112 protein-coding genes, 5 tRNA genes and 1 pseudogene (1 of these 118 cut by a window edge) are annotated in these 113,674 nt (G+C 69.6%); 45 read left to right on the forward strand and 73 right to left on the reverse strand.

Translation table 11 applies throughout. The features are described 5' to 3' along the window. Positions 1-243: 243 nt before the first annotated feature. Complete coding sequence (murA, locus tag H483_RS21260; RefSeq protein ID WP_031264392.1) at positions 244-1,527, reverse strand: UDP-N-acetylglucosamine 1-carboxyvinyltransferase; 1,284 nt, start codon at positions 1,525-1,527, stop codon at positions 244-246. A gap of 133 nt (positions 1,528-1,660) precedes the next feature. Between murA and H483_RS21265 the strand changes: the two genes are divergently transcribed. Then, positions 1,661-2,236, forward strand: a complete 576-nt coding sequence (locus H483_RS21265; RefSeq protein ID WP_017835258.1) for a cob(I)yrinic acid a,c-diamide adenosyltransferase — start codon at positions 1,661-1,663, stop codon at positions 2,234-2,236. 102 nt (positions 2,237-2,338) lie between these two features. Here H483_RS21265 and H483_RS21270 read toward each other — a convergent pair whose 3' ends face one another. The 7 genes from H483_RS21270 to H483_RS21300 form a co-directional block, all read right to left on the reverse strand. Beyond that, the gene (locus H483_RS21270) at positions 2,339-3,229 is read right to left on the reverse strand and encodes a LuxR C-terminal-related transcriptional regulator (protein WP_017835259.1); all 891 of its coding nucleotides are present in this window, start codon (positions 3,227-3,229) and stop codon (positions 2,339-2,341) included. 184 nt (positions 3,230-3,413) lie between these two features. Next, positions 3,414-4,664: a GTP-binding protein gene (locus H483_RS21275; RefSeq protein WP_017835260.1), complete on the reverse strand. Its 1,251-nt coding sequence runs from the start codon at positions 4,662-4,664 to the stop codon at positions 3,414-3,416. Next, positions 4,652-5,437, reverse strand: a complete 786-nt coding sequence (locus tag H483_RS21280; RefSeq protein WP_017835261.1) for an enoyl-CoA hydratase — start codon at positions 5,435-5,437, stop codon at positions 4,652-4,654. Before H483_RS21280 ends, H483_RS21275 begins: the two co-directional genes overlap by 13 nt. A 70-nt stretch (positions 5,438-5,507) precedes the next feature. Then, positions 5,508-8,798 (reverse strand): arabinosyltransferase domain-containing protein, encoded by a 3,291-nt coding sequence (locus H483_RS21285; protein ID WP_017835262.1) that lies wholly within the window; start codon positions 8,796-8,798, stop codon positions 5,508-5,510. Positions 8,799-8,883: 85 nt separating this feature from the next. Beyond that, a tRNA-Phe gene (locus tag H483_RS21290) sits at positions 8,884-8,957 on the reverse strand. A 51-nt stretch (positions 8,958-9,008) separates the two neighbouring features. After that, positions 9,009-9,082: transfer RNA gene (locus tag H483_RS21295), tRNA-Asp, on the reverse strand. Between the two features lie 158 nt (positions 9,083-9,240). Then, positions 9,241-9,313: transfer RNA gene (locus tag H483_RS21300), tRNA-Glu, on the reverse strand. Between the two features lie 162 nt (positions 9,314-9,475). Between H483_RS21300 and H483_RS21305 the strand changes: the two genes are divergently transcribed. The 3 genes from H483_RS21305 (at position 9,476) to phoU (ending at position 11,684) form a co-directional block, all read left to right on the forward strand. Then, positions 9,476-9,551 (forward strand) — tRNA-Lys (locus tag H483_RS21305). An 85-nt stretch (positions 9,552-9,636) separates the two neighbouring features. After that, positions 9,637-10,815 carry a tRNA dihydrouridine synthase DusB gene (gene dusB, locus H483_RS21310; protein WP_017835263.1) on the forward strand — a complete coding sequence of 393 codons (1,179 nt, stop codon included), beginning with the start codon at positions 9,637-9,639 and terminating at the stop codon, positions 10,813-10,815. A 104-nt stretch (positions 10,816-10,919) separates the two neighbouring features. Continuing rightward, positions 10,920-11,684 carry a phosphate signaling complex protein PhoU gene (phoU, locus tag H483_RS21315; protein WP_042328749.1) on the forward strand — a complete coding sequence of 255 codons (765 nt, stop codon included), beginning with the start codon at positions 10,920-10,922 and terminating at the stop codon, positions 11,682-11,684. A gap of 105 nt (positions 11,685-11,789) precedes the next feature. Here phoU and pstB read toward each other — a convergent pair whose 3' ends face one another. The 6 genes from pstB to H483_RS21345 form a co-directional block, all read right to left on the reverse strand. Further along, entirely contained in the window at positions 11,790-12,566 is a 777-nt protein-coding gene (pstB, locus tag H483_RS21320) for a phosphate ABC transporter ATP-binding protein PstB (RefSeq protein ID WP_017835265.1), read from the reverse strand. Positions 12,567-12,575: 9 nt separating this feature from the next. Continuing rightward, the gene (gene pstA, locus H483_RS21325) at positions 12,576-13,490 is read right to left on the reverse strand and encodes a phosphate ABC transporter permease PstA (protein ID WP_017835266.1); all 915 of its coding nucleotides are present in this window, start codon (positions 13,488-13,490) and stop codon (positions 12,576-12,578) included. Continuing rightward, a complete protein-coding gene (gene pstC / locus H483_RS21330; protein ID WP_017835267.1) occupies positions 13,490-14,542 on the reverse strand; it encodes a phosphate ABC transporter permease subunit PstC in 1,053 nt (350 codons plus the stop codon). The genes pstA and pstC overlap by 1 nt, the downstream gene beginning before the upstream one ends. A gap of 76 nt (positions 14,543-14,618) precedes the next feature. Next, positions 14,619-15,728, reverse strand: a complete 1,110-nt coding sequence (gene pstS, locus H483_RS21335; RefSeq protein ID WP_017835268.1) for a phosphate ABC transporter substrate-binding protein PstS — start codon at positions 15,726-15,728, stop codon at positions 14,619-14,621. A 248-nt stretch (positions 15,729-15,976) separates the two neighbouring features. Next, positions 15,977-16,915, reverse strand: a complete 939-nt coding sequence (gene mshD, locus H483_RS21340) for a mycothiol synthase (protein WP_017835269.1) — start codon at positions 16,913-16,915, stop codon at positions 15,977-15,979. Further along, positions 16,912-17,601 (reverse strand): response regulator transcription factor, encoded by a 690-nt coding sequence (locus H483_RS21345; RefSeq protein WP_017835270.1) that lies wholly within the window; start codon positions 17,599-17,601, stop codon positions 16,912-16,914. The genes mshD and H483_RS21345 overlap by 4 nt, the downstream gene beginning before the upstream one ends. Positions 17,602-17,685: 84 nt before the next feature. Between H483_RS21345 and H483_RS21350 the strand changes: the two genes are divergently transcribed. From H483_RS21350 to H483_RS21370, 4 genes are all read left to right on the forward strand, one after another. Next, positions 17,686-18,426 (forward strand): LmeA family phospholipid-binding protein, encoded by a 741-nt coding sequence (locus H483_RS21350; protein ID WP_031264395.1) that lies wholly within the window; start codon positions 17,686-17,688, stop codon positions 18,424-18,426. 10 nt (positions 18,427-18,436) lie between these two features. Then, on the forward strand, positions 18,437-19,267 hold the full coding sequence (locus tag H483_RS21355; RefSeq protein WP_017835272.1) for a sulfurtransferase: 831 nt from the start codon (positions 18,437-18,439) through the stop codon (positions 19,265-19,267). A 48-nt stretch (positions 19,268-19,315) separates the two neighbouring features. After that, entirely contained in the window at positions 19,316-19,816 is a 501-nt protein-coding gene (locus H483_RS21360) for a hypothetical protein (RefSeq protein WP_017835273.1), read from the forward strand. A 119-nt stretch (positions 19,817-19,935) separates the two neighbouring features. Then, on the forward strand, positions 19,936-20,625 hold the full coding sequence (locus tag H483_RS21370; protein WP_017835275.1) for an FABP family protein: 690 nt from the start codon (positions 19,936-19,938) through the stop codon (positions 20,623-20,625). A gap of 45 nt (positions 20,626-20,670) precedes the next feature. Here the strand turns inward: H483_RS21370 and H483_RS21375 are convergent, their stop codons facing one another. Then, positions 20,671-21,591 carry an aminodeoxychorismate lyase gene (locus H483_RS21375; RefSeq protein WP_042328732.1) on the reverse strand — a complete coding sequence of 307 codons (921 nt, stop codon included), beginning with the start codon at positions 21,589-21,591 and terminating at the stop codon, positions 20,671-20,673. Positions 21,592-21,629: 38 nt separating this feature from the next. Between H483_RS21375 and H483_RS21380 the strand changes: the two genes are divergently transcribed. Both H483_RS21380 and H483_RS21385 read left to right on the forward strand, forming a co-directional pair. After that, a complete protein-coding gene (locus H483_RS21380; protein ID WP_017835277.1) occupies positions 21,630-22,793 on the forward strand; it encodes a folate-binding protein YgfZ in 1,164 nt (387 codons plus the stop codon). A gap of 131 nt (positions 22,794-22,924) precedes the next feature. Then, positions 22,925-23,128 carry a DUF3073 domain-containing protein gene (locus H483_RS21385; RefSeq protein ID WP_017835278.1) on the forward strand — a complete coding sequence of 68 codons (204 nt, stop codon included), beginning with the start codon at positions 22,925-22,927 and terminating at the stop codon, positions 23,126-23,128. Between the two features lie 121 nt (positions 23,129-23,249). On the opposite strand, the gene purM is transcribed toward H483_RS21385, so the two are convergent. The 4 genes from purM to H483_RS21405 are packed head-to-tail and all read right to left on the reverse strand — an operon-like array spanning position 23,250 to position 28,066. Further along, entirely contained in the window at positions 23,250-24,335 is a 1,086-nt protein-coding gene (purM, locus tag H483_RS21390; protein WP_017835279.1) for a phosphoribosylformylglycinamidine cyclo-ligase, read from the reverse strand. 40 nt (positions 24,336-24,375) lie between these two features. Beyond that, a complete protein-coding gene (gene purF, locus H483_RS21395; RefSeq protein WP_017835280.1) occupies positions 24,376-26,025 on the reverse strand; it encodes an amidophosphoribosyltransferase in 1,650 nt (549 codons plus the stop codon). Next, positions 26,022-26,489, reverse strand: a complete 468-nt coding sequence (locus H483_RS21400; RefSeq protein WP_017835281.1) for a sterol carrier family protein — start codon at positions 26,487-26,489, stop codon at positions 26,022-26,024. The genes purF and H483_RS21400 overlap by 4 nt, the downstream gene beginning before the upstream one ends. Further along, complete coding sequence (locus H483_RS21405; RefSeq protein ID WP_152427824.1) at positions 26,486-28,066, reverse strand: LssY C-terminal domain-containing protein; 1,581 nt, start codon at positions 28,064-28,066, stop codon at positions 26,486-26,488. The genes H483_RS21400 and H483_RS21405 overlap by 4 nt, the downstream gene beginning before the upstream one ends. A gap of 61 nt (positions 28,067-28,127) precedes the next feature. Here H483_RS21405 and H483_RS21410 point away from each other — a divergent pair, with 61 nt between their 5' ends. After that, positions 28,128-29,264: a hypothetical protein gene (locus tag H483_RS21410; RefSeq protein WP_017835283.1), complete on the forward strand. Its 1,137-nt coding sequence runs from the start codon at positions 28,128-28,130 to the stop codon at positions 29,262-29,264. A 29-nt stretch (positions 29,265-29,293) separates the two neighbouring features. Here the strand turns inward: H483_RS21410 and H483_RS21415 are convergent, their stop codons facing one another. The 3 genes from H483_RS21415 to H483_RS21425 form a co-directional block, all read right to left on the reverse strand. Further along, positions 29,294-29,962: a YoaK family protein gene (locus H483_RS21415; protein WP_017835284.1), complete on the reverse strand. Its 669-nt coding sequence runs from the start codon at positions 29,960-29,962 to the stop codon at positions 29,294-29,296. 24 nt (positions 29,963-29,986) lie between these two features. Then, positions 29,987-32,287, reverse strand: a complete 2,301-nt coding sequence (gene purL / locus H483_RS21420) for a phosphoribosylformylglycinamidine synthase subunit PurL (protein ID WP_031264397.1) — start codon at positions 32,285-32,287, stop codon at positions 29,987-29,989. A 70-nt stretch (positions 32,288-32,357) separates the two neighbouring features. Beyond that, a complete protein-coding gene (locus tag H483_RS21425; protein WP_017835286.1) occupies positions 32,358-33,569 on the reverse strand; it encodes a trans-acting enoyl reductase family protein in 1,212 nt (403 codons plus the stop codon). 236 nt (positions 33,570-33,805) lie between these two features. Here H483_RS21425 and H483_RS21430 point away from each other — a divergent pair, with 236 nt between their 5' ends. Beyond that, the gene (locus H483_RS21430) at positions 33,806-34,006 is read left to right on the forward strand and encodes a hypothetical protein (protein WP_017835287.1); all 201 of its coding nucleotides are present in this window, start codon (positions 33,806-33,808) and stop codon (positions 34,004-34,006) included. A 71-nt stretch (positions 34,007-34,077) separates the two neighbouring features. Here H483_RS21430 and purQ read toward each other — a convergent pair whose 3' ends face one another. The 4 genes from purQ to H483_RS21450 all read right to left on the reverse strand — a co-directional run bounded on the left by purQ (position 34,078) and on the right by H483_RS21450 (position 36,492). After that, entirely contained in the window at positions 34,078-34,755 is a 678-nt protein-coding gene (gene purQ / locus H483_RS21435; protein ID WP_017835288.1) for a phosphoribosylformylglycinamidine synthase subunit PurQ, read from the reverse strand. Beyond that, a complete protein-coding gene (gene purS / locus H483_RS21440; RefSeq protein ID WP_017835289.1) occupies positions 34,752-35,006 on the reverse strand; it encodes a phosphoribosylformylglycinamidine synthase subunit PurS in 255 nt (84 codons plus the stop codon). Before purS ends, purQ begins: the two co-directional genes overlap by 4 nt. 149 nt (positions 35,007-35,155) lie before the next feature. Then, positions 35,156-35,875, reverse strand: coding sequence for a DUF2334 domain-containing protein (locus H483_RS21445; protein WP_017835290.1), 720 nt, complete (start codon positions 35,873-35,875; stop codon positions 35,156-35,158). Positions 35,876-36,000: 125 nt separating this feature from the next. Then, a complete protein-coding gene (locus H483_RS21450; RefSeq protein ID WP_017835291.1) occupies positions 36,001-36,492 on the reverse strand; it encodes a glutathione peroxidase in 492 nt (163 codons plus the stop codon). 63 nt (positions 36,493-36,555) lie between these two features. On the opposite strand from H483_RS21450, the gene H483_RS21455 reads away from it, so the two are divergent. Continuing rightward, on the forward strand, positions 36,556-36,834 hold the full coding sequence (locus H483_RS21455) for a helix-turn-helix transcriptional regulator (protein ID WP_031264401.1): 279 nt from the start codon (positions 36,556-36,558) through the stop codon (positions 36,832-36,834). Continuing rightward, a complete protein-coding gene (locus H483_RS21460; protein WP_017835293.1) occupies positions 36,831-37,367 on the forward strand; it encodes a hypothetical protein in 537 nt (178 codons plus the stop codon). Before H483_RS21455 ends, H483_RS21460 begins: the two co-directional genes overlap by 4 nt. 63 nt (positions 37,368-37,430) lie before the next feature. Here H483_RS21460 and H483_RS21465 read toward each other — a convergent pair whose 3' ends face one another. The 10 genes and pseudogenes from H483_RS21465 to H483_RS21500 form a co-directional block, all read right to left on the reverse strand. Next, positions 37,431-39,668 carry a S9 family peptidase gene (locus H483_RS21465; protein WP_017835294.1) on the reverse strand — a complete coding sequence of 746 codons (2,238 nt, stop codon included), beginning with the start codon at positions 39,666-39,668 and terminating at the stop codon, positions 37,431-37,433. Then, entirely contained in the window at positions 39,665-40,558 is an 894-nt protein-coding gene (locus tag H483_RS21470; RefSeq protein ID WP_017835295.1) for a phosphoribosylaminoimidazolesuccinocarboxamide synthase, read from the reverse strand. Before H483_RS21470 ends, H483_RS21465 begins: the two co-directional genes overlap by 4 nt. Positions 40,559-40,630: 72 nt before the next feature. Next, complete coding sequence (locus tag H483_RS21475; RefSeq protein ID WP_017835296.1) at positions 40,631-41,494, reverse strand: alpha/beta hydrolase; 864 nt, start codon at positions 41,492-41,494, stop codon at positions 40,631-40,633. A gap of 59 nt (positions 41,495-41,553) precedes the next feature. Further along, the gene (gene purB / locus H483_RS21480; protein WP_017835297.1) at positions 41,554-43,011 is read right to left on the reverse strand and encodes an adenylosuccinate lyase; all 1,458 of its coding nucleotides are present in this window, start codon (positions 43,009-43,011) and stop codon (positions 41,554-41,556) included. Between the two features lie 22 nt (positions 43,012-43,033). After that, positions 43,034-43,177, reverse strand: coding sequence for a hypothetical protein (locus H483_RS39490; RefSeq protein ID WP_017835298.1), 144 nt, complete (start codon positions 43,175-43,177; stop codon positions 43,034-43,036). Between the two features lie 9 nt (positions 43,178-43,186). Beyond that, positions 43,187-44,380, reverse strand: coding sequence for an aminotransferase class I/II-fold pyridoxal phosphate-dependent enzyme (locus H483_RS21485; RefSeq protein ID WP_017835299.1), 1,194 nt, complete (start codon positions 44,378-44,380; stop codon positions 43,187-43,189). Positions 44,381-44,402: 22 nt separating this feature from the next. After that, on the reverse strand, positions 44,403-45,023 hold the full coding sequence (locus tag H483_RS40495; protein ID WP_371204007.1) for an SLC13 family permease: 621 nt from the start codon (positions 45,021-45,023) through the stop codon (positions 44,403-44,405). Between the two features lie 70 nt (positions 45,024-45,093). After that, a pseudogene (locus H483_RS40500) lies at positions 45,094-46,071 on the reverse strand (SLC13 family permease); the annotation flags it as partial. Between the two features lie 91 nt (positions 46,072-46,162). Beyond that, complete coding sequence (locus H483_RS21495) at positions 46,163-47,617, reverse strand: family 43 glycosylhydrolase (RefSeq protein ID WP_017835300.1); 1,455 nt, start codon at positions 47,615-47,617, stop codon at positions 46,163-46,165. 72 nt (positions 47,618-47,689) lie between these two features. Beyond that, the gene (locus H483_RS21500) at positions 47,690-49,339 is read right to left on the reverse strand and encodes an AMP-binding protein (RefSeq protein WP_017835301.1); all 1,650 of its coding nucleotides are present in this window, start codon (positions 49,337-49,339) and stop codon (positions 47,690-47,692) included. A gap of 157 nt (positions 49,340-49,496) precedes the next feature. Here H483_RS21500 and H483_RS21505 point away from each other — a divergent pair, with 157 nt between their 5' ends. Both H483_RS21505 and idi read left to right on the forward strand, forming a co-directional pair. After that, entirely contained in the window at positions 49,497-50,636 is a 1,140-nt protein-coding gene (locus H483_RS21505) for an acyl-CoA dehydrogenase family protein (RefSeq protein ID WP_017835302.1), read from the forward strand. Positions 50,637-50,680: 44 nt separating this feature from the next. Then, entirely contained in the window at positions 50,681-51,235 is a 555-nt protein-coding gene (gene idi / locus H483_RS21510) for an isopentenyl-diphosphate Delta-isomerase (RefSeq protein WP_017835303.1), read from the forward strand. Positions 51,236-51,289: 54 nt separating this feature from the next. Here the strand turns inward: idi and purD are convergent, their stop codons facing one another. Together purD and H483_RS21520 are read right to left on the reverse strand one after the other, a co-directional pair. Further along, positions 51,290-52,546, reverse strand: a complete 1,257-nt coding sequence (purD, locus tag H483_RS21515) for a phosphoribosylamine--glycine ligase (protein ID WP_017835304.1) — start codon at positions 52,544-52,546, stop codon at positions 51,290-51,292. A 50-nt stretch (positions 52,547-52,596) separates the two neighbouring features. Continuing rightward, the gene (locus tag H483_RS21520; RefSeq protein ID WP_017835305.1) at positions 52,597-53,301 is read right to left on the reverse strand and encodes a TetR/AcrR family transcriptional regulator; all 705 of its coding nucleotides are present in this window, start codon (positions 53,299-53,301) and stop codon (positions 52,597-52,599) included. Positions 53,302-53,429: 128 nt separating this feature from the next. On the opposite strand from H483_RS21520, the gene H483_RS21525 reads away from it, so the two are divergent. Further along, on the forward strand, positions 53,430-53,858 hold the full coding sequence (locus H483_RS21525; RefSeq protein ID WP_017835306.1) for an HIT family protein: 429 nt from the start codon (positions 53,430-53,432) through the stop codon (positions 53,856-53,858). Positions 53,859-53,903: 45 nt separating this feature from the next. Here H483_RS21525 and H483_RS21530 read toward each other — a convergent pair whose 3' ends face one another. The 8 genes from H483_RS21530 to H483_RS21565 form a co-directional block, all read right to left on the reverse strand. After that, complete coding sequence (locus H483_RS21530; RefSeq protein WP_017835307.1) at positions 53,904-54,293, reverse strand: nuclear transport factor 2 family protein; 390 nt, start codon at positions 54,291-54,293, stop codon at positions 53,904-53,906. A 21-nt stretch (positions 54,294-54,314) separates the two neighbouring features. Next, entirely contained in the window at positions 54,315-54,722 is a 408-nt protein-coding gene (locus tag H483_RS21535; RefSeq protein WP_017835308.1) for a nuclear transport factor 2 family protein, read from the reverse strand. Positions 54,723-55,099: 377 nt separating this feature from the next. Then, positions 55,100-56,572 (reverse strand): terminase large subunit domain-containing protein, encoded by a 1,473-nt coding sequence (locus H483_RS21540; protein ID WP_017835309.1) that lies wholly within the window; start codon positions 56,570-56,572, stop codon positions 55,100-55,102. Next, positions 56,559-57,032 (reverse strand): hypothetical protein, encoded by a 474-nt coding sequence (locus tag H483_RS21545; RefSeq protein ID WP_017835310.1) that lies wholly within the window; start codon positions 57,030-57,032, stop codon positions 56,559-56,561. The genes H483_RS21540 and H483_RS21545 overlap by 14 nt, the downstream gene beginning before the upstream one ends. Continuing rightward, on the reverse strand, positions 57,029-57,901 hold the full coding sequence (locus H483_RS21550; RefSeq protein ID WP_031264405.1) for a phage major capsid protein: 873 nt from the start codon (positions 57,899-57,901) through the stop codon (positions 57,029-57,031). Before H483_RS21550 ends, H483_RS21545 begins: the two co-directional genes overlap by 4 nt. 153 nt (positions 57,902-58,054) lie before the next feature. Then, positions 58,055-58,540 carry a hypothetical protein gene (locus tag H483_RS21555; protein ID WP_017835312.1) on the reverse strand — a complete coding sequence of 162 codons (486 nt, stop codon included), beginning with the start codon at positions 58,538-58,540 and terminating at the stop codon, positions 58,055-58,057. Continuing rightward, complete coding sequence (locus H483_RS21560; RefSeq protein WP_017835313.1) at positions 58,537-58,830, reverse strand: hypothetical protein; 294 nt, start codon at positions 58,828-58,830, stop codon at positions 58,537-58,539. The genes H483_RS21555 and H483_RS21560 overlap by 4 nt, the downstream gene beginning before the upstream one ends. Further along, positions 58,827-60,035: an AAA family ATPase gene (locus H483_RS21565; RefSeq protein WP_017835314.1), complete on the reverse strand. Its 1,209-nt coding sequence runs from the start codon at positions 60,033-60,035 to the stop codon at positions 58,827-58,829. Before H483_RS21565 ends, H483_RS21560 begins: the two co-directional genes overlap by 4 nt. Positions 60,036-60,091: 56 nt before the next feature. Between H483_RS21565 and H483_RS21570 the strand changes: the two genes are divergently transcribed. After that, entirely contained in the window at positions 60,092-60,427 is a 336-nt protein-coding gene (locus H483_RS21570) for a hypothetical protein (protein ID WP_017835315.1), read from the forward strand. A 245-nt stretch (positions 60,428-60,672) separates the two neighbouring features. Here the strand turns inward: H483_RS21570 and H483_RS21575 are convergent, their stop codons facing one another. Genes H483_RS21575 through H483_RS21590 form a run of 4 tightly spaced genes read right to left on the reverse strand, consistent with a single transcriptional unit; the run spans position 60,673 to position 61,495 of the window. Beyond that, positions 60,673-60,861, reverse strand: a complete 189-nt coding sequence (locus H483_RS21575) for a hypothetical protein (RefSeq protein WP_031264406.1) — start codon at positions 60,859-60,861, stop codon at positions 60,673-60,675. A 45-nt stretch (positions 60,862-60,906) separates the two neighbouring features. Continuing rightward, positions 60,907-61,107, reverse strand: a complete 201-nt coding sequence (locus tag H483_RS21580) for a hypothetical protein (protein WP_152427825.1) — start codon at positions 61,105-61,107, stop codon at positions 60,907-60,909. Continuing rightward, positions 61,104-61,298: a hypothetical protein gene (locus H483_RS21585; RefSeq protein ID WP_017835318.1), complete on the reverse strand. Its 195-nt coding sequence runs from the start codon at positions 61,296-61,298 to the stop codon at positions 61,104-61,106. The genes H483_RS21580 and H483_RS21585 overlap by 4 nt, the downstream gene beginning before the upstream one ends. Continuing rightward, complete coding sequence (locus H483_RS21590; RefSeq protein WP_017835319.1) at positions 61,295-61,495, reverse strand: AlpA family transcriptional regulator; 201 nt, start codon at positions 61,493-61,495, stop codon at positions 61,295-61,297. The genes H483_RS21585 and H483_RS21590 overlap by 4 nt, the downstream gene beginning before the upstream one ends. A gap of 109 nt (positions 61,496-61,604) precedes the next feature. On the opposite strand from H483_RS21590, the gene H483_RS39060 reads away from it, so the two are divergent. Beyond that, positions 61,605-62,216 (forward strand): helix-turn-helix domain-containing protein, encoded by a 612-nt coding sequence (locus tag H483_RS39060; RefSeq protein WP_017835320.1) that lies wholly within the window; start codon positions 61,605-61,607, stop codon positions 62,214-62,216. Continuing rightward, on the forward strand, positions 62,135-63,409 hold the full coding sequence (locus tag H483_RS21595; protein ID WP_081615065.1) for a site-specific integrase: 1,275 nt from the start codon (positions 62,135-62,137) through the stop codon (positions 63,407-63,409). Before H483_RS39060 ends, H483_RS21595 begins: the two co-directional genes overlap by 82 nt. Positions 63,410-63,428: 19 nt before the next feature. Here the strand turns inward: H483_RS21595 and H483_RS21600 are convergent. Further along, positions 63,429-63,501: transfer RNA gene (locus H483_RS21600), tRNA-Thr, on the reverse strand. 124 nt (positions 63,502-63,625) lie between these two features. Between H483_RS21600 and H483_RS21605 the strand changes: the two genes are divergently transcribed. The 3 genes from H483_RS21605 (at position 63,626) to H483_RS21615 (ending at position 66,748) form a co-directional block, all read left to right on the forward strand. Then, the gene (locus tag H483_RS21605; protein WP_017835322.1) at positions 63,626-65,008 is read left to right on the forward strand and encodes a threonine/serine exporter ThrE family protein; all 1,383 of its coding nucleotides are present in this window, start codon (positions 63,626-63,628) and stop codon (positions 65,006-65,008) included. Between the two features lie 70 nt (positions 65,009-65,078). Next, the gene (locus H483_RS21610) at positions 65,079-65,267 is read left to right on the forward strand and encodes a hypothetical protein (RefSeq protein ID WP_017835323.1); all 189 of its coding nucleotides are present in this window, start codon (positions 65,079-65,081) and stop codon (positions 65,265-65,267) included. A gap of 32 nt (positions 65,268-65,299) precedes the next feature. Then, entirely contained in the window at positions 65,300-66,748 is a 1,449-nt protein-coding gene (locus H483_RS21615) for a trehalose-6-phosphate synthase (protein WP_017835324.1), read from the forward strand. A 35-nt stretch (positions 66,749-66,783) separates the two neighbouring features. Here the strand turns inward: H483_RS21615 and H483_RS21620 are convergent, their stop codons facing one another. From H483_RS21620 to H483_RS21665, 10 genes are read right to left on the reverse strand one after another with little or no spacing between them, the layout of a single operon-like run. Beyond that, positions 66,784-67,560 (reverse strand): hypothetical protein, encoded by a 777-nt coding sequence (locus H483_RS21620; RefSeq protein ID WP_017835325.1) that lies wholly within the window; start codon positions 67,558-67,560, stop codon positions 66,784-66,786. Beyond that, positions 67,557-68,099, reverse strand: coding sequence for a hypothetical protein (locus H483_RS21625; RefSeq protein WP_017835326.1), 543 nt, complete (start codon positions 68,097-68,099; stop codon positions 67,557-67,559). Before H483_RS21625 ends, H483_RS21620 begins: the two co-directional genes overlap by 4 nt. After that, positions 68,099-69,517, reverse strand: a complete 1,419-nt coding sequence (locus H483_RS21630) for an MCE family protein (RefSeq protein WP_017835327.1) — start codon at positions 69,515-69,517, stop codon at positions 68,099-68,101. Before H483_RS21630 ends, H483_RS21625 begins: the two co-directional genes overlap by 1 nt. Next, positions 69,514-70,722: an MCE family protein gene (locus H483_RS21635; RefSeq protein WP_017835328.1), complete on the reverse strand. Its 1,209-nt coding sequence runs from the start codon at positions 70,720-70,722 to the stop codon at positions 69,514-69,516. The genes H483_RS21630 and H483_RS21635 overlap by 4 nt, the downstream gene beginning before the upstream one ends. Next, on the reverse strand, positions 70,723-71,988 hold the full coding sequence (locus H483_RS21640) for an MCE family protein (protein ID WP_017835329.1): 1,266 nt from the start codon (positions 71,986-71,988) through the stop codon (positions 70,723-70,725). It lies immediately after the preceding gene. Further along, positions 71,985-73,133 (reverse strand): MCE family protein, encoded by a 1,149-nt coding sequence (locus H483_RS21645; protein WP_031264410.1) that lies wholly within the window; start codon positions 73,131-73,133, stop codon positions 71,985-71,987. Before H483_RS21645 ends, H483_RS21640 begins: the two co-directional genes overlap by 4 nt. Further along, on the reverse strand, positions 73,126-74,181 hold the full coding sequence (locus H483_RS21650) for an MCE family protein (RefSeq protein ID WP_017835331.1): 1,056 nt from the start codon (positions 74,179-74,181) through the stop codon (positions 73,126-73,128). The genes H483_RS21645 and H483_RS21650 overlap by 8 nt, the downstream gene beginning before the upstream one ends. Then, positions 74,178-75,386, reverse strand: coding sequence for an MCE family protein (locus tag H483_RS21655; protein WP_238556199.1), 1,209 nt, complete (start codon positions 75,384-75,386; stop codon positions 74,178-74,180). The genes H483_RS21650 and H483_RS21655 overlap by 4 nt, the downstream gene beginning before the upstream one ends. 39 nt (positions 75,387-75,425) lie before the next feature. Further along, positions 75,426-76,277 (reverse strand): ABC transporter permease, encoded by an 852-nt coding sequence (locus H483_RS21660; protein ID WP_017835333.1) that lies wholly within the window; start codon positions 76,275-76,277, stop codon positions 75,426-75,428. 1 nt (position 76,278) lies between these two features. Continuing rightward, on the reverse strand, positions 76,279-77,043 hold the full coding sequence (locus H483_RS21665; RefSeq protein WP_017835334.1) for an ABC transporter permease: 765 nt from the start codon (positions 77,041-77,043) through the stop codon (positions 76,279-76,281). Positions 77,044-77,326: 283 nt separating this feature from the next. Here H483_RS21665 and H483_RS21670 point away from each other — a divergent pair, with 283 nt between their 5' ends. Beyond that, complete coding sequence (locus H483_RS21670) at positions 77,327-78,712, forward strand: IS1380 family transposase (protein ID WP_031264412.1); 1,386 nt, start codon at positions 77,327-77,329, stop codon at positions 78,710-78,712. 235 nt (positions 78,713-78,947) lie between these two features. Here the strand turns inward: H483_RS21670 and H483_RS21675 are convergent, their stop codons facing one another. Then, positions 78,948-79,877 (reverse strand): 3-oxoacyl-ACP reductase, encoded by a 930-nt coding sequence (locus H483_RS21675; protein WP_017835336.1) that lies wholly within the window; start codon positions 79,875-79,877, stop codon positions 78,948-78,950. Continuing rightward, positions 79,874-80,068, reverse strand: a complete 195-nt coding sequence (locus H483_RS21680; RefSeq protein WP_031264415.1) for a ferredoxin — start codon at positions 80,066-80,068, stop codon at positions 79,874-79,876. The genes H483_RS21675 and H483_RS21680 overlap by 4 nt, the downstream gene beginning before the upstream one ends. A 108-nt stretch (positions 80,069-80,176) precedes the next feature. Between H483_RS21680 and H483_RS21685 the strand changes: the two genes are divergently transcribed. From H483_RS21685 to H483_RS21700, 4 genes are read left to right on the forward strand one after another with little or no spacing between them, the layout of a single operon-like run. Further along, positions 80,177-81,427 carry an acyl-CoA dehydrogenase family protein gene (locus tag H483_RS21685; RefSeq protein ID WP_017835338.1) on the forward strand — a complete coding sequence of 417 codons (1,251 nt, stop codon included), beginning with the start codon at positions 80,177-80,179 and terminating at the stop codon, positions 81,425-81,427. A gap of 1 nt (position 81,428) precedes the next feature. After that, positions 81,429-82,508: an acyl-CoA dehydrogenase family protein gene (locus H483_RS21690; protein ID WP_017835339.1), complete on the forward strand. Its 1,080-nt coding sequence runs from the start codon at positions 81,429-81,431 to the stop codon at positions 82,506-82,508. Then, positions 82,505-84,175, forward strand: coding sequence for an AMP-binding protein (locus H483_RS21695; RefSeq protein ID WP_017835340.1), 1,671 nt, complete (start codon positions 82,505-82,507; stop codon positions 84,173-84,175). Before H483_RS21690 ends, H483_RS21695 begins: the two co-directional genes overlap by 4 nt. 20 nt (positions 84,176-84,195) lie before the next feature. Next, the gene (locus tag H483_RS21700) at positions 84,196-84,912 is read left to right on the forward strand and encodes a hemolysin III family protein (RefSeq protein WP_017835341.1); all 717 of its coding nucleotides are present in this window, start codon (positions 84,196-84,198) and stop codon (positions 84,910-84,912) included. Positions 84,913-85,021: 109 nt separating this feature from the next. Here the strand turns inward: H483_RS21700 and H483_RS21705 are convergent, their stop codons facing one another. Next, entirely contained in the window at positions 85,022-86,128 is a 1,107-nt protein-coding gene (locus H483_RS21705) for a nitronate monooxygenase family protein (protein WP_031264416.1), read from the reverse strand. A 2-nt stretch (positions 86,129-86,130) separates the two neighbouring features. After that, positions 86,131-87,768, reverse strand: a complete 1,638-nt coding sequence (locus tag H483_RS21710) for an acyl-CoA synthetase (protein WP_017835343.1) — start codon at positions 87,766-87,768, stop codon at positions 86,131-86,133. 76 nt (positions 87,769-87,844) lie between these two features. On the opposite strand from H483_RS21710, the gene H483_RS21715 reads away from it, so the two are divergent. Continuing rightward, complete coding sequence (locus H483_RS21715; protein WP_017835344.1) at positions 87,845-88,651, forward strand: crotonase/enoyl-CoA hydratase family protein; 807 nt, start codon at positions 87,845-87,847, stop codon at positions 88,649-88,651. Positions 88,652-88,697: 46 nt separating this feature from the next. Here H483_RS21715 and H483_RS21720 read toward each other — a convergent pair whose 3' ends face one another. Both H483_RS21720 and H483_RS21725 read right to left on the reverse strand, forming a co-directional pair. After that, positions 88,698-90,158, reverse strand: a complete 1,461-nt coding sequence (locus H483_RS21720; RefSeq protein ID WP_017835345.1) for an aldehyde dehydrogenase family protein — start codon at positions 90,156-90,158, stop codon at positions 88,698-88,700. A 70-nt stretch (positions 90,159-90,228) separates the two neighbouring features. Further along, positions 90,229-91,833 (reverse strand): acyl-CoA synthetase, encoded by a 1,605-nt coding sequence (locus tag H483_RS21725; RefSeq protein ID WP_017835346.1) that lies wholly within the window; start codon positions 91,831-91,833, stop codon positions 90,229-90,231. A 67-nt stretch (positions 91,834-91,900) separates the two neighbouring features. Here H483_RS21725 and H483_RS21730 point away from each other — a divergent pair, with 67 nt between their 5' ends. Continuing rightward, positions 91,901-92,788, forward strand: coding sequence for a DUF1707 domain-containing protein (locus tag H483_RS21730; RefSeq protein ID WP_017835347.1), 888 nt, complete (start codon positions 91,901-91,903; stop codon positions 92,786-92,788). Positions 92,789-92,814: 26 nt separating this feature from the next. On the opposite strand, the gene H483_RS21735 is transcribed toward H483_RS21730, so the two are convergent. Beyond that, positions 92,815-93,849 (reverse strand): LLM class F420-dependent oxidoreductase, encoded by a 1,035-nt coding sequence (locus H483_RS21735; protein WP_017835348.1) that lies wholly within the window; start codon positions 93,847-93,849, stop codon positions 92,815-92,817. An 87-nt stretch (positions 93,850-93,936) separates the two neighbouring features. Here H483_RS21735 and H483_RS21740 point away from each other — a divergent pair, with 87 nt between their 5' ends. The 6 genes from H483_RS21740 to H483_RS21765 all read left to right on the forward strand — a co-directional run bounded on the left by H483_RS21740 (position 93,937) and on the right by H483_RS21765 (position 99,940). After that, the gene (locus tag H483_RS21740; RefSeq protein WP_238556200.1) at positions 93,937-94,959 is read left to right on the forward strand and encodes a Zn-ribbon domain-containing OB-fold protein; all 1,023 of its coding nucleotides are present in this window, start codon (positions 93,937-93,939) and stop codon (positions 94,957-94,959) included. 9 nt (positions 94,960-94,968) lie between these two features. Further along, the gene (locus H483_RS21745; protein WP_017835350.1) at positions 94,969-96,030 is read left to right on the forward strand and encodes a thiolase domain-containing protein; all 1,062 of its coding nucleotides are present in this window, start codon (positions 94,969-94,971) and stop codon (positions 96,028-96,030) included. After that, a complete protein-coding gene (locus H483_RS21750; protein ID WP_017835351.1) occupies positions 96,027-97,211 on the forward strand; it encodes a thiolase domain-containing protein in 1,185 nt (394 codons plus the stop codon). Before H483_RS21745 ends, H483_RS21750 begins: the two co-directional genes overlap by 4 nt. Beyond that, a complete protein-coding gene (locus H483_RS21755) occupies positions 97,208-97,726 on the forward strand; it encodes a nuclear transport factor 2 family protein (protein WP_017835352.1) in 519 nt (172 codons plus the stop codon). Before H483_RS21750 ends, H483_RS21755 begins: the two co-directional genes overlap by 4 nt. A 1-nt stretch (position 97,727) precedes the next feature. Continuing rightward, positions 97,728-98,633, forward strand: a complete 906-nt coding sequence (locus H483_RS21760) for a TIGR03619 family F420-dependent LLM class oxidoreductase (protein ID WP_031264419.1) — start codon at positions 97,728-97,730, stop codon at positions 98,631-98,633. A 467-nt stretch (positions 98,634-99,100) separates the two neighbouring features. Next, positions 99,101-99,940, forward strand: coding sequence for a type IV toxin-antitoxin system AbiEi family antitoxin (locus H483_RS21765; protein ID WP_152427826.1), 840 nt, complete (start codon positions 99,101-99,103; stop codon positions 99,938-99,940). A gap of 224 nt (positions 99,941-100,164) precedes the next feature. Here H483_RS21765 and H483_RS21770 read toward each other — a convergent pair whose 3' ends face one another. Beyond that, positions 100,165-101,175, reverse strand: coding sequence for an alpha/beta fold hydrolase (locus H483_RS21770; RefSeq protein ID WP_017835355.1), 1,011 nt, complete (start codon positions 101,173-101,175; stop codon positions 100,165-100,167). Positions 101,176-101,209: 34 nt separating this feature from the next. Further along, on the reverse strand, positions 101,210-102,454 hold the full coding sequence (locus tag H483_RS21775; RefSeq protein WP_017835356.1) for a cytochrome P450: 1,245 nt from the start codon (positions 102,452-102,454) through the stop codon (positions 101,210-101,212). Between the two features lie 171 nt (positions 102,455-102,625). Between H483_RS21775 and H483_RS21780 the strand changes: the two genes are divergently transcribed. The 4 genes from H483_RS21780 to H483_RS21795 all read left to right on the forward strand — a co-directional run bounded on the left by H483_RS21780 (position 102,626) and on the right by H483_RS21795 (position 107,071). Further along, on the forward strand, positions 102,626-103,792 hold the full coding sequence (locus H483_RS21780; RefSeq protein WP_017835357.1) for a steroid 3-ketoacyl-CoA thiolase: 1,167 nt from the start codon (positions 102,626-102,628) through the stop codon (positions 103,790-103,792). A 1-nt stretch (position 103,793) separates the two neighbouring features. Continuing rightward, positions 103,794-104,381, forward strand: coding sequence for a GNAT family N-acetyltransferase (locus H483_RS21785; protein ID WP_017835358.1), 588 nt, complete (start codon positions 103,794-103,796; stop codon positions 104,379-104,381). An 80-nt stretch (positions 104,382-104,461) separates the two neighbouring features. Next, positions 104,462-104,881, forward strand: a complete 420-nt coding sequence (locus H483_RS21790) for a nitroreductase family deazaflavin-dependent oxidoreductase (protein ID WP_081615066.1) — start codon at positions 104,462-104,464, stop codon at positions 104,879-104,881. 267 nt (positions 104,882-105,148) lie between these two features. Beyond that, positions 105,149-107,071: a hypothetical protein gene (locus tag H483_RS21795; protein WP_017835360.1), complete on the forward strand. Its 1,923-nt coding sequence runs from the start codon at positions 105,149-105,151 to the stop codon at positions 107,069-107,071. 105 nt (positions 107,072-107,176) lie between these two features. Here H483_RS21795 and H483_RS21800 read toward each other — a convergent pair whose 3' ends face one another. Both H483_RS21800 and H483_RS21805 read right to left on the reverse strand, forming a co-directional pair. Next, on the reverse strand, positions 107,177-108,094 hold the full coding sequence (locus tag H483_RS21800) for an SDR family oxidoreductase (protein ID WP_017835361.1): 918 nt from the start codon (positions 108,092-108,094) through the stop codon (positions 107,177-107,179). A 29-nt stretch (positions 108,095-108,123) separates the two neighbouring features. Next, a complete protein-coding gene (locus H483_RS21805; RefSeq protein ID WP_017835362.1) occupies positions 108,124-108,897 on the reverse strand; it encodes an SDR family oxidoreductase in 774 nt (257 codons plus the stop codon). Positions 108,898-108,977: 80 nt separating this feature from the next. Here H483_RS21805 and H483_RS21810 point away from each other — a divergent pair, with 80 nt between their 5' ends. The 5 genes from H483_RS21810 (at position 108,978) to H483_RS21830 (ending at position 113,371) form a co-directional block, all read left to right on the forward strand. Continuing rightward, entirely contained in the window at positions 108,978-109,772 is a 795-nt protein-coding gene (locus H483_RS21810) for an enoyl-CoA hydratase family protein (protein ID WP_017835363.1), read from the forward strand. Then, a complete protein-coding gene (locus H483_RS21815; protein WP_017835364.1) occupies positions 109,769-110,707 on the forward strand; it encodes a CoA transferase subunit A in 939 nt (312 codons plus the stop codon). The genes H483_RS21810 and H483_RS21815 overlap by 4 nt, the downstream gene beginning before the upstream one ends. After that, positions 110,707-111,492 (forward strand): CoA-transferase subunit beta, encoded by a 786-nt coding sequence (locus tag H483_RS21820; protein ID WP_017835365.1) that lies wholly within the window; start codon positions 110,707-110,709, stop codon positions 111,490-111,492. Before H483_RS21815 ends, H483_RS21820 begins: the two co-directional genes overlap by 1 nt. Beyond that, a complete protein-coding gene (locus H483_RS21825; RefSeq protein WP_017835366.1) occupies positions 111,489-112,574 on the forward strand; it encodes a nitronate monooxygenase family protein in 1,086 nt (361 codons plus the stop codon). The genes H483_RS21820 and H483_RS21825 overlap by 4 nt, the downstream gene beginning before the upstream one ends. Positions 112,575-112,747: 173 nt before the next feature. Beyond that, positions 112,748-113,371 carry a hypothetical protein gene (locus H483_RS21830; RefSeq protein WP_017835367.1) on the forward strand — a complete coding sequence of 208 codons (624 nt, stop codon included), beginning with the start codon at positions 112,748-112,750 and terminating at the stop codon, positions 113,369-113,371. 86 nt (positions 113,372-113,457) lie between these two features. On the opposite strand, the gene H483_RS21835 is transcribed toward H483_RS21830, so the two are convergent. Beyond that, positions 113,458-113,674, reverse strand: partial view of an acetyl-CoA C-acetyltransferase gene (locus H483_RS21835; RefSeq protein ID WP_017835368.1) — the end only. The gene runs 953 nt beyond the window's last position; the window shows 217 of its 1,170 coding nt (coding positions 954-1,170); the start codon falls outside the window, past its right edge — the gene reads right to left on this strand; its stop codon occupies positions 113,458-113,460.

A 113,674-nucleotide genomic window follows, 5' to 3' on the forward strand; every position in this document is an offset into this window, starting at 1 on the left:
ACCACCCAGATCACGAGGGCATTTCATCCTCCGCCGCCCGTTTCGGGGCAACTTCTCCAGCCTAGCGCATGTGGCCCACCCGGTCAAACCAGGCACGCTCACCACCATCCGGAGCACACCGCCTCCACCAGCCCGAACCTCGCGGCCCGCACTCGCTCTCGGCGACCTCCAATAAGTTACGCAGACGTGAACCCAAACGCAAATCGCCAGGTCACACGGCAGATCGCTGCGGTATCGGGTCCGTCAGCGGTGGGTGTCGACTCGTTCGATCCGGCCGCCCAGGGACCGCACCTTCTCGAGAAAGTCGGGGTAGCCGCGGTCGATGTGGAACACCTCGCAGACCTCCGTCACGGCGTCTCCACACATCCCTGCGAGGACCAGGCCCGCGCCGGCGCGGATGTCACTGGCCCACACGGTGGCCGAGTCGAGTCGTTCACGCCCTCGGATCTTGGCGTGGTGACCATCGGTCTCGGCATCCACCCCCATCCGCACCATTTCCTCGACAAAGCGGAAGCGTGCCTCGAAGAGGTTCTCGGTGATCACGGACGCGCCGTCCGCCACTGAGGCCAGCGCGATCGCCATCGGCTGGAGATCGGTGGGGAAACCGGGGAACGGCAGGGTCCGGACATCCCGCGCCCGGGGGCGACCCTCCTGCGTGACCCGCACCCAGTCCGATCCGGTCGAGACCTGTGCCCCCGCACCGCGGAGGTTCTCCAGTACCACGTGGATGAACATGGGATCGATGCCGGTGACGGTCACGTCTCCCCGTGTCATCACGGCCCCCATCGCCCAGGTGGCGGCGACGATCCGGTCCCCGATCACCCGGTGGCTGACCGGGCTCAACGACTCCACGCCCTCGATGGTGATGGTGCTCGTCCCGGCCCCGCTGATCCGGGCACCCATCTTCGACAGCAGGTCACAGATGTCGACGATCTCCGGCTCACGGGCGGCGTTGACCAGGGTCGAGGTCCCCCTCGCCAGGACCGCACCGAACAGGAACGTCTCGGTGGCACCGACGGACGGGAACGCCAGGGTGTACCTGGCCCCCGTGAGTTCGGTGGCCTCGGCGAACAGTCGGCCGTGATCCATCCTCGTGGTGGCGCCCAGCTTCTCGAGCGCCTCGCGGTGCCAGTTGAGCGGCCGATCGCCGATCGCATCACCCCCCGGCATCGCCAGTTCGGCCCGGTGGTAGCGACCGACCAGTGGACCCAGGATGCAGACGGACGCCCTGAGCCTCTGGGCGGCCCGGTCATCGGATACGTGCCCCAGATCCGCAGGTGTGTCGATCGTGACCGTGCCGCCCGAGATCTCGACGGTGCACCCGAGATGGCGCAACACGTCCGCCATCGCGGGCACGTCGGAGATGTCCGGGCAATTGGTCAGCGTGGTGCGCCCCTCAGCCATCAGCGCTACCGCCATCAGCTTGAGCACGCTGTTCTTCGCTCCGGAGACAGAGACCTCACCGGCCAGTCTGGTTCCGCCGGTGACGAGGAAGCTCTCCTCGCGGGACGTGGGGTTGCCGCTCACGGTGTCCACCTTAGGCGAGATCCGGGAGCGATCAGCGCAGCCCGGGTCTGCCCGGGGACGACGCGACCACTCCGGCCGGACCTGGCGACCGTTCAGCCGGGACCGGGAGTCGGCGCGCGAGTAGGTTGGCGTCATGGCTGTGCATCTGACCAAGATCTATACCCGGACCGGCGACGACGGCACCACGGGGCTGTCCGATTTCTCCCGGGTGAGCAAGAACGACGCCCGACTCCACGCCTATGCCGAGTGCGACGAGGCCAATGCCGCCCTCGGGGTAGCCCTGACCTGCGGCGATCTCGACGTCCGGGTCACACACGTACTCCGGGTCGTGCAGAACGACCTCTTCGACGCCGGGGCCGATCTCGCCACCCCGGTGGTGGAGGCCCCCGAGTACCCCCCGCTGCGGATCGAGCAGTCCTACATCGACCGACTCGAGGGCTGGATCGACGAGTTCAACGCCGACCTTCCCGACCTGACCTCGTTCATCCTGCCCGGTGGCACCCCCGGCGCCGCGTACCTGCACGTCGCCCGGACGGTGGCAAGGCGCGCCGAGCGAGCGGCCTGGGCCGCTGCGGACGCCCATCCCGAGACTACGTCCGTACTGCCTGCCAGATACCTCAACCGACTGTCGGACCTGCTGTTCGTGCTGGGAAGGGTGGCCAATCCAGAGGGTGACGTCCTTTGGGTCCCCGGAGGCGAGCGCGGCTGACGGAGCCGAGTTCAGGAGGACGCCGAGTGCAGGAAGTCGCCGAGTTCGAGAACACGCCGGGTCAGACGAGCCGGAGCCCCGGACGGGCACACCGGCCGGCGATCAGGGCAGGACGCCCATCCTCCGCGCCGCGTTGACCGCCTCGAACCGGGTGTGCGCGTCGAGCTTGCGCATCACCGAGCGCAGGTAGCTCTTCACTGTCTCCGCGCCGATTCCCATGTCGGCGGCCGTCTCGATGTTGGTCTTCCCCTGCGCGACGCAGGCGAGGACGTCGAGTTCGCGGCGGGACAGACGAGCCGTCGGCATCTCCGGCGGCGGGGAGACCATCTCGGCGCAGATCCGTTCGAGCTCGGCCCGTACGTCCGGATCCTCGGTCCGCGAGGCCAGCATCCTCAGTCGCGCGTGGGTGTCGCGCATCCGCTCGTTGGACAGGACGTCATCCCAGCGCCCCTCCCCCGCACCCGGCCCCATGGGGGAGGCGCCACGGGCGGCGAGCGCGTCGTTGACCGCGATCTCCTGCTCGAGCGCACGCGCTGTGACCGCCATCTGGTTGAGGACCTTCTCGCCGAACCGGACCGAGGAGTGAACGCCGGCGTAGAGGACCGCTCGCACGTCCTTGCCCACCACGACCGGGATGGCCGCCATCGAGCGCAGCCCCTCGGACAGAACCGGGAGGTCGTACTCGTGGGTGATCACCCCGGCCCGCGGGTAGTCGGCCACCCCGACCGGCTTGCCGGTGGCCATGACCCGACCGCCGACGCCGGCGCCGTAGTGGACGGTGAGGTCCTTCATCGCCGAGGTGCGCATTCCGAGGGACTCGGACAGCACGAGGGTGTGACCTTCGCCGACGACCCCGCCGATCGTCACCGGGATCCCGGTGGCCTCCCGCAGGGCCGAGATCGCGCTGCGCACGGATGCCAGATCGCGCCGTCGACGCTGCGCATCGCCCGCAGCACTCCCGGCTGCACCACGGCCGGCGTTCTCCTCGTCCATGAGGTCTCCTCCCACGTCCGTGGCATACCCCCACCGCGAGTAGGGGACGACACCCCGCAAGTGCCACACATCACCATCGTCAGCGTAACTATACGCACGTGGCCGGGCTGATGCCGACCCCAGGCGGACGCCACCGACCGACAACCCCGGGGGTGCCGTGACCGGCTTCCCAACCGGAGTGCACTCAGGGAGTGAAAGCTGGATCGAATGCCTCGGGATCCTCGGGATCCGCCAGCATCGCGGCCGCTCCTGTGAGTGGTGCGGCACGCTGTTCGTCGTAGATCCACTCCTCGACGTCACTGGAGTCCGGGTCTCCCACCAGGTACGGGTGCAGGCCCAGATCGGCGTCCGCGTCGACCGCCTCCCCCGGGGCGAGCACCGCGTCGCCGAGGAACGCGCCCACCTCGTCGTCGTCGAGATCGACGCCGATCATCACCACGCCCTCGGCGCCCTGTCCGCCCGCCCGGAGCTCGAGTCTGCGCCCCACCAGGGCCACCTCATACCGTCGCTGACCCTCGGCGGTGGACAGTGTCACCGTTCCCTTGGCGCGGTAGACGCCGGCCGGCGGCGAGGCGAGCGCGGCGAGGAACCGTCGGGGATGCAGGGGCCCGGCCGGGGTCACGGTGAGGGCCCGGTAGCCGTCGTGGAGGTGCGAGTGGTCGTGGAGATGCGAGTGGGCGTGGGTCCGGGCCCCGCCGTCCACAGGTCCCGTGCCGTCCGCCGACCCCGGGTTCCCCGCCGCCCCGGTGGCGACGGGCCGATCCGGTTCCATCCCCAAAAGCAGACCCGTCGGCACGGCCGCCCGGACCGCGGGCAGCACGGCGACCCGGGGGGCGTGCCGGCGGATCGTCTCGCGGACCCGGTCGAAGTGCCCGCGGTCCACGAGGTCGCACTTGTTGACCACCACGAGATCAGCCTCCGCCAGATGCGCCGCCAACCTCGGGTGCCGTGCCATGGCGTCGTCGAGTCCCTCGGCGTCGACCACCTGGACCATCCCCGCGTGCCGCACGACCTCGCGCGGCACCTCGTGGACCATCCGTGACAGGACCGCCGGCTCGGCCAGACCGCTGGCCTCGATCACCGCCAGGTCGAGCCCGTGGTCGGGTCCGGCCAGCCGGGCCAGAGCGTCGCCCAGTTCGCTCGCGTCGACCTCGCAGCAGACGCACCCGTTGGCCAACGAGATCATGGAGTCCACACGCCCGGCGACCGAGGTGGCGTCGACGTCGATCTCGCCGAAGTCGTTGACGATCGCGGCGATCCGCAGCTCCGGCGCGCCGGACAGCAGGTGGTTGAGCAGCGTGGTCTTGCCGGCACCGAGGTAACCGGTGAGGACCACCACGGGCAGGGGCTCACCGGGGCCGCGGCGCGCGTCCGCGCTCCCGCCACCGACCCCGGCGAGGTGCCCGTGCGTGGGCTGCTCGCTCAGCGACGCCACTCGGGCTTCCGCTTCTCGGCGAACGCCGACATGCCCTCGGTCTGGTCGTCGGTGGCGAAGAGCGCGTAGAAGGCGTTCTGTTCGGCGAGCAGACCCTCCTCGAGCGTGGTCTCGAAAGACCGGTTGACGGCCTGCTTCGCCGCGATGGCGGTGGTCTTGCTCATCGAGGCGATCTTCGCGGCGACCTTCATTGTCTCGTCGAGCAGCTCCGCGGCCGGGACGACGCGGGTGACCAGGCCGGAGCGCTCGGCCTCGTCGGCGTCCATCTGCCGGCCGGTGAGGCACAGGTCCATGGCCTTGGCCTTGCCCACCGCGCGGGTGAGCCGCTGCGAGCCGCCCATTCCGGGGATCACGCCCAGGGTGATCTCCGGCTGACCGAACTTCGCGTTGTCACCCGCGATGATCATGTCGCACATCATGGCCAGCTCGCAGCCTCCACCGAGGGCGAACCCGGACACGGCCGCGATGATCGGCGTGCGAGCGGCGGTGAGTCGCTTCCAGTCGCCGAAGAACCGTTCGAGGTAGATCCCGGGGTAGCTCTTGTCCTTCATCTCCTTGATGTCGGCGCCGGCCGCGAAGGCCTTCTCCGACCCGGTGATGACGATGCAACCGACGCCGGGGTCGGAGTCGAGACGCTCGACGGCCTCGACGACCTCCTTCTCCATGCCACTGCTCAGGGCGTTAAGCGCCTTGGGTCGGTTGAGCGTGATGACCGCCACGCGGTCGTCGCGCTCCACCAGGATGTTCTCGAACTGCTTCTCCGTCACGGTCATCGCGTGCTCCAGTCTGCGTCAGGGGATACTTGGACTTCCTTGTAAAAGCTCCGGGGCCGATGCTAGCCGGTCATCTGGCGAGCGGTCCCCCGTTCCACAGCCCCGACCGTACGGCCTCGCCGTGCTCGACCGTCGCGGTCCTCGCCTCCGGCACCAGCGGCTCGTACCGCACCAGCGAACCCCAGTCCCGCGACCAGTCGTGCTCCAGATAGGTGGGGACGGTCTCGCCGGCCAGGAGCAGCTCGATGAACCCGAGTGGCCCGCCGCCGTCCCAGGCCTGCCAGGTGTTGGTCGAACTCACCGCGAGGTCGCGATCCGGCAACACCCGGTACTCGGGCAGCTCGTGGACGCCGGCGAACTCCTCGAACGGGCGCAGGCAGGGGACGTGGAACGCCACCGCCCAGTCGGGCAGCACCGGTCGCGAGTCCCCGACCAGCTGCTGCATGGTCACCAGTTCCGGCATCCGCGGAGGGGTGACCGCGATCCATCGCGACGGATCCGGGTCGAGGTCGCGCACCACGAGCCGGATGGCCGTGGCGTCGGAGGGCAGCATGTCGACCGGGACCCGGAGGTTGCGCCAGGACGGCGCCGGGCCGATGTCGATGGGCAGGACGGACCCGGCCGCCACGAACTGCTCGGCGGCGGCGGGGTCGCCGGTGCCGGTGGCGGGGGCGGGTGCGGTGGCGAACTCCACGCGGATCGCGTCCGGCGCGAACGAGCCCGCCACGGCGATCGTGATGAGCGGGTTCTCCTCGTCCCTTTCGGGGTCCCTCGCGGGGAGCCGGTACCAGTCCGTGGTGGTCTCGGCGTTGAACTGCGGGCCGGTCTGGTAGCTGCCGAGCACGGGCACGCGGGCGGGGTCGAGGCCGAAGGGCAGGGCGGCGTGACTGCCGTTGATGCCCTCGCCCGCGCGCACTCCGCCCTCGGTTCCGGCGGTGGTGGCGGTGGCGTCGGAGTCCTCACCGGTGCCCGGGGTGTCGGTGTCGACGGCCTGGGTGGCGGTGAGGTCGGTGGGAATGCCGTCGGGGACGAACTCCACCGGCAGCGCGCCCGCCTCGAGCTGGTCGCGGGGGTCACCGACCGGGACGAGCAGTCCCGCATTGGCGTCGGGCTCGGCCAGCACCATGTCCGCGATGCCGCACGGCTTCCCGGACAGCACCCGGAGGTTCTGGAGGCCGACCGAGTAGGCGGGGTACTGGTTGCGGACCGCCGCGGCCATGGAGGCCACGATGACGACGACGACGAGGGTCGCCGCGAGCCCCAGTGGCGCGTGCGAGACCTCGCGCAGCAGCCGGACCACGGGGCCGCCGACGGCATCGGCCGACCCGGGCCCATCGTGCCGCGCGAACGGCTCCCGGTAGTGCAGGACCAGCGCGATCACGAGCGAGATGAGCATCAAACCGAGGAACACCGAGGAGAACGTGATGCCCGCGATCGACGGCTGGACGCCGCCCCACGGGATCCCGTAGATCGAGATGTACCACCAGCCGTTGGTCGAGGTGAAACTCAACGCCAGGACGAAGAACACCGCGGCCAGGAAGAGCATCCGGTTGCGCAGCGACCGTGTGGCCGCCGGGAGGACGGCCATGGTCACCAGGGCCGCCAGCGCGGCGCCGATCGTGGCGAACGCTCCGAAGTGGTGGGTCCACTTGGTGGGGTTGAGAGCCATGAACGCGATGGACATGGCGGCCAGGCCGACGATCCGTCGGGCCGGCCCCACCGCGACGCCGGGGATCCGGCCCTTGCGGAACAGGATCGCGGCGCAGGTGATCAGCGACAGGAACATCGCCAGGACCGCGAACCGTCGGGCCAGTGACCCGTCCGGGGTCGGGTTCATGAGCCACTCGTACCGCCACACCTCCTCGAACCAGCGCCCGGTGGGGCCGACATTCCCGAGCAACGCCGAGGACTGCAGCGTGGTGACCAGGGGCTGGTCGAGGAAGATCAGGTGGAGCACGCCGAGTCCGGCGGCCAACAGCGGCGCCACAGTCGGGATCCAGCCGTCGCGCCTCGCCCGCCGGATCACCAGTAGCAACAGCGGGCGGGAGGCCGCGATGATCGCCGCGATGCAGAACGTGCCCGTGGGTGCGGCCGAGAGCGTGAGTCCACCGATGATGAAGCCGGTCGCCGCGGGCAGCAGCCTGCCGGTGGCCAGAGCCCGCTCCAGCGAAACCCAGGTGGCCAGGACTCCGAAGGCGACGATCGGCTCCGGGCGCAGACCGTTGTTGTAGGTGAGCCAGAACGCGAGGAACACCGCGGCGGTACTCCACCGGACGGCCGCCGCGCGGCGGGCGGCGATGCCCAGTCGCGGGATCACCTCGCGGGTGAGCAGGACCCAGGACGCGATGCCCAGCAGCAGTGCCGGAAGGCGCAGCCACATGCTGCCCACCGTCAGGGAACTGATCGCCGTGTAAAGGTAGTACGGCATCCCGAACGGGGCGTACGGGGCGCCGTAGTAGCGGAACACCTCCGGCATGTAGCCACTCGAGACCGCGGCACGCGCCTCGGTGAGGATGTACCCGTCATCCGCCGTGTTGGCCCCGATGACGTGCCAGACGAGCAACGTGGCCACGACCACCAGGTCCAGGGGCCGCGGCTTCCACCAGCCGCGCGGGAGCACGCGTCGACCGACACGCCCGTCCCGCAGGTCGAGTCGGTGCAGGGCGACCAGCGCCACGATGATGGCGAGGATCCCGACCACGATCGCGATCTGCTTGATGACGGTCGCCTGGGTGGTGTAGCGGGAGTCGACGGTGATGTCGACGGACATGCCCTCGGGGGCCGGCCCCTGGAGGTCCGTGAACACCCCGACCACCTGGGGCCGGAGATCCTGGTCGATCCGCCCTCCGGCCTCACGGCCGTCCGACTCGAGACCGACGAACTCCGCGGCGATCGACCCGGAGTCGGCCACGACGCGGATCACCGAGCACGCCCCGGCCGAGGCGACGGCCTCGGTGGGGGCTGACGCGACCAGCACGTTCCGGCTGCGCACCTCGACGGTGGGGCCGGCCACGGTGACCATGAGTGCGCGGGCACCGGCGTTCTCACCCGCCTCCCGCGGCGCGGTGGACACGAGCACCCCGTCCTCACGACCCTGGTCCCGCAACTCCCCGACCGCCGAGCACGGGACCTCGGCCACCAGGTCGAGCGGGTAGTACGCCACGAGCGGCGCCGTCACCGGGTCCAGTGTCCCGGCCTCCGGCCAGCTGATCGTCGAGGTTGTCTGGGTGACCGGGAGCAACGGGACGATGAGAGCGAGGAGGATCCCGAGCAGACCGCTGACCGCGGCGACGATCCCCCACCGGGGTCCTGTGCGGGACCTGTCCGGGGCGTCACGGACCTCGGCGGCAGTCGATGGCATGGCGTCCACGCTATAACGAGGAACGGACGTTCCCCGAAACGACGAACGCGCCGGAGAGAAACCCTCCGACGCGCTGTACTCGCTGTGGCCAGAGTCGGGATCGAACCGACGACCTTCCGCTTTTCAGGCGGACGCTCGTACCAACTGAGCTACCTGGCCATAAGACCACCGGCGCATCCGGTGAACACCGAATGCGCCGGTTGTCTCCTGCGACCCTGACGGGACTCGAACCCGCGACCTCCGCCGTGACAGGGCGGCGCGCTAACCAACTGCGCCACAGGGCCGTGCGTTTCGCACGAGACAGAACAGTAATCGACGCTGCCCCCCGGACGCAAATCAGTGGCTCGGCGACGGTCCCGGTGCAGGTCGGCGGGGGGAACTGACCCACGAACGACAGAAGTCCCGGCCACCGACGAACGGTGACCGGGACTTCTCTGCCGAGTACCCCCTACGGGATTCGAACCCGCGCTGCCGGCGTGAAAGGCCGGTGTCCTAGGCCGCTAAACGAAGGGGGCCTGAGCCACGTCCGGGATCGCCGGGCCGCAGCGCAATCGAGTTTAGGGCACGGCCCATCGGACGTCGAAACCAGCCGGGAAAGAGCTGTGCCAGAGCCGCTCCCCGAGGCGCTGCCCAAGGCGCTGCCTGCCGACGCGGACGAGGACGGTATCGTGACCGTCGCCCCTATAGCTCAGTTGGTAGAGCTACGGACTTTTAATCCGCAGGTCGTCGGTTCGAGCCCGACTGGGGGCACCACGAGCCGCCGGCGCGCGATGCAGGACTGACCGCGCCCCCGGCGCTGCATTGGACCTGCCCGCGCCGCACTGGGACACTCGTACCCATGTCCGCACCCACCGCCACCGGCGCGCCCGCCCTGCGCATCGGCCCCCTCGAGCTCGCCTCTCCGGTCGTCCTGGCGCCGATGGCGGGCGTCACCAACGTCGCCTTCCGCACCCTGTGCCGCGAGCTCGAACGTGAGCAGCAGGGCTCGGTGTCCGGGCTCTACGTCTGTGAGATGGTCACGGCCCGGGCGCTCGTCGAACGCCAGCCCGGGACCCTGCACATGGCCACGTTCGCGCCGGACGAGTCCCCCCGCAGCCTGCAGCTCTACACGGTGGACGCCGCGTACACCTACGCCGCCGCCAAGATGATCGTCGACGAGGACCTGGCGGACCACATCGACATCAACTTCGGCTGCCCGGTCCCCAAGGTCACCCGGCGAGGGGGCGGATCGGCGATCCCGTACAAGCGACGGCTGTTCCGCTCCATCGTCGCCGCGGCGGTCCGTGCGACCGAGGGGACCGACATCCCGGTCACGGTGAAGATGCGGGTGGGGATCGACGACGAGCATCACACCCATCTCGACGCCGGCCGCATCGCCGTCGACGAGGGCGCCAGGGCCGTCGCCCTGCACGCGCGCACCGCCGCCCAGCGGTATTCGGGCACGGCGGACTGGTCCCAGATCTCCCGCCTGGTCGAGCACATCGGCGCGGTCTCCGATGTGCCCGTGCTGGGCAACGGCGACATCTTCTCCGCCGATGATGCCGTTCGGATGAGAGAACAGACCGGGTGCGCGGGCGTCGTGATCGGCAGGGGGTGCCTGGGCCGACCGTGGCTGTTCTCGGAACTCGCCGCCACCCTGGACGGAAGGCAGGCCCCGACCCCGCCCACGCTGGGCGAGGTCGCCCGGATCATGTATCGGCACGGCCAACTGCTCGCCGAGCACCACGGCGAGGACAAGGGGATGCGCGACATCCGCAAGCACGTGGCCTGGTACCTGCGGGGGTTCCCGGCCGGCTCCGGCAAGCGGGTCGCCCTGTCGGCCGTCCGCACCCTGGACGATCTCGCGGAGATGCTCGCGGACCTGCCCGCGGACGAGCCGTTCCCCGCCGACGGATACGGCCCACGGGGTCGACAGGGATCACCCTCCCGTGTCCTGCTACCCGAGGGCTGGCTGGACGATCCGGAGGACGACGCGGTGGCGCTCGCCGGCGCGGACGCCGAGAACTCGGGCGGCTGAACCACACCCCGTCAGACCGGGGCGACGGCGGCGTGCCCGCCTGTTCATATGCCGTTCATCGCCGTGATCGATTGTGCGGTTGACATGCCCGTATGCTGGTTCTCATGCGTCTCGTCTACTCCGAAGAACTCGCGGATCTGGCCACCTCGATGGCCCGGATGTGCTCCCTCGCCACCGACGACATGGAGCTGGCGACCCACGCCCTCCTCCAGGCCGACCTCACGGCCGCCGAGAGGGTTCTCCAGTCCTCGACGGAGATGGCCCGGTTGGCGACCGAGAACGAGGAGCGCGGGTTCGCGCTCCTCGCACTCCAGGCCCCTGTAGCTCGCGATCTCCGGCAGGTGGTCACCTCCATCCAGCTGGTCCAGGACCTCACCCGCATGGGCACGCTGGCGGGTCACGTCGCCAAGATCGTGCGCCGCAGGCACCCGGAGAGCGTCCTCCCCGAGCCCGTCAACGGGTACTTCGCCGAGATGGGCCGGGTCGCGGTCTCCCTCGGCCGGTCGGCCACCGAGGTGCTGCTCAACCGGGACGCGGAGCAGGCGGCGACGCTGGCCCAACAGGATGACGCCGTCGACGACCTCCGCCGCCATCTGTTCACTCTGCTCACCGTCCGGGAGTGGAAGTGGGGGGTGGCGTCGGCGGTCGACGTGACCCTCCTCGGCCGCTACTACGAACGGTTCGCCGACCACGCCGTCGAGGTGGCCCAGCGCGTGATCTTCCTCGCCACCGGTGAGTACGCCACCACGGCGGAAGACGACCCGGAACACTCCCCCGCCTCCAACGAGGAGTTGGTGCGCCGTTTCAACGAAGCCGACCGGTCGTTGACACAGCGCGTCTCAGGGGAGGACGACCGCGACCCCAGCTGACGGCGGTTCCGGCGGCCCCGGCCACCGAGAACCGAGCGCCAACGAGAAGCGCCCCGGCCCCCGCCTCATGGGCGGGCGCCGGGGCGCTCTGCGGTGTGCGGTGACTCAGCCGAAGCGGCCGGACACGTAGTCCTCGGTCTGCTTGTTGTCCGGGTTCGAGAAGATCTTCTCGGTGGAGTTGACCTCGACGAGCTGGCCCGGCATCCCGGTGGCCTCGAGCGAGAAGAACGCGGTCTGATCGGACACACGCGCCGCCTGCTGCATGTTGTGCGTCACGATCACGATGGTGAACTCGCTCTTGAGCTCGGCGATGAGGTCCTCCACCGCGAGCGTGGAGATCGGGTCGAGAGCGGAACAGGGCTCGTCCATCAGTAGGACCTGGGGCTCGATGGCGATCGCGCGCGCGATGCACAGGCGCTGCTGCTGACCGCCCGAGAGCCCGCCGCCCGGCTTGTCCAGACGATCCTTGACCTCGTTCCACAGATTCGCGCCACGCAGCGACTTCTCGGCCACCTCGTCCAGCGTCTTCTTGTTTTTGACGCCCTGGAGCCTGAGGCCGGCGGTGACGTTCTCCTTGATCGACATCGTGGGGAACGGGTTGGGCCGCTGGAACACCATCCCGATGGTCCGGCGGACGGCGACGGGATCCACCTTCTTGTCGTAGATGTCCACGCCGTCGAGCTTGATGGATCCCGTGGCGTACGCGCCCGCGATCTCCTCGTGCATGCGGTTGAGCGAGCGGAGCACGGTGGATTTGCCGCAGCCTGACGGGCCGATGAAGGCGGTCACCGAGCGCGGGGGGACGTGGAGGTCGACGTCCTTCACGGCGTGGAAGTCGCCGTAGAAGATGTCGACGTTCTCGAGGTCGAGTCGCTTGGCCATGACAGGTCCTTACTTGGTCTTCGGCGCGAGCGCCTTGGAAGCGAACGTGGCGAGGACGTTCGCCAGGGCGATGATGATGATCAGGGTGAGGGCTGCGCCCCAGATGCGGTACTGGCCGGCCTCGGTCGGGTTCGACAGCTGGTTGAAGATCAACAGCGGCAGCGAGGCCATGTTCCCCTGGAACAGGTCGTAGTTGAAGCTCGCCGTGTAGCCCACGAGGATCAGCACCGGGGCCGTCTCGCCCATGACGCGGGCGATCGAGAGGAAGACTCCGGAGATCATGCCCGACAGCGCGGTGGGGACCACAATGCTCACGATGGTCTTCCACTTGGGGACGCCGAGTGCGTACGACGCCTCGCGGAGCTCGTCCGGGACGAGCTTGAGCATCTCCTCGGTCGACCGCACGATCAGGGGCAGCATGAGCAGCACCAGCGCGAGGCTCACCGCGAACGCACTGAGCTGGAACCGCAGAACGGAGACCCAGACCCCGAAGATGAAGATGGCCGCGACGACCGAGGGCACGCCGGCGAGCACGTCGACCATGAAGGTGGTCGGCCGTGCGAGCCTCGACTCGGGGTACTCGACCAACATGATGCCCGCGGCCACGCCGAGCGGGATGGAGATGACGGCGGCGATGACCGCCTGGACGAGGCTGCCGTAGATGGCGTGACCCACACCGCCCGCCATCGAGGACGGCGACACGAGGAAGAACGAATTGGTCCACCAGGTGGGGTTGATGACCGCGGGGATTCCCGACTCGATCACCTTGTACAGCAGCGCCACCAGCGGGATGACCGCCAGCACGAAGCACAGGGAGAAGACCACCGTCGCCGCCTTGTCCTTCGCCCTGCGGCTGCCGGCGATGGGCAGGAATGTCTCCGAGGGCTTGGCGGGCTTGGCGAGGTCGGACGTTGCCTGGGTCATCAGCCGTTGACCTTTCCACCGGACACGGAGCGTGCGATGAGGTTGACGAAGAAGGTGAGGATGAACAGCACCAGTCCGGCCGCGATGTAGGCGCCGGTGGGCAGCGGGTGGTTGAACTCGGCCGCGCCCGACGCGATCTTCGAGGCGAACGTGAAGCCGCCGTCGAAGAGCGACAGGGTGCCGGGGGCGCTCGCCGCACGGAGGATGATCAGGACCGCGACGGTCTCACCGAGCGCACGCCCGAGCGCGAGCATGGACCCCGCGATCATGCCGGACTTCGCGTAGGGGAAGCACGTCATCCGGATCTTCTCCCACTTGGTCGCACCCAATGCCAGCGCGGCCTCCTGGTGGAGCGAGGGGGTCTGCCGGATGGTCTCGCGCGACATGGAGGTGATGATCGGCAGGATCATGATCGCCAGGACCACTCCGGCGGTGAAGATGGTGCCACCACCGGCGATCGAGACGTTGCCGTCGCCGAAGAGGAAGATCCACCCGAGGTTCTGGTTGAGCCACTCGGACAGGGGGACCAGCCACGGTCCGAGGACGATCAGGCCCCACATGCCGTAGATGATCGACGGGACGGCGGCCAGGAGGTCGATGAGCGCCGACAGCGACCTGGAGAGCCGGGGCGGCGCGTACTGGACGAGGAAGGTCGCGATGCCGATGGACACCGGCACCGCGAGGACCAGCGCGAAGATCGAACTCAGGACGGTCACCCTGAACATGTCGAGGATGCCGAACCTCAGGTCGTCCGGATTGGTCGTGTTCCACTCGGACGAGGTGAAGAAGTTGACGTTGTTCGCCATGAGTGAGGGCGCCGCCTGCATGACCAGGACGATCGCGATCAGGGCGATCAGGGCGACGATGACGCCGCCGGCCGCCACCGTGGCGCTGCGGAAGACCGCGTCGGCGCCCCGGGAGGACCTGCCGGCGAGGAGATCGCTCTTCGCGTCCTTCTCCGGCGAGCTCTCCGACCCCGTGCTGCCGGAGAGCCCGCCGGACTGCCCGGTGCTCCGGTCGGCGTGGCGGTCGACGGATTCGTGAACTGTCATTGGACCTTCAGTCGCTCGGGGGGAGATGGTCGGTCACCGGCCTGCCGCGCTCGGCGGCGGGCCGGTGACCGGTGGATCAGGAGATCTCGGAGATCGCGGTGAGGAGCTGCTCGCGGAAGGCGTCCGGCACGGGGATGTAACCCTCGTCCTCGAGCTGCGCCTGGACGTCCTCCGCCACCGCGATGTTGAGGAACGACCGGACGGCCGCGGCGGTCTCGGGATCCTCGTACGACGAGCAGACGATCTCGTACGTGGGGAGGATGATGGGGTACGCGCCCGCGGACTCGGGGACGTAGAACGACGAGGTGTCGATGACGAGGTCGTTGGTGCCCTCGTTCTCCAGCCGCGCGGAGTCGATGGTCACGCCGGACGTCTCGGCGTTGAGTTCCACACCCTCCGGGTCCGCGGGGGTGATGACCTTGACCATCGACAGGTTCTGGTTCTTGGCGTACGACCACTCGGTGTAGGTGATGGTGCCCGGGGTCTGGCCGATGGCACCGGAGACGCCCTCGTTGCCGCGGGCACCCTCGCCGACCCCACCGGTGAAGGTCTTGCCGGCGCCCTGCGTCCACGCGCCCTCGGAGGCCGCCTCGAGGTACTTCTGGAAGTTGTCGGTCGTGCCGGACTCGTCAGACCGGAAGATCACGGTGATGGGCTCGTCCGGGAGGTCCACGCCGTCGTTCTCCTCGGCGATCGCCGGATCGTTCCACGTGGTGATCTCGCCGTTGAAGATCTTGGCGAGGGTGGGGCCGGAGAGCTTCAGCTCGACGCCGTCGAGGTTGTACGCCACGGCGATGGGGCCGAACACGGCGGGGATGTTCCACGCCTCGGAGCCGCACCGCTCCTCGGCCGCCGCGTAGTCGGCCTCCTTCAGCGGGGAATCGGACCCACCGAAATCCGTGATCCCGCCGGTGAACTCGCTCACGCCGGCGCCCGAGCCGTTGGAGTTGTAGTTCAGCGTCTGGCCCTCGCAGCTCAGGGCGTAGGAGTTCGCGAAGATCGTCATGGCGTTGTTCTGGGCGGAGGAGCCCGACGCGGTCAGAGTCGGCTTGCCCTCACACTCCGCGCCGGAGACACTCTGCGCCGCGGTGTCGCCGCCTCCGGTGTTGTCATCCGAGCAGGCGGCCAACCCGACCGCGGTGAGGGCGGTGAGGCCGAGAAGAGCACCGGTGCGCTTGAGGTCCACTGAATCTCCTTGTTTCGTCCGGCGGGGAGCCCTCCGGGACACGTCTGTGGTGACTGCAACACAAAGCCGGGCCGATACCGCGACCCGACGAGGACAGAACCTAAGGGCCCGATATGAACGGCCCCGCCGGAGAAGGTGAACTAGAGATGAAATCAGCGGATGCGTCACGAATAGTACGCTTATTCACGTCTCACGCAATGCGACGACCAGGGCATATAGGTGGGCGGCGGGTCGCCTGACCCGACACCTCACCCCGAGGTGTACGTCACATCGCGGTGCTCGACGGTGAACCCGAGCCTCTCATAGGTCTTGAGGGCGGCCGTGTTGTCGCCCTCCACGTAGAGCACGACCGACTCCGCACCCCGTGGTCCCTCGAGGTGCGCCACCCCGAGCGAGGTGAGCATCCCCCCGAGTCCCCGACCCTGGTCGGCCGGGTCGACCCCGACCACGTAGACCTCGCCCTCCACGGGGGAACCGGGCTCGGTGACCGTCTTGGTCCAGTGGAACCCCGCGAGCCGTGGCGCGGGCCCCGCGGTGTCGACGGCCAGGAAGATCCCCGCGGGGTCCACCCACTCCACCGCGAGACGCTGGTCGAGCAGCTCGCGGCTCCACCCACCCTGCTCCGGGTGCCACGAGAAGGCGGCGTTGTTCACGCGGAGGAACTCCTTCCGCGCGTCCATTCCGGGCCACCGCGCTCCGCCTTCGGAGACCGCCTCCGCCAGGGTTCCCGTCTCGATCCCCTCGGCGGGGCTCGTCGCGGGGAGTGCGGGGCCGTCGGTCGCGCGCCGACGCATCTTGAGTAGTTCGCGGGTGCGCACCAGACCGGCCGATGCGGCGAGCGCTCGCGCGGCCGGCAGGTCGCCGTGCGCCCACACCGCGGCGGCGGGCTCCAGCTCGAGCACGGCGCGCACCAGTTCCGAACCGACCCCTCGCCGACGCTCCCGGGGGGCGACGACCATCTCGGCGGTCGCGTCCCCGCCCTCGCCGGCGAGCTGGGCGTAACCGACGACCCCTCCCCCGTCGCCGCGGATCAGGAGATGGCGGACACCCTGCCCGTCGTCCGACCGGAGGGACCGCATCGGCTGCTCGCCGAGCGGGGGCACCCCGTCCTCGTCGCCGGCCTCACGGGCGACCGCCTCGACCATCGCGGCCGTGGCGTCGTCCACCGAACGCTCGATGGCGGTCATGCGTCTCCCCCGTCCTCCCTGCGGTCGGTCGGCCGGACCGCCTTGTACCCGACGTTACGCACGGTTCCGATGAGGGACTCGTGGTCCGGTCCGAGCTTGGCGCGCAGCCGCCGGACGTGGACGTCGACGGTCCGGGTGCCGCCGAAGAAGTCGTAGCCCCAGACCTCCTGGAGGAGCTGGGCGCGCGAGAACACCCGCCCGGGGTGTTGGCACAGGTGCTTGAGGAGCTCGAACTCCTTGTAGGTCAGATCAAGCGGTCGGCCCTTGACCCGGGCCACGTAGGTCTCCTCGTCGATCACGAGTTCGCCCACCGTGAGCAGCCCTCCGTCGGACTCGCCCTGCGAGGAGTGACGCGCGGCGGACAGTCTGAACCGGGCGTCCACCTCGGCGGGACCGGTGGTCGGCAGGATGATGTCGTCGAGCCCCCAGTCCCCGCTGACCGCGATCAGCCCGCCCTCGGAGACGACCGCGATGACGGAGATCTCCGCGCTCCCCGACAGGAGGCGGCAGAGCGCGCGCGAGGCCGCGAGATCACTCCTCGCATCGACCACGGCGAGCGCGGCACCGGCCAACTCGCCCACGGAGGAGGCGAGGGGCGGGAGCAGCCTGACCGAGTGCGGCAGGAGCGACAGGGCGGGGACCACCGTCTCAGGGTCTGATTCAGCCGTGAGGAGCACTACGTCCATGTGTCGCTTCCTCCTCGTCCGGGCGCCCAGACGATACTAGCGACACGTCCCCCAGTTCCGGCCATCGGAGTAGACCTGAACCCCATGAGAGCTCGTCGCACCGTCGCGGTGGCGGCCGCCACCCTGGCCGTCGCGCTGGCCGGCGCCGTCACCGTCGACTCCGTCAACGCCTCCAGGGTGGAGGCTGACGTGTCCACCCGGATCCGTCCCGCCACGCCGGGAGTCCCGGCCCCGTCGGTGATGCTCGGCGGGGGTCCGACCGCACGGTGGACCGGGCCCGGCACGCTGGAGTCGGCGTCGATCCGCGTCGAGGGTGTCACCCGCCCGGGCCTCGGTCCGGTGGCCGTGGAGGCCCTCGTCACCGATCTGCATCTCCCGGCGGACCGGTCCGCCGACATGACCGCGGTCGTGGAGCGCGTGGCCGTCCAGATCACCGGCGATGCGCTCGGCCCCGCCCTGGGGATGCGCGACGTCCTGGTCGGTGGCGCCGACGACCCGAGTCTGGCCGGAGGTGTCGAGCACCGCGCCCGGGTCACCGGGACGCTCGAGGGGACCGACACCCGGGTCTCGGCCGAGGTCGACCTCGTCGTCGACGACCGCGGCGCGCACCTCGTCCCCATCACCGCCGCGACGGGGCCCTCCGGCCTCCCCGACCAGGACCCCGACCTCGCGCTGCGACGGACCGCGCTCACGCTCTCCCCGGAGCTCCTGCCCCTCGGCGTCGCGGTGGAGACCCTCACCGTCAGGGGCGGGACGATCACCGCCGGCGGCACCGGCGCCCCGGGCACAACGCCACTCGGGGGCCTGGCCCGGCCGGACCACTAGACTCGCCGGCATGAGTCGCGACGACGTACTGGTCAGCACACGCTGGGCCGAATCGCGCCTCGACGACGACTCGGTGGTCTTCCTCGAGGTCGACGAGGACGTGGCGGCGTACCACACGGACGGTCACATCCCCGGTGCCGTCGCACTGAACTGGCGGACGGAGCTGCAGGAGGAGTACGCGCGGGACCTCGTCGGCCGCGAGCGGTTCGCCGAGCTCCTGTCCGCGCGGGGGATCACCCGCGACCACACCGTGGTGGTCTACGGCGGCAACCACAACTGGTTCGCGGCCTACGCGTACTGGTACCTGCGGTTGTACGGTCACGCCGACGTGCGACTGCTCGACGGGGGCCGTATGCGGTGGGAGCGCGACGGGTTGCCGCTCACGACCGACCTGCCCCGACGGCCCGTGACCGACTACGTCGCCGACCCGCAGGACCTGTCGATCCGCGCGTTCCGCGACGACGTCCTGGCGGGCCTGGGCACCGACGCGCTCGTGGACGTGCGCTCCGTCGACGAGTACACAGGCCGGCTCGCGGCGCCGGCCGGGTTGCCGCAGGAGGGCGGCCGTCAGCGCGGCCACATCCCGGGGGCCGTGAGCATCCCCTGGAACCGCGCGGTGACCCGCGACGGCACCTTCCGGACGGACGCCGACCTGCGGGAGATCTACGCGGACCTGCTCGACCAGCCGGGCCGTCGCGTGGTGACCTACTGCCGGATCGGGGAGCGCTCCAGCCACACGTGGTTCGTCCTCCACGAGCTCCTCGACCAGCCCGCCGTGGTCAACTACGACGGCAGTTGGGTGGAGTACGGCTCGCTCATCGGCGTCCCCGTCGAGAGGTGAGGATTCTCCCCTCCCCGCGCGGACGATCGAGTCGCTAATCTCTGGGTCATGTCACTTCTCTCCAGAGCGCTCGGCATGGCCGCCCGTGCCTCCGTCGTCGCGGTCGGCGCCTCCGTCGCCTCCGCCGTCCTCGTCGGCATCGACCAGCGTCGCGGTGCGGTCCCGCAGGTCCCCGACCACCCCGGCCCGTACTCGCCCGCCGAGCGCGAGGCGGCGGTGCGGATGTACCTCACGGCGCTCACGCTCCCCGCGGCGGCGTTCCGGGTGCCCTTCGCCCCCGACTGCGTCCGTCGCGAGAACGGGCTCAAAACCGGGTTCGGCGCCGACCATCTCAAATGGGACCTGCATCTGCACCTGCAGTACTCGACGATCCGGGAGGTGCGCGACATCGTCATCACCGTCGATCCCCCGGGGCGAGAGGGCGTCGTCCACGCGGACTTCACCCTCGTGACCGTCCTGGGGCTACGCGCGCGGGTCAGCGAGGACTTCGTGGTGCCCTCGGACGACTGCCTCATCCACTCGATCGACGCCCGCATCTCACTCGGCTGACGGCCTCGGGGTTAGGATTGGGCCATGGTGCTCTTCTTCGAGATCCTCCTCGTCCTCTGCACGCTGGCCATCACTTGGGTGACCTGCTACATCGTGTACCGCACGGTCACCGACGAGTCGTGACGGACAGCGACCCCACCGGCGCGGTCGACCCCACGCCGTCCACCCCCGAAGGGGGAGACGGCGGTTCGGTCGTGCGCGGATCCGCCAATGCGGCGGTCGATGCCGCGGCGCAGCGTTCCGAGCAGACCGCCGGCCGGAACATCCCGGCCTTCTCCGAGCTCCCGATCCCGCAGGACACGGCCAACCTCCGGTTCGGACCGGACCTGCACCCGGGTCTCCTGGCGCTGCTGCCCCTGGTGGGGGTCTGGGAGGGCGAGGGCGAGGCGGACACCGCCGACCGTGGTGAGCACCGCTTCGGCCAGCAGATCGTCGTGGCGCACGACGGGGAGAACTACCTGAGCTGGAGTTCCCGGGCCTGGACGTTCGACTCGGGCGGGGCGTTGGACGACGCCGCGTACCGGGAGTCGGGGTTCTGGCGGATCTCCGAGGACGACCAGATCGAGTTCCTCGTGGCACACGCCTCCGGTGTGATCGAAATGTACTACGGCACGCCGATCAACCAGGCCGCGTGGGAGATGGCGACCGACGTGGTGCTGGCCTCGCCCACCGGCCCGGAGCGGGGCGGCGCCAAGCGGATCTACGGGATCGTGGAGGGCGGCGACCTGGGGTGGGTCGAGGAGCGCGTGCATCCGGAGAGGGGCCTGGTCCCGCACATGTCGGCGCGCCTGCGCCGCGTCGCGGGCTGACCCACCGCCCGCCTGGCGGTTCACCGCCGGGCCCGGGCGCAGCAGTCAGGCCCGCCCGACGGCGCGGTCGACCATCCCGGCCACGTCGATCCCGGGATCGGCGCCGTCCAGCATCACGTCATCGATGCGGCGGACCCGTGCGGCGAGCGTGACAGAGGAGAGCAACCACACGGCATCGGCGGTGAGCAGATCCGACAGCAGGAGCCTCTCGCGGTGAACCGGGACCCCGTCGCGCCGCGCCACCTCCGCGAGCGCCCCGAGCGTGGTGCCCTCGAGGATCCCCACCTCGGCTGGCGGGCTGACGAGGTCGCCCGATCGGGCGATGACGACCGTCGACCGTGGGCCCTCGAGGACCTCGGCCTCGGCGGACAGGTACACGACGTCGTCGAACCCGTTCGCGGCCGCGTGGCGCAGTGCCGCCATATTGGCCGCGTAGGACAGGGTCTTGGCGCCGAGCAGCATCCAGGGCGCCGACGCCGCGAAGTCCGCCGGGAACCCCCTACCCAGCACGGTCACCGCGATGCCCTGCGCCCGCGCCCGCACGGCGTGCGGGCCGACGGGTGCGACGGTGATGTACGCCGTCTCCGGGCCCCCTCGTTCCGGGCCGCGGGACAGCACCAGTCGCAGCATCCCCTCGGACTCCGGGCCCCATTCGCGGGCGGCGAGGGCCATCCCCGCCTCCCACTGATCGGCTGTGGGCCCACGGAGGCCGAGCGCCGAGGCCGACCTGGCCAGCCGGGCGAGATGCCGCTCGGGTTTGGCCGGCCGACCACCCACCACGAGCAGGGTCTCGAAACATCCGTCCCCCCGCACGGCCGCGAGGTCATCCGCCAGGAGCAACGGCTCACCGGCCGGGTGCACCCGGGGCCGGGGGCCTTCCGGACCCCCCGCGACCAGGACGACCACCCGCGTGTTCGCCGAGCGGTCCGCCGCCCCGTCGACTCCTTCTGACGCCACAGTGCCCATGGCGGCAACACTACGACGACGCACGTAGGATCGCGATCGTGACCGTCCCAGCAGCGCCCGACCGGACCGACCCCGGCTACCGCAGCCCGATCCTGGACCGTCCCGGGGCCGTGGACGCCCCCGGCCCCGGCCCCGACGCCGGGGTCCCGTTCCACTTCGGGGACCCCTTCGCCGAGCAGCGTGCGGCCACCACGGACGTGGTGGTCGTGGATCGCTCCCACCGTGACGTCCTGACCATCGGGGGCGCGGAACGGCTGTCCTGGCTCGAGGGCTTCGTCTCCCAGCACGTGGCGGACCTCCCTGACCGCTCGGGGGCCGAGACGCTGATCCTCGACGCCAACGGGCGGGTGGAGCACCACATGGTGCTGGCCGACGTCGACGGGACGCTCGTGGTGGACACCGAGCCCGGGCGGGGTGCGGCCCTGCTCGCGTTCCTGACCCGGATGGTCTTCTGGGCCGACGCCACCCCGCAGACGGCCGACCTCGTCGTCGTCACTCTCGCCGGCACCGGACTGCCCGGCACGATCACCGCACCGGACGGGACCCCGGTCGAACTCCCCCGCGGGGACTACGCGAGCGCCCCGCTCCCGGGGGGAGGTATCGCCCGCCGGATGCCGTGGCCGGCCGCGGGCTCGATCGACCTCCTCGTCCCCCGGGCCGACCTGACCGCGTGGTTCGACTCGGCCGTCCGATCCGGCGCCCGCCCCGCGGGGTCGTGGGCGCTGGAGGCCATGCGCACGGCCGAGTCGGTCCCGCTGCGGGCACGGCTCGGCGTGGACACCGACGAGAAGACCATCCCCCATGAGGTCCCCGCGTGGATCGGCGAGGTGGCCCAGCGGGGCGCGGTCCATCTGGACAAGGGGTGCTACCGGGGCCAGGAGACGGTCTCCCGCGTCCACAACCTGGGCAAGTCCCCCCGGGTCCTCGTCCGACTGCACCTGGACGGCTCGGGCGGGGACCAGTCCCTGACCCCCGGAGCCGCGGTGACGGCCGGCGGTCGCCCCGTCGGCCGCGTGGGCACCGTCGTCCATCACCACGAGGACGGTCCGGTGGCGCTCGCCCTGATCAAGAGGTCGGTCGCCCCGGGCACCGCACTCGAGGTGGACGGGGTCTCCGCCGCCCTCGACCCCGACTCCCTCCCGGACGACTCCGGTCCGCAGGCCGGACGTGAGGCGATCCGCAGGCTGCGCGGCCAGGGGTAGGTGTCGCGGGCCGCCCCGCGACACCCGGGCGGACATTCCGGGCCGGGCACGCTATCCTGTGGACAGGCAGATACTCACATTGATGGGCACCCCCGAGGTGGCCCAGCACCGTTTCCGAGGGGGTCAGGTCAATGGGCCGAGGCCGCGCGAAGGCGAAGCAGACCAAGGTCGCTCGCGAACTCAAGTACAACACTCCGCAGACGGACCTAGAACGTCTTCAGGCGGAGTTGGCCGGTGGTGGGGCGCCCACCACCCGGGTCAGCACCGATCGGCCGGGTGCTGACGAGGACGAGGACCCCTACGATTCGTGGTCCGACGGCGGCAGCAGGTTCTGACCGCACTTCCAGCCGCGCACACACGTGGGCCGGGCATCCAGCGGGATGCCCGGCCCACGTGCATGAGGTGGGGTCGTGCGGGGCGGGGTTGTCCGAGGCGGGCGGGGTGTCACCCACCCGGTCAGAACCTGGCGTGCGACCCCTCCAGGACGACGCGGGGAGAGTCCGCGGCGTCCTCTCCGGCCTTGTCCACGTGCCCGATCACCCAGTTGTCGACGTGCCGTGCCGTGAGCACGGCCTGGGCGCGGTCCACGTCCTCGGCCGGGAGGACGGCGATCATCCCGACCCCCATGTTGAACGTCCGTTCCATCTCGGCCTGGTCGACACGGCCGTGGTGGGCGATCGTGCCGAACACGGCGGGCACAGGCCACCGACCCCGGTCGAGCCGGGCGACCAGTCCGCGCGGCATGACCCGCGCGAGGTTCTCCGCCAGGCCTCCACCGGTCACATGGCTGAACACCCGGACGTCGGTCTCCGCGATGAGACTCAGACAATCCAGGGCGTAGATGCGAGTGGGTTCGAGGAGCTCCTCACCGAGGGTCCGCCCGAACTCCTCGACGTGACCCTCCAGTGGCAGGCGCGCGAGGTCCAGCAGCACGTGCCGGGCCAGTGAGTACCCGTTGGAATGCAGACCCGAGGACGCCATACCCACGATCACGTCGCCGGGGCGGACGTTCTCCGCCTTGAGCACCTCGTCGGCTTCGACGATCCCGACCCCGGTGCCCGAGATGTCGTACTCGCCGGGCGCCATGAGCCCGGGGTGCTCGGCGGTCTCCCCGCCCAGCAGGGCACATCCCGCCCGCACGCAGCCCTCGGCGATCCCCTCGACGATGGCGGCGACGTGCTCCGGCACGACCTTGCCGATGGCGATGTAGTCCTGGAGGAACAGCGGCTCGGCGCCGCACACCACGAGATCGTCCACCACCATCGCCACGAGGTCGATACCCACCGTGTCGTGGACATCCATGGCCTGCGCCACCGCGATCTTGGTGCCGACGCCGTCCGTCGACGAGGCCAGGAGCGGTTGACGATACGTGTTCTTCAGGGAGAACAACCCGGCGAAGCCCCCGAGGCCGCCCATCACCTCCGGTCGGGTCGCACGCCTGGCGTGCGGCGCGAACAGTTCGACAGCGCGCTCGCCGGCATCGATGTCGACACCGGCGGCGGCGTACGAGGCGCCGCGCGCGGGGTGGTGGTTCTCGGTCATGGTCGATTCTCCTCATCGGCGCCCCTGGGCGGGCGCCCGGTCAGGGTCGGCGGACAGCGTCCGTGGTGTCGTGCAGGACCAGGTGCCGGTCGGGGGTCTCACCGTCGACCTGGGCGGCCAGGGCCAGCACGGCCGCACTCATGGGCGAGTCGTCTGGGAGCGCTATGGGGTAGTGGCCGTCGAAGCACGCTGCGCACAACTCGTCCCGCGGCTGCCCGGTGGCCGAGATCATCCCGTCCACCGAGATGTACCCGAGGGTGTCCGCGCCGATCGCCCTGCGGACCCCCTCGAGCATCCCGTCCGTCACGTCGACGCCGTTGGCGATCAGCTCGGCCGGGCTGGCGAAGTCGATGCCGTAGAAGCACGGCCACCGGACCGGAGGAGAGGCGATGCGGACGTGCACCTCGAGGGCGCCCGCCTCCCGCAGCATCCTGACCAGGGCTCGCTGGGTGTTGCCGCGGACGATCGAGTCGTCCACCACCACCAGCTTCTTCCCCTGGATGACCTCACGCAGCGGGTTGAGTTTGAGCCGGATGCCGAGCTGACGGATCGTCTGACTGGGCTGGATGAACGTGCGGCCCACATAGGCGTTCTTGGTCAGCCCCTGCGCGAAGGGGATCCCGGAGCCCTGGGCGTAACCGACCGCGGCCGGGGTGCCCGACTCCGGCACCGGGATGACCAGGTCGCCCTCGACGGGGTGCTCGAGCGCAAGCTTGCGCCCGATCTCCACGCGAGCGGAGTTGACCAGTCGCTCGTTGATCACCGAGTCGGGACGCGCCAGGTAGACGTATTCGAAGACGCAGGCCTTGGGGGTGGGTTCCGCCAGTCTGCGCGACCGGACGCCGTCGGCGTCGATCGCGATGAGCTCCCCGGGCTCGATGTCGCGGACGAACGACGCCCCGACGATGTCGAGCGCGGAGGTCTCGGACGAGACCACCCAGCCCCGCTCGAGCCGGCCGAGCGCGAGGGGCCGCACCCCGTGCGGGTCACGGGCCGCGTACAGCGTGCTCTCGTCGGAGAACGTCAGGCAGTAGGCACCGCGCAGTCGCGGCAGCAGCCGGGCCGCCGCTTCCTCGAGACCCCCGTCCCCCGCGTCGTGGGCGAGGAGCGTGGAGACGATGTCCGAGTCCGAGTGGGTGCTGTTCTCGGAGTACCCGCGGATACCGATCGACGTGGCGTAGCGCTTGAGTTCCTGCGTGTTGACCAGGTTGCCGTTGTGCCCCAGCACCACGGACCCTCCACCGGGGGTGGGCCGGAACATGGGCTGCGCGTTGTCCCAGGACGCCGCGCCGGTCGTCGAGTACCGGCAGTGGCCCACGCCCACGTGGCCGCTCATCGATTCGAGGGTCTTCTCATCGAAGACCTGGCTCACCAGACCGAGGTCCTTGTAGACCAGGACCTGCTCACCGTCCGCGACCGCGATCCCGGCGGCCTCCTGGCCCCGGTGTTGCAGCGCGTACAGGCCGTAGTAGGTGAGCTTGGCGACGTCCTCGCCCGGAGCCCACACACCGAAGACACCGCACTCCTCGACCGGGCCGATGCGCTCGGCGTCGACCGGCAGGCCGGTCGGACCGGGAACGGACGGGTCGGGCAGACCCAGCCCGACGGCGGCCCGGCCCGTGGCGCGGCGGAGTGGTCCGGACGTGCCCGGACGTGACGACGTGCTCTCCACCTGGTGGTGCTCCCTCATGGTTCGGGGCGGTCCGCCCGGACAGACCCCGGCGGTGCTGTTCGAGTGTACGTTCCCGGACCCCCGTGACCCCAGTCCCGTGTCCCCGGTCGCACCACCGGCAGCCCCGACGCGACCTCACCGGCCCTCGTCCCCGACGCGCGGACCAGGCCGGCCGAGACGGCGGACTGCCAGCTGCGGCGACCGGTGGCGAGCTCGAGCCAGGTCCTGGCGTCGGTCTCGACCACATTGGGCGGGGTCCCCCGCGTGTGGCGCGGCCCCTCGATGCACTGCACGGCCGCGAAGGGCGGCACCCGCACCTCGACCGCACGGCCGGGGAGCTCGGCCGCCAGCACGGCAGCGGTGGCGCGGACCGCCGCCGCGAGTGCGGACCGGCCGGGGGCGTCCACCTCGTCGTCGTCGAGCCAGGGCGCCACCTCCTCGACCGCCGCGCGAACCGTCGCGCCGTCGGGGGCCCGCCTCATGTGCGATCACCCGCGTCCGGGGGAACCGTAGCGGACCCCGGCGCCGGCGTGCGCGCCCGGCGGGCCCGCCGCGCCCGCCGCCGTTCCTGGGCGGTCCTGCGGCTCCACGTCCGCGTGGCCTGGCTGGTGAGCAACAATAGGATCAGGACGTTGATCGCCAGGGCCAGGTAGCCGCCGAGAACGGTCCCCAGTTCTGCGTCCGTGGTGACCCGGCCGGACTCCGTCGAGACGATGCTCACCACCGTGAGGGTGAGAAGCCACACCCTCGGGCGGGCGAATCCCAGGTAGGTGAGCAGGGCCAGGACGCCCATCGCCCCGTAGACGCCGCCGATGAACACCGCGAGCGCGATGATCGCCGGCACCACCTCGGACTGGTCGAGACCGGCGAAGTCCTCCATCCCCTGGTCCCCGAAGATGTCGCGGAGCGCGAGGACGAGCAACACGAGCACCGTCCCCAGGACGAGTCCGCAGCCGGCGGTGAGCGCGGCCGGACGGGGCAGGTGGCCGGGGTCGGGGGCCACGTCGTCGGCCGGGCGATCGGCATCCCCCGACGCCACCCCGCCCTCGGCCTGGGGGTCGTCGTACCCGCGGGCGGCCCGAACCACCCCGACGGGCAGGTCGGCCGCCGCGACCTCGGGGACCGGAACGGCCCGGAGGTCCACCACCGGCAGGTCACCGTCGGTGCGGATCGCGTCGCCCCCGCCGTTCCGGGAGTGATAGCCGGCCGAGAAGTTCTCGAGCACGCGGACCCCTGCGGCGGGGACGTGGTAGCGGATCGAGGCCACGATGTAGTCGCGCTCCACGTCGATGTCCGCGTCGATCTTGTGGGTCACCTGGAGGGTGAACAGCGAGAGCCCCACCGCCCTGTCGTAGGTCCCCGCCCCGAGCCACTGCACGCGATGGCCGCCGGGCAGCAGCCACCCGTCGGGGCAGCGCCAGAACCGGACGTGGTGCCGCTGCGCCGCGTTGCCCTCCACCTCCTGTTGGTAAGCCAGGCACTGCCTCCGGCCGAAGAGCCGTAGGGGGCTCACCGGCGCGGACGGGTAGGACCGCCGCAGCACCGAGGACAGGATGATGCCCCAGGACGAGCGGACCGTGACGTCGTCGGCCAGCACCCAGCCACACGCCGTCATGGCCTCGTGGATCTGCCGGGCCGTGCCGTCGACGGCCAGGTTGACCGGGTCCCCCAGCAACCCGTCCGACGTCCGGGTGCGGGCGATGAAGTACCCGGGCACGTAGACCGACGTGATCATGGTCTGCAGTCGGGGCAGGACCAGATAGGCCACGAGCGCCCAGAACGGGATCAGCAGGAACAGGTGCCACCACGTGTGGCGCCACACCTCGTCCAGCAGCCGCCAGCCCAACCATCCGGCCGCGAGGGTGGCCAGGGCGAAGAACACCGTGTCGACGACCTGACCGGGCAGCGCCGGCCGCACATCCTCGTCGCGCACCTTGGACGGCAGGCGGACGTAGACCGGGGGCCCGGCCGGCCCGGCGTGGGTGTCCGGCCCGGCCGGCCCGGCAGGGTCGTCCGACTCCGCGCCGGGCGACGTGACCGGTCGCTCACTGGTGGGCATGGCTCGACGATAGTCGGCGGTACGGTCCGCGTGGAGCACGATGACTGCCAGAATATCCCCCGTGCCCACGACAGATCCGACGCCGGCCAGCAGCCTCGGCGCCCACGAGGATCACCTGCGGGACCTCGGACTGCCGATGATGATCGTCCCGTCCACGCGGGCCCGGGAGGTCCTCGTCCGTTCGGCCGGGGTCAGTGCGGGCCTCGCGGTGGCCACCTCGGGCCTCTCCGCGCTGGACCGCTCGAACGACTTCGCGGTGGCGCTGCTCGACCGGGTCGGCGAGGACTCCCCCGAATGGGAGGAGATGGGAGTGAGCGACCCGATCATCCTCCTGCTCCTGTTGGCGCTCGGACTGTTCATCGCGGCGCCGATCATCGGCTGGCTCGTGGCCCGCGTGGTCCGTCGCGTGGGCCCGCTGCCAGGGTCCGTCATCGGGCTCGCGTCGGCGGTCGCGCTCGTCGTGGCGGCCCCGCTGTCCTTCCAACCCCATGACGGCCCCGGCCCGGGCACCACGGTCCTGCTCACCGCGGGGGTCCTGGTGGGCACCTACGTCGGCGCGGGCTCGCTCGTGCGCTGGTCGGCACGGCGGGTCCGGCGCGAGCTGGGGACCATGGGCCACATGGTGGCCCGGGTCCTGCCGGTCCTGATGCTGGCCGTGCTCTTCCTGTTCTTCAGCGCGGAGATCTGGCAGGTGATGGTGGCCCTGTCCTGGTCGCGAACTCTCGCCGTGGTGGGCGTCATGGGCCTGCTCACGGTCCTGCTGGTGGCCATCACCACCCGGGACGACCTCCACGACGAGTTGGAGGCCCGGGCGCCGGGCCGGGAACTGCGGATGGCCGAACGGGTCAACATCCTGCTGGTCCCGGTGATCGCCACCCTGATCCAGGCCGCGCTGTTCGCCTGCCTGGTCTTCCTGTTCTTCGTGTTCCTGGGGTGGATAGCGATCCCCGAGGCCACCGAGACCCGATGGACCCTTCGCACCATGGAGGATCTCGGCGGCCTGTTGGCCGGCGTCCCGGTCAGCGTGACCCTGGTGCGGGTCTCGCTCACCCTCGCCGCGTTCTCCGCCCTCAACCTGGCCGCCGCGGCGGCCTCCGACTCCGCGCACCGCGCGCGGTTCGTCCGCCCCATGATCGACGAGGTGGTTCACGGCCTCGCCGCGCGCGAGGCCTACCTGCGGGCACGACGACGAGGCTGACCCAGGCCCTCTGGTCTCGGACCCCTTACTCAGGCCCCTCGGCGCTCCCGCCCGCGCACCCACACGGTCACGAGCAGGGCGCCGGCCACGACCGCCGCCGCGACACCCAGCGCGGCCACGCCGAGAACGATCTGCAGTACCGCGCCCGCCACGCCGCCCAACGCGAGCGCCGCCCAGAGCGAGACCTGCTGACGATAGGGCGCCCACGATCCCCCCGCCAGCGCGTCCACCAGGCGATGCGCGGACTTGACCACCGCGCCGGTCATGTAGGTGACCCCCAGCGAGACCTCGCCCCGCGAGTGGAACACCGAGTTCATGGCCCCCATCGAGGCCGCGACGACCGTCATCGACGCCGGCGTCCCGACGACCGTGGCCGCGGTGAGCTGGTGCACCGCGAGCGACAACAGCAGCAGGGAGGCGACCAGGGCCAGGACGGCCGGGCGGTCGTCCCCGGGACGCAGCCGGGTCACCACCGCTCCCGCGACCGCTCCGAGGAAGAACGAGACCAGGACGACGGCCGCGATGCCCGCGCCCCCGAGGTCCCCCTCCACCAGATCGACGGCCAGCCGCGTGGAGTTGCCGCTCATGAACGAGACGAAGTAGCCGCCCACCACGAGAAAGCCGACCGCGTCGACGAAACCCGCCGTGCCGGCCAGGACCACCGCGAGCACCCGCTCGCGCGTGCGGAGGTCACGCATCGGATCGCCTCCGAAGGAGCGGTCTCACACGGGGTCGACGCCGAACAACGTCGGCAGCGTCCCCTCGTGGGCCGCGCGCAGTTCGGCGGTGGTCAGGGTGAACTGCCCCTGGACCTCGAAGGTCTCCGAGTCCGGGTCCGTGACGGCGATCCGGGTGTGGGGGATGTCCTGTGCTGTGAGCATCTGCTGGAATCGGATCTCCTCGCCCCGGGGAACCGACACGATCACGCGGCCGGCCGATTCGGAGAACAGCCACACGAACGCGTCCGCGTCGGCGGGCAACACCACTCTGAGGCCGCACTCCCCGGCGAGGGCCGACTCCACGAGCGCCTGGGCGAGCCCGCCCTCCGACAGGTCGTGTGCACCGGTGATCAGGCCGTCCTTGGAGCAGGTGGCGAGGATCCGGGCGAGCGTGGCCTCCCATGGCAGGTCGACCGACGGGGGCATGCCTCCCAGATGCCCGTGGGCGACCTGCGCCCAGATGGACCCGTCGAGCTCGTCCCGGGTCTCACCGAGCAGGTAGACGCTCTCACCCGGGGTGTCGCCGAAGGCGGTCGGGGTACGACGTGCGACGTCATCGATCACCCCGAGCACACCCACGACGGGTGTCGGGAGGATCGGCGTCGACCCGGTCTGGTTGTAGAAGGAGACGTTGCCCCCGGTCACGGGGATACCGAGCTCGGCGCAGCCATCCGCCAGGCCGTGGACGGCCTCGCGGAACTGCCACATGACGCCGGGGTCCTCGGGTGAGCCGAAGTTGAGGCAGTTGGTCACAGCGACCGGGAGCGCGCCGGTAACGGCCACGTTCCGGTACGCCTCGGCCAACGCTAGGCGGGCGCCGGTGTACGGGTCCAGCCGGGTGTAGCGTCCCGAGGCGTCGGTCGACAAGGCGATGCCGCGGCCCGACTCCTCGTCGATCCGCAGGACGCCGCCGTCCGCGTTCTCCGCCAGGACCGTGTTGCCGCGCACGTAGCGGTCGTACTGCTCGGTGATGAACTTTCGGGAACACAGTGCGGGGCTGGCCACCATGTCGAGCAGCGTGCGACGCAGTTCATCGCCGGTGGTCGGCCGTGCCAACGAGGCGGTGGTGTCCGCCTGCAGGGCGTCCTGGTCCGCCGGGCGCTCCAGGGGGCGGTCGTAGACCGGGCCGTCGTGGGCCACGGTGCGCGGGGGGACGTCCACCACGGTCTCGCCGCGGAACTCGATGGTGAGCCGGTCACCGTCGGTGACCTCCCCGATGTCGGTGGCCAACACGTCCCACCGGCGGCACACCGCCAGGAAGGCGTCCACGTTCTCCGGCGCCACCACGGCGCACATCCGCTCCTGGGACTCGCTGGACAGGATCTCGGCCGCGGACATCCCCTCGGCGCGCAGCGGCACGTTGTCCAGCACGACGTGCATGCCGCCGTCGCCCGCCGCGGCGAGCTCGGAGGTGGCACAGGCCAGACCCGCTCCCCCGAGGTCCTGGATCCCGACCACGAGCTCCTCGCGGTAGAGCTCGAGACAGCACTCGATGAGCACCTTCTCGGCGAACGGGTCCCCCACCTGGACGCTGGGGAGCTTGCGGGGCTTGACGGGCGCGCCGTGCTCGTCCTCCTCGAAGGTCTCGGAGGCGAGGACGGACACCCCGCCGATCCCGTCGAGACCGGTGCGGGCACCGAACAGGATGATCCGGTTGCCGGTGCCGGAGGCGAACGCCAGGTGCAGGTCCTCCACCCTCATCACGCCGGCACACAGGGCGTTGACCAGCGGGTTGGCCGAGTAGGACTCGTCGAAGACGGTCTCCCCGCCGAGGTTGGGCAGACCGAGGCAGTTTCCGTAGCCGCCGACACCCGCGACGACGCCCGGGAGCACGCGGTGGGTGTCGTCCGCGTCGGCCGGGCCGAACCGCAGCTGGTCCATGACCGCCACCGGGCGCGCGCCCATCGCCATGATGTCGCGGACGATCCCGCCGACTCCGGTCGCGGCGCCCTGGTACGGCTCGATGTAGGAGGGATGGTTGTGTGACTCGACCTTGAACGTCACGGCCCACCCGTCTCCGATGTCGACCACACCGGCGTTCTCGCCGATTCCCGCGAGCATGGTGGATCGCATCTCATCCGTGGTCGTCTCGCCGAAGTAGCGCAGATGCACCTTGGAGGACTTGTACGAGCAGTGCTCCGACCACATGACCGAGTACATGGCCAGCTCGGCGTCCGTGGGTCGACGGCCGAGGATCTCGCGTATCCGGGCGTACTCGTCCTCCTTCAGCCCGAGTTCGGCCCACGGCTGGGCGAGCTCGGGGGTGGCGGAGGCGTGCGAGATGGAATCCACGTGAGTCGTCACGGGGGCGAGTCTAGTCGGCCCGCGGCAGCCCGCGAATCCGCTCCCGGCCGGGGCTAGGTGTGGTGTCCAGCTAGGTGGACAGCACCTCGAAGGTCAGACCCCCGCGCTCGACCCGTTCCAGGAGCGCGTCCCCCATCGCCTGGGCGGTGGTGAGCTGACCCGCGAGAGCGGGGAGCTCGTCGAAGGCCAGGCACAGGGCCGACTCCGCGATCATCATGGAGGTCTCGGTGTATCCGGGGTCACCGCCGCAGACCCGGGTCACCACCCGACGCCCACCCGCCAGTGCCACAAAGGTCACGTCGAACGACGACCGGGCGCGGCGGGACTCGCTCGGCCCGGCGCCACGATCGATCCTCTTGAGGAGCTGCGACCTGATGGGGCCGATCTGCGCACCCACGGCCAGCGCCCCGACCCCGGCCATGCCCGCCGTCGCGGTCAGCGGGGACTTGACCGACGCGTAGTGCGCGTAGGAGAAGTCGGGGCCGTAGCTCTCCAGCGCGGCCGCCGAGCGCAGGACGATCTGCGGGTCGATCGTGGGCAGGGGGACCAACCAGCGACCGAGGACGCTGTCGTGGTGCGGCTTGCCCGTCACCGACTTGATCCGCCGACCCTCGACCCTGCCCTCCTTCGTGCGCCGTGCCTTCGCGGTGCGGGCGGCCTGGCGGAGCCTGGCGAACTGGCCGATGGCCGAGTGGAAGGTGCCGCCGGAGAACTGGGCGTCGGCGTGGACCGCACCGTAGACCGCCACCGGCACACCCTCGGGTACCTGCTTCATCGTGTAGAACACCCCCATGTCGTGGGGGATGGAGTCGAACCCGCACGCGTGGATGATCCGTGCGCCGGAGGCCACGGCCTTGTCGTGGTACTCGAGGTACATGCGGTCGGCGAACTCGGGCTCGCCCGTCAGGTCCACGTAGTCGGTCCCGGCCTCGGCGCACGCGGCGACGAGCGGCTCGCCGTACTCGAGGTACGGCCCGACGGTGGTGATGACGACCCGGGCCGCGCGGGCCATGTCCGCCAGCGAGCCCGGATCCTCGGTGTCCGCCACCACGACCCCCGGGGCCGGGACGTCGGGCATCTCGGCGGCGAGGCGGGCGACGAGCGCGTCGAGCTTGGTCCGGTTCCGACCCGCCACGGCCCACGACCCACCCTCGGGCAGGTTCCGCAGCAGATAGTCGGCCACCAGACCACCGGTGAATCCGGTCGCCCCGTAGAGGACGATGTCGAACGGCCTGGCGGCCTTCTCGGACGCGGACACGGGCTGGGTGCTGGATTCGCTCACCCCACGGTTCTACCGCATCTCGCGCCACCGACGGATGGGCCGGTGAGTAGATGGTCAGACCGCACGGCCACCATGTCTATTCTCGGTTCACTCCAGACCCATGAGTGACTTCTGTCATATCGGCCAGAAAGGTGAACGAACGCCTAGTAGTTGTGCAAACCTTCACCGATGCGTGCGATCATCCGGGTCGCCGCAGCTCATCCCGCCGAGCGGGATACCAACCTTAGGAGAACCCTATGGACCTGACTGGTTCGATCGGCGAAGCATTCGCACCCCTCAGCACCGAGTTGATCGGAAGCGCCGACCCCGTCGGCTCGTCCTTCGTCGACACCCTGTCGGCCGCGCTGTACATCGGCCCGAACCTGCTCCTGAACTTCATCGGCGACCTCGGCGCCGACCTCGGCAGCAGCGGCAGCCTCGGGGATATGCTCGCCTGACGAATTACCACCGCACAGGACCCGCAGGATCTTCCTTGCGGGTCCTGTGCTGTTCTGGCGGGGCGCGCGAATCAGACCCCGACCACGGAGTCCAGCGCGGAGAGGAACAACCCCAGCCCGTCGTCGGAGGGGCCGGTCAGCGGGTCGATCGCGTGCTCGGGATGGGGCATGAGGCCCACCACCCGTCCGTTCTCGGAACAGATGCCGGCGATCCCGTTGGTCGAGCCGTTGGGGGCGTCGCCCGCGAAGCGGAAGACCACGCGCCCCTCGGCCTCGAGCTGCTCGATGGTCTCGGGCGTGGCCATGTACCGGCCCTCTCCGGACTTCAGCGGGATGAGGATCTCCGCCCCCTCCTCGAACCGGCTGGTCCACGCGGTGCCGGTGTTCTCCACTCGCAGCCACTCGTCACGGCAGATGAAGTGCATGTCGCGGTTGCGCCCCATGGCGCCGGGGAGCAGCCCGGCCTCGCACAGGATCTGGAAGCCGTTGCAGATGCCCAGGACCGGCATGCCGCCGCGGGCCGCCGTGATGACCTCGCCCATGACGGGGGCCATCGAGGCGATCGCGCCGCAGCGAAGGTAATCGCCGTAGGAGAAACCGCCGGGGACCACCACCGCGTCGACGCCCTGGAGGTCCGCGTCGTCATGCCACAGCGAGACCGCCTGCGCGCCGGACCTGGTGATGGCGCGTGAGGCGTCGATGTCGTCGAGCGTGCCGGGGAAGGTGATGACGCCGATCCGTGCGGTCACGAGGCCGCCTCCGCGGTGTCCACGAGGACGACCTTCCAGTCCTCGATCACCGTGTTGGCCAGCAGCGACGAGGCGATCTCCTCGAGCTCGGCGTCCGACACGCCGTCGGCGACCTCGAGCTCGAACCGCTTGCCCTGACGGACGTCGGTGACGCCCGGGTGGCCGAGACGGCCCAGGGCCCGGTGGATGGCCTGGCCCTGCGGATCGAGGATCTCGGCCTTGGGCATGACTTCGACGACGACTCGGGCCACGGTGGAACTCCTCGATCGGTGGAAACGCGGGGCGGACCCGGACCTGCCGGGGCTCGACTGCCGATCCTACCCGGACTCGGCGGGGCCACCGAACGGCTCGGGCCGGAGGCCTGCACCCTCGCTCAGGCCGCGGAGGACCGCACCCTCGCTCAGGCCGCCGAGGCCAATGCGACCGCCGGCCACTCGTAGCGGCCGGCGACGGCACGGTGCTCCCCGGTCACCCGGTCCACCGCGTCCAGCAGCGCCGATCGCGGCGCCCGGCGCGAGAGCTGCGTGGCGGAGACGTTGACCCGCACCAGCCCTCCGGCCGCCGCCGTTCGACAGGCCGCGGTGACGAGGGCTCGGCACCACCAGGCATCGGCGATGAACCCCTCCCCGATCGACAGTGCCCGGCCACGCTCCGTGGTCCCCCGGACCACGTCATGGATACCGGTGAGGGAGGCGCACACCCGGAAGCCCGCCCCGGGCAACGCCTCGAGACACCCCGGCGAGGCGTTCCATCGCGGTGGGGCGAACAGCCGCGTCCGGAGGCCCATGTCGGCCATGATCCGGTCCGCGGCGGCCAGGCGGACCGCGGCCTCCGCGGGCCCGATGGAGGCGAACTCGGGCCGGCGCGGGCGGGTCGCGGCCTCGTCGTACCCGCCCAACACGATCGAGTCACCCTGCTCGCGGCGGTGCCGTAGCCACCCCTGCGTGGCCCGGTCCTCCGTCATCCGGTACTCGCGCCCCCGCCTCGGCGCGACGAGCAGCGAGACGGGCACCGACCGCCGCTCGAGTTCGCCGACCAGATCCACGGCACCCTCCAGCGTCGACTCCCGCAGGCCCGAGACGGAGACGATGAGGCGGGCGGTGGCCGGGCACGGTGTCATGGAGCCCATCGTCGCAGCCGGTGATGACAGCGTGACGACGACGAGGTGTAGGTCCGGTGTCCCGACCGGACGCGTGTCTTGACCGGAGGTGACGTCCCGGCCGGAGGTGACGCTCCGGGACGGGGTCAGACCGGGAGGACGTCCTCGATCGCCTCGGTGAGCTCGGGGGCACCGGGCTCCACCTTGGGGCGGAAGCGGCCCACGACCTCACCCGTCGGGGACAGCAGGAATTTCTCGAAGTTCCACTGCACGTCACCGGCCTCACCGTCTGCGTCGGCGACCGCGGTCAGTTCCGCGTACAGCGGGTGCCGGTCGGGGCCGTTGACGTCGACCTTGGCAGCCAGGGGGAAGGTGATGCCGTACTTCTCGGTGGTGAACTCCTTGATCGCGCCCTCGTCGCCGGGCTCCTGCCCCATGAACTGGTTGCACGGGAACCCCAGGACGAAGAACCCGCGGTCGCGATAGTCGTCGGCCAGCTCCTGCAGGCCCTCGTACTGCGGGGTGAGCCCGCACTCGCTCGCGACGTTGACCACCAGGACGGCGTGCCCCGAGTAGTCACCGAGTCGGGCCTGCTCGCCGTCGATGGTCGTGAAGGTGATGTCGTGGAGGCTGCTCATGTGAGCCAGCTTACGCGGTTGCCACCCTTGACATATCGTTGGATTTTTACAACACTGCATTGCATGAGCCCAGTGCGACGGGGAGAAAAGCTCCCCATCTACAACCGGATCGCCGTCCTGCGGGCCGAGCACCGACTCAGCCGGGCCTCGCTCGCGGAACGGATCGAGGTCAACCCCCAGACCGTGGGTGCGCTCGAACGGGGCGACCACTACCCCAGCCTGGATCTGGCCTTCCGCATCTGCGCTGTGTTCGACCTGCCGGTCGAGGCCGTCTTCTCCCGCGAGGAGTTCCAGCCGATGTCCACCGAGATCTACCGCCGCACACGAGAAGACACTCCATGAGCACCGCGACCGACCACACCCTGACCTCCGCCGAGCGTCGCTACGAGAAGACCGTCGACCGGCTCTCCACCAGCCTGCTCTCGTGGCGCACCCCGGAACGCCGCCGACTGCTGGTCCGGTTGAACTGGGCATGCGTCGCGGTCATGGCAGCGATCGCCGTCGCCGGGTTCTTCTGGCTCCCGATCGTGATCGCCTGGCTGCCCATGACCGTGGCCATCTGCACGGTGTGGACGATGCTGCGCACCGTCATCGACGTCAAGGACTCCGCGCCGCCGCGCTACCTCGACGAGTTCGAGACACAGACCCTCCTGCACGCCAGATCCACCGCACTGTCGGTGCTCGTGGGAATCTGCTTCGTGATCGGACTGGTGCTGGTGTTCGGCTCCACGATGGAACTCGGCGACGGCCACCGCCTCGCCTACGCGATGGGCGGACTCGCTGTCCTGGCGGTGTTCGTCGGGGGGATCATCCCCGCCGCCGCGATGGCCGGGACCATGGACCCCGCCGACCCCGCCGACCCCGCCGACAGCTGACCAGGACTGACGAGGACGACCGCGCTCGAGCGTCTGCCGGGCTGAACGGCTGCGGGTCCGGCCCTATCCGGCGCCGGCCGTGCGGACCGTCCACGCGTACTCGAACGCGGTCTGGCGCCACCGCTCGTACCGTCCGGACACGCCCCCGTGGCCGGCGCTCATCTCGCAGCGCAACAGCACCGGGCGGTCCGCCGAGTCGGCCGAGGTCGACACCGCCCGGAGCCTGGCCACCCACTTGGCGGGCTCGACGTAGAGCACCCGGGTGTCGTTGAGCGAGGTCACCGCCAGGATCGCCGGGTAGTCCTTGGCCTCGACGTTCTCGTACGGCGCGTAGGAGGCCATGTAGTCGTAGACCTCCTCAGAGTGCAGCGGATCGCCCCACTCGTCCCACTCGATCACCGTCAGCGGGAGCTCCGGCATGAGGATCGAGGTGAGCGGATCGACGAACGGGACGACCGCCTGGATGCCGACGAACAATTCCGGCGCGAGGTTGGCCACAGCGCCCATGAGCAGGCCACCCGCGCTGCCGCCCTCCGCCACCAACCGGTCCGGGGCGGTGAGCCCGGAGTCGACCAGGTGCCGCGCGCAGTCGACGAAGTCCGTGAAGGTGTTCCGCTTGGTCAGGGTCTTGCCCTGCTCGTACCAGAGGCGCCCCATCTCACCGCCGCCCCGCACGTGCGCGACCGCGTAGGCCATCCCCCGGTCGAGCAGCGAGAGCCGGGCCACCGAGAAGGCGGGGTCGATGCTGGTCTCGTACGAACCGTAGCCGTACAGCAGGGTCGGAACCTGCTCGCCCGCGTCGATCCGGGCTGCGGTCTCCAGCGACATCACCAGGGAGATCGGCACCTGGGTGCCGTCCCCGGCGGTGGCCCAGTCCCGGCGCTGCACGTACCCGGCCGGGTCGTAGCCGCCCAGCACCTCCTGCTCGCGCAACAGGGTCCGCTCCCCCGTGGCCAGCGCCAGGGAGTAGATGCGGCCCGGGGTGACGAACGAGCCGAACCCGAACCTCAGCACCGGTGCGTCCCACTCCGGGTTCGACCCCGGGCCGGAGGTGAACAGTTCCTCGTCGAACTCCACGGGAGTGAACCCGGAATACGCCTCCACACCCACGGTCGACGCGGGATCCAGCGGCATCAGGGAGAACCGGGGCAGCGCCTGCTCCCGGTACCCGAGCACCAGCACACGGGCGAACGCGTCGACCCCCTCCACCCGCACGTCGTCGCGGTGCGGCACGAGCGGGTCCAGTTCGCGGAAGTCGCCGTCGACCGGGCCGGCGGGCGCCTCGACCACGGCGAAGTTGGGAGAACCGGCGTTGTGGGTGATCAGGAAGCGATCCTCGCCTCCGACGACCGCGTGCTCGACGTCGTACTCGACGCCCTCCTCGCGAGGTCGTACGCACCAGAACTCGCCCGCCGGGTCGGCGGAATCCAGGCACCACACCTCGGTGGTGATCTTGGACCCCGCGGCGATCTGCAGGTACTTCTCGCTGCGCGTCTCACCGACCCCGATCCAGTAGGACTCGTCGGGCTCGTGGAACACCTCGTCGTCGTCGTCCCGGGTCGTCCCCAGGCGGTGACGCCACACGGTGTCGGGGCGCCACGCCTCGTCGACCGTCACATAGAAGACGTACTGGCCGTCGCGGGACCAGGTCACGCCGGCCGCGATGCCCGAGATCTCCTCGTCAGGCGCCGTGTAGTCGGGATCCAGGGATCGGAAACGCAGGGTGTAGCGCTCGTCGCCCTCGGTGTCGGTGGCCCAGGCGAGGACGCGGCCGTCGTGGCTGACCGAGAACGCGCCGAGCGCGAAGTACTCGTGCCCCTCGGCCTCGGCGTTGCCGTCCAGCAACAGCTGCTCCCCGGGGAGCTCGACACCGGGCGAGACCTCAGGCGGGACCCACCCGGCCGGGTCGCCGGGATCCGCCACGAACTCGGGAGGCACGGGGACGCGGTAGTGCCGCGCGTAGGACAGGCCTTCCGATGTGCGGGAGAAGTACCACCAGCCGGCGGCCCGCACGGGAACCGACATGTCGGTCTCCTTGACGCGGGAACGGATCTCCTCGTAGACCTCGTCCTCGAGCGGCTTCTGCCCGGCCGTCATCGCGTCCGTGTACGCGTTCTCCGCCTCCAGGTACTCGCGGGTCGCCGGGGCGTCCTTGTCGCGCAGCCACTCGTAGTCGTCCACGAAGACGCGGCCGTGGTGCTCACGGCGGTGGGGGCGGCGCTCGGCCCGGGGAGGCGCGGGGACCCGCTGATCGGTGGCGGTGGTGTCGGTCCCGCTGCCGGTGGCGTCATAGGCGCTCATGCGGACTCACCGCCGAGCCACTCCGAGAACCGCAGGCCGGAGATCCGCTCGTACGCCTCGACGTACCGTGCCCTGGTCGCCTCGACCACCTCCGGTGGGAGCGGGGGCGGCGGTGAGTCCGAGGATCGGTCCCAACCCGAGTCCGGGCCGGTGAGCCAGTCGCGCACGAACTGCTTGTCGAAGCTCGGCTGGACGCGGCCGGGCTCGTACCCGTCCGCCGGCCAGTACCGGGAGGAGTCCGGGGTGAGCACCTCGTCGGCCAGGATCAACTCGCCCCCGGACACGCCGAACTCGAACTTGGTGTCCGCCAGCAGCAGCCCGCGGTCGGCGGCCATCTCTGCCGCCCTCGCGTACACCTCCAGGGTGGCGGTCCGGAGCCGGCCGGCCAGCTCGTCGCCGACGATCCCGGAGAGCTGCTCGAACGAGATGTTCTCGTCATGGTCGCCCACCGCCGCCTTGGTGGCGGGCGTGAAGATCGGCTCCGGCAGTCGGCTGGCCTCGACGAGCCCCTCGGGGAGCTCGACACCGCACACCGACCCCGACTCGCGGTACTCGACCATCCCGGACCCGGTCAGGTACCCACGGGCGACACACTCGGCCTGCACCATGTCCAGGCGGCGCACGACCATCGCCCGGCCGAGCACCTCGGCGGGAATCCGATCGTCGTCCAGAGGCCCCGCGAGGTGGTTCGGCACCTCGAGGGCGTCGAAGAAGTAGGCGCTCATGGCGGTGAGCACACGGCCCTTGTCGGGAATCGGCGTGCCGAGCACATGGTCGTACGCCGAGATCCGGTCGGTGGCCACCAGGAGCAGCGTCTCGCCGTCGATCTCGTATAACTCGCGGACCTTCCCGGCGGCGAGATGGCGGTAGGAGGAGAGCTCGGGTCGCATGGGGGCCAGCGTAGTCGGCGCCCCTGCGGCCGCCCCGCCGGACGAGCGGTATCGGCCCGGACCCAGGGGACCTCAGACCAACCGCGCGTCCAGCCACTCCCCGAGCGCCGCGTACGCCTGGTCCGCACACAGGTCGTTGAACAGTTCGTGCAGACCGCCCTCGAACTCCCGGTAGGTGATCTCCGGCCGCGGGTCGTGGTCCGATCCCGCGACCTGGGCGAACCGACGGGCGCCCGTCGGCGAGGTGATGGAGTCCGCCGACCCGTTGATCACCAGGGTCGGCAACCGCAGGGCGCTCGAGCGCTGCAGGAACTTCTGCCCGCCCGCGAGGAGGGTCCCGGCTGCCAGCGCCGGCACCCCCTTGTGGTGCACGAGCGGGTCGGAGGTGTAGTCCGCCACGTACTCGGGAACGCGGGAGATCTCGTTCGGGTCCAGCTTCTCCACCGGGAGGAACGGCAGGAGGCGGGCGATCACCGGGGCCACCGCCCGGAGCGGCGCGGGTGTGCTCTCGCCCACGACGATGCCGGGAGAGGACAGGATCAGCCCCGCCAGGTCCCACGGACGCCGGAGAGCGGACTCCCCGGCGATCAACCCGCCCATCGAGTGCCCCATCAGCAGTCGCGGCAGGGACTCGGCCCCTCCGCCCCGCGGGGAGCGGCACCACTCCACGACGGCGTCGCGGACGGCCAGGTTGTCCCGAATGTGGGCCTCCGTCGCGACCCTGGCCCGCGGTCCGGGGGCGGTGCCGTGTCCCCGCAGGTCGTAGGAGACCACGCTGACCCCCCGGTCCACCAGGAACCGGATCGTCCGCCCGTAGCGACCGGAGTGCTCTCCGAAGCCGTGGACCAGGAGCAGCAGTGCCCGCGGCTCCTCGGCGTGGTGAAGTGTCGCCTGCAGGCCTTGTGTACCGGGGACGGGGATGATGGTCTCGCGCATGCGCCGAGACTATCCCCCGGCCAGGTCCCCGCGGCGCGGATCGGCCGGCCGCAGGTGTGTCAGAGGATCGATCCGGGTGTGTATCCGGCCGCCTCCGGGTTGCGGGCCACCAGCGCCTCGACGCGCGCGGCCACGGCGTCGACCTGATCACCGGCGGCACCGATGAACGCGGCGCGATCGGCCAGTGCCCCCTCGAGCGCCGCGCGGTCCAGCGGCAGCCGGTCGTCGGCGGCGAGCCGGTCGACGAGGTCGGGCTCGCGGCCCTCTTCCCGCATCGCCAACGCCACCGCCACCGCGTTCTCCTTGATCGCCTCGTGCGCGACCTCTCGGCCGACCCCGGCCCGGACGGCCGCCATGAGGACCTTGGTGGTGGCGAGGAACGGCAGGTAGCGCTGGAGCTCCTTGTCGATCACGGCCGGGTACGCCCCGAACTCGTCGAGCACGGTCAGGAACGTCTCGAACATGCCGTCCAGCGCGAAGAACGCATCCGGCAGAGCGACACGACGCACCACCGAGCAGAAGACGTCGCCCTCGTTCCACTGCGCGCCGGCGAGCTCGGCGGCCATGGAGCCGTACCCGCGGAGGACCACCTGGAGCCCGTTGACCCGCTCGCAGGACCGGGTGTTCATCTTGTGCGGCATCGCCGACGACCCGACCTGGCCGGGCTGGAAACCCTCGGTGACCAGCTCGTGTCCGGCCATCAGCCGGATCGTGTGGGCCAGCGAGGACGGGCCGGCGCCCAACTGGACCAGCGCGGAGACGACCTCGTGGTCGAGGGACCGCGGGTACACCTGGCCGACCGAGTCGAGGGTCCGGGAGAAGCCCAGGTGCTCGGCGATCCGGCTCTCGAGCTCCGACATCTTCCCGGCGTCGCCACCCAGGAGGTCGAGCATGTCCTGTGCGGTGCCCATCGGGCCCTTGATGCCGCGCAGGGGGTACCGCTCCATCAACGATTCGACCCGCTCGAGCGCCAGGAGCAGCTCATCGGCTGCGGAGGCGAAGCGCTTGCCCAGGGTGGTGGCCTGGGCGGCGACGTTGTGGCTGCGGCCGGCCATGACCTGGTCGCGCTGCGCCACGGCGTGCTCGGCCAGCCGGCGGGCCGCCGCCACCCCGCGGTCCCGGATCAGCTCCAGGGAGCGGATGACCTGGAGCTGCTCGACGTTCTCGGTGAGGTCCCGGCTCGTCATGCCCTTGTGGATGTGCTCGTGCCCGGCGAGGGCGTTGAACTCCTCGATCCTCGCCTTGACGTCGTGCCGGGTCACCCGCTCGCGCTCGGCGATCGAGGCGAGGTCCACGCGGTCGAGCACGGCCTCGTAGGCCTCGATCACGCCCTCGGGGACCTCGATCCCCAGCTCGCGCTGGGCACGGAGGACGGCGATCCACAGCTGACGCTCGAGCACGATCTTGTGCTCGGCGGACCACAGGGTCGCCAGCTCGTCGCTGGCGTAGCGGGAGGCCAGGACATTGGAGATGCGGGGCGGGCTGTTCCGGGCGGGTACGGCGTTCTGGGCGGTCACGCCCCCCAGTATCGCAGGGGACTCAGGAGATCATCGAGCCACCGGTGGACCCGGCGAGGATCTCACGGGCGTTGAGGTAGACCTGATCCACCGTCAGCGGCGCCTGGAGCAACAGCCACGGGCGGGTGATGTAGACGATGGTGGTGATGATCTCGGCGGAACCCATGCGCCGACGTTAACCCGTGGGCCGCTGCCGCGGGTCCAGTACGGCCTCCAGCCGGTCCATCGCCTCGGCGATCTCGGCGGTGTCCCCGGCGAAGCTCAGGCGCACCGTGTGCCGACCGTCGACGGTGTCGAAGTCGACGCCGGGTGTCAGCGCGACCCCCGTGCGCTCGAGGATCTCGGCGCACCACGCCACCGAGTCGTCGGTCCACTGCGAGACGTCGAAGTAGGCGTAGAAGGCGCCGTCGGGAGGTGCGGTCTCCCCCACTCCGAGACCGGCGAGCCGGCGGAGTACGAGCTCGCGGTTCCGGGCGTATCGCTCCACGTGGGAGTCGAGCTCGGCGGCCGAGGCCTCGGTGAACGCGGCGACGGCGGCGAACTGGGCGTGCGCCGGCGGGCAGATGGTGAGGTTGCCGATGAGCCGGTCCACGGGCGCGCGCAGGTACCGCGGCAGCAGCATCCACCCGATCCGCCACCCGGTCATGGAGAAGTACTTGGACACCGAGCCCATCACCACGGACTCACGGCTGGTCCGCCACGCGCTCGCGCACTCCCGGCCGTAGGTGACACCGTGGTAGATCTCGTCGCTGACCAGCAACGTGCCGTTGGCCTCGCACCAGCGCGCGAGGGCGGCGAGTTCGGCGGCGTCGATGATCGTCCCGGTCGGGTTGGCGGGACTGGCCACGATGAGGCCGGCGGGCGGGTGGCCCAGCTCCGCCGTGACCGCCTCGAGCTGCGCGACCGTGGGTTGGTACCGGGTCCCGGGGCCGCAGGCGATCTCGTGGACAAGGCAGCCCAGGGCCTGGAGGGTGTTGCGGTAGGCGGGGTACCCGGGGCGGGCCATGACGACGGTGTCCCCGGGATCGAACGCGGCCAGGAAGAGCACCGTGAATCCGCCGGACGACCCGGTGGTGACGACGACGTCGTCGGCGGTCACCTCGACACCGTCCACCCGCCGGTGGTGGTCCGCGATCGCCTCCCGGAGCGGTCGGATTCCGATCGCCTCGGTGTAGCCGAGGATCTCGCCGTCCACCGCGCGCCGTGCGGCCTCCAGCACCGGCCCGGGCGCCGGGGTCGAGGGCTGCCCGGCACACAGGGTGATCACGTCGCCGTGGGTCTCCTGACGCCGCGCCGCCGCGGCCAGGACACTCATGACGTGGAACGGCTCGACGGCCGACCTGAGAGAGGGGGTACGCGCGACGCTCATGCCCCCGACGCTATCGCCCCCGTCAGGAGGTCAGTCCGAACACCCACACCAACAGGGTCATGGTGACGAGCGTGATGAGCACGATCCCCACGAGGTTGAGCCACAACCCGCCGCGGATCATCTGGCCGATCGTCACGTATCCGGATCCGTACGCGATGGCGTTGGGCGGGGTCGCCACCGGCAGCATGAACGCGCAGGTGGCGGCCAGGGCGACCGGGACCGCCAGCAGCATCGGGTCGAGCCCGAGACCCAGCGCCACCCCACCCGCGACCGGCAGGAACCTCGCGGCGGTCGCGGTGTTGCTGGTCAGTTCGGTCAGGATGAGGACCCCGCCGGCGGCGACGACGACCAGCAGGACGACCGGCAGGCCACCGAGGGCGGCGGACTTCTCACCGATCCAGTCGGTGAGCCCGGACCCGGAGAACTGGGCCGACAGCGCCAGCCCGCCGCCGAAGAGCAGGAGCACCCCCCAGGGCAGGGCGAGCGCGGCCTCCCACGTCAACAGGCGAACGCCACGCGCGGTGCCGGCGGGGAGCAGGAACAGCACGAGTCCGGCGATCAACGCGATCCCCGCGTCGGAGACGGGCGGATCCTCCCACACCAACGGCACGGTCATCCACGCGACGGCGGCGGCGACGAACACGGCCAGGACGCGTTTCTCGCCCGACGAGATGGAGCCGAGGCTGCGCAGCTCGTCGTCGAACAGTTGCCGCCCCCCCGGGGATCCGCTCCACCTCCGGCTTGAACAGCACCTTGGTGAGCAGGAACCAGGCGACCAGGAGCATCACGATCGACAGTGGGAGACCCACCATCATCCACCGGCCGAAACCCAGGATGATGCCGTGCTCGCTCTCGAGGTAGCCGGCGAGCAGGGTGTTGGGCGGGGTTCCGATGATCGTCGCCAGCGATCCGATCGACGCGGCGTAGGCGATGCCCAACATGAGGGCGGTCCCGAAGTTCGACCGGATGACGGCCTTCTTGACCTCGTCGGACGTCGGGTCCGACGAGGAGTCCATCCGGGGCATCGACCCCTCGGGGTCGTCCTCCTGCCCTCCGGACCCGTTCCCGCCCAGTTCGGAGGCGAGCATGAGGACGGAGACGCCGATCGGCAGCATCATCACGGCCGTGGCGGTGTTGGACACCCACATGCTCAGGAAGCCGGTCGCGATCATGAACCCGGCGATGACCCGTGTCGAGCGGGTGCCCATCGCCCGGACCGTCAGCAGGGCGATCCGTCGGTGCAGGTTCCACCTCTGCATGGCGATCGCGATGAGGAATCCGCCCATGAACAGGAAGATGATGTTGTTGCCGTACTGGGCGCCGACGTCGTCGACCGAGATGTCCTGACCCAGCACCGGGAACGCGATGAGCGGCACCAGCGCCGTGGCGGGGATGGGGATGCACTCGGTCATCCACCAGATCCCCAGCAGCACCGCCACGGCAGCGGTCAGTCGCGCGTTGTGCTCCAGGTCCCCCGGCATGACCGTGTAGACCAGCACCGCGGCCGCGACCCCGGCGACGGTTCCGATCACACTGCGGACGAACTCGCCGCGGGGCACGGCGCCGTCGCGCTCACCGGGCGACTTCTGCTCGATCTCCGCGCCGCGGGCCGGGTCCGGGTCCAGGCCGCTCAGGTGCGGGGCCATGACCATCTTCCGGCCCCTCGGTCGATCACGGTCGCCGGTTGCCATCGCCTTCTCCCTCGCGCGTCACGCGTCCCGGAGCGGCCCCCCGGGATGTCGTGCACACACCGTAAACGCGATCTCGGTCGGGGTCAGCAGATCACTGCCCGAGCGATCCCAGCGGCGCCGAACCGAGCGCCCCCGAGCCCATCGAAAGCGACCCGTCGGGGGCCACCTCGAGGCCGAACACGGCCAGCTCGCGAGCCGGCCCGCCGGCGTCGCCCACGGACACGACGAGCTCGTACCGCCCCGGCACCGGTGGTGCCGCGGGGCGGAAGGTCAGCGCTCGGGTCACGGTCGCACCCGCGCCGACGGCCAGGGGGACGGACGGCCGGGGTTGCCCGTCGATGAGCACGGGCAGCTCGAGCCGGCGCTTGTCGGGTCCGGTGAGTGCGGCGCGCAGGTCGCCGGAGTAGGCGGACCCCGTCGAGTCCATCCGGACCGAGGCGTCGAGCACCTGTCCGTCCCGGTCCGGCCGCAGCACCGCTCCACCGACCGCAGTGAGCCGTACGGGCAGGGTGACGACGGGGTCGGCGGACCGGGTCGAGGACGGGGTGCCGTCCCCGACCACGGGCCACCCGCCGACCCAGTCCAGGCGGTCGAGCATCATGTACCGTCGCTGCACCCCGTTGGGGAGCACGGCGCTGCCGCGGGGGGCGGCGTGATAGAGCATCCAGTCCTGCCCCGCGTCGTCGGTGGTCACGTCGACGTGACCCGGTCCCACCCAGTCGGCGTCACCCTTGAGGATCACATCCCCGGGCAGCGGCGCGCCCGGCCCCTGCACCAGCGGACGCTGCTGCCGGTCGGTGTACGGCCCCATCACGCTGTCGGCGCGGCCGCCCAGAACCCGGTACTGCGACTGCTCGCCGTCGCAGCACAATCCCGCGCTGGTGAACAGGTGGGTCCTGCCCTCTCTGGTGAGCACGGCGGGCGCCTCCACCCCCGTGCCCGCCACCAGGACGGGGTCCCCGACGAGCGCGGTGCCCGCGGGGTTCATCGGTACCGCGTGGATCCCCTCGAAGTTGCCCATGAACATGACGGGCCCGTCGTCGGTGAACACGACCTCGGGGTCCATGGGGTCCAGGTCCTGGTAGGGGGCGTCGGCACCGAAGCAGACGATCGGCGCCGAACCGTGGGTCCACGGGCCCTCGATCCCCGGCGCGGTGGCCATGCCGATACAGGGGGCCGGGCCTCCGGTGGTGTAGTACATGACGGCACCGGTGTCGGTCACGTGGACGTCCGGGGCCCAGAGGAACGAACCCTGGGGCGCCCACGCCGGACGGGAGCCGAAGGCGTCCCCCACGTACTCCCACTCGACCAGGTCGAAGGAACGGAAGTGCGGGACGAGCCGGTAGCCGGCGCCGTCCGACCAGTCGTCGGAGGACGCGTAGACGTGGAACGCCCCGTCCGCTCCCCTCTGGACGGACGGATCCGGCGCGATCGACGAGATCACCGGGTTGGCGCCGGCGGGGACCGCCGCGGTCGCGGAGACGACGGGGATGACGACGGCCAGAGCTGCGGCCCCGAGGGCGCGGGCACCGCGCGAGATTCTCATCGGCCGATGATAGACCCGGAATTCACTTTCATGTGACGGTATGTCACTTCGGTCCCGGGCGTCGTTCGCCTACTATCCCTGACTCGCCCGGCGTTCCTTGCGCAGCAGGAAGCGCTGGATCTTGCCCGACGGCGTCTTGGGCAGCTCGCGGACGAAGTGGACCTTCCGAGGGAAGGCGTGGGCGGCGAACTCCGTCTTGACCCACTTCTGCAGGTCCGCCACCGTGTCGTCGTCGCCCTCGACACCCTCGCGCAGCACGACGTACGCCTCGAGTACCTCACCGGCCAGTTCGTCGGGGACGCCGATGATCGCCGACTCCAGCACGTCCGGGTGCTTGGCCAGGACGGACTCCACGTCGAACGGGCCGATCCGGTAGCCGGACATGATGATCACGTCGTCGTCGCGGCTGGAGAAGTAGAAATGACCGTCGGCGTCGAGCTTGGCCGCGTCGCCCGTGTAGTACCAGCGGCCGTCCGCGCTGAACCGCTCGGCCGTCTTCTCGGGCGCGTCGTGGTACCCCGTGAACCACATGAGCGGGCTGGCGGGGACGTCGATCGCGACGCGGCCGAGCTCCCCCACCGGCGCGGTCTCGTCGGAGTCGGCCGCGAGCACGGTGCACCCCCACCCGGGAAGCGGCACTCCCATGGACCCGGGACGGACGTCCTCGCGCAGCGAGTCGTGCCAGGGGTTGATGATGAACATCCCGTGCTCGGTCTGGCCGTACTGGTCCCGGACCTCGACACCGAACTGCTCGATCGACCACTCGATCACCTCCGGGGTGAGCGGCTCACCGGCGGCGGAGGCACGGCGGAGCCTCACGTCCGGCGCGATGTCGCGCTTGGCGCGCATCGTCCGGTAGACCGTCGGCGCCGCCGCGAAGTTGGTGACCCCGTAGTACTGCAGGACGGCGAACGCCAACTCCGGGGTGTAGCGGGCGTGGAGGAGCAGGCTGCGGCGGCCCACCGCCAGCGGACCGAGGATGCCGTAGTAGAGGCCGTACGCCCAGCCCGGATCGGCACCGTTCCAGAACACGTCGTCGGCGCGCACGTCCAGACCGGTCTCGATGTACTGGTGGAACGCGGCGAGCGCGCGGACGGGGACGACGACCCCCTTGGGGGTGCCGGTGGTGCCCGAGGTGAAGAGCATCACCATCCCGGCGTCCGGGCCGGTGACCGCGGCGCCGCGACCAGGCTCCTGGTCGCCGACGATCGTGTCGAGATCGAGGTCTCCCTCCCGGGCACCGGGGCAGTCCGCCAGCCCGGCCACGACCACCGGGACGGATGTGCTCTCGAGCTTCCCCCGCTGGTCGGCGTCGGACACGATCACCCGGGCGTCACCGCCGACGATCCGCATCTCGATCGCGGGCCAGGCGAACGCGGTGAACAGCGGCATGTGCACCGCGCCCAGGCGCCAGATCCCCATGAGCGTGAACACCAGGTCCGCGGACTTGGCCACGAGCGTGGCGACCCGGTCCCCCTCGCCCACACCGAGAGCCGCCAGGGCGGCGGCCACCTTCTCGCTCCTCGACCTCAGCTCACCGTAGGTGATGTCCCGACCGGACAGGTCCGCGCCGATCACCGTGAACGCCACGGCGTCGGGGTCGTGGCGGTCGCACAGGAACTCCGCCGCACTCGCACCGGGGACGTCGTAGATCGCCAGGAGCTCGTCCGGGGACAGGGGCGTACCGGTGGGCGGCGTGGTCTCGGTCGTATCTGCAGACATGTCTGCAGATACTGCTGCAGAGGCCCGCCGCACACCACCCACCGACGGGCACCCCCGCTTTCGGGGCTGGTACGACCGCACGGACGCCGTGCACTCTAATGAGAACAGCCCCAGCGAGACCAGCCGACCATTTCCGCAGCCACCCGGAGGGACCCCCATGGCCGTCGACAGACTGCTCCCCAGCGACGAGGCGTACGAACTCCTCGAGATGACCCGCTCAGTCGCGGACAAGCTGCTCGAGCCGATCGCGGCCGAGCACGAGCGGAACCACACCTATCCCGAGGGGCTCTTCGCGCAACTCGGCGAGGTGGGCCTGCTGGGGCTGCCCTATCCGGAGGAGTTCGGCGGCGGCGACCAGCCGTACGAGGTGTACCTGCAGGTGCTGGAGGAGCTCGGTGCCCGGTGGGCGGCTGTCGCCGTCGCGACGAGCGTGCACGGTCTGTCCTGCTTCCCCCTGGCCACCGCCGGCTCCGACGAGCAGAAGGCCGAGTGGCTGCCCGGGATGCTCGCCGGCGAGCAGATCGGCGCGTATTCGCTCTCGGAGCCACAGGCCGGGTCGGACGCGGCGGCGCTGCGGTGCCGCGCCGAGCGCGAGGGTGACGAGTTCGTGGTCACCGGCACCAAGTCCTGGATCACGCACGGTGGGATCGCGGACGTGTACAACACCTTCGTCCGCACCGGCGAGGGGTCCCGCGGCATCTCGTGTCTCCTGGTCCCCCGCGACACCGAGAACCTGACGTTCGGGAAGCCCGAGGACAAGATGGGCCTGAACGGCGTCCCCACCACCACCGCCGCCTACGAGGGCGCCCGGGTCGACGCCGCCCGTCTCCTGGGCGCCGAGGGCGACGGACTGCGCATCGCGTTCTCCGCCCTGGACTCGGGCCGGCTCGGGATCGCCGCGGTGGCCACCGGCATCGCGCAGCGGGCACTCGACGACGCGGTCGCCTACGCCAATGAGCGCGAGGCGTTCGGCAAGACCATCATCGGCCACCAGGGCCTGGGCTTCCTGCTGGCGGACATGGCCGCGGCCGTGACCTCCGCCCGCGCCACGTACCTCGACGCCGCCCGACGCAAGGACGCCGGCCGTCCCTACTCCCGCCAGGCCTCGATCGCCAAGCTCACCGCCACGGACGCGGCGATGAAGGTCACGACGGACGCGGTCCAGGTGCTCGGCGGCGTCGGCTACACCCGGGAGTTCCCCGTGGAGCGGTACATGCGCGAGGCCAAGATCACCCAGATCTTCGAGGGCACCAACCAGATCCAGCGACTGGTGATCGCCCGCGACCTCGCCGTCTGAGTCCCCGGCGGCCCGTCCGGCCCGGAGCGCCTAAGGTTGGCGGCATGTCCTCCCTCCCCGACGCCTCCGCTCCCGCGGGCACCGAGTACGTGGTCCTCCTCTCGGAGGACGGCCAGCCCGTCGGCACCGCGGACAAGGCCACCGTCCACACCACCGACACCCCGCTGCATCTGGCGTTCTCGTGCCACGTGGTCGACGAGGAGGGCCGCGTCCTGCTCACCCGTCGCGCGCTGCACAAGCGCGCCTGGCCGGGCGTGTGGACCAACTCGTTCTGTGGTCACCCCGCACCGGGCGAGGACCCCGCCGAGGCGATAGTACGACGGGCGGAACAGGAACTCGGGACGCGCGTGGACGGGATCGAGCCGGCGTTGCCGGACTTCCGGTACCGGGCGGTGGACGACTCCGGGATCGTGGAGAACGAGATCTGCCCCGTGTTCACCGCCCGCATCCGCGCCGACCTGGCCCCGCGGGCGGACGAGGTGTGCGCCCACCACTGGGCCCGGCCCGAGGACGTACGCAAGGCCATCGACGCGACGCCGTTCGCGTTCAGCCCCTGGCTGGTGGCACAGGCGCCGCGCATGGCCCTCTACGCTCGTTGAGGACGGACGCGTTCAGCACGGCGGATCGGCCGTCAGCCCGGCGGGCTGCCGCGGTCAGCCCGGGATACTGATGTGTCCCTCCTCGGCCGCCAGGCCGATGTCGCGACGGAAGTGACCGCCGCCCAGCTCGACCCCGTCGAGGATCCGGTAGGCCTCCGCGCGCGCGGCGGCGAGGTCGGGACCGGTCCCGACGACCGACAGGACCCGCCCCCCGGCCGAGACCAGTCGCCCGTTCTCGTCCCGGGCCGTCCCGGCGTGGAAGACCCCCGGCTGCTCGGCGCCCTCGATCACGTCCCCCCGGCGTGGCGAGGACGGGTAGTTCTCCGCGGCCAGCACGACGGTCACGGCGGCGCCGTCGCGCCACACCAGCGGAGGCAGCTCGGCGAGACGGCCGGTGGCCACCGCGTGGAGGGCCTGCCCGAGGGGCGACTCCAGTAGCGCCAGGACCGCCTGCGTCTCGGGATCACCGAAACGGCAGTTGAACTCCACGACCTCGGGGCCGGACGTGGTGATCGCCAGACCCGCGTACAAGAGACCGGAGAAGCCGCATCCCCGTGCGACCATCTCGCGGGCGACCGGCTCACACACCTCGGAGACGATCCGGTCGACCATCCCCTGCGGCAGCCACGGCAGGGGGGTGTAGGCGCCCATCCCGCCGGTGTTGGGTCCGCGGTCCCCCTCCCCGACACGCTTGTGATCCTGAGCGGGGAGGAGCGGGACCACCGTCTCGCCGTCCACGAGACAGAACAGCGACACCTCGGGGCCGTCGAGGAAGGACTCGAGCAGAACCGGGTGCCCGCCGTCCAGGCAGGCGAGCGCGTGGGCGTGCGCGGCGGCGCGGTCGGGCGTGACCACGACCCCCTTGCCGGCCGCGAGGCCGTCGTCCTTGACCACCCAGGTGGGGCCGAACCGGTCGAGCGCCTCGTCCAGGTCGGCGGGCGAGTCGACGACCTCGGCGCGCGCCGTGCGGACCCCCGCCGCGGCCATGACGTCCTTGGCGAACGCCTTGGAACCCTCGATCCGGGCGGCGTCGGACGACGGGCCGAACACCGGGACGCCGGCTGAGCGCAGGGCGTCGCCCACCCCCGCCACCAGCGGGACCTCCGGGCCGATCACGACCAGGTCCACCTCGAGCCGGCGGGCCAGCGCGGTGACGGCCGCGGGATCCGTCACCGCGGTGTCGTGGCACGTGGCCTGAACCATGCCGGGGTTGCCCGGCGCGGCGTGGAGCTCCGTCACCGCGGGATCCGCGGCGAGGGCGACGAGCAGGGCGTGCTCACGGGCACCGGAACCGATCACGAGAATTCGCACAGCGCCCACACTAGTCGCGGCCCCGCTCCGACGTGGCCCCGGTACTGCGGTTACCCGGGGAGTTCGGTCGCGATCCCGTCCGGCAACTCGGCCTGCTCGCGAAGGGCGAGTCCCTCCGGGGTGAGCATGTCCGTCATACAGAGGTCGAGCGTGCGGGCCGTCGCGTGGTCCGCATCCGGGGACCCCATCGGCGCGAGTCCGAACATCGCATGCGTACAGAGGCCGCCGATACCGGCCCAGAGCACCTGATGGTCGCTGACCTGGGTTCCCGGCCGGAAGGTCCCGGCCGCGATCCCACGATCGACGATCGCCTGCATGACGGCGAGGACCTCTGCCGCGGCGAGTGCGACGCCCGGCGACCCTCCCACGGTCTCCACCATCAACCGCGCCCAGGCGGGCTCCGCGACTGCGAACTGCACGACCGCGATCCCCGCATTGCGCAGATCCACGTAGGCGGCGAGCCCCGGGGCGGAGTCCGCGCCGCCGACCCCGGGCAGACTCACACACTCACCCAGCGCGTCGAACCCGCGGGAGGAGACCTCCTCGACCAACTGCTGCCTGTTGGTGAAGTGGCGGTAGGCGGCGGTGGCCGACACGCCGATGACCGGGGCGATCTCCCTCAACACGATCGCCTTCTCCCCCGACGACCGCGCACGCGAGATGGCCTCGTTGATGATGGCGTTACGCAGGTCACCGTGGTGGTAGGACTTCTTCTTCACGGCGTCGTCCGCAGTCCGTGCCGATACCTCGATCATCTGCCCGTCCCTCCGCCATCCTCCGAGGACCCTGCGCCGCTCGTTCACCGGGTGGCCTACCCGCCATTACACCACGAGAAGCCCTACGAGAACCGCAAGCAGCCGCCCCTGATACGTACGCTGAGAACATGTCGTCCGTATTCAGCAAGATTATCTCCGGCGAACTGCCCGGAAGGTTCGTCTGGGAGGACCCCGAGGTGGTGGCGTTCCTCACCATCGCGCCCGTCGCGGCCGGTCACACCCTCATCGTCCCGAGGGAGGAGATCGACAGGTGGACCGACCTGGAACCCCGACTTCTGGCGCGACTCAACGAGGTCGCCCAGGCGGTCGGCAAGGCGGTCGTGGAGGGTTTCGGGGCGTCGCGAGCCGGGTACCTCATCGCGGGGTTCGAGGTACCGCACACCCACATCCACGTCTTCCCCGCCGAGGACATGTCCGTCTTCGACCTGTCGCGGGCGGACCCCGACACCCCTGCAGAGGTCTCGGACGCGGCGGCCGCCACGATCCGTCGCGTGCTGCGGGACCTCGGCCACGGGGAGTTCGTGCCTTCGGACTGACCGGGCCAGGCGGGCAAGGTCAGTGCCCGAGGTCAGTGCCCGAGGTCAGTGCCCGAGCGCGCGCGCCAACTCGCTCATGTCCAGGTAGTCGATCCATTCCCGGACCAGGCCGTCGCGCACCGTCAAGAACGCGCCCGCGCCGAGTTCGATGGCCTGCCCGTCGACGTCGAGGAACATGGTTCTGCTCATCGCGACGGTGTCACCCGAGACCATGATCCGGTGGATCTCGACACGGACGTTGGTGGCGACCTCATGGTTGAACTCGATGAGGTTCGCCAGTCCCTCGCGGCCGTGCGCCTCATAGGACCCCTCGATCCGCATCACGATGTCGGGCGCGCAGAGCGAGGTCGCGGTGGTCACATCCCCACGGAACCTGGACTCGACGAGGGCCCTGGCCACGACGGCGGGGTCGTCGCGGCGCCCATCCTGGCCCATCGGACCGCCTCCGTTCACCGTCTACTCCGTGATCGCGTTCAGCGTGCGCAGGTCCTTGTAGTCCTCCCAGCGCGTGACCAGCCCTTCCTCGACATCGACGAAGGCCAGTGCCGGGATCTCCACTCCCCCCTGGGGCAGGGTGTAGGTCTCGAGTCGCCGGAGGGCGACGGTCCCGGGTTCCGCCACCACCGACTGGACGGTCACATGGATGAACCCGGCCAGGCGCGCGACGTCCTCGATCATGTCGCGGATGCCGTCGTGCCCCTCGTAACGACTGAGGTGCCCGCCGTTGGTGTAGAGGATCGTCGGGGCGGAGAGCTTCAGTGCGGCGGCCTCGTCACATGCCGCGACCGCGCGCATCCACGCTTCCGCGACACGCCGTTCGGGATCCACGATCCCGGTTCGGGAGCCCTCGCTCTCGCTGCACACGAGTCACACCCTACCCAGAAGCCTGAGAAACCTGAACCAACGTCCTACGAACGTGGGGCACCCTCGCCGCGCTCCGCTGGGCGAGGTGAGAGCTGGAGACGAGACTTGAACTCGCAACCGCCCGTTGTAATCGTCGACTCTAGACAGTTCCGGGGTGGCTCCGAAGATTCCGTTAGACCTGCGTAAAGCCCTCCCCTTGTTCCGACCGTTCCCAGTCCACTCCCCCGTTCCACCGATGTTCCAGGGTGGTAAAAGGGTGGGACTCGCGCGGGGATTCGACAGAACGCAGCAACCCCCGACACGCCACACAGACGCATCGGGGGTTGTGTGCTCGGCGGCTATCGCCAGAGAGGCACCGAGCTTCAGTCAGGGTTCGGTTACCAGCCGTCTCCTGCCTGCTTCCCTACTGTGCTGCTGAGCATTGTGGGGAAGTTGAGTGCCGCAGGTTGTTGGTGGATTCGTGTTCCTGCGGGGGTTTGTAGGACCGGGCTTGTGTTGGGGCGGGGCCGGTCGGGTCGCCACATTCGGTAGTCGGTGGTGGTGCTGATGGCCTGCATGAGTGCCATGGCTAGGTCGTCGTGTCCGAGGCGTTCGGGTACGGCGATGCGGGTGTTGCCGCTGTCTTTCAGTTCGTATTCGAGCGACGAGAGTTGCTTCAACAGTTCGGGTTCTCGTGGGAGGACGAGCCTGCCGGACTGGAGCAGTGTCTTGATCTTGTTGAAGCCTGACATCTTGCGGCGTGCGGTGGTGGCGATGGGGACGACGCCGCTGGTGTGTCCGCCTGGGCGTTCGGTCCAGAGTCGGCGGGTGAGTAGTTCGGTTGGGAACTGTCCGACGCCGTTGGTTTCGCTCACGATGGCGGGCAGGTGGTAGCGGGATGCGACGTGGACGATGCGGTCGATGAACACGCTGTACGGGGTTTTGTAGTGGGATTCGAGCCACGGCAGGTAGTAGACGAGTTCGTCGCCGTGTTTGCCTCTGTTGAGTTCTTCGTCGTCGAGGATTGAGACGAGGACGAGGGCGTGGGCGTCGACTTGTGCGCCCCAGTCGAGGCCGGCGGCTGCTACTTGTCCGCGCGCCTTTTCGGGTGGGGTGAGTTGGTAGTCGGCGACGGCTTGGTTGATTTCGTCGGCGGTGAAGAACACTCCGATGTCGTCAACCCACTCGGCCAACACTTCGCGGGTGTAGTCCCGATCCGTCATCGTGGCTGCGAATGATTCGAGCAGGGCGGCGTCGACGAGGGGGGAGGCGTGTGATGGCCAGTGGAACGCGGCGAACTCGGCGGTGTGTGTTTGGCCTTTGAGCCAGGTGGAGCGGAAGAAGTGGTCGCGGGTCCAGGGGCTTGAGGCCATGACGACGCGGCTGCCGGGGCGGGCGAGGACGGTGAAGCTTGCTGCGGTCCACAGTTCGTCGGCCATGAAGTTGGCTTCGTCGAGGATGAGTAGGTCGACGGAGCGGCCTCGGACTTGGCGGGTGGAGGCGGGGACACACACGACTTCGGAGCCGGTGGAGAGTGTTATTCGGGAACGGTTTTCATCAACGGTGGAGCCTCGCAGCAACGGGGCGGAAGCGAGGTCCGCGATCTGCCGTAGTAGCCCTTTGGCGGCTTCTTCGCCGGCGGAGAGGATGAGGATGCGTGCTCCGGGTTGGGCGAACGCGGTGTGAAGGGCGAGCATGGCGAGGGTGTGGGATTTGCCTGCCTGCCGGCCGGAGCAGACGGTGCGGATGCGGGCCGGGGACTTGGCGAGGTCGAGTTGGTGGGGCCACAGGGGGGCGTGGACGAGTTCGCGGGCGAAGACGTCGATGTCGGTGGCTGCCGCCCGGAGTGTTGCGCCGTCAATCCTGGTCATGCTGCACCGCCTGGGCCATGAGTTGAGCGAGGTCGACCTGCGTGGAGGCGGTCATTTGCCGGATTTTCGCGCGGGAGAGGGGGTCCATTCCGAGGCGTTCGCGCTGTTTGGCGGCTTGTGCCTCGAAGCGTGCGAGAAGGTTTGCGGCTCCGCGCACTTGGCCGGTCTCGTCGTCGACCATGCCGTGTTCGTCGAGCCACGCTTCGAGTAGTTCGATGCGGGCTTCGGTTCGCGCCCACGCGGACAGGGCCGGCAGGTATGACGGGTCTTGCAGGTAGTCGACCGATTCGACTGCGGTGACGAGGTAGCGTTCGGCGACTGGTGACACCGCCCGGTCGGACCATGCGCCGTGTGTCCGTGACAGGGTGTTGCCCTTCTCGAACGGTGGCCGCTGCCACGACGGGCGGGCCGGGACAGCATCGTGGCTGCCCCGGCCCTGCTCGCCGCTGCTGGTGGTCACGGCTGGGTGACACCGTTCAGAAGCACGACGGCCTCGGGGTTGAGGGGTGCCGCGTCGTAGCGTGCCACCACGCGGACGGCCTGCTGGTCGTAATCCCCATAGAGTTGGTCCAGGACCGTAACCGTGGGGTTGAGGTCACGCGCGACGGCCACCTTGCTCGGGTCCCACAGGACAATCGAGGATGCGCCGTCGACGACGGGGACACGGTTGGTGACAAGCACCGGGTGCCCGAGCAGCCGGTACGCGCCCGCCTCGGTCGGATCGGGCTGGACCTGGTACCGGCCGTTGGTGTCCTTGAGCTTGCGGATAGCCACGAAGTCACGACTGTGCATAAGCCACTTCAGTGAGGAAGGGTCGACCTCGGCTCCGAGGGCGAGGGCTTCGGCGTCGTGGAGGGCATCAAGGCCAATCTCGCCCACGGCGTCGATCTTCTGAACACCGGAGTAGTTCAGGAGTCCGGTCGGGGTGGTCCGGTCAGGCGACACCGCGCCCGCGATGAATGCGTCGTCGAGCTTGCCGGCCACGTCGGCAACGATGCGTTGCTGGAGCGCGGAACCGACCGGGACGACGGCCTGGCGGGCAAGCTCATTCGAGTACCTGGTCAGCGTCTTAACGGATTTCATGGAGTGGGGCAGAAGAACGATCTCGTCGAACGTGGGATCAACCTCGTCGATCTGCTCGTTTTCGCCGTGCCACGACGGGGCGGTCATGGACGTGAGCATCGGCACTCGGACGGGGTTGCCGCCGTTGGTGTCGATGATGCGGACGCCGGCGTTGAGGAACACGGACGCCTTCTGGAGCGGAACCGTGATGAGCTGATCGACGGTTTCCTGAGTAATTTCAGGGGTACCAAGGGCAGAAGTTGCCATGGGGAATCACCTTCGCAATGGAAAGAATGAGTGAAGCGAGAGGACCCGTATGCCTCGGGCTATGCGGGTGAATGGCGTCTACGCCGAATGTCACCTTTTGGGGATCAACCCCTCGGATGAACCCCAATTATCCGCTAATGGCGCGGGTCCCAGTCACACGTCGCCGCGCATGAGCGACGACATGATTTGGCCGGGATCGGCGTCGGGTGTGTGCCACGTCGCGGTAGCTGTCGCCTCGGGAGCGGTGCCCGACGACGGGGGCGGGGTAGGTGCCGGTGCGAGGCGGGGGCGGTCTGCGACGAGTTGTTCAGCCGCCGCCCGGTACTTGTCGGGGTCGGCGGTGCCGGTGTCGTCCACGAGGGTGGTCAGGTCCAGGTGCCGCCCCAGGTCCTCCGGGTCGTCAAGAAGATCCGCGACACTGTCGAGTGCCTGCTTGCTGCGGAAAGACGAGAGGTCTTGCTTCAGGGAATCTAGCTCGGCTTCGGCCTCCCGGAGCCTTGTCCGGTAGCGGGCGGCTTCACTTCTCAGGGACTTGATTTCGGCTCGGGTACGTTCGGGCAGCTCAACGTATCCGGAATCGTCCACGGGCGTCGTGGGGGCCGTTGTGGGCATGTTCGCGGGGGTGGGGGTGTCGGTCACTGGTCCTCCTGGGGCTGGTTGAGGGATTCGAGGGCGTCGCCGGCTGCGAGGATCACGGCGATGAGTGCTTCGACGGCAGGTGGTGGGGTCGCGCGGGCTGGGATGCGCCAACGCGCGTCGAGGCTGCAAACTACGTGCATCAGGCAGAGTTCGAGCTGGTGACGGTCGAGTTTCCGGATTTTGCTGGCGGCGGTCACCGTGGGGGCATCGATGAGCTGGTCCACCAGTTCAGCGGTCTTGGACGCGCGAGCCTCCCGGAGCGTCACCCGCGGGAGCTTGGGGTCGGTCACGCGGCTTCCCCCTGGATTCGGGAGGCGTTCTCGGTGACGCATGCAAGGCACTTGCCTGTCCTCGCCCCCAGGACTTCTTGCGGGTGGGTGGGGCATCGGGGTTCGTCGTCATGCCGGGGCAAGGTGGCGTTGAACCCATCCGCGTCAAGAGGTGTTGCAACCGTCGCAACTGTTGCATCGAGAAGACCGCCACCCTGCGTTGCAACACTTGCATCACTTGCAACACCCAGTGTCAGACGGGCATACGTGCCGCGTTTCGGTCGGGCGATCCGCTCGGACTCGTAAAGCCGACTCAGGTACGTACGCGCATCCTTGACGCCGGTGCCGTTGGCAACGTCGGCAGCGGAAACGGGGCCAGGTTGCGCATTAACGAAGTCCAGAATGGTTTGTGAGGTCTCGCCTAGGGGCTGTGTTATCTTCGCTTCAGCGGCGGCTTCAGCGGCCTTTTCGAGACTGTCCCCATCGAGTGCCCAGAAGCCGTTTTCGACGGTGACTTTGTACTCGCCCTCTTTGATGTCGCGCCCGGTGATACGAATCATTCCGCTGGCCTCATTGCGCTTGCGTGACAAGTTCATCGTGAAGTCCGCCGCGCCATTGAGGCCGTTAGTTCCGCTCGTGGAGTCCATCCAATCTTCGCCGGCCTGCTTGCGAGTGTGATGAACCACGAGAAGCGTCGATCCGGGATTCCGGTCGGTGTACTTCTTCAGCTTCACGCCGATGCGGTAGTCACGCTGATAGTCGCTCTCCCCCGGCATCGAGGGCGGCATCACTCGGCCCAGAGTGTCGAGGATGACAAGCGGCTTCTCGTGCCCGTGCTGTCCCATCCAGGCGTCGATCACTTCAAACACCAACAACGGAGGAACCTCAGTTACGAAGTCGATCATCTCGGGGATCGGCTTGCCTTCGAGAAGATGTCGGGACCGGGCCTGTAGCCGCCTATCGCCGTCCTCCAAGGCGAGGTAGAGAACGGGCCGTGGGATGCCAACGGGGATCGCTCCGAACGCCTTGCCGCCTGTTGCCAGAGCAAGGCCAAGGCCACCGACTGCGTAGGACTTGCCGACCTTCGGCGGGCCTGTGAGAAGTCCGAATCCTTCGGGGATCATGCCGGGGACCGCGTACGCCAGGGGCGGGAAGACTCTCTCGTCGAGCCACTTTCCGGACTTGATGAACTTCAGAGGGTTGATGCCCTCGGGATTGTCCGTCATGCCGACACCGCCTTCAGGTCCGGGCGCACGGTGCCGCGCGTGGAGTCCAGCCGTTCATGCACATCTCGGAGTCGCCGCCACAGTTCACGTTCGAGGTCTCGCAGTTCGTCATGGGACAGAAGGTGCCCACGCTCCAGTGCGTCGGTAGCCCACGACTGGACGACACGCACTTCAGCGGCTTCCAAGATGCGCTGTGCATGGTGCCGCACCTGGAGTGGTTCTGCGGGGGTGGTGATGAGTGCGGCGAGCCGGTCCCCGATCCTGCGGTCGATGTCGCGGGCGAGGTGTCCGTCGTCCTGGAGCTGAGAGAGAACGCACGCGCCGCCGGCGAGGCCGTTAGCGGCTGCGTCACGAATGGCTTCGAGGATGAGTCCATCTACCGTGTCGGGTAGATCACGGGCGCAAACATTGCCGATCCCATCGAGAGCCACCTTCGGGGTCACCCCCGGCGCGAGGAGACCCGCCAGGAAGCATGTTGGGTGATCGAGTGTCATATCTCGGTCTTTCATTCCCGCGTCCTGCGTGTAGAATCGGACGCACAATCGGTTTCGACGCCCTCGCACATGGCCTGCCAGCCTGCGGGGGCGTTGCCCTTTTCTGTAGGGCTCGTGAGAGTGCCGTAACGCACCTCCAAAACTCAGGCCGGACGAACACGCAGAAGCTCGTCCAGCTCGTCGAGGTCGATCAAGACCAGGCGGTCATCGTGTCCGGACTTGAACGCAGTGAGGCGTCCGTCAACGAGTCGCTGTCGAATCCATCGGGGTGAACGTTTCGCGTAGGCCGACGCCACGCCCAGCGGCTCCCGCCGCGCCTTTGAGGAAGTCATGCGCCCATCGTGGAGCATGCGGGAGGGTCCGAGTCGCAGCCGGAATCACACCTCCGACACCGCCTCGGCAATCGCAGCGAGAAACGCCGCACGATCCCTCTCCAGCAGATGCGACCGGACCACCGCCGCCCCCGAGTCCTGAAGCTTGCGGAACTCAAGTTCCACCAACCGCCGGCACACACCATGAGGCAGGCCGTGCCGCTTGTAGACCTCCAGAGCGATGCCGTCCGTCGAATGCCAACTCACGACAATCCGCCCCACAACTGGTCCTGAAGGCGCTCCCGCTCCAGTCGGCGCTCCGCATAGATCAACGCGGCCGTCAACAGTTCCTCTGGCAGGATGTCCCCTGCCACGTATGCGTGCGCCTGATCGTGAACCAGCATCGCGGCACTCGACTCCCGACGGCACACCCTGTCGATGTCCTCACGGGCGCTCATGCCGCGTTCCCGAGTCCGAGGAGCGCGCGAAGGTCGGCGGTCGGCACCACGTAGCGCGATCCGATCTTTACCACCCGCGTGGGGAACTCCCCCTTCTGCGCGAGGGCGTAGGCGGTGCTTTTGCTTACGCCGAGGGCACGGGCAGCGGTTCGCAGGTCACACGAGACGCCCAGGGCGTCGATCTCTTCGGTCTTCACTGTTCCAACCTTTCCGGGATTCCGTCCATGCATACCTTGCATGATTGGAATTCCGAATCTAGCCTGTCGTTACCGGGTTTGCCAAGCAACTACGGCAAAATTGTTCGACATGACGGATTGGGATGCGGACGTGACACAACGAATCGCCGGCGAGATCAAGCGACAACGAGGCCAACGGTCAGGGCAGTGGCTCGCCGACAGGACCAAGGAACTCGGGCACGCAATTAGCAAGACGGCCATCTGGGAGATTGAAGCGGGGAAGCGGAAGTCGATCTCCGTTCCCGAACTCCTAATCATCGCTCGCGCCTTGGAGGTGCCGCCCACGCTCCTCCTGTTCCCCGGCGTCCCAGACCGAGAGACCTGGGCGTTGCCGAACTGGCACACGTCCGCGTCCGTCGCCGAACATTGGTTCATCGGAGACAGGACACCCGCACCCATTACCGGCGGTGGAGACTGGGAGGACGAAGAAGCCTTCGAGGAGATTGGGCGCCTCAGCTCATTGGCGAGGGTCGCAGGACTTTCCCGTCGGCTCGAATCGGCCCGCTGGGCATGGCTGGAGGCCCGAAGTGAGATCAGCGACGAGGGCGACACTGACGACATGGAGAAGTTCGAGCGGCTCGCAGTACGGGAAATGCGGGCATGGCAACTAGTCCGCCACCTCGAATCACAGGTGGAGGACTTAGGTGGCGAGGTCAGCGAAGACTGGAGGCGGTACCTGTGAGCCGGCCACCGCTCGCAGTCGGCACCTACGGCAGCATCACCACCCTGGAGACCACGCCAGGCACCTGGAGGGCACGCGCAAAGTACCGCGACCACGACGGAGTTACGCGGCGCGTCGAACGATTCGCCAACAGCAAGGGCGGGGCCGAACGTCGGCTACGCGACGCAGTACGGGACCGCCTCCACCGTGACGGCGATGAGGACATCACCCCTGACACCACGCTCGCAGTCGTGGCTCAGGTGTGGATCACCGAATACCCGACGACGACGAAGATTGCACCGCAGTCACTGGAGAAGTATCAGCGGGTCATCGACAAGATCATCGTCCCCGGCCTCGGCGGGCTACGTGTCCGTGAGGTCACTGTCGGGAAAGTTGACAGGTTCCTTGGTGCGATCCCCTCGGACGCTAACGCACGGTGGGCGCGGATCATCCTCACCGGCATGTTGTCCCTTGCTGCGCGTCGTGACGCCATCCCCCTCAACCCGATGAGGGACACCTCCAAGCGTGTGTCAGATGCTCGGGAAGTTCGGGCCATGACAGTGGAGGAACTCGCACAACTTCGGGACAGCATCGCCGACTGGTCCGGTGCCAACAGGATGGGACCGCCACGCGGTGACGACCTCGCCGAACTGATGGAAGTGCTCATCGGTACCGGCATCCGCATCGGTGAAGCACTCGCACTCAAGTGGGGCGACATCGACCTCGACGCTGACGTGCCCACCCTCCTCGTGTCCGGCACCGTTGTCATGGCCGGGGGCAAGACCTTCCGGCAGGACCACACCAAGACCGCAAGCGGCCGGCGGATGCTCGCACTACCCGCCTTCGTCGTCGACGCACTACGCCGTCAACTAGAGCGTGATCTTCCCGCCGATGACGGGCTTGTATTCCCCTCTGCGCGAGGCGGGGTCCGCTCCCCCAACAATGTCCGCAGGCAACTCCGGCAGGCCCGTAGCGAGGCCCTGGGGTGGGTTACACCGCACGTGCTGCGCAAGACAACCGCCACCGTCGTCGCTGAAGCCAACGGGACGGACGCTGCTGCCGACCAACTCGGCCACAGTGTCAACCGCGTCACCGAGCGGTTCTACATCGACACCCGCCACAAGATCATCGACAACCGCAACGCCCTGGCAGTTCTCGCTCCCCATTCGGGGGGGTTAAAGGGTGGAGCAAGGGTCAAGTCCACCGCAGCCTGACGATCACCGCAGGTAGTTGAGCTGGAGACGAGACTTGAACTCGCAACCGCCCGATTACAAGTCGGGTGCGCTACCAATTGCGCCACTCCAGCACGGACCCGGCTCAGCCGGGGTCCGGCACACATCCTAGCCGGATCCCGGCTCGTTCCCCCGACCGCTCCGCCGTGCCCTCGACCGCCGTGCCCCGACCGCCCCGGACTTGACTACGGTGTCCACGTGGAGATCCGCGACGCCGCTGCACCGTTCACCCGCCCGTTGGCGTGGCTGGGTCTGCGCAAGTCCACGATGGACCTGGCGGTCGAACCGCCGCTGTCGCCGATGGCGCCGGTGGACCTGGACGACGACGGCGCCGTCACCGACGTGCTCAATCTCGCCCTGGAGATCGCGGGCATCCTGCTCTCCTCCGGAGAGGGCGCGGCGGACACGGTCGCCCAGGGGGAATCGGTCGCGGCCGCGTTCGGCCTCCCGGGCGCCACCGTCGAGGTCACCTTCACCTCACTGACCATCGGCGTCAACCGGCGTCGCGGCCGACCACCCATCTCCGTCATCCGGGTCGTCGACTACCGCACCATCGACATGACGAGGGTGACCCGTGTCGCCCGCCTCATCGACCTCATCGTGCGGCGCCAGTTGACCGTCGAACAGGCGACGGCAGAGGTCGAGCAGATCATCGCCTCACCCCACCCGCACACCTTCCGCGTCGCGGTCCTGGGCTGGGCGATGCTCGGCTTCGCCGTCGTCATCCAGCTGGGGGGCAGCCCGCTGGCCGGTCTCCTGTCGATGGTGTCGACGTTCGCCCTGATGTACGCCAACAGGTATCTCGACGGCCACCGCCTGCCGAAGTTCTTCCAGCAGATCGTGGGCGGGTTCATCGCCGCCGCCTGGGCCCTGTTGGCCTACGTGATCCTGAGCGACGACTTCGTGGACATCCAACCGTCCGCCCTCGTCGCCGCGGGGATCATCGTGCTGCTCGCCGGGCTCACGCTCGTCGGTGCGATCGAGGACGCCATCACCGGATTCCCCGTCACGTCGGCAGGCCGTGGCGTGGAGACGATGATCCTCACGGGAGGGATACTCGGCGGCATCACCATCGCCCTGGCGGTGTTCGGACGCCTGGGCTTCTCCCCACCCCCCATCGATCCGACGATCTCCGGCAACGCGCCGCTCTTCCTCACCGTCTTCGCCGCAGGCGTCGGGGCTGCAGGTTTCGCCGTGGCCAGTTACGCGACCGTCCGCGCGACGTGGCTGGCCGCGACCGTCGGGGCCGTCGGGATGCTCATCTTCCAGGTCGTCATCACGACCGGGTTGGGGGTGGTGGTGGGATCGGCTCTCGCGGCCTGTGCGATGGGGCTCTTCGGAGGCATTCTCGCCCGCATCGCGACCGTCCCGCCCCTCATCGTGACCATCGCCGGGATCACGCCCCTCCTGCCCGGGCTCTCGGTCTACCGGGGACTGTCCGCGCTCACCAGCGATCAGACCGGTATCGGCGTGGGGCTGATGTTCCAGGCACTGGCGATCGCGGTGGCCCTGGCCGCCGGCATCGTCTTCGGCGAGTGGGTCACGCGAAATCTGCGCAGGTCCGCGGCCGCCGACCAGTGACGTACGATGTCACCGGACGCCTGCGCCCATCCGGGCCCGCCGTCCCATAACGACACGGGAGGACACACACATGTCAAGCGCCGCAGCGGCCAGCAAGGAGCCCGAGCTCGACGTCGACCTCGAGCCCGTAGCCGACGAGACCGCGTACCAGGCCCAGAGGATCGTGGCCTCGTACGCCGCCGACGCGGACGAGTGCCTGATGCTGCTCGAGATGCTCGGGATCGGTCCCGAGAAGGTCGACCCGGCCGACGCCGAGTAGACCGCATCACGACGATCAACGGGGGTACGGGGATGACGGGCGCGACCGAGCAGGCGCCGGCCGACGCGGGTGCGGACTTCGTCGTCGTGGCCAACCGGCTCCCCGTCGACCTCGTGCGGGGTAAGGACGGCCAGGAATACTGGAAGGCCAGCCCCGGCGGGCTCGTGACGGCCCTGGAGTCCATCCTCAAGGCCAACCACGGGGCCTGGGTGGGCTGGCCCGGAGTGGCGGACGCCTCCCCCGAGCCGTTCGACGCCGACGGGATCCGGTTGCATTCGGTCACCCTGTCCGCCCGGGACGTCGAGCTCTACTACGAGGGCTTCTCCAACGGCACCCTGTGGCCACTCTTCCACGACGTGGTGGTCCCTCCCGAATACCACCGTGAATGGTGGAACGCATACGTGGCGATCAACCGGCGGTTCGCCGAGGCCACCGCCGCGGCCGCGGCCACCGGCGCCACCGTGTGGGTGCAGGACTACCAGCTGCTCCTGGTCCCCCGCCTGCTGCGCGAGATGCGGCCCGACCTCACCATCGGGTTCTTCCTCCACATCCCGTTCCCGCCGGTCGAGTTGTTCATGCAGCTCCCCTGGCGCTCCGAGATCGTCGAGGGCATGCTCGGCGCGGATCTGGTGGGGTTTCATCTCCCAGGCGGCGCGGACAACTTCCGGATCCTCGCCCACCGGCTCTTCGGCCACCCCTCGGCGCGGCTCCGCTCGACGCGGGGGCGGGCGTCCGAGATCCGGGTGGACGACCGGATGGTGCGGGTGGGGGCGTTCCCCATCTCGATCGACTCGGCTGCCATCGACGCGGCCGCCCGCGAGCGCGACACCCGGGCCCGAGCGGAACGCCTGCGCAGCGAACTCGGCTCCCCTGAGATCCTGCTGCTGGGCGTCGACCGCCTCGACTACACCAAGGGGATCGACGTCCGGCTCCGCGCCCTGGAGGAGCTGTTCGAGGAGGGGCGTCTCGAGACCGCCGACGTCACCCTGCTCCAGCTCGCCACCCCCAGTCGCGAGAGGGTCGAGCAGTACCAGATCATGCGCTCGCGCATCGAGGAGTCCGTGGGCCGGATCAACGGCAGCTTCGGCGAGATCGGACACCCTGTGGTGACCTACATCCACCGACCCGTACCCAAGTCCGAGCTCACGGCGTTCTACGTGGCCGCGGACGTCATGCTGGTCACCCCCGTGCGGGACGGGATGAACCTGGTGGCCAAGGAGTACGTCGCCTCCTGCACGGACGGTGAGGGCGCGCTCGTGCTGAGCGAGTTCACCGGCGCCGCCGCCGAACTACGGCAGGCCTATCTGTGCAATCCGCACGACCTGGAGGGCGTCAAGGACGCCATCATGGCGGCCGTCACCGAAACGGAGTACGACCGCCGTCGACGCATGCGGGCGCTGCGCCGGCAGGTGTTGGGCAACGACGTCCACGCGTGGGCACGGCGGTTCTTCGAGACGCTCGACGCCACCTCCGACGAGTAGTCGCACTCAACTCCGACGAGTAGTCGGCGCGCCGCTCACAGCGCCTCCAGCTCACCCAGCTTCCACGTACCGTCAACGCGCTCCATCGACAGACTGAGTCGCGATGCGGAACTGGCCGCCTCGGGATCCTCCCTGGTCGACACCATCCGGTTGAGCATCACCAGTACCGTCACGCTGTCGGCATCCACGACCTCCTGCGGGGCGGCCGCCGCCACGGTCGCGTACACACTGGCCTCCTGCTGTTTGGCCGCGGAGGCCACGGCGGGCATGGATTGCTCGACGAACTCCGTCAGCGCGGGATCGGTGAGTCGCTCGCGGACCGCCGCCAGTTCGGCGTCGACCGTCCGGTGATCGTAGGTGAACATCTGGGTCGCGATCTCGCGCGCCGCGTCCGTCGCCGCGCGGGGGGCGTCCGCGATCTGCTGCTCGGTGGCCGCTTCACCCCTCGCCTCGACGTACTGCCAGGTCGACAGACCGGTGACGACGAGGAGGACCACGGACACCGCGGCCAGGGCGGTGGTCAGCCTGCGCTGACGGGTGGGATCGAGTGGTTCCCGCGACGAGACCGGTGGCGCGGGGGGCGCCGATCCGTCACCAGTGGCCGCCCCGGAACCGCCGTCGGACTCCGCCGCAACCTCGGCCGAACCGGTGCGCGGCATCGCCTCCATTCCCTCGAACAGCCCCCCTGCACGGGCCGCTTCCAGTGCGCGCTCGCGGGCGGCGTCGGCCTTGCGCTGGGCGCGGGCCGCGCGCTCGGCTTCCCGCTGCGCACGCCGGGCGGAGCGGACATCGGGCATGTCGCTGTCGCTCACGGGATGAAGTTCACCCCCGAGACCTTCATCTCGCCGTCATCGTGGCGGTTGACCGTCACCCGGACGCGGTACTGCCGGTCTTGGTCCTCCTGTGACCTCGGGTTGCCGATGGTCTGGTCGATCGCCATGATCACCTCTGCACGCTCGGGGGTGGACTGTTCGACCGCGGCGGCGGAGACGACGCCGTCGGCGACCACGGCTGTGGTCTCGACGACCTCCTCATAGGAGTCCCGGCGCGGGGTGAACTGCTCGGAGAAGTCTCCCTCGATCATCTCGACGATCCGGTCCACGTCCTCGGTCAGGGTCTCCTGGCGGATGGTCATCAGCCTGGTCAACACGTCCGAGGCGAAGTCACGATAGGACGCGTCCAGTTCGGTCGCGGAGGCCCGGTCGGCGCGGATCGAGGCAGCCTTACCGCGCTCGGACACCCACAGCCCCGAGGACACGAGGGCCGCCACCAGGCACAGGGCCGCCACGACTGACGTGACCACCAGCCAGCTCCGCCCACCCTCGGCGGGGGTGTCGTCCGGCTGTGGCACTAGATCACTCCGTTCGTCATGATGTCGGCGAGGGCGGCGTCCGCGGCCAACCTGCTCCCGGTTCCCAGGTTCAGTTGACGATACGTCTTGCCGTCCGCGCCCAGATACTCGCCCGTCGAGGGGTCGTACATCGCCGCGGAGGTCCGGATCTCCCGCTCGCCGGTGCCCGACGAGGGCACGACGTTCCACCCGTTGGGGTTGTTGCCGGGCGGACCGACCTCGCTGGTGTCCGGGGGGTTGTGACCCTCCGGCCGGTAGTCGTTCGCCGCGCACTCCTCGGGTGAGGCGCCACGGCGGCCCGGGTACTCCATGCAGGGCAGGTTCCGTGCGCCGCGGACGGCCATCTGCGAGTCCTGGGGCACCTTGCAGTAGATGCCGTTAATCTGTGGCGGCACCGACAGGTCGGCGGGTGAGCGACGGTCGGCGGCGGGGAGGAAGCCGGTCGTACACGGGGGTGTCTCGTTGATCTGCAGGTTGAAGTCCACCTTGATCTCCCCGGTGTCGCGCGCGCCGTCGATCGCCGTGATGATCGAGGAGACCAGCGCGGGGTAGATCACGAGCAGTTGCTCGATCGAGCGGTTGTAGACCACACCGACCTCGCCCACGCTCATGAGGTTGGCCACGAGCACCGGCATGGTCGGCTGCAGATCGTTGAGGACCCGGGTCGCGCGGGCGAGTGAGTCGGGCCCCCGTTGGATGATCGAGGTGAGCTGGGGCTCGTTGACCCGGAGCTGGTCCGTGACGTCCGCGAGGTTGCGGGTCCACGCCCGGATGGAGTCCGACGACCGGAGCTGCGAGTCCAGGACGGGCTCGGCGTCCTCGATCAGTTGACGGGTGACGCCGGTGTTGACCCGGGCCTCTTCGAGCAGGAGCTGCGCGGAATCGAGGAACTGCTGCAGGTCCCGCTCGGATCCGTTGAACGCGTCGAAGGACTCGCTGATCACGCGGCGCATCTTGGCGTCGTCGATCGAGGCCATGAGCACCGTTGCCTGGTCGAGGACGGGGCCGATGCCCTGCGGCATGTCCACCCGGTCCTCATCGAGCACGGTGCCGTCGCGCATCACTCCCCGCGGCTCGCCCTCGGGGACGAACTCGACGTACTGCTCGCCCACCGCCGAGACGCTACGGATCTGCGCGCGGGCGTTCTCGGGGACGTCGGCCCGGGAATCGAAATGGAGGTCGGCCACGACATGGCCGGGCTTGAGGGTCACCGCGTCGACCCGCCCGATCACGTTCCCCAGATAGGAGACGTTGGCGTTCTTGTACAGACCGCCCGTGTCGGGCATCTCCAGCGCGACATCCGTCCGCTGCCACCCGAACGCCGTCGGCAGTCTGAGGTAGGCGACCGACATGACGGTCAGCGCGATCACCGTGACGACGGCGAAGATCGCCAGCTGGATCTTGACGAACCGGGTCATCGGGGAGCCTCCTCTGGCGTCGCGTCCGGTCCCGGCTCCTCCGCCGGCAGCTCGGCGAAGGGGTTGTCGTCCGTCGGTTCCGGCCGGGGGACGTCGAGCGAGAACGGGTCCACGCTCGCCGGCGGGGCGGGTGCGAGACCGACGTATCCCTCGAGCCCGGCCATCCGGTTGCCGAACTCGGTGCCCAGCAGCAGAGTCTCCGCCAGCCGGGGCATCGAGGCATCCGCGTGGATGTAGAGGTTCGCGTAGTCGCCGCGGAGGAAGTTGTCGATGCCCGCCTGGGGGAACGGGAACGTGATGAGCACGCTCAGTGCCCGGGTCAGGTCGCGACCGGCGTTGGCCAACGCCTCGAGAACGGGGGTGATGTCGCGGAGGTTGGCCACGAGATTCTGCCCGCCTCCGGCGTCGATCACCTGGTTGGCCTTGTTTCCCAGGTCCCCGAGCGAGACCATCGCGGTGGTCAGTTCCTGCTTCTGATCGTTGATCAGAGCCACCGCCTCCGGCATCTGGGCCAGCGCCCGGGCCAGGGTGTCGGTCTGGTCGTTGATCTGCCGGGAGAGCCGGTCCAGCCCGTCCATCGCGGCGATGATGTCCGCCCGCTGGGCGTCCAGCCCGCTGACGGTCGTCTCGAGTTGCTCGATGACCTCCCGGGTGTCGACCTCCCGACCACCGAGTGCGGCGTTGAACTCCTGGGCGATGGTCTCGAACTGTGCCAGACCGCCGTCGGTGAGCACGACCGACAGCGCCGACAGCGTCTGCTCGGTCGTCGGGTACACACCGGCACGGGCGAGCGGGATCACGTCCCCGTCGGCCAGGGTGCCCTGGGGATCGCCGTCCGGCGGTGGGAACAACTCGAGGTGCTGTGATCCGAGGAGGCTGGTCTGGCCGATTTTCGCGTGCGCGTTCGCCGGGAGTCTGACCTCCTCGTTGAGCGAGACGGTCACTATCGCCGTGTAGTCCTCGACCCTCATGCCGGTAATCGACCCGACGTTCACGTCGTTGACCCGGACCGGGGAGTTGCGGGTGATGGTGGTGACGTTGGGCATCTCGATGGTGACCTCGTACGCGCCGTCCCCCCGGCCCTGGGCACCGGGCAGCGGGAGGGAGTTCAGGCCCTCCCACGTGCATCCGGCTCCGGTGATCAGGACGGCTGCGCCGAGAGCGCCCGTCGCCAGCAGTCGCCCCCGGGGGCGGTCGCCGTTCATCTACGCCCCTCTCGTCACGAGGAGGGTGTCGGTGAGGTCGTCTCCCCGGTTGACCACGTTGACCAAGGGGTCCGGCCGGGCCGATACGGGCTGCACGCCCGGTGGGGTCCGCGTCCCGGGTTTCTGGGAGTCCCAGATCTGCTGGGGTTCCGCGGTCGGCGTGATGGGCGGGCTGACGACCCCGTACGGGTAGTTGGAGGTGAACGAGTTGAGAAGCGGCCCCATGTACTCCGCGCAGAGCTGGGCGTCGGACTCCGCGGTGTTGTTCGCGAGACCGGCGATGGCGCCGCAGAGGAAGTTGGTCGGGTTGGCCATCTGGTTGGTGGACAGCACGCCGGTGAGCACGCCCTGGTACGGGCGGTAGATGTTGTAGAAGTTCGACATCCCGGTGGGGCCCACGTGGAGGACACCCTCCAGGTCGGCCCTCCTCTCGCGGACCACCGCGGTGGCCTGGCCCAGTTTGTCGACTGCGGTGCTCACGCGTTCTCCGTTGTTCTCCAGGAATCGATTGATGTCCGTGACGGCGAGGTCCAGGTCGCGCAGCGCGGAGTCGATGTCCTCGGTCTGGTCTCCGAGCACCTGGGAGACGCTCGCCAGTCTCCCTCCGAAGGACACGATCTGCTCCTCGCTCTGCGAGAGCGCGGTCACGAACAGCTGTAGGTTCTTCAGCGTCGTGAAGAGGTTCTCGCGCCCGTCCGACATCAGTGCCATGGTCTGGGAGACCTCACCGAGGGCGTCGCGGACCTCGGCGCCGTTGCCGTCGAGCATCGCCTCGGCGGAATCGACGAACTCCCCCAGCGGCCCCGTCTCTTCGTCCCCCGTGGGTCCGAGAGCGGTGGACAGCTTCATGAGCTGGTCTTTGACCCCGTCCCATTCGACCGGGATCGCCGTGCGGTCGACGGGGATCGAGCCCCCGTCCGGCATCTGGTCGCCCCCGGTGAAGGCCGGGGTGAGCTGGATGAACCGCTCGGCGACGAGCGACTGGGCGACGAGCAGTGCGGTGGCCTCGGCCGGCACGGGCACGTCCTCGTCGACTTTCATCGTCACCACGGACAACCCACCTTCGGTGGCGATGTCCGTGATGGTCCCGACGCGCACCCCCAGGACCCTGACGGTGTCGTCGACGTAGACGCCGCGGGTCGACTCGAAGTAGGCGGTGATCGTCTTGGACCGCGAGGTGAAGAACCACACCGCGGCCACCACGATCAGGACGACGACGACGAGGGCCACGATCCTGGCCAGCGTGGTCGAGAGGAGTCGGGTCATCGCGGCAGCCTCTTCTCGCCCCAGCCGGGGAACTCGTCCATCAGTGTCAGCTCCGGGGTACCCGGCATAGTCGGTTCGCGCACGAGCCCCGGTTCGGGACGCACCCGGTCGTCGATGAGCGGCATGACATCACGGAGGATCGTCTGCTGGTAGTGCCCCAGGGACAGGTTGGAGACGTAGGCGTTGAACCACGGCCCGGAGGCCACGGCCTCGCTCAACGCGGTGGAGTAGGGGACGATCCGGCGTAGACCGAGGTCGATGTCGTCCTTGTTGCGGATCAGCAGGTCCGAGACCCTCTCCAGCTTGTCCAGCGCGGGTCCCAGTTGCGCCTCGTTGTCCTGCACGAGTCCGGACAGCTGCCGGGCGAGCTCGTCGATGTTGACGATCAGTTCGCTCAGCGCCCTGCGGCGCAGGTCGAGCTGGGTGAACAGGACGTTGCCGTCCACCATGAGCTGGTTGATCTGCTCACTGCGCTGCCCGAGCACGTCGGTGGTCCCGGCCGCTTTCTCGAGGAGCTGACGCACGCCCTCGTCGCGTTGGTTGAGGGAGGCGGAGAGCCTGGTGATCCCGTCCAGCGCCCCCCGGATCTCCGGCGAGGACCCCTCCATCGTCTCGGCGATCACCGTCAGCGCCTCGTCGACCTTCTCGGTGTCCATCGCCTCGACGGTGTCGCTGAGATCCCCCAGGGCCGAGGTGAGGGAATAGGGAACGGAGGTCCGTTCCAGGGGGATCGTGTTGTCCGGTAGGTCCCCTCGCCCGTCCGAGAACACCCCCAGGGCACGACGGCCCAGGATCGAGTCCGTCTTGATCTGGGCGGAGGTGTCCGCGCCGAGGGCGACGTCGGTGTCGATGGCGAAGCGCACCCGGACCCGGTCGCCGTCGAGGTCGATGCCACGCACCGAACCGACGTTCATCCCGGCCACCTGGACCGCGTCGCCGGTGTTGAGCCCGGCGGCGTCGGCGACGTACGCCGTGGCGTTGCGCGTCCCGTTGACGTAGGGGATCCGGTCGTAGTTCAGCGAGATCGCCATCAGCGCGACGGCGCCCAGGGCACCCCAGGCACCGATGGCCCTGGGGTCGCGGTCGCGGAAGCGCAACCGGCCCCGTGGCGCTCTCGGAGCGGCGTTCTTCGTGGAGTCACTCATCGGGGAAGGCACACCGTCCCGTCGTCTGCTCGTACTGGGGGAGGTAGACGCTCCGGCCCGTGGCGGGGTTGGTGAACTGGACGATCACACCGCAGAGATAGAACTGGAAGAAGCTCCCGTAGACGCCCAGCCGACTCATCTTCTCGAAGTCGGACGGGAGCCTGTTGATGACGTTCTCGACGAACGGCTCGTCCTCGTTGATCAACGTGGCCACTCGATCGAGTTGTGCGATGTCCTCCTTGAGCGCGGGTCGCACGTCGGCCAGGAGGGTCGTCATGTTGGCGCTCGCGTCGTTGAGCCGGCTCACCGACTCCCCGATCGGCTCCGAGTTCGCGGCAAGGCCGGAGACGAGTTGCTGGAGGTCGTCGACGATCGAGTCCACGTTCTCCTGATTGTCGGACACCGTGGTGAGTACTCCGTTGAGATTGGCGATCACGTCGCCGATGAGCTGGTCGCGGTCCGCCAGGGTCTGCGTGAGGGACGACGTCGAGGCCAGCAGGTCCTGGACGGTGCCGGCCTCACCTTGGAAGACCTTGACTATCGACTCTGACAACTGGTTGACCTGGCCAGGGTCCAGAGCGCGGAAGAGCGGGCGGAACCCGCCCAGCAGGGCGTCGAGATCCAGCGCCGGGGAGGTCTGCGAGATCGGCAGGGTGCCGCCCGGGTCGAGCGCGGACTGGTCACCCTCACCCCGCTTGAGCTCCATATACCGGTCACCGGTCAGGTTCTCGTAGCGGATCATCGCCTCGGTGCTCTGGTGCACGATCTGGTTGCCCGCCACCGAGAACTGCACTGCCGCGATGTTCCCGTCCTCTAATCGGATCCGGTGGACACGACCAACCTCGACGCCGGCGATGCGCACCTTGTCCCCGGACTCGAGACCCGACACATCGGTGAAGACGGCGTTGTACCGCTCCGAGTCGCCGGTGCGGTACTCGCTGAACACCATGACGAGCCCTGCGAGGATGAGCACCATGACCGTGGTGAAGATCGACAGTTTGATCAGCGTGGCACGGGCGGAGCGTGCGGACGAGCGCCCGGCGGTCATGGGGTCGCCCCGTCCATGCCGAGCATGACCTGCAGTAACGTCGGCGGGGCGGGACGGCCGGGCTCGCTGGGAGGGAGCGGACCGAACAGCGGGGCGGGGCGGGACGTGAACACGTCGGGCATTCCCTCCACAGGATTCGAGCCGGTGTCGGTGACGACGAACGGGGCGTGGACCGAGGGGTCCGGGAACGGCAGGCCGTAGCAATTGGGCCCGGTGCTGGCGTTCACCTTCGGCAGGTCCTTGGGGTACTCGTACGCCCGGGCTCCCTGCTGGAAACCGGACTTGAACACCAGACCGGGTTGGTCCACCCCGCCGAACGCCGACGTCGCCCCCTCGACGCCCTGGTTCAGCCCGACGATCAGGCAGGTGAGCATCGGGTGGTACTCGGCGAGCAGGCTGGTCGAGGCCCGCATGTCCGCCAGGGTCTTGACCAGCTCGTTGCCGTTCTCGGACAACAGTCGCTTGCCCGTCTCCCCGGTTCCGATCGCCGAGACCAGCAACTGCTCGAAACGCGCCTGATTGTTGACGACGTTGGCACCGACGTCCGTACCGGAGTCCAGCAGGCGCATGACGTCAGGGGTCACGTCGGCGTACAGATTGGCCACCCTGGACCCCTTGGCCAGGTCCCTCTGCAACGTCTCGATCTGCGGATTGATCTCCTGCAGATACTCGTTCAGATCGGTGATGGTGCGTCCCACCTGGTCACCGCGGCCGTCGACCGCTCCGGAGATCGCGCCGAGAGTCGCGTTCAGCTTCTCCGGCTCGATCGCGGTGAGCAGGTCGGTGAGGTCCTGGAACAGAGTGTTGACCTCCGAGGTGACGTTGGACGCCTCCACGACGGTGCCCGCCGCCATCGGCGTGGGGTCCGGCCGGGCCGGGGACTCGAAGTCGACGGACTTGGCGCCGAAGACGGTGTTGGATCCGATCGTCACCGGGGCGTTGGCGGGGATGGCCTCTAGGGCCGCGGGATCGACCTCGATCTCGATGGTCGCTCCGTCGAACTCCTGGCGGATCGCGGTGACGTTACCGATCTCGACTCCCCGGGCACGGACCTTGGCGTCGGCCTCCATGACCAGCCCCGCGCGGTCACTGCGGACGGTGAGCGGGACCCGGCTGTCGAAGGCCCGCGCGAACATCAGCAGGGAGAGCGCGATGACCACCACGATGACCAGGGCGAGCACGATCGCCGCGATGCGCCTGGGCACCGTGTCACTCTGACTGAGACTTCTCGCCACGACCGCCTCCTATCCCGACAGGTTGAAGTTGCCGTCTCCGCCGTAGATCGCGAGGGAGACGAGGAGGGTTACGGTCACCACGGCGATGAGCGAGGTGCGGACGGCGTTGCCCACGGCCGAACCGACCCCTGCCGGGCCGCCGGCGGCGTTGTAGCCGTAATAGGTGTGGATGAGCATGATCGTGATGGCCATGGCGATCGCCTGGACGAAGGACCACAGGATGTCCGTCGGGATGAGGAACGTGGAGAAGTAGTGGTCGTAGACGCCGCCGGACTGGCCGTAGATCTCCACGGTGGCGAATCGACTGGCGAGGAACGAGGCGATGACCGCCAGCGAGTAGAGCGGGACGACGGCGATCATGCCGGCGACGATCCTGGTCGAGACCAGGTAGGTGATCGAGTCGATCGCCATGACCTCGAGCGCATCGATCTCCTCAGACACCCGCATCGCGCCCAGCTGGGCGGTGGCACCGGCCCCGATGGTGGCCGCGAGGCCGATCCCGGCGATCACCGGGGCGGCGATGCGCACGTTGATGAAGGCGGCGAAAAAGCCCGTGAGCGCCTCGACGCCGACGTCGGTCAACGAGGAGAACCCCTGGACCGCGATCACGCCGCCGGTGGCGAGGGTGAGGAATCCGACGATCACCACGGTGCCGCCGATCATCGCGAGCGCTCCGGTACCCATGGCGATCTCGGCGATGAGACGCAGGGTCTCCTTGGGGTACTGGGTCAACGCGCGGGGGGTGGCAACCAGAGAGCGCCAGAAGAAGAGCGCGACGGCACCGAAGTCGTCGACCCGACCGACGGAATACGTGCGGGCCCGCGATAGCCGAGGGAAGCGCGTGGTCTCGATCACCGCCATCCTATGCCCCCAGCACCTTGACGCCGACCGCCGTCAGGACGGTGTTGACGACGAACAGGGCCATGAAGGCGAACACGACGGTCTCGTTGACCGCGCTGCCGACCTCTTTGGGCCCCCCACGGACGTAGAGTCCCTTGTAGCAGGCCACGAGGCCGGCCAGCATCCCGAATATGCCCGCCTTGATCTGCGCCAGGATGAGCTCGCCCAGGCCCGTGAGCAGGGTGATCCCGTCGACGAACGCACCCGGATTCACGCCCTGCAGGAGGACGGAGAACAAGAAGCCACCGAGGATCCCGATCGTGCAGACGAGGCCGTTGAGCAGGAGGGCCACGAACGTCGAGGCGGCGACGCGGGGGACGACCAGGCGCTTGACGGGGTCGATGCCGAGGACCTCCATGGCATCGATCTCCTCGCGGATGGTCCGGGCCCCGAGATCAGCGCAGATCGCCGTGGCACCGGCCCCGGCGACGATGAGGACGGTGACCATCGGGCCGACCTGGGTCACGGCCCCCAGGGCCGCGCCGGCGCCGGATAGGTCCGCCGCGCCGATCTCCCGGAGCAGGATGTTGAGGGTGAAGCTCACCAGGACGGTGAACGGGATCGCCACGAGGATGGTGGCGACCATGGAGACCCGGGCTATGAACCAGGACTGGTCGACGAACTCCCGGCCCTGCCGCAGGATCGACGGGAACGAGACGAACGTGTCGAGACTCATCGCGACGAAGTCGCCGACTCCCCTGAGCGGCGCGTCGAGAACTCTCGGCATGTCGCCCCCTCCTGTCGCGTGTCGGCACCCGCCAACCGCCGATCTGAACAAGTGACCGGTTCTGTGTGACGCCGATTACACAGTAGCTAGAACACGTTCTCATTGGCAAGCGGGGTCGACCACCCCCGGAGAGTGCCCCTGCCGGCGTGCCGGGAATCTAACCTCGGTCTTTCACGCGGGACGTGAGGTGAGGGCTCAGAAATGACATGGGAAGTGCTCCGGAGCTGGGATGATGTGACTTGTCTAGGGTCAACGTCATATCAGTTCGAGGAGCACTTCCCAGGTGAAGTCTAGCGGGTCATTTCGGCGGTTGAGGGTCAGTGCGGACGGGTCGGGCGTGGTCTCGCACGCCGGGTTGGGGATGCTGCGGGAGCTCGCCGAGCACTCTGGCCTGGTCGCTGCGCTCAACGACGCTCTGACGGACACCTACCGCGGGGCATGGGTCCACTCCCCGGGCCAGGTGCTGACCGATCTGGCCGTCGCGGTAGCCGATGGCGCGGACGCGATCACCGGGATCGGGGTCCTGGGTGATCGCCAGGGCGTGTTCGGTCCGGTCGCCTCGATGCCGACGGCGTGGCGGGTGCTGGACCGAGTCGACGCCGAGCACCTTCCGGCGGTGCGCGCCGCGCGGGCGGCAGCCCGGCAGGCGGCGTGGGCCGCGGGCGCCGGCCCGGATTTGAGTCAGGAACTGTGCATCGATCTGGATGCCACGATCACCGTCGCCCATAGCGAGAAGGAGAACGCGGCCGCGACCTGGAAGCGCACCTTCGGGTTCCACCCGCTGCTGGCGTTTCTGGATCGGCCCGACATTGCTGGCGGGGAGGTACTGGGCGGGCTGCTACGTCCCGGCAATGCTGGTTCGAACACCGCGGCCGACCACATCCAGGTCCTGGACATGGCTCTGGCCTCGCTCCCTGCACATGCGCGTCCCATCCCCGGCGATCCCGGCGGCCCACGGGTGCTGGCCCGCTCGGATTCGGCTGGCGCCACCCGAGCGTTTGCGGCCGCTTGCCGCGAGCGTGGGGTCGGGTTCTCCTTCGGGTTCCCGGTGGACTTTCGTATCAAGAAATTCGTCGATGGCATCCCTGAGCAGTGTTGGTCCCCGGCCATCGACACCGATAGCGGAATCCGGAACGGTGCCTGGGTAGCCGAGGTCACCGCCAACATCGACCTGTCGGCCTGGCCAGACGGATCACGGTTGATACTGCGCAAAGAACGGCCGCACCCCGGGGCGCAGCTGACGTTCACCGACTCGGACGGCATGCGCATCACCGCGTTCCTCACCGACACCCCACCCGGAGTGGTCTGCGGCAATATCGCCGGCCTGGAACTGCGTCACCGCCAGCACGCCCGAGTCGAAGACCGTATCCGACAGGCCAAAGCCACCGGGCTACGCAACCTGCCCTGCCGCGGGTTCAACGAGAACGCCGCCTGGCTCGAGGTCGTCATGATGGCCACCGACTTGATCGCCTGGACCAAACTCATCGCATTTGATGGCGACCCAGTGCTGGCCCGCTGCGAGATCGCCGCGTTCCGCTACCGAGTGCTGCACGTGGCTGCCCGCATCACCCGCAGCGCCCGACAGACCCGACTACGCATCGACAAGACCTGGCGCTGGGCCGCCGCCATCGACACAGGCTGGCACCGAATACGCACCGCGTTCGGCTGACCGCCGACCCTCTGCACCGACGACCCCGAAGGACCCCCGGAACCCGCACACCCGGCGCGACAGCCGGGCCTCAACCATGCCCCGCCCTTTAAATCAGCCCGAACAGCTCACTGACGTGCGTTCAGCGGCTTGAGTCACCGGCCCGTGAAAGACCGAGGCTAACACGCGGGCGCAGCACGACAGAGGTCCCCGACGCGTCTCTCAGCAAACGCATCGGGGACCTCATCAGGTCAGGTCAGAGCGTCATGATCTCCGCCGCCGAGAAGGACTTGCCCTCCGGGCGCCCTGACCAGTGATCGGACACCGCGTCGGCGAACGCCCGGCGGCCCCAGACGCCCCCCTCGGCGTCGAACCGCTTCTCCACGACCGGAGCCTCGACCAGCGCGACCATCCCGCCGTATACCACGAACAGCTGACCGGTGACTTCGGCGGCCGCCGGGGACGCCAGATAGGACACCAGGTCCGCGACCCGGTCGGGCGACAGCGGGTCGGGCCCCTTCGAGTCGTCCCAGTCCTCGAAGACGCCCTCGGTCATCCCGGTGCGCCCCCGGGGGGCGATCGCGTTGGCCGTGCAGCCGATCCTGGAGAGCGCGCGGGAGGCCGAGAGTGTGAGTGCGGTGATCCCCGCTTTCGCGGCGCCGTAGTTGGCCTGACCGGGAGGTCCGAAGAGCCCCGCCTCGGAGGAGGTGTTGACGAGTCGTCCGTAGACCGGCGCGTCGGACTTCTTGCTCTCACCCCGCCAGTACGCCGCCGCGTTGCGGGTGAGGAGGAAGTGCCCGCGCAGGTGCACCCTGACCACGGCGTCGAAGTCGTCGTCGTCCATGTTGAACAACATCTTGTCCCGGGTGATACCGGCGTTGTTCACCACCACGTGCAGGCCCCCGAGTCGCAGCGCCTCGGCCACCATCGCGTCCGCGGTCTCCCGCTCGGACACGTCGCCCACCACGAGCGCCGCCTTCGCTCCCGCCGCCTCGATGTCGGCGATGACGGCGTCCGTCGCCTCGGACGACCGGATGTCGTTGATCACCACGGCCGCCGCGCCCGAGCGCGCCAGCTCCACGGCTTCCGCGGCTCCCAGTCCGGAACCGGACCCGGTGACGACCGCTACGCGTCCGTCGAGGGAGAGGTCCGTCCCGAGGCCCTCCCGACCCGGACCCGGCGTCACTCCGCGACCTTGAGTGCTGCCATCGGACACTTCTCGACGGCCTTGAGTGCTCGCTTCTGCAACTCCTCGGGGACCTCGTCGACGACCACGCGCACCACCTCGTCGTCGTCGTCCAGCTCGAAGACCTTCGGGGCGAGCCCGACGCACACGGCCTGCCCCTCGCAGCGGTCGGGATCCACGTCAATTCTCATACCCGTCCTCCTTGGCCGGGCCCGCGGCCACTGTGGCCGCGGGCATGATTCGATACTATGTGAGTCACGACACTAGAACGTGTTCCACTCGAGACGAGCTTAGGGCATATGGACATCACCTACACCCCGGACCAACAACGGCTGCGCGGAGAGTTGCGCGAGTACTTCTCCGCCCTGATGACCCCCGAACGCCGGGAGGCCTTCACCTCCACCACCGGCGAATACGGCCACGGCAACGCCTACCGCGAGATCGTCGCCGAGATGGGCCGCGACGGCTGGCTCACGTTGGGCTGGCCAGAGGAGTTCGGCGGGCGGAACCGCCCGATGGTGGAACAGTTGATCTTCACCGACGAGGCCGCGATCGCCGGAGTGCCCGTGCCCTTCCTCACCATCAACTCGGTCGCGCCGACGATCATGGCGTTCGGCTCCGATGAGCAGAAGAGCTACTTCCTGCCCCGGATCAGTCGCGGGGAGCTGCACTTCGGTATCGGCTATTCCGAGCCCGAATCGGGGACCGACCTGGCCTCCCTCAAGACCCGGGCCGTCCGCGAACCCGGGACCGGCCAACACGCGGGGCACGATGTCTACCGCATCAACGGCCAGAAGATGTGGACCTCACTCGTGGCGTACGCGGACTGGATCTGGCTGGCCGCCCGCACCGATCCGGACGCCAAGCGGCACAAGGGCATCTCGATGATCATGGTGCCCACGGACGCCGAGGGGTTCTCGTGGACCCCGGTGCACACGATGGCCGGCCCGGACACCAGCGCGACGTACTACCAGGACGTGGTGGTGCCCGCCAGCAACCTGGTCGGGCCCGAGCACGGGGGCTGGCCTCTGATGACCAACCAGCTCAACCACGAGCGGGTCGCCCTCACCGCCGCCGGTCCGCTCCAGGCCTCGCTGAGGCAGGTCCTGGAGTGGGCGCGCACCACCCGGTCGAGCGACGTCGGGCTCCCCGGTGGCGGCGACGTGATCGACAACGAATGGGTGCGCAGCCACCTGGCCCGGGTCCACGCGATGGCCGAGTACCTGGCCCTGCGCAACTGGGAGATCGTCTCGGCCGACTCCGCGACGCCCACACGCATCGCGGCGTCGGCGACGAAGGTGTACGGCACCGAGACCGCGTGCGAGGCATACCGGCTCCTCATGGAGGTGCTGGGCACCGCCGGGGCCCAACGCTCCCACTCCCCCACCACGGCCCTCCACGGCCGCATCGAGAGACTGCACCGGTCCGCGCTGATCCTCACCTTCGGCGGAGGCACCAACGAGGTCCAACGCGACATCATCGCCGCCGCCGGGCTGGGACTCCCCCCGGCGCCCCGCATCGCCCCCGCCACGGCCAGCAAGGAGCGCTGACATGGATTTCCGCGTCGACGACACCACCACCGACCTGACCGCCCTCGTCCGCGACATGGGTGAGCGGCTGGTCACCGACGATTCACTCCGCGAACTCGACGCCCGCTTCGGACCCGGCACGGAGGCCGACAGCGGAGGAGACCGGGCGACCGCGCGGTTCCATGCCCGCTACTGGGAGGAACTGGTCCGCGCCGGCGTGCCCGCCGCCCTCGCCCCGGAGTCGCTCGGCGGCGCCGGGCTCGGCGTCGTGGGCGAGGCCCTGGTCCTGCGCGAGCTGGGCCGCGTCCTCGCGCCCGTTCCGCTCTCCCCCGCGATCCGCGCCGCCCACCTGCTCGACGCCGCCGGCCTGTCCGACCGGGCCGCGACCATCGCCGAGGGCCGCGAGATCGCGGCAGTCGGTGACGGGGCCTCACCCGAGGTCGACTGGGCGCCGATCGCCGACGTGATCGTCCAGACCACGTCGGGCGGCCTCCGGGTGACAGACCGGGCCTCCGCCTCGGTCGAGCGGACCGTGCCCGTTGACTTCTCGTGCGCGGGTCTCGTCTCCGACACCGGGCCGGAGCCCAGCCCCCTCGAGCCCAGCCCCCTGGCGGGCACGGCCCTCGAGGTCGACGCCCTGCGCCGACGCGTGCACCTGGCCGCCTACCAGTGGGGGGTGATCGAGGCCGCTCTCGAGCGCACCGCCGCGTACGCGAGCACCCGCCACCAGTTCGGCCGACCCATCGGCTCCTTCCAGGCGGTGGCCGCGAGACTGGCCGACGGGTCGATCGACGTGGACGCCGTACGGCTCAGCACCCTGCGCGCGGCCTATGAACTCGACGCGTGTAGCGGGCTGCCCGGGGCGCCCGCCCACGCCGCGGTGGCATCCGCCCATTTCTGGGCGTGCGACGCCGGTCACCGCCTCGCCCACACCGCGGTCCACGTCCACGGAGGCGTCGGGCTGGACCGCTCCGAGCCCGCCCACCGCTTCTTCCTCGCGGCCAAGGCCGGGGAGTTCCGTCTGGGCGGGGCCACCCGGCAGCTGATCGACCTGGGCGGGGTGCTCGCCGATCACGGCGACCCCTGGGAGTACTCCGCGTGACCGGGTCCGTGCGGACCATCGCGGACGTCGCGGCCGGGCCGCACGCCTCGGTGGCCCGGGCGGTACACGCTCTTCGCGACGTGCGGGACCGCGGCATCTGGTCCGACGGCGAGTTGACCCCCTGGTCGCGGGCGGTCGTCGAGGTGGCGGTGCGGATCGCGGCGCTGCGTGAGGTGCTGGGGTCGTCGTCATCATCACCATCGACCGGTCCGCTGCCCCATGTCGGCCTCCTGCTGTCCGGGACCCCCGAGTATCTCCATCTGCTCGGTGCGGCCGCGTGCTCGGAGATCGTCGTGGCCGGGCTCAACCCCACCCGCCGCGGCGCGGCCCTGGCCCGCGACGCCGCGCTCGCCGACTGTGCGCTGATCCTCACGGACGCCGACCACGCCGGGTTGCTGGACGATCTGACGATCGACGTGCCGGTGATCTCGGTGGATTCCCCGGAGTGGACCGATCTTCTGGCCCGCCACGCTGGCGCCGAGGCGCCGGACCTGTCCACTGTTCCGGCGGGTCCCGACGACCTGGTCGCCCTGGTCTTCACCTCGGGCACCAGCGGCGACCCCAAGGCCGTCCGGATCACCCAGTCCAAGATCTCGGTTCCGGGGCGCATGTTGGCGGACCGGTTCGGGATCGGCCCCGACGACTGCGTGTACAGCGCCATGCCACTGTTCCACTCCAACGCGGTCATGGTGGCCTGGCCGATCGCCCTCTTCACGGGCTGCTCGATCGCCTTGCGCCGCCGGTTCTCCGCCTCCCACTGGCTCGACGACGTCCGTCGCCACGAGTGCACCTTCGCCAACTACGTCGGTGCGCCGCTGTCCTACATCCTCGCCACGCCGGAGAGACCCGACGACGGCGAGAACCCGATGCGCGTGGTGTACGGCAACGAGGCGCCCGCGCAGGTGCGCCGGGAATTCGCCCGCCGCTTCGGTGTGACCGTGGTGGACGGGTTCGGCTCGAGCGAGGGCGGGGTCTCCGTGTCCCGCACCCCGGACACTCCCGACGCCGCACTCGGGCCGCGTCCGGCCGGTGTGTCGATCATCGACCCCGAGACCGGTGCACCGTGCCCACGCGCCCGGTTCGACGCGGCCGGCGTACTGCTCAACGCCGACGAGGCAATCGGCGAGATGGTCGCCGAAGGACCCGGCCTGTTCGCGGGGTACTACGGCGACCCCGCCGCCGACGCCGAACGCATGCGCGGGGGGCGGTTCCACTCCGGCGATCTGGCCTACGTCGATGACGACGGGTGGATCTACTTCGCGGGACGGTCCGGTGGCTGGATGCGGGTCGACGGGGAGAACCTGGCCGCCGCCCCGATCGAACGCGTCCTGCGCCGACACCCCGACGTCGCCGAGGTGGGCGTGTACGCCGTCCCCGCGGGCGAGGTCCGCGGCTCGGGCACGATCGGAGACGCCGTGGCCGCGGGGGTCGTACTGCGGGACGGCGCGGACCCCGTCGGGATGGCCGCGGGCCTGGGGGAATTCCTCGCCGACCAGTCCGACCTGGGCCCCAAGCAGTGGCCGTCACTGTTGCGGGTGACCACCGCGCTCCCCCGCACCGCGAGCTTCAAGTTCAGGGCCCGCGACCTGACCGAGCGGGGGACGGATCCCGCCGGGGATCTCGTCTGGTCGCGTGCGGACGGTCACAGGACGTTCACGCCCGTGTGAGGTGCCGGTAGGTTCTGCGTGTGAACTCCGCACCGCGCCCGAGGGCCGACCGGGCTGACAGGGCCGACGACATGCCCGGCGATGAGGACTTCGGGGTCCCCGCGCTGCCCGAGAAACCGCTGCTCCGCGGGTGGATCCACGCCGGGACCCTCCCGGTGGCCGTGGTCCTCGGTGTGGTCCTGACCGTCCTGGCGGACGGTGCCGCTCTGAAGTGGGCATGTGCGGTCTTCCTGGCCACGTCGTCGCTGCTCTTCGGGATCTCTGCCCTGTACCACCGCCGGACCTGGGGCCCGAGGGCCACCGCGGTCCTGCGTCGGCTGGACCACTCCAACATCTTCCTGCTCATCGCGGGCACCTACACGCCCATGACGGTCGCCGCGCTCGATCCCCCGGCCAGCGCGATCCTGCTGGCGATCGTGTGGTCAGGGGCACTGCTGGGTATCGCGTTCCGCCTGTTCTGGCTGTCGGCGCCCCGGTGGCTGTACGTGGTGCTGTACATCGTCCTCGGGTGGACCGCGGTGTGGTTCGCGGGTGACCTCGTGGAGGCCAACCCCGTGGGGGTCGGCCTCGTCCTCGCCGGCGGTCTCGCCTACACCGGTGGAGCCGTGGTCTACGGGCTCAAGCGCCCGAACCCCGTCCCCGGGGTCTTCGGCTTCCACGAGGTCTTCCACTCCTTCACGGTCCTCGCCTTCGGCTGCCACTGGGCGGCGATGCTGCTGTTCATCACGCAGGCCTGACCACACGAACACAGCCGCCCCCGTCGCAGAACTCTCGCGCGCGCATCAGTGCAGGCAAGAGTTCATGGACGGGGGCGGCTGCGGGAGAGGGCGCCTGCGGGGAGAGGGGTCAGCCCAGGGTGCCGCGCAGGCGCTCCACCGCCGCCTCGTACTCTCTCGCGATCTGGGCCATCGTCTCGGCGACCGGGACGACACCCTCCAGGGAACCGATGATCTGGCCCGCCGGCATGGCCACGACCGACGGATCCTGCGCCTCGGAGATGCGCTGGTGCGCCTCGGCGACGAGGACGTTCTGCAGGGGCATCGGCAGCGGGCTCGGGGCGTCCTCGGCGGCCCACGCCTCGGTCCACTTGCTCTTGAGCAGGCGCGCGGGCTTGCCCGAGTAGATGCGGGTGCGGACGGTGTCGGCACTGGTGGCCGCGACGAGCGCCTCCTGCATCGCCTTGGAGCCGCCGTCATCGCCGTACTCCGCGGCGGTGAGCCACCGGGAGCCCATCCACGCCCCCTCGGCGCCCATGCCGATCGCGGCCGCGACCTGCGAGCCGCTCCCGATCCCGCCGGCGGCCAGCACGGGCGCGCGCCCGTCGAGCGCGGCGACGATCTCCGGCACCAGAACGAGGGTCGCGACCTCGCCGGTGTGGCCGCCGGCCTCCCCGCCCTGGGCGATCACGATGTCGACGCCGTTGTCCACGTGCGCGAGCGCGTGCTTCTTCGCACCGGCGAGCGCGGCGACCTTGATCCCGTTGGCGTGCGCGAGGTCCACGATGTGCTTGGGCGGGGAGCCGAGCGCGTTGGCGATGAGCACCGGGCGGTGCTTGAGTGACATCTCGACGTGCGCCTCGGCGACCGAGTGCAGCCACCCCAGGACACCGGCGTTGTGCTCGGCGTCGTCACCGAGGGGTGGCACCCCGAGGTCGTCCAGGACACGGGAGACGAACGCCTTGTGCTCCTCGGGGATCATCGCGGCGATGTCGGTGGTGCTGCCCTCGGTGGGCACCTTGTTGGGCATGACGATGTCCACGCCGTACGGCTTCCCGTCCGTGTTCTCGTCCATCCAGGTCAGGACCTCGTCGAGCTCGGCCGCGTCGTTGTAGCGGACGCACCCGAGGACGCCCATGCCCCCGGCGCGCGTCACCGCTGCGGCGACAGCCTTGGACGGGGTGAAGGCGAAGACCGGGTACTCGATCCCGAATTCCTCCGCGAGGGGGGTACGGATGCTCACTTGCTGATCTCCTGGCTGTCGTCTGCGGGGCGGGACGCGGCGATCTCCGCGGCCCATCGGTAGTCGGGTTTGCCCGCGGGATTGCGCTTGACCGATTGCTCGACCCATAGCGCCCGCGGGCACTTGTAGCGGGCGATCTCCCGCCGCGCGTGGTCGTTCAGCTCGTCGATCGGCGGACACTTGCCGTCGCGCGTGTGGAGCACGGCGGCGACCTTGTGGCCCATCCGCTCGTCGGGGACGCCGATCACGAGCGCGTCGTACACGTCGGGGTGCGTCTTGAGGGCGGCTTCGACCTCCTCCGGGTGGACCTTCTCGCCTCCGGTGTTGATGGAGACCGATCCGCGACCGAGCATCGTGACGGTGCCGTCCTCCTCGACCCGGGCGTCGTCACCGGGGATCGAGTAGCGCTTCCCGCCGTACGTCTTGAACGTGGCCGCGGTCTTGACCTCGTCCTTGTAGTACCCCACCGGGATGTGCCCGGTGCGCGCGACCTTGCCGATGACCTCGGAACCGGGCTGGACCTCGTTGCCCTCGGAGTCGAGGACCGTGGTCTCCCCGTCGATTTTCACGCGGGGTCCACCGGTGTGGGTCTTGCCCTTCTCCGCGAGCGCGATCCCGGAGAAGCCGGTCTCGGAGGACCCGATCGAGTCCGAGAGCATGACGTTCGGGAACGCCTCGATGAACTGGTCCTTGACCGAGGGCGAGAACAGGGCCGCGGAGGACCCGATGTAGAACAACGACGACGAGTCGTACTTCTCCTCGTCCCATTCCTCGATCAGGGGACGCGCCATGGCGTCTCCCGTGATGAACAGGAGATTGATCTTGTGCTCGGTCACGGTCCGCCAGACGGTCTCGGCGTCGAATTCGGGGATCAGCACGGTGGTGTGGCCCGCGAACAGTGCCATGAGGATCGCCCACTGGGCACCACCGTGGATGAGTGGGGGCAGCGCCGCGCGGACCAGCACGCCACCGTCGACCGCCTTGTTGGCCAGCTCCCACTCGTCGGCGACCTTCTCACCGGTGAGGAAGTCGATGCCGCCGCCGAGGACCATGAACACGTCCTCCTGCCGCCACATCACGCCCTTCGGGGAGCCCGTGGTGCCGCCGGTGTAGAGCATGTAGATGTCGTCGTTCGAGCGCTCACCGAAGTCGCGCTCGGGCGACTGCGCCGCCAGCGCATCGTCGTAGTGGGCGACGGAGACCCCGTCGGGCGTCTGCGGGTCAGGGGTGTCGGTGCCGTCCTCGATGACAAGGCAGTGCCGGACCCCCGGGGTGTTGGGCAGCGCCTGGGCGAGTACGTCAGAGTAGCGGCGCTCGTGGATCACCACGACGGAGTCGGAGTTCTCGAGCAGGTACTCGAGCTCCGCCGGGACGTACCGGTAGTTGACGTTGACCATGACCGCGCGGATCTTGAAGATCGCGACCATCGCCTCGACCGCCTCGATGGTGTTGCGGCTGTACACCGCCACCTTGTCGTCGGGCCCGACGCCGACCGATGTCAGGTGGTGGGCGAGCCTGTTGGCCCGTTCCTCCAGTTCCCTGAAGGTGAAGGACCGCCCCTCCTGGACCAGGACGACCCGGTCCGGAACGCGATCGACACTGTGCTCGACGAGATCTCCGATGGTGTACGCCATACACCCAAAGTAGAACGTGTTACCGTCAGCCATGGGCGAAAGCCGTGAACCCGTGTAACTAATTTTTGGAGGCCCGATGACCCGCGTCGAGACGCCCGAGGACCAGCACCTGCTCACCGAACGACGTGGGCACGTCCTGGTGGTGACCATGAACCGACCCGAGGCCCGCAACGCCCTGTCCGGCCCGATGATGCGCGGCATGGAGACGGCGTGGGACCTGGTGGACTCCGACCCGGACATCCGTGCGTGCATCCTGACCGGTGCGGGCGGGTACTTCTGCGCGGGCGCGGATCTCAAGGCCATGAACAAGGACGCCCCGGGCGACAAGTTCGCGGGCGGGGGCTGGGACCTGACCCGTCTGCCCGCGCTGCTCAAGGGGCGCCGGCTGAGCAAGCCGCTCATCGCCGCCGTCGAGGGGCCCGCGATCGCCGGCGGGACCGAGATCCTGCAGGGCACCGACATCCGGGTCGCCGGCCGGTCGGCGAAGTTCGGCGTCTCCGAGGCCCGCTGGGGCCTGTACCCCCTCGGCGGCTCCGCGGTGCGGCTCGTGCGTCAGATCCCCTACACCGTGGCCATGGAGGTCCTCATGACGGGCCGCCATCTCAGCGCCGAGGAGGCGGAGCGGTTCGGGCTGATCGGCCACGTGGTCGAGGACGGCACCGCCCTGGACAAGGCCCTGGAGATCGCCGAGCTCATCGCCGCGAACGGGCCCCTCGCGGTGCAGGGGATGATCGAGACCATCCGCCGCACCGAGGGCATGCACGAGGAGGAGGCCTTCCGCGTCGACGCCGAGGTCGGCGGCCGGGTCTTCGCCTCCGCCGACGCCAAGGAGGGCCCCCGCGCGTTCGCGGAGAAGCGCAGGCCCGAGTTCCGCGGAGAGTGACCGGCGGCGCGGGCCCGGCTGCATTCCCAGCAGGGCCCGCGCCCGGTTACAAGCCCAGCCGGGTCCGGGCCCGCAGCGCCCCGAGGCACCCCGAGGCCAGCCGCTTCTTGGCCGCGGTGAACGGGGGCGTCATGAACTCGGAGACGTTGACGTTCCAGGAATGCATGGCCACGGCCCGCTCGTGGCTGAACGTGCGGAAGCCGTAGTGCCCGTGGTAGCCGCCCATGCCCGAGTTGCCGACCCCTCCGAAGGGGACGGCCGGGGAGGCCATCCCGATGCCGAAGTCGTTGCCGTAGATGTTCCCCGAGCGCGTGCGGTCGGCCACGAGGTCGAAGCGACTGTTCTTCTCGCCGTACCAGTACAGGACCAGCGGGCTGGGTCGCTCGGTGATGTAGCGCACGGCCTCGTCGAGCCCCCGGTAACCGAAGACCGTGAGCACGGGCCCGAACACCTCGTCCGAGTCGATCTCCATCTCCGGCGTCACGCCGGTGAGCAGCGTGGGGGCGATCTTCCGGACGGACGCGTCCGGTAATCTCTCCCCCGCCGGGGTGGCGTCACGCCGCACCGCGCCCTTGGCCACTGCGTCCTCGATCAGGCCGACGACGCGCTCATAGTTGGACGTGTTGACGATCGCGGTGTACTCGGGGTTGCCCACGATGGCGGGCAGTGTGCGGCGCCACTGGTCCAGGACGGTGTCGCAGAACCTGCCGACGTCGCCCTCGGGGACGAAGACGTAGTCCGAGCACATGCACACCTGGCCACCGTTGATGATGCGGGAGGCCGCGATGCCGCGCGCGGCACGATCGAGGTCGACGCTGGCGTCCACCACCACGGGGTTCTTGCCGCCGAGTTCGAGGGTGACCGGGGTCAGGTTGTCGGCTGCGTCCCTCGCGACGGACCTGCCGACGCCCGGGGACCCGGTGAAGAACAGGTGGTCGAAGGGCAGGCCGGAGAAGTCCGAACCGCGCCCGTGCTCGGGTCCCGCGACGGCCAGTTCGTCGACGGCGAAGTATTCGGGCGCGCGGTCGCAGAGCACCTCTGTCGTGTGGGCGGTGACCGACGACGGCCGGATCATCACCCGGTTGCCCGCCGCGAGCGCCGACCCGGCCGGGACGATGGTCAGGTACAGGGGGAAGTTCCAGGGGCCGATGATCCCGACGACGCCCTTGGGATCATGGCGGACCTGCTGGGTGAACCCCGCCGCGTCGAGGGCCCGGGAGACCCGCGTGGGCTTCATCCACCGGGTGAGGTGGCCGCGCTGATGGTCCAGGTCCGGGATCGACGAGGCGATGTCGGTGATCGTGGAGAACGCCTCAGGCCGGCAACCGTAGTCTTCCCGGATCGCCTCGTTGAACTCGGCCGCGTTGTCCAGCACGAGGCGTTTGAGCCGTTGGATCCGGTCCCGCCGGATCCCGGCGGCGGGCTGTGGGTCGGCGAGGAACGCCTGCTGCTGCCGCTCGAGGATCTGGGCGAGCGTGAGATCACGGGCGGTCGGGGTTCTGGTCATGTGTCCAGGGTAGTGACCGCCCCTCCGGTCGGTTGGGGTTCCGCCTCAGCGGGCGTCCGCCCGGTACGCCTCAGCGGGCGTCCGCCCAGTACGGGTCCTTGAGCGTGCGCTTGACCAGCTTGCCGTTGGCCTGTCGGGGCAGTTCCTCCACCACGTCGATCGACCGCGGCATCTTGAACTTGGCCAGTCGCCCGGAGAGGTCCTCGAGGATCTGGGCCTTGAGCTCGTCGGATTCGACGTATCCCTCGGCCAGCTCCACCACGGCCTTGACCTCCTCGCCCCAGTCGGCGTGCGGGATGCCGAACACCGCCACGTCACGGACGGCGTCGTGGCGGGTCATCTCCGACTCGATCTCGGCAGGGTAGATGTTCACCCCTCCGGAGATGATCATGTCGTTCTTGCGGTCGCACAGGAACAGGTAGCCGTCCGAATCCACGTAGCCGATGTCGCCCATGGTGAACAGCTCGCCGACATAGGTCTTCGCCGTCTTCTCCTTGTCCTGGTGATACTCGAATCTGGATCCGTGCATCTGGAGGTAGACGTTGCCCGTCTCGCCGACGGGGAGCTCGTTGCCGTCGTCGTCGAGGATTTTCAGAGTGGTGGTCTTCCACGGCCGGCCCACGCTCCCGGGCTTGCGCAGCCACTCCTCGCCCGTGATGGTGCAGCCGCCGCCCTCGGTGCCCGCGTAGTACTCGGTCAGGACGGGCCCCCACCAGTCCAGCATCGCCTGTTTGACGTGCTGCGGGCACGGGGCGGCGCCGTGGACGATCGTCCGGAGACTCGACACGTCGTACTTCGCGCGCACGTCCTCCGGCAGTTCGAGCAGTCGCGAGAACTGCGTCGGGACCATGTGGGACTGGGTGACCCCGTGCGCGTCGATCAGACGCAGCATCTCCTCCGGGCCCCACTTGTCCATGAGGACCACCGTCTGACCCAGGTTGAGCGAGATCGCGACGAAGTTGAGCACGGCCGTGTGGTAGAGCGGCGAGCCGCAGATGTGGACGTTGTCCGGGCCCTGGATGCCGAAGCCGGCGAAGAAGAAGTAGTTGGGGACCGTCACCTGATCCGGGGAGGCCCCGGTCAGCGGCCTGCGGACGCCCTTGGGGCGACCGGTGGTGCCCGAGGTGTAGAGCATGGGGGCGCCGAGCGTGCGGTCCGACGGCAAGGAATCCTCACCGTCTGCCGGGACGGCGAGTTCGGACAGCGGCCGGAACCCCGGCACGTCGCCGATCGCGTAGCAGCGGGCGGGGTCGAGTCCGGCCTCCTCCGCGGCGACGGTGGCCACGTCGGCGAACCTCTCGTCGGCCACGAACACCGTCGACCCCGAGTTCTCGAGAATGTAGGCCACCTCGGGACCCGTCAGATGCCAGTTGGCGGGAGCGACATAGAGCCCGATCTCCAGGGCGGCGAAGTAGACCTCGAGGAAGCCGATGCTGTTCGGTGCCATCAGTACGATCCCGTCCCCGGCTCCCAGCCCGAGCGCGCGCAGCCCACGGGCATTGCCGTGTGCGGCCTCCACGAGTTCGCCGAAGGTCACCTGGCGGCCGGAGGCCTCGATCACCGCGACGCGGTCCGGCTCGGCCTCGGCGATCCGGTAGACGCTGGTGACGTGCTCGCCGGTCCGGGGGTCCGGGACTCCGGCGTCGGCGGGGACGGAGGGTGTGGGTGCGCTCATACCCACCAGACTAGAACGTGTTCCTGTTGTAGGTCCAGGTATTGACTCGGAGGACTATTCTCATCCCATGTCCGCTGACCCCTCCGGGGCCCGGGCGATCCGGGCCACCGATGACGACCGCACCGCGGTCATCACCGCGCTCGACTCCGCGTTGGCCAGCGGCCAGCTCGACCAGTTCGAGCACTACGAGCGGGTGCGGGCGGCCACGTCCGCGCGCGACGTCGACGAGCTGCGCCCACTGTTCGCCGACCTCCAGGGTGTGAGGGTCCGACTCCACGGCGACGCCGGTCCGACCTCCGCGTTGTCGCCCACGGGGGGCGTGACCTCGCGGTGGTCCGCGCCTGAATCGCGTCGGCGCCGACCGTGGGGCGCCCTCGCGGGGGCGCTCGTGGTGGCCGCACTGTTGACCGGGGCGTTCGTGGCGTTCTCCGCCTCCGACGACCCGGACCCGGCCGGACGTGAGGTGACGTCCGTCGACCGCCCGGGCCGTGACGGACAGGGCGAGGCGCGCGTTCTGGACGCTCCCGCCCCACTGTCCCCCGAGGGTCTCGAGCGGATCTTCTCGAGCGCCGGTCGGGCATCGGGGTCGGAGCTGGCGACGAGCCTCGTGGTGCACCCCGAGCACGCGGTGCTGGCCTGGACCGACCCGGAGCACCCCAGTCGGACGCTGCGCCAGATCTACCGTGGCGGCTGGTCGGGGTGGGCCGACAGCCCCAGCACCCGCGAGCAGTCGTTCCGGCTGGCCGACCTCGATGCCGCCGTGATCGCGCCGGTCGTCGCCGGAGCCCCCGAGACCCTCGGGATCCCCGGGGAGACCGACGCCTTCCTCAGCGTCGCCGCGGACGACGCCGGCCGGCCGAGCTACACCGTCCACGTGCGCAACGACGTCCATCAGAGCGGCTTCATCGTGGTGGACCACGCGGGCGAGCCGGTGCGCATCACGCCGCCCGGCTGACAGACCGGCTCGGTCGATCAGCCGACTCAGTCGATCAGTCGGCTCAGTGACTCGATCTCCTCTACCGAACGGGCCGTGACCACGAGCATGGTCACGCCCGCGGCCTCCCAGTCGGCGATCTGGGAGCGCACCGAGTCCTCGTCACCGATGATCGCGGTGGCCTCGACCATCTCGTCGGGCACCGCCGCCGCGGCCTCCTCCTTGCGCCCGGAGCGGAACAGCTCGGTGATGCGGTCGACGTCGTCCGCGAAACCCATCCGGCGGAACGCCTCGGCGTGGAAGTTCTTCTCCTCCGCTCCCATGCCGCCGGCGTAGAGAGCGGTGAACGGCTTGTAGGCATCGAGCACCGAGCGCCTGTCGTCGGTGATGTGGAGCTGGCACAGGAACGCCACCTCGAAGTCCTCCCGGGTCCGCCGGGCCCCGGGGCGGGCGAAGCCCTCGTCGAGCCATGCGTTGAACTCGTGGGCGGTCCGCGGTGAGGCCAGGAACCCCAGCCACCCGTCGGCGATCTCGGCCGCGAGCGCGACGTTCTTCGGCCCCTCGGCCCCCAGCCAGATGGGCACGTCCTCGCGCAGGGGGTGGAGGATCGGCTTGAGTGGCTTGCCCAGGCCGGAGGCACCGGGGCCCTGGTACGGCAGCGCGTAGGCGGGGCCGTCGGAGGTGACGGGCGCCTCGCGGCGGAGCACCGCACGGATGATGTCGATGTATTCCCGCGTCCGGGCCAGCGGCTTGGCGAAAGGCTGGCCGTACCAGCCCTCGACCACCTGCGGACCGGAGACGCCCAGGCCCAGACAGAAGCGGCCGCCGGAGAGGTGGTCCAGGGTCATGGTGCTCATCGCGGTGGCCGTGGGCGTCCGGGCGGACAGCTGCACGACCGCCGTGGACAGGCGGATGCGCTCGGTGAGCGAGCCGTACCAGGCGAGCGGGGTGAACGCGTCCGAGCCCCAGGCCTCGGCGGTGAAGACGGTGTCGAACCCCGCCCTGTCCGCCGCCACCACGAGGTCGGCGTGGTTGGTGGGCGGCTGGGCGCCCCAGTATCCGAGCTGCAAGGCGAATTTCATGGGCCCCAGTGTGACCCACGCCGCCGCGGCGTGGGCGAGCCCGCGAAAAGCCACACGCACCGCACTGGAACGTGTTCTACTTGTGGGGTGACATCCAGAGAGATCGTTGTGGACATCATCCCGCCCGACGAGCCCGTGCTCTCGGCACCTCTCGCCCCGTCCTTCGACTACACCCGATCGACCGGGCCGGTCCTCGGCGCGTTCTTCACCGGCCTGCGTGAGGGCCGCCTCGTGGGGACACGCGACTCCCGCGGCGCCGTCCACCTGCCGCCCGTGGAGTTCGACCCCCACACCCACGAGGCCCTGACGGAGTTCGTCGAGGTGGGCTCGGGAACCGGGATCGAGGGCGTCGTCGTCGTCTGGACCTGGGTCCCCGAGCCCGCCGACGTCGCCCCGCTCGACTCGCCCTTCGCGTGGGCACTGGTCCGGTTCGACGGCGCCGACACCGCCATCCTGCTCCCCCTCGCCGCGGACGGTCCCGGGTCCGTGAGCTCCGGGATGCGCGTGCGGTTGCTCTGGTCGGCCGAGCGGACCGGGACCATCCACGACATCGCGTGCGTGGTCCCCGCGGACGCGGCGGGCGACACAGGTTCGGGCGACGACGAGCTGGCGCAGTCCTCCGGGGACGAGGCGGTCTCCATGCTCGTCACGCCGATCGGACTCTCGGTGACCCACACCGCCTCGCCCGCCGAGAGCGAGTTCCTCCGGGCGATCGTGCAGGGCCGGATGCTCGGGCGCAGACGCTCCAACGGGCCCGAGGTCTACGTCCCGCCGCGGGACTACTGCCCCTCGGACGGAGTGGCGATGGGTGAGTACGTGGAGGTCTCCGACGTCGGGACCGTCACCACGTTCGGCATCGTCAACGTGCCGTTCGCGGGCCAGGAGATCAAGCCTCCGTACGTCACCGCGTACATCCTCCTGGACGGGTCGGACGTCCCGATCCAGCACCTTGTACTGGGCTGCGAGGCGTCGGAGGTGCGCATGGGGATGCGCGTCCGTGCGATCTGGACGCCCGAGGCGGACCGCCCCGCCTCGATGAAGGCCATCACGCACTTCGAACCCACCGGCGACCCCGACGCCGACCCCGACTCCTACGCCCATCACCTGTAGAGGACACCCGTGACCCCCACCGCACCCCGGGACGTGGCCGTCGTCGGTTTCGCCCACGCCCGACACACAGAGTCCACATTCGGTACCACCAACGGCGTCGAGATGCTCGCGCCCGTCTTCGCCGAGTGCTACCGCCAGACTGGTCTGGACCGGACCGACATCGACTTCTGGTGCTCCGGCTCCTGCGACTATCTGGCCGGGCGGGCCTTCTCCTTCATCTCCGCCGTTGACACCATCGGCGCGGTGCCCCCCATCAGCGAATCGCACGTGGAGATGGACGCCGCCTGGGCGTTCTTCGAGGCCTACCTCAAGATCGCCACCGGACAGGCCGACACCGCACTGGTCTACGGGTTCGGCAAGGCCTCGGCGAGCACGGACCTCGACTCGGCCATGGCACTGCAGCTCGACCCGTACACGGTCGCGCCGCTCTGGCCGGGTCGGCACCACATCGCCGCGCTCCAGGCCCGCGCGGGGATCGACGCAGGCACGTGGTCGGAGGGCGCGATGGCCTCGGTCGCCGCCCGCGCCACCGGCAGGGACGAACGTGAACTGCTCGCCGAGCCGTACGTGGCCGACCCGCTGCGCCGTCATGACTGCCCGCCGGTCACCGACGGAGCCGGCGCGATCATCCTCGCCTCCGGCGACCGGGCCCGCGAGCTGGTCGACACCCCGGCGTACGTCACCGGCATCGAGCACATCGCCGACTCCGCAGAGTTCGGCGCCCGCGACCTCACCGACTCCCCCTCGGCCCGCGCCGCCGCCGTACGCGCCACCCGGTCGTCGGGGGACCGGCCCGATCTCGGGGGCGTGACCGTCGCCGAACTGCACACCCAGTACACGCACCAGGAGCTGCTCCTGCGTTCCGCGCTGGGCATCGGCGACCACGTGGCCGTGACCCCGTCCGGCGGGTCGTTGTTGGCGGACCCGCTGTTCTCCGCCGGGCTCGAGCGCATCGGGTACGCCGCCAACGACGTCATGGAGGGCCGCACCGAACGCGCCCTCGCCCACGCCACCAGCGGACATCTGCTTCAGCAGAACCTCATCTGCCTCCTGGAAGGACGCCCCGCATGAGCGCCCACAGCTCCGGACTGCCCGCGGCCGTTCTCGGCACCGGCCAGACCCACCACGTCGCCCGTCGCACGGACGTCTCCATGTCCGGGCTCTGCCGCGAGGCGATCGACGCCGCCATGGCCGACGCCGGGGTGGGGTGGGACGAGATCGACGCGGTGGTCGTGGGCAAGGCCCCCGACCTGTTCGAGGGCGTGATGATGCCCGAGCTCATGATGGCCGACGCGCTCGGCGCGGTGGGCAAACCGCTCCTTCGCGTCCACACCGCCGGCTCCGTCGGCGGTTCCACGGCCGTGGTGGCCGCCTCGCACATCCAGTCCGGCCGTTACCGCCGTGTCCTGGCCGTGGCGTGGGAGAAGCAGTCCGAATCCAACGCCATGTGGGCCCTGAGCCTGCCCGTGCCGTTCACCGCCCCCGTCGGCGCGGGAGCCGGCGGGTATTTCGCCCCCCACGTGCGGTCCTACATCCGTACCACCGGCGCCCCGGAGCACGTCGGCGCCATGGTGGCGGTCAAGGACCGACTCAACGGGTCCATCAACCCCCACGCCCACCTCAAGCAGCCCGACCTCACCGTGGACAAGGTGCTGCAGGGGCAGATGCTGTGGGACCCCATCCGCTTCGACGAGACGTGCCCGTCCTCCGACGGCGCGTGCGCGATCGTCCTCGGGGACGCCGCGGCCGCCGAGGAGGTCGAGTCCACCGGCCGCCGTGTCGCGTGGGTGCACGCCACCGCGCTGCGCACCGAGCCCGGAACCTTCGCCGGCCGCGACTACGCTAACCCGCAGGCCAGTCGGGACGCCGCGGCGGCCCTGTGGGCCGAGGCCGGGATCACCGACCCGGCCGAGGAGATCGACGCCGCCGAGATCTACGTCCCGTTCTCGTGGTTCGAGCCCATGTGGTTGGAGAGCCTCGGGTTCGCGGCTCCGGGCGAGGGCTGGCGCATGACCGAGTCCGGCGCCACCGCCCGCGATGGGTCGCTGCCCGTCAACCCCTCCGGCGGGGTGATGTGCTCCAATCCGATCGGCGCGTCCGGAATGCTGCGCTTCGCCGAGGCCGCCCGGCAGGTCATGGGGCGCGCCGAGGAGCACCAGATCCCGGGGGCTCGCAAGGCCCTCGGCCACGCCTACGGTGGCGGGTCCCAGTTCTTCTCCATGTGGGTCGTCGGATCGGAACGCAGGCGATGAGCAACCCCTACCTGGACGAGGACGGCATGTACCGGCCGCTCGAGATGAGCGAGGCGGCGTCGGCGAGTCCCGCCTACGCCGCCGCGCGCCGTTCGTGGGCCGCGACCAACGCCGGCGACCGCGACGCCTGGATCGCCGGATGGAACCCCGAGGGCACCATCGAGGATCCCGTGGGGCCGTCGATGTTCGACGCCGAGGGCATCGGTCACACCGGAACTGAGCGGCTCCTGGAGTTCTGGGAGAAGGCCGTGGCCACCCCGGACCACATCGAGTTCCGGTTCGACCGAGGGATCGCCGCGGGCGACGAACTCCTCTGCGTCGGCACCATGCGGACCCACATGGGCTCCGACATCATGGAGATCGACATCGCCGTGGACTACCGGGTCGACTCCCAGGGGCAGCTCGTGAACCTCCGCGCCTTCTGGGAACAGGACGTGGCCATGGCCTCAGGACTACGACCGCTGACCGACGACGACCGCGCCGCCATCGCCGGTGCCGTCAAAAAGGACGTCTGACATGCCACGTGTAGTGGACGCCGAGTTCTCCGTCCCCATCTCCTTCTCCCCGGTCGACCAGATCATGGACATCGCCCGCGGGGCCGAGGCCGCCGGTTTCGACCGGATCGTCCTGCCCGACTCGCTGTTCCACCCGCGACGGCAGGACGAGGACTACCCGTACACCCCGGACGGTTCGCGGATGTGGGACGCCGACACCCAGTGGGTCGAGCCCCTCGTCGCGTCCGCAGCCATGGGCGGGGCCACCTCCCGCATCCGTTTCTGCCCGCAGGTGCTCAAGGTCGGCCCGCGCAATCCGCTGCTGCTCACCAGGCAGGTGGCGTCGGTGGCGCTGCTGACGGGGAACCGGCTGGATCTGGGCGTGGGGATCGGCTGGGACCCCAACGAGTTCGAGTGGTGCGGCGCGCCGTTCAAGGGCCGCGGCAAGCGCACGGACGAGTCGCTGGCGATCGTGCGCGAAGCCCTGCGGGGTGAGTGGATGGACTTCCACGGCCAGCACTTCGACTTCGACGAGCTGATCTTCACCCCCGCCCCCAGCGAGCAGGTGCCGTTCTACGTGGGCGGTCACACCGAGATCGCGCTCAAGCGGGCCGCGCGGGTGGGCCAGGGTTGGACCAGCGCCATGATGGGCTACGACGAGATCGTCACCACTGTCCGGCGGCTGGGCGAACTGCTCGAGGCCGACGGCCGCTCACTGGCCGACCGCGGCGACGGGAAACCCTTCGCGATCCAGGTGGTCTGCCTCGACCGCTTCGGCACCCGGGGCTTCACGGAGTTGGCCGAGGCCGGGGTCACCGACATCATCGTGATGCCGTGGATGATCGACGGCCACGGATTCGACTGCTCCACCCAGCAGAAACTCGACTCCATCGCGGCCTTCGGCGAGAAGTACGGCCTCGGCTCCTGAGCTACTGACGGTCTCGTCAGCCCGCGGCCAGGCTGCCTGGCGGACATGCCCCCACGGTTGGCGGACTTGCCCCCGCGGTTGGCGGACATGCCCCCGGGGTTGGCGGACATGCCCCCGGGGTTGGCGGACTTCTCGTGCGATTCCGGGCCGGTTTTTGGCACCTCCTGCCCGCCAGCTGAGGAAGCATGTCCGCCAACTCGGGGGAGCGGGTCCGCCCGGTCTGCAGGACCGCCACGTGAGCCAGGCGGACTGAACTCGTCGTGGTTCCTGTGAATCGTCGTCAACCCCGTCCACATTGACGTCGTCACCCGCCGGTCGACACGTGATGACCGGTCAGGATTGCCGACATGAGACGCGACCGGCGATTCCGAGACACCCGGCCTCCCACCCCGCTCCCCGCCTCGTTGGCGGATGCGGTTGCAGACGGGCAGCCATTCGCAGCGAGCCCGGCCCTCGAGACCGGACTCGTGACGAGATACTCGCTCCGATCGGCGTTCAGAATGATCGTTCCCGGTGTGTATGCCGCGAAGGGGGCGCGGCTGAGCAGGTGGGACTTCATACGTGCAGTCGACATCTGGGCGCCTGCAGACGCGGTGATCGGAGGGTGGTCCGCCGCGTATCTCCACGGGGAACACTGGTACTCGACAGAGCGGGGCAACGGCGTCGTCGATGTCTTCACCTCAGCAGAGCCCCGCGTGCCGACCGGGGTTCGGGAGCGCAGGCTGCGGCAACCCATCCCGGCCGCGGACGCGTGCGAGATCGGCGGAATACGAATTACCGCACCAGCCCGAACCGCGGTCGACGTGGCAAGGTGGTCCACTGGCGCTGATCGGAAGATCTGCATCGTGGACTCCGTGTGCTCCGCCACCAACACCAGCGTTCGCGCGGTTGCCGACGCTGCAACGCGGATGCCCGGCCAACACGGGGTCTCGAGGGTGGTTCGACTGCTCGACGCCTGCGACGCGGACGCGCACTCTCCGCAGGAGAGCCTCCTCCGGCTCAGAATCGAGCGCTCTTCACTGCCTCAGCCTGTCTCGCAGTTCGAGATATGCGAACCGTCGGGACATCTCCTTACGATTGCCGACCTCGCGTACGCCCGCGAGAAAGTCGCGATCTTCTACGACGGCAAGCACCACGGAGATCCGGAACAGTGGCGCCGGGACCTCCGGATCACCGCTCGGTTGGCGGACCTTGGCTGGCAGGTCGTCCGTGTGACAACGGGAATGCGCCCGGAAGAGGTCATGGGCCACATCGCGAGTGCCCTGACCCGCGCCCGACGAGACCTCCGGCACCTGACTTCATCCTGAACGAGCCCTCGCGTGGCAGCTGGCGGACACCCCTCGCAGCTGGCGGACCCGATATGCGAAAACCGGGCCTGAAACGAGCAAAGGGTCCGCCAGCCCGAAGCGCCTGTCCGCCAGCCCGAAGCTCTTGTCCGCCAACCAGGCTCGGAGCAGTCGGGGTGATTGCTGGAGAGGTAGTCGGATGCGAGCTCGGGCGGGGGCGGGGTGACATGCGCCTGCCGAGTGCCTCAGGCAGGAACGGAGGCCGCGATGTCCGCCAGGCAGGTGAGGATCTCCCGGTGGGTGTCCTCCGTCGCCTCCAGGTGCATGAGGTGCCCCGCCGGCGAGGAGATCGCGCGGACCATGCGGACGTCGTCGTGGTGTCGCCCGAGTTTCGAGAGCGGATCCCGTCCGTGGAAGCCCTCGAGGTCCGGGTCGTGCTCAGAGTAGAGGAAGTAGAACGGCACCGGGTTTGTCTGTCGCTCGAACTCCTTACGCGCTGACCAGGACACGTCCATCGCCCGATACCACTGCAACGGGCCGGCGAACCCCGTGCGGGCGTACTCGGCCTCGTAGACGTCCATCTCCTCGACCGAGAGCCAGCGCCACGGTAGCGGCGGCGCCTCGGGCAGCGCCTCGAGATAGGTAGACCCCGGGGGGTGCTGCCACACGTCGAGGTAGTGGTAGTCCGCCGACAGCGCGTAGAAGACCCTGGTGAGGAACTCCCGCTCGCGACCGGCGAGATCGGCCTCGGCCACTCCCGGCTGCGAGAAGTAGTGGAGGTGCAGGAAGTGCTTCTCGGCCATCATCGCCGAGCCCTCCAGCGGCGGGACCGTCCCGGCGGTACCCATGAACGGGTTCTCCATCCCGATCACCGCGCGGACCCGGCCGGGTTCCAGATGGCAGGTGTCGTACGCGACGCCCGCCCCGAAATCGAAACCCACCAGCACGACCCGCCCAGCCCCCTCGGCGTCACACACCGCGAGGACGTCGTCGACCACCTCGCGCGGCGAGTAGGCCTCCACGTCGGCGGGCGCGGCCGACCGTCCCATGCCACGCAGGTCCGGTGCGATGACCCGCCACCCCGCGGCGGCGAGGGCGGGGATCATGCGGTGCCAGGTGAACCAGAAGTGCGGGAACCCGTGGAGGAGGACCACTGTGCCCGGGGAGCCGGCCGTGGGGGCGGGCTCGGGGGCCGGCTCGGCGACGACGTAGTGCAGCCGAACGCCGTTGCGGTCGACGTAGCGGTGGTCGGACACGGAGCCGGACTTCAGGACGACGACGAGCCCCGGGTCAGCGCAGGACCGGGCATTTGTAGTCGACCGTCCACTCGGTGATGCCGTTGAGCCACCCCGAGCGGATGCGGGAGGGCTCACCGAGCGACTCCAGGTTGGGGAGGTGATCGGCGATGGCGTTGAAGATCAGTTCGATCTGCAGCCGGGCCAGGTTCGCCCCGATGCAGTAGTGCGGGCCGTTGCCACCGAAGCTCAGGTGCGGGTTGGGGTCGCGGAGGATGTTGAACGTGAAGGGGTCGGTGAAGACGTCCTCGTCGAAGTTCGCCGAGCCGTACATGATGGCGGCGCGGTCGCCCTTCTTCATGGTCACCCCCCCGATCTCGACGTCCTCGGTGGCGGTGCGCTGGAACGAGGTGATCGGAGAGGCCCAGCGGAGGATCTCGTCATAGGCGGTCGCGGGGCGCTCGGCCTTGAACAACTCCCACTGCTCCGGGTTGTCGAGGAAGGCGACCATCCCGTGAGTGGTGGCGTTGCGGGTGGTCTCGTTGCCGGCGACGGCGAGCAGCACCACGAACCAGCCGAACTCGTCGGCGGTGAGCCGCTCACCGTCGATGTCGGCCTGGATGAGCTTGGTCACCAGGTCGTCGCGGGGATCGACCTCGCGCTTGGCCGCGAGCTCCTGCGCGTACGACAGGACCATGGCATTGGCCATCTGCGACTCCTCGACCTTGCCGGGCACGTCGTAGCTCGTCATCTGGTTGGACCACTCGAAGATCTGGTGACGGTCCTCGAGCGGGATGCCGATGAGCTCGGCGATCGCCTGCAACGGCAGTTCGGAGGCGACCTCGGTGATGAAGTCGCCGCTACCCTTGGCCGCCGCGGTCTCGACGATGACCCGCGCCTTCTCGGCGAGGTGGTCGCGGAGCTTCTCGATGTTGCGCGGGGTGAATCCCTTGGAGATGGTGCGCCGGTACTTCTTGTGCTCCTCGCCGTCCTGATTGATGAACAGCAGGCGGGTCAGTTCGACGATCTCGCGCTCGGTTCCGGGTGCGAAGCGCGGGATCGCCGTGTTCTCGAACGTGGAGAACACCTCGTTGGTGCGGCGGGAGATCTCCTTGACGTCCTCGTGCTTGGTGACCACCCAGTAGCCGTCGTCATCGAACCCGTCGGCTCCGGGTTCGTTGGCGCACCACCGGATCGGCTCGGTCCGACGGAGGTGGGCCCACTCGGGATGCGGTAGGCGCTTCTCGTAGAGCTCCGGGTCCGTGAAGTCGAAACCCTCGGGAATGGTGACTGCCTGCACTTGGTACTCCTTGACCGCGTCGGATGCGTCTCGTGCTCGGCGACCGACGACCCCGGGATACTGCGAACCCGGGATCCGAGCGGTAATCTAGAACACGTTCCACTCACCATACTAGAACACGTTCCCCCCGGGCGCCCGATCCGCTGCGCTCGTTCTTCCGGAAGGACCACCATGGGCAATCCCGTCATCGTCGAGGCCGTTCGCACCCCGATCGGCAAGGCGCGCGGCGCACTGTCGGGCCTGCACCCCGCACATCTGCTGGGCGCCTCCCAGAAAGAGGTCATCCGCCGCGCCGGGATCGACGCATCGCTGGTCGAGCAGGTCGTCGGGGGGTGCGTCACCCAGGCCGGCGCCCAGGGGAACAACGTCACCCGCGGCGCGTGGCTCGCCTCCGGGCTGCCGTGGCAGACGGCGTGCACGACCATCGACTGCCAGTGTTCGTCGGCGCAGCAGGCCACCCATTTCATCGCCAACCTCATCCACGCCGGCGCCATGGACGCGGGCATCGCCTGTGGCGTCGAATCGATGAGCTGGATCGCGCTCCGCGCAGCCGTCGGGGACGGCTCCAACGGGATGCCCCGACCGGACGACTGGTCGATCGACCTGCCGGACCAGTTCACCGCCGCCGACCGCATCGCCCGGCGCCGCGGGCTGAGCCGGGAGGACCTGGAGGAGCTGGGCGTGCGGTCCCAGGCCAACGCCGCGCGTGCGTGGCAGGAGGGCCGGTTCGATCGCGAGACCTTTGCCGTCGAGGCCCCCGAACGCCTCAAGGACGGCACCTACACCGGCGAGAAGGTGATCGTCACCCGGGACCAGGGCCTGCGTGAGACCACCGCGGAGGCGCTCGCCGGCCTGAAGCCGGTGCTCGACGGCGGCCTGCACACCGCGGGGACGTCCAGCCAGATGTCCGACGGCTCGGCGGCGGTCCTGCTCATGGACGAGGACGTCGCGAAGGCCCACGGCCTCACCCCTCGCGCGCGGATCGCACACCAGGCCCTGGTCGGCGGGGAGCCGGAGTACCACCTCGACGGCCCTGTCCAGGCCACCCAGCGCGTGCTCGACCGCTCGGGGATGTCCATCTCCGACTTCGACCTCTTCGAGTGCAACGAGGCCTTCGCTTCGGTACTGCTCAGCTGGGCCGCCGTGCACGGTCCGGACATGGACAAGGTCAACGTCAACGGGGGGGCTATCGCGATCGGTCATCCCGTCGGCAGCACCGGGGCTAGGCTCGTCACGACCGCCCTGCACGAGCTCGAGCGCACGGACGGCGAACGCGCCCTCATAACTATGTGCGCGGGCGGCGCCCAGGCCTCGGCGAGCATCATCGAGAGGATCTGACATGAGCAGCACCACCATCGAGACAGCCGCAGCCCGCAGGAACGAGGTCTTCTCGGCCATCTCCTCCGCCAATGGCACGGAGGACGCGGTGGAGGCGATCGCACACCTGCTGGCCGTGCCCGTGGACCAGGCGCGCGAGGTACTCAAGACCCCGCTCGAGGCATTCGTGGGACACACGACCGACCACCCGGTCGGGTCGGGGCCGCACGGTTTCAGCCTGTTCCCGTTCCGCGACACTGCAGATCACGCCGATCTGTACCACTCGCGGTCCTCCGATGAGACGTCGGCGACGGCCGGCGAGTGGGACCAGCAGAAGACGGAAGAGGAGCGGAAGGCCGGCCTGGCACGGGTCGAGGCCGAGTCCGCGATGTGGTTCGTGGCCGTGGACACCTCGCGCGACCAGCCGGTGGGCCTGGTCTTCGGCGAGCAGATCGACGACGGTGATGTCGACGTGGCCATCTGGATCCACCCCGAGGAGCGCAAGAAGGGCTTCGGCCTGGCGGCCCTGAAGGAGTGCCGGCGCGAGCTGGCGGCGTTCTTCCCGGGCAAGCACGTGATCGTCCGCGCGCCGCTCCCGGGCTCGAGGTGAGCGAGGAGCACCCCGGGGTGGAGACCGGCGTGGACGATCCCCGGCGCTCCAAGCCGTGGGTCCTCGGCGTCATCAAGGTGATGTCCCGCGTCAACACCTGGACGTATCGCGTCTCCGGTGGCCGCATCGGCGGCAACTGGAGGGTGGGATCGGCGCTCACGGCGCCGGTTCCGGTCTGCCTGGTGACGACGACGGGGCGCAAGTCCGGCGAACCGCGAACGGTGCCGCTGCTCCACCTCCCGGATGGCGACCGGGTGCTGCTCGTCGCCTCCCAGGGGGGCCTGCCCAGGCACCCCCAGTGGTACCTGAACATCCTGGCGAACCCGGAGGTCACCATCCAGGTGGGCCGGAGGACCAGGGCGATGACGGCGAGGGAGGCGTCCGCAGAGGAGCGCGCGGCGCTCTGGCCCCGCCTCGTCGAGCGCTACGCCGACTTCGCCTCGTACCAGGCCAACACGAGCCGGGTGATCCCGGTGGTGATCTGCGAACCGACCGGCTGACTTCGCGACTACCGCCCCGGCCGGGGTCTCTCCACGCGAGAGGCCTCGGCCATTGTCGTGGCTCTGGGTGTTTTCTTACCTCAGGTGGCCGATCTGACGACTGTTTATCAGTCCATTATCACCTCATTCGTCACTTCAGCACCATTTCCTGAGCAAAGCGTTGACACCCACTCAGCCTTAGAGGATTCTTATGCGCGTTAGATGTCCGGACCTTGGTCCACAGGATCCAGTCGTCCGAGGGGTCATACCACCGAAAGGACCTCCCCCATGAACAAGCCCACCAGGGCCGCCGCGGTCGCGGCATCAGTACTCCTCGCCGCGTCCGGCGTCCACGGCACGGCCAACGCGCAGGACCTGGGCAGCATCATCGATGCGCTCGGCCCGATCACCGGCTCCATCGGTGACCTCGACGGGGGTTCGGCGGGTCTGGATCCGCTCAGCGGTTCAGCCGATCTGCCGGCTCTGAGCTCCGAGCCCCTCGCCGGGTCCACGGCCCTGCCGGGCAGCTCGGACCCGCTCGGCGGATCCTCGGCCCTGCCGGGCAGCTCGGACCTGCTCGGCGGGTCGTCCGAGCTCCCCGGCAGCTCGGACCTTCTCGGGGGGTCGGCCGCCCTCCCGGGCAGCTCGGACCTGCTCGGCGGCTCGGCCGAGTTCGGCTCGACCGACATCGGCTCGCTCGGCATGATGCCCCTGTCGACCGAGCTCCTCGGCGGATCCGCCGAACTGCCCGCCTCCTCCGAACTGCCGCCGTTGTCCACGGACCTGCTCGGCGGGTCTGCGGCGCTCCCGGGCAGCTCGGACCTGCTCGGCGGCTCGGCCGAGTTCGGCTCGACCGACATCGGCTCGCTCGGCATGGCACCGCTGTCCACCGACCTGCTCGGCGGCTCGGCCGACTTCACCTCCTCCGACCTGGCTCCGCTGTCCACCCAGCTGGACCTGCTCGGCGGGTCGGCCGAGTTCGGCTCCACCGAGGTCGGTTCCGCCGGGATGGCGCCGCTGTCCACCGACCTGCTCGGCGGCTCGGCCGAGTTCGGCTCCACCGAGGTCGGTTCCGCCGGGATGGCGCCGCTGTCCACCGACCTGCTGGGAGGCTCGGCCGAGTTCGGCTCGGCGGAGTTCGGCTCGACCGACGTCGGCTCGCTCGGCATGGCACCGCTCTCCACCGACCTGCTCGGAGGCTCGGCAACCTTCACCTCCTCCGACCTGGCGCCGCTCGTCGGCTCGGTGGGCATGGCCCCGCTCTCCACCGAACTGCTGGTGGGCTCCGGGGACGTGGGATCGACCGGCATGACGCCGCTGTCCACCGAGCTACTGGGGGGCTCCGCCGAGTTCGGTTCGACGGAGGTCGGCTCCCTCGGGATGACCCCGCTCTCCACGGAGCTCGATCTTCTCGGCGGTTCCGCCGAGTTCACCTCGTCCGATCTCGCGCCCCTCACCGGGTCCGAGGGCATGGGGTCGCTGGGGATGACCCCGCTGTCCACCGAGCTCAACTTCCTCGGTGGGTCCGCGGAGCTCCCCCCGTTGTCCGCCAACTTCCCGGACGGTTCGACGGCCGGCATCGGCGGCTCCGCTGAACTCGTCGGCGAGGGGATCGCCGGTTCGCTGACCAACGGTTCCGCCAATCAGCTCGCCGGCTCGGTGGAGAGCAACTCCGCCGACCCGATCATCGGGTCGATCGCCGAGGGCGGCATCCTGCCCGCGCTGTCCGGCTCCATCGAGGAGGTCTCCGGATCCCTCTCGGGCAACAGCGGCTCCACGGGCCAGAGCTCGGATCTCATCACCGGCTCGACCGGTGGCAGCGCCGAAGTCCTGACCGGGTCCTTCGGCGATCTCACCGCGGTCAACGGGTCGCTCACCGCGCTCACCGGTTCGCTGGAGAACGGGTCTGTCGAGAGCATGGGCTCGACCAACCTCGGATCGATGGTCGGCCAGGCCGGATCCCTGGAGGCCGCGGCCAGCCTGGGTGGCGAGAGCGGTTCGGGGGTCGCCCTCCTTCCGGTCCTCTCGCTGGGCGGCACGCTCGTGCTCGCCGGTGCCGCGATCAACGGTGGCGTGGCGCTGCCGGCCCTGCCGCCCCTGCCGGGCCTGCCGCCCCTGCCCACGATCTGCGACCTCCCGCAGGAGCAGGTCGACCAGCTCGCAGGCGCCGGATCGGTCGACGCTCAGAACTGCCCGGATCCCGAGAACTGAGCACCTGACCCCGGGCGTCGACCCGGGCACAGAGATGGAGCCCCGCACCGTGACGGTGCGGGGCTCCATCTCTTGATCCCGGAGGACGGCCCCGGGCCGAGCGATTCAGCGGGCGCCGTAGACGGGCACCGGCGACGGGGACGCGGTGAGCAGTCGCGGCACCACCGACCCGAGCTCTACCGGGTCCCACTTCGCACCCTTGTCCTCGGACGCTGCCCGCTGCCACCCGTCGCACACGGTGACCTTCCCGCCCTCGACCTCGAACACACGCCCGGTGACCTCGTCCGACTCCGCCGACCCGAGCCACACGACCAGCGGCGAGACATTGGCGGGGTCCATCGCGTCGAAGGAACCGTCCTCGGGTGCCGCCATCTGTGACGCCATGCCCTCCCCGGCGGAGGTGGTCATGCGAGTACGCGCAGCGGGAGCGATCGCGTTGGCGGTGACGCCGTACCCCTTCATCTCCGCGGCGGTCTGGATGGTCAACAGCGCGATTCCGGCCTTCGCGGTGGCGTAGTTACCCTGTCCGACCGATCCGAAGAGCCCGGCCCCCGAGGAGGTGTTGATGACCCTGGCCCGGCGGGGGCGGCCGGCCTTCGATTCGGCGCGCCAGTACTCGGCGGCGTGGCGCAGCGGCGCGAAGTGACCCTTGAGATGAACGTTGATCACGGTGTCCCAGTCCTGCTCACCCATACCGACGAGCATCTTGTCCCGGAGGAAGCCGGCGTTGTTGACCAGCACGTCGAGGCCACCGAAGTGGTTGATCGCCTGGTGGACGAGTTCGCGTGCCCCTTCCCACGAGGAGATGTCGTTTCCGTTGACCACGGCCTCACCGCCGGCGGCCCGGATCTCCTCCACCACCTGCTCGGCCGGGGATTCCCCCACGTCCGATCCGTCGAGCCCGGCGCCGAGGTCGTTGACCACGACCTTGGCACCCTCTGCCGCGAAGGCCAGGGCGTGCTCCCGGCCGATTCCTCGGCCGGCGCCGGTGACGATGACGACGCGTCCGTCGCAGATTCCCATGGTTCTCCTCGGATAGATGTTCGGTGATGTCAGGACGTCGTGTTGGCGTTGGACGCCGACAGGAACGCCGGCTTCTCGCCACCGCCGTGAACCAGGAGCTCGGCTCCGGTGATGTACGCCGCCAATGGGGATGCCAGGAACGCGGCCGCCTGGCCCACGTCGCGTGGATCCGCCATCCGTCCCATGGGGATGGTGGCGTCGACCGCGGCCACCCCGTCGGCGTCCCCGTAGTGCATCTCGGCGAGCTCGGTCCTCACCGGACCCACCACGACGGAGTTGATCCGCACCGCGGGCGCCCACTCGACGGCCAGGGATCGGGTCAGGGAGTCGATCCCCGCCTTGGCCGCGCCGTAGGACGCCGTTCCCGGCGAAGGCCGGTGCCCGGACACCGAGGAGATGTTGACGATCGCCCCTCCGGCCGGCTGCATCACCCGGTTCGCCTCCTGGGCCACCGTGAGCGCGGACAACAGGTTCAGCGCGACGATCTTGGAGTGGAAGTTAGGGCTCGCATCAGCGGCCAGGGCGAAGGGGGCCCCACCGGCGTTGTTGACCACCACGTCGAGCCGGCCGTGCCGATCCACGATGCGGTCGACCATCGCGCGGACCGCGTCGGGGTCACGGAGGTCGACCGAGTGGAACTCGAGATCGGCGACGTCGGACCCCTCGTCGGCGGGGCGCCGCGCGCAGGTGACGACGACGGCCCCGGCTTCGCGGAAGACCCTGCTGATCCCGGCGCCGACACCGCGGACGCCGCCCGTGACGAGGACGACCCTGCCCGCCAGACCCAGATCGATGTGCGACATGCGTGCTAGCCTACCAAGCAAGCGTTTGGTTAGTCACCCGGCCGCTGAACCACACAGCGTCGGCGTGCGAAGGGAGCACCATGGGCATCACCCTCGACAAGGGATCGGACGGCATCGCGACCGTCACCGTCGACTTCCCCCCCGTCAACGCCATCCCCTCCGCGGGATGGTTCGAGCTCGGCGAGCAGATCCTCGCCGCCGGGCGCGACCCGGAGGTTCACGTGGTGATCCTGCGGGCCGAGGGCCGCGGGTTCAACGCCGGCGTGGACATCAAGGAGATGCAGAACTTCGAGGGTTTCGACCACCTGCTCGCCGCCAACCGCGGCTGCTACGTGGCTTTCAACGCCGTGTACGAGTGCGCGGTCCCCGTGATCGCCGCGGTGAACGGCTTCTGTGTCGGCGGCGGGATCGGGCTCGTGGGGAACGCGGACTGCATCGTCGCCTCCGATGACGCGGTGTTCGGCCTCCCCGAGGTGGACCGGGGAGCGCTCGGAGCGGCCACCCACCTGGCCCGCATGGTCCCCCCGCACATGATGCGCACCCTGTACTTCACCTCCCGCAACGTCACCGCGCAGCAGCTCCACCAGTGGGGCACCGTGTACGAGGTGGTCCCCCGCGACCAGCTCGACGCGGCCGCCCGGGACCTCGCGGAGACGATCGCCGCCAAGGACACCCGGGTCATCCGCGCGGCCAAGGAAGCCATCAACCACATCGATCCCGTCGACGTGAAGTCCTCATACCGGATGGAGCAGGGCTTCACCTTCGAACTCAACCTCGCCGGCGTGGCCGACGAGCACCGAGACGAGTTCGTCAAGAGCGGGACGAACCTGGATAAACGAGCCGATCGAGCCGAGAGGACGGGCGAGAACAAGTGACGACGACCCCCACCCCGCGCGACAAGCGCACCAGTCTCGACGAGGCCGTGTCGCGCCTGGAGAGCGGCATGACCATCGGCATCGGCGGATGGGGCTCACGGCGCAAGCCCATGGCGCTCGTCCGGGCGATCCTCCGCCGGGAGGACCTCACCGACCTCACGGTGATCTCCTTCGGTGGACCCGACCTGGGGTTACTCTGCTCGGCCGGGAAGGTGTCGAAGGCCTATTACGGTTTCGTGTCCCTGGACTCCGCGCCGTTCTACGACCCGTGGTTCGCGCGTCGGCGCACCGAGGGATCGATTCTCTCCCGTGAGATGGACGAGGGCATGGTCCGGGCCGGCCTCACCGCCGCCGCGCACCGCCTGCCGTTCCTGCCCACCCGCGCCGGGCTCGGCTCGGACGTGTTCCGGTTCTGGGGGGACGAGCTCACGACCGTCGACTCCCCCTATCCGGTGGACGGCCGGACAGAGACCCTCGTGGCGATGCCGGCCCTGCGGATGGACGCCGCCCTGATCCACCTGGACAAGGCCGACAAGCACGGCAACGCCGCGTTCACCGGCGTCGACGGGTACTTCGACGACCTCTACGCCATGGCCGCCGACACCGTCCTGCTCGAGGTCGACGAGGTCGTGGACTCCGCCGACGCGCTGATGAACGAGGTCGGCCCGCAGCGCATGCTGCTCAGCCGCATGTTCGTGGACACCGTCTCCGAGGCCCCGAACGGCGCCCACTTCACCTTCGCCGGCGGATACGGCCGCGATGAGGCGTTCCAGCGCCACTACGCCACCGCCGCCAAGGACGACGCGTCGTGGGCGAGCTTCGTCTCCGAGTTCCTGTCCGGGTCCGAGGAGGATTACCAGACGGCAGTCGCCGCGTTCGCGGAGAAGGTCGCCGCCGAGAAGGCCGCCGCTGCCGCAGACAAGGGAGCCAAGTGATGACCGACCCCACCACACAGCCCGCTACCGCTCAGTCCATCAGCAGGGCCGAGTACTGCGCCATCGCGTGCGCCGAGATCTTCGCCGGTGCCGGGGAGATCTTCGCCTCGCCCATGACCCCGATGGCCACCATCGGGGCGCGGCTCGCGCGTCTGACCTCCGAGCCGGATCTGCTCATCACCGACGGGGAGTACCGCTTCCTCGGCCAGACCCCGCCGCTGGGCAAGGTCATCGATTTCGAGGGGTACATCCCCTTCCCCCGGGTGTTCGACGTCTTACAGGCCGGCACCCGCCACGTGGTGATGGGCGCCAACCAGATCGACCGCTTCGGCAACCAGAACCTCTCCGCCTTCGGCGACGACGTCCAGAAGCCCTCGCGGCAGATGTTCGGCCTGCGGGGTGCGCCCGGCAACTCGATCAACCACGCGACCAGCTACTGGGTGGGCAAGCACTCCCCCCGCGTCTTCACCGAGAAGGTCGACATCGTTTGCGGGGTTGGCTACGACCGGTACACCCCGGGGGACCCCGCCTTCCGGTACCACCACCTGCATCGCGTGGTGTCCAACCTCGGCGTGTTCGACTTCGGTGGGACCGACCACGGGATGCGCGCGCTGAGCCTGCACCCGGGCGTCACCGCCGAGGAGGTCGCTGAGAACACTGGCTTCGAGATCGAGGGCCTGTCCGAGGCCGGCGTTACCCGCGATCCCTCGGCGGAGGAGCTGCGCCTCATCCGTGAAGAGCTGGACCCCCGCGGGTTCCGCGACCGTGAGGTGCCGACCGCATGAGTGCGCCGACCATCACCACAGCCTTCACCGAACTCGTCGGCGTCGAGTACCCGATCGTCCAGACGGGCATGGGCTGGGTCTCCGGACCCGAGCTGACCGCGGCCACAGCCAACGCGGGCGGTCTGGGGATCATCGCGTCTGCCACGATGACGTATCCGGAGCTCGAGAACGCGATCGTGCGCACCAAGGAGCTGACCACCCGGCCCTTCGGGGTCAACCTGCGCGCCGATGCCGAGGATGCCGCCGAGCGGTGCGAGCTGATGATCCGCCACGGGGTGAAGGTGGCGTCGTTCGCCCTCGCACCCAAGCCCGAGTTGATCGCGCGCCTTAAAGACAACGGCCTCGTCGTCGTCCCCTCCATCGGCGCGGCGAAGCACGCTGTCAAGGTGGCCTCCTGGGGTGCCGACGCGGTGATCGTCCAGGGAGGCGAGGGCGGGGGGCACACCGGCCCGGTCGCCACGACGCTGTTGCTGCCCAGCGTCATCGACGCGCTCGGTGGAGCCGGCAACACCTCCATCCCTGTCATCGCCGGCGGCGGCTTCTTCGACGGCCGTGGCCTGGTGGCCGCGCTCGCCTACGGGGCCGCGGGCGTGGCCATGGGCACGCGCTTCCTGCTCACCAGCGACTCCCGCGTTCCGGACGCGGTGAAGAAGCAGTATCTGGGTAAGGGACTTCAGGACACCGTCGTGTCCACCCGCGTCGACGGGATGCCGCACCGGGTCCTGCGCACCGGCCTGGTCAACGCCCTCGAGTCGGGCAGCCCCGTCAAGGGGATGCTCGCAGCCGTGCAGAACGCCAATAAATTCAAGTCGATGACCGGCATGAAGTGGCAGACCCTCGCCAGGGACGGCCTCAACATGAAGAAGGCCTCCGACCGCACGTGGCAGCAGATCGTCATGGCCGCCAACACCCCGATGCTGCTCAAGGCCGGGCTGGTCGAGGGCAATACCGAGGCCGGCGTGCTGGCCTCCGGTCAGGTCGTGGGAATGATCGAGGACCTACCGAGCTGCGACGAGCTGATCCAACGGATCATGACGCAGGCGCACGAGCGGCTGGAGGCGCTGCGGGGCCTGGGCTCGTAGTCCGACTCACATCCCCCTGACCCACGGGCAACTTCTTTCACGCACCCGCCGGCCAGAAATGCCGGTGGGTGCGGTCGTGTTGGCTGAATCAGCACTTCCTCAGGACTTTCTTGGCCTACCCTGAGAGCCGTTGTCCCCCAATGGGGACCCGACCCCCGCACCCACAGGAGCACATGATGACCTCCCCCCGCACCGCAGTCCGCGTCGCCGCCGCCCTCGGCGCCACCGCCGCCCTGACCCTCGCCGGCGCCGGCGCCGCGTCCGCCGCCACGGCCAATGACCCCGTGGTCAACGGCAACACAGTGTCCGTCACCTTCCAGAAGGACACTCTTATCGATGTCGACACCTGCGTCGCCGCGGTGGTCCCCACGTCGAGCGCCCCGGCCCTCCTCACCCAGCTCGAGGCGCTCAACAACCTCGACCTCGGCGCCATCAACAGCCTGATCAACAGCATGTCCGACGTGACGTTCCTCGAGACCGGCGGCCTCCTCTCCACTCCGATCGCGAATGTCACGGCCGGAAACGTCACGGTGTCGGCCACCGTGCCGTCGAACGTCTACGCGGTGGTCAGTTACTGCGCGATCGGCGGATCGGACATCGGCGGGCCGGTGCTCGTCGGCGATCCGCTCGATGCGATCCAGGGCAGCCTCGGCGGGCTGTCGACCGAGGACACCCTCGGCACCCTGTCCTCGGCGACCGGCGAGGGCGACGCCAGCGGACTCGGCAGCCTCCTCGGCCTGCTCGGCGGCGGCGAGGGCGGCGGCCTCGGCCTGGACACCCTCTCGGCCGAGGGCTGACCACGAGAGCAGGCCTCACGCGTCACAGGCCCCGCACCGGGTGGTGCGGGGCCTGTCTCGTGGTGCGGGGCCTCGGGGGCGGCGCGTCAGGAGTCGAGTCGCTCGATGATCGTCACGTTGGCGGTGCCGCCGCCCTCACACATCGTCTGCAGGCCGTAGCGGCCGCCGGTGCGCTCGAGTTCGTTCAGCAGGGTGGCGAACAGCTTCGCACCGGTCGCGCCGAGCGGGTGGCCGAGGGCGATGCCGCCGCCGTTGGGGTTCACCCGGGCCGGGTCGGCACCGATCTCTTTGATCCAGGCCAAC

Origin of the sequence: Dietzia sp. UCD-THP (assembly GCF_000349585.1) — a bacterium.
In the GTDB taxonomy this organism is placed as follows: Bacteria; Actinomycetota; Actinomycetes; order Mycobacteriales; family Mycobacteriaceae; genus Dietzia; species Dietzia natronolimnaea_A.

Excerpts from the sequence above, each read along its gene's own strand:
- purF (WP_017835280.1), bottom strand. The coding sequence starts at position 26,025 with ATGAGGGAGCACCACCAGGTGGAGAGCACGTCGTCACGTCCGGGCACG.
- H483_RS21285 (WP_017835262.1), bottom strand. The coding sequence starts at position 8,798 with ATGCCATCGACTGCCGCCGAGGTCCGTGACGCCCCGGACAGGTCCCGC.
- H483_RS21805 (WP_017835362.1), bottom strand. The coding sequence starts at position 108,897 with ATGTCGCACATCGATCTGGGTCTGGCGGGCAGGGTCGTCCTCGTCACG.
- H483_RS21280 (WP_017835261.1), bottom strand. The coding sequence starts at position 5,437 with ATGACCGTGACGGAGAAGCAGTTCGAGAACATCCTGGTGGAGCGCGAC.
- H483_RS21760 (WP_031264419.1), top strand. The coding sequence starts at position 97,728 with ATGCCACGTGTAGTGGACGCCGAGTTCTCCGTCCCCATCTCCTTCTCC.
- idi (WP_017835303.1), top strand. The coding sequence starts at position 50,681 with ATGTCCTCCCTCCCCGACGCCTCCGCTCCCGCGGGCACCGAGTACGTG.
- H483_RS21730 (WP_017835347.1), top strand. The coding sequence starts at position 91,901 with ATGTCCGCTGACCCCTCCGGGGCCCGGGCGATCCGGGCCACCGATGAC.
- H483_RS21550 (WP_031264405.1), bottom strand. The coding sequence starts at position 57,901 with ATGGCAACTTCTGCCCTTGGTACCCCTGAAATTACTCAGGAAACCGTC.
- H483_RS21520 (WP_017835305.1), bottom strand. The coding sequence starts at position 53,301 with ATGATCGAGGTATCGGCACGGACTGCGGACGACGCCGTGAAGAAGAAG.
- H483_RS21785 (WP_017835358.1), top strand. The coding sequence starts at position 103,794 with ATGAGCAGCACCACCATCGAGACAGCCGCAGCCCGCAGGAACGAGGTC.
- H483_RS21665 (WP_017835334.1), bottom strand. The coding sequence starts at position 77,043 with ATGCCGAGAGTTCTCGACGCGCCGCTCAGGGGAGTCGGCGACTTCGTC.
- H483_RS21715 (WP_017835344.1), top strand. The coding sequence starts at position 87,845 with ATGACCCGCGTCGAGACGCCCGAGGACCAGCACCTGCTCACCGAACGA.
- H483_RS21530 (WP_017835307.1), bottom strand. The coding sequence starts at position 54,293 with ATGGGCCAGGATGGGCGCCGCGACGACCCCGCCGTCGTGGCCAGGGCC.
- H483_RS21505 (WP_017835302.1), top strand. The coding sequence starts at position 49,497 with ATGGCCGTCGACAGACTGCTCCCCAGCGACGAGGCGTACGAACTCCTC.
- H483_RS21360 (WP_017835273.1), top strand. The coding sequence starts at position 19,316 with ATGTCACTTCTCTCCAGAGCGCTCGGCATGGCCGCCCGTGCCTCCGTC.
- pstA (WP_017835266.1), bottom strand. The coding sequence starts at position 13,490 with ATGACCCAGGCAACGTCCGACCTCGCCAAGCCCGCCAAGCCCTCGGAG.
- H483_RS21685 (WP_017835338.1), top strand. The coding sequence starts at position 80,177 with ATGGACATCACCTACACCCCGGACCAACAACGGCTGCGCGGAGAGTTG.
- H483_RS21350 (WP_031264395.1), top strand. The coding sequence starts at position 17,686 with ATGAGAGCTCGTCGCACCGTCGCGGTGGCGGCCGCCACCCTGGCCGTC.
- H483_RS21525 (WP_017835306.1), top strand. The coding sequence starts at position 53,430 with ATGTCGTCCGTATTCAGCAAGATTATCTCCGGCGAACTGCCCGGAAGG.
- H483_RS21575 (WP_031264406.1), bottom strand. The coding sequence starts at position 60,861 with ATGACTTCCTCAAAGGCGCGGCGGGAGCCGCTGGGCGTGGCGTCGGCC.
- H483_RS21790 (WP_081615066.1), top strand. The coding sequence starts at position 104,462 with ATGTCCCGCGTCAACACCTGGACGTATCGCGTCTCCGGTGGCCGCATC.
- H483_RS21795 (WP_017835360.1), top strand. The coding sequence starts at position 105,149 with ATGAACAAGCCCACCAGGGCCGCCGCGGTCGCGGCATCAGTACTCCTC.
- H483_RS21640 (WP_017835329.1), bottom strand. The coding sequence starts at position 71,988 with ATGACCCGACTCCTCTCGACCACGCTGGCCAGGATCGTGGCCCTCGTC.
- H483_RS21570 (WP_017835315.1), top strand. The coding sequence starts at position 60,092 with ATGCACATCTCGGAGTCGCCGCCACAGTTCACGTTCGAGGTCTCGCAG.
- H483_RS21780 (WP_017835357.1), top strand. The coding sequence starts at position 102,626 with ATGGGCAATCCCGTCATCGTCGAGGCCGTTCGCACCCCGATCGGCAAG.
- H483_RS21820 (WP_017835365.1), top strand. The coding sequence starts at position 110,707 with ATGACCGACCCCACCACACAGCCCGCTACCGCTCAGTCCATCAGCAGG.
- H483_RS21825 (WP_017835366.1), top strand. The coding sequence starts at position 111,489 with ATGAGTGCGCCGACCATCACCACAGCCTTCACCGAACTCGTCGGCGTC.
- H483_RS21265 (WP_017835258.1), top strand. The coding sequence starts at position 1,661 with ATGGCTGTGCATCTGACCAAGATCTATACCCGGACCGGCGACGACGGC.
- H483_RS21750 (WP_017835351.1), top strand. The coding sequence starts at position 96,027 with ATGAGCGCCCACAGCTCCGGACTGCCCGCGGCCGTTCTCGGCACCGGC.
- H483_RS21500 (WP_017835301.1), bottom strand. The coding sequence starts at position 49,339 with ATGTCTGCAGATACGACCGAGACCACGCCGCCCACCGGTACGCCCCTG.
- H483_RS21375 (WP_042328732.1), bottom strand. The coding sequence starts at position 21,591 with ATGGGCACTGTGGCGTCAGAAGGAGTCGACGGGGCGGCGGACCGCTCG.
- H483_RS21415 (WP_017835284.1), bottom strand. The coding sequence starts at position 29,962 with ATGCGTGACCTCCGCACGCGCGAGCGGGTGCTCGCGGTGGTCCTGGCC.
- H483_RS21445 (WP_017835290.1), bottom strand. The coding sequence starts at position 35,875 with ATGACACCGTGCCCGGCCACCGCCCGCCTCATCGTCTCCGTCTCGGGC.
- H483_RS21680 (WP_031264415.1), bottom strand. The coding sequence starts at position 80,068 with ATGAGAATTGACGTGGATCCCGACCGCTGCGAGGGGCAGGCCGTGTGC.
- H483_RS21470 (WP_017835295.1), bottom strand. The coding sequence starts at position 40,558 with ATGCGACCCGAGCTCTCCTCCTACCGCCATCTCGCCGCCGGGAAGGTC.
- H483_RS21385 (WP_017835278.1), top strand. The coding sequence starts at position 22,925 with ATGGGCCGAGGCCGCGCGAAGGCGAAGCAGACCAAGGTCGCTCGCGAA.
- H483_RS21710 (WP_017835343.1), bottom strand. The coding sequence starts at position 87,768 with ATGGCGTACACCATCGGAGATCTCGTCGAGCACAGTGTCGATCGCGTT.
- H483_RS21650 (WP_017835331.1), bottom strand. The coding sequence starts at position 74,181 with ATGACCGCCGGGCGCTCGTCCGCACGCTCCGCCCGTGCCACGCTGATC.
- H483_RS21830 (WP_017835367.1), top strand. The coding sequence starts at position 112,748 with ATGATGACCTCCCCCCGCACCGCAGTCCGCGTCGCCGCCGCCCTCGGC.
- pstC (WP_017835267.1), bottom strand. The coding sequence starts at position 14,542 with ATGACAGTTCACGAATCCGTCGACCGCCACGCCGACCGGAGCACCGGG.
- H483_RS21595 (WP_081615065.1), top strand. The coding sequence starts at position 62,135 with ATGGCAACTAGTCCGCCACCTCGAATCACAGGTGGAGGACTTAGGTGG.
- H483_RS21615 (WP_017835324.1), top strand. The coding sequence starts at position 65,300 with ATGACGGGCGCGACCGAGCAGGCGCCGGCCGACGCGGGTGCGGACTTC.
- H483_RS21355 (WP_017835272.1), top strand. The coding sequence starts at position 18,437 with ATGAGTCGCGACGACGTACTGGTCAGCACACGCTGGGCCGAATCGCGC.
- H483_RS21345 (WP_017835270.1), bottom strand. The coding sequence starts at position 17,601 with ATGGACGTAGTGCTCCTCACGGCTGAATCAGACCCTGAGACGGTGGTC.
- H483_RS21430 (WP_017835287.1), top strand. The coding sequence starts at position 33,806 with ATGGACCTGACTGGTTCGATCGGCGAAGCATTCGCACCCCTCAGCACC.
- dusB (WP_017835263.1), top strand. The coding sequence starts at position 9,637 with ATGTCCGCACCCACCGCCACCGGCGCGCCCGCCCTGCGCATCGGCCCC.
- H483_RS21610 (WP_017835323.1), top strand. The coding sequence starts at position 65,079 with ATGTCAAGCGCCGCAGCGGCCAGCAAGGAGCCCGAGCTCGACGTCGAC.
- H483_RS39060 (WP_017835320.1), top strand. The coding sequence starts at position 61,605 with ATGACGGATTGGGATGCGGACGTGACACAACGAATCGCCGGCGAGATC.
- H483_RS21735 (WP_017835348.1), bottom strand. The coding sequence starts at position 93,849 with ATGAAATTCGCCTTGCAGCTCGGATACTGGGGCGCCCAGCCGCCCACC.
- H483_RS21725 (WP_017835346.1), bottom strand. The coding sequence starts at position 91,833 with ATGAGCGCACCCACACCCTCCGTCCCCGCCGACGCCGGAGTCCCGGAC.
- H483_RS21810 (WP_017835363.1), top strand. The coding sequence starts at position 108,978 with ATGGGCATCACCCTCGACAAGGGATCGGACGGCATCGCGACCGTCACC.
- phoU (WP_042328749.1), top strand. The coding sequence starts at position 10,920 with ATGCGTCTCGTCTACTCCGAAGAACTCGCGGATCTGGCCACCTCGATG.
- H483_RS21475 (WP_017835296.1), bottom strand. The coding sequence starts at position 41,494 with ATGCGCGAGACCATCATCCCCGTCCCCGGTACACAAGGCCTGCAGGCG.
- H483_RS21690 (WP_017835339.1), top strand. The coding sequence starts at position 81,429 with ATGGATTTCCGCGTCGACGACACCACCACCGACCTGACCGCCCTCGTC.
- H483_RS21540 (WP_017835309.1), bottom strand. The coding sequence starts at position 56,572 with ATGACCAGGATTGACGGCGCAACACTCCGGGCGGCAGCCACCGACATC.
- purM (WP_017835279.1), bottom strand. The coding sequence starts at position 24,335 with ATGACCGAGAACCACCACCCCGCGCGCGGCGCCTCGTACGCCGCCGCC.
- H483_RS21755 (WP_017835352.1), top strand. The coding sequence starts at position 97,208 with ATGAGCAACCCCTACCTGGACGAGGACGGCATGTACCGGCCGCTCGAG.
- pstB (WP_017835265.1), bottom strand. The coding sequence starts at position 12,566 with ATGGCCAAGCGACTCGACCTCGAGAACGTCGACATCTTCTACGGCGAC.
- H483_RS21485 (WP_017835299.1), bottom strand. The coding sequence starts at position 44,380 with ATGAGCGTCGCGCGTACCCCCTCTCTCAGGTCGGCCGTCGAGCCGTTC.
- H483_RS21660 (WP_017835333.1), bottom strand. The coding sequence starts at position 76,277 with ATGGCGGTGATCGAGACCACGCGCTTCCCTCGGCTATCGCGGGCCCGC.
- H483_RS21800 (WP_017835361.1), bottom strand. The coding sequence starts at position 108,094 with ATGGGAATCTGCGACGGACGCGTCGTCATCGTCACCGGCGCCGGCCGA.
- H483_RS21495 (WP_017835300.1), bottom strand. The coding sequence starts at position 47,617 with ATGAGAATCTCGCGCGGTGCCCGCGCCCTCGGGGCCGCAGCTCTGGCC.
- H483_RS21270 (WP_017835259.1), bottom strand. The coding sequence starts at position 3,229 with ATGGACGAGGAGAACGCCGGCCGTGGTGCAGCCGGGAGTGCTGCGGGC.
- H483_RS21450 (WP_017835291.1), bottom strand. The coding sequence starts at position 36,492 with ATGAGCAGCCTCCACGACATCACCTTCACGACCATCGACGGCGAGCAG.
- H483_RS21455 (WP_031264401.1), top strand. The coding sequence starts at position 36,556 with ATGAGCCCAGTGCGACGGGGAGAAAAGCTCCCCATCTACAACCGGATC.
- H483_RS21565 (WP_017835314.1), bottom strand. The coding sequence starts at position 60,035 with ATGACGGACAATCCCGAGGGCATCAACCCTCTGAAGTTCATCAAGTCC.
- H483_RS21585 (WP_017835318.1), bottom strand. The coding sequence starts at position 61,298 with ATGAGCGCCCGTGAGGACATCGACAGGGTGTGCCGTCGGGAGTCGAGT.
- H483_RS21465 (WP_017835294.1), bottom strand. The coding sequence starts at position 39,668 with ATGAGCGCCTATGACGCCACCGGCAGCGGGACCGACACCACCGCCACC.
- mshD (WP_017835269.1), bottom strand. The coding sequence starts at position 16,915 with ATGACCGCCATCGAGCGTTCGGTGGACGACGCCACGGCCGCGATGGTC.
- H483_RS21635 (WP_017835328.1), bottom strand. The coding sequence starts at position 70,722 with ATGAACGGCGACCGCCCCCGGGGGCGACTGCTGGCGACGGGCGCTCTC.
- H483_RS21720 (WP_017835345.1), bottom strand. The coding sequence starts at position 90,158 with ATGACCAGAACCCCGACCGCCCGTGATCTCACGCTCGCCCAGATCCTC.
- H483_RS39490 (WP_017835298.1), bottom strand. The coding sequence starts at position 43,177 with ATGGGTTCCGCCGAGATCATCACCACCATCGTCTACATCACCCGCCCG.
- H483_RS21645 (WP_031264410.1), bottom strand. The coding sequence starts at position 73,133 with ATGAGTGACTCCACGAAGAACGCCGCTCCGAGAGCGCCACGGGGCCGG.
- H483_RS21460 (WP_017835293.1), top strand. The coding sequence starts at position 36,831 with ATGAGCACCGCGACCGACCACACCCTGACCTCCGCCGAGCGTCGCTAC.
- H483_RS21400 (WP_017835281.1), bottom strand. The coding sequence starts at position 26,489 with ATGAGGCGGGCCCCCGACGGCGCGACGGTTCGCGCGGCGGTCGAGGAG.
- H483_RS21405 (WP_152427824.1), bottom strand. The coding sequence starts at position 28,066 with ATGCCCACCAGTGAGCGACCGGTCACGTCGCCCGGCGCGGAGTCGGAC.
- H483_RS21630 (WP_017835327.1), bottom strand. The coding sequence starts at position 69,517 with ATGACCCGGTTCGTCAAGATCCAGCTGGCGATCTTCGCCGTCGTCACG.